At 54.1% G+C, this 115343-nt stretch carries 103 protein-coding genes (2 of these 103 only partly in view); 39 read left to right on the top strand and 64 right to left on the bottom strand.

The features are described from left to right. On the top strand, window positions 1–589 hold the 3' end of the coding sequence (locus BLU05_RS17950; protein ID WP_091882867.1) for an aminotransferase class V-fold PLP-dependent enzyme. It extends 623 nt beyond the left edge of the window; only the last 589 of its 1212 coding nucleotides appear in the window; its start codon lies beyond the left edge, outside the window; it ends in the stop codon at window positions 587–589. Between the two features lie 40 nt (window positions 590–629). Beyond that, window positions 630–2480: an ABC transporter ATP-binding protein gene (locus BLU05_RS17945; protein ID WP_091882864.1), complete on the top strand. Its 1851-nt coding sequence runs from the start codon at window positions 630–632 to the stop codon at window positions 2478–2480. 36 nt (window positions 2481–2516) lie between these two features. Here the strand turns inward: BLU05_RS17945 and BLU05_RS17940 are convergent, their stop codons facing one another. From BLU05_RS17940 to BLU05_RS17930, 3 genes are read right to left on the bottom strand one after another with little or no spacing between them, the layout of a single operon-like run. Next, window positions 2517–3713, bottom strand: coding sequence for an extracellular solute-binding protein (locus tag BLU05_RS17940; RefSeq protein ID WP_091882861.1), 1197 nt, complete (start codon window positions 3711–3713; stop codon window positions 2517–2519). Between the two features lie 30 nt (window positions 3714–3743). After that, on the bottom strand, window positions 3744–4763 hold the full coding sequence (locus tag BLU05_RS17935) for an N-acetylglucosamine-6-phosphate deacetylase (protein WP_091882859.1): 1020 nt from the start codon (window positions 4761–4763) through the stop codon (window positions 3744–3746). Beyond that, window positions 4760–5497 carry a glucosamine-6-phosphate deaminase gene (locus tag BLU05_RS17930; RefSeq protein ID WP_091882857.1) on the bottom strand — a complete coding sequence of 246 codons (738 nt, stop codon included), beginning with the start codon at window positions 5495–5497 and terminating at the stop codon, window positions 4760–4762. The genes BLU05_RS17935 and BLU05_RS17930 overlap by 4 nt, the downstream gene beginning before the upstream one ends. A gap of 124 nt (window positions 5498–5621) precedes the next feature. Here BLU05_RS17930 and BLU05_RS17925 point away from each other — a divergent pair, with 124 nt between their 5' ends. From BLU05_RS17925 to BLU05_RS17910, 4 genes are all read left to right on the top strand, one after another. Next, complete coding sequence (locus tag BLU05_RS17925; protein ID WP_091882854.1) at window positions 5622–6800, top strand: ROK family transcriptional regulator; 1179 nt, start codon at window positions 5622–5624, stop codon at window positions 6798–6800. A gap of 83 nt (window positions 6801–6883) precedes the next feature. Further along, entirely contained in the window at window positions 6884–8074 is a 1191-nt protein-coding gene (locus tag BLU05_RS17920) for a glycine C-acetyltransferase (RefSeq protein ID WP_091882851.1), read from the top strand. A gap of 10 nt (window positions 8075–8084) precedes the next feature. Next, on the top strand, window positions 8085–9122 hold the full coding sequence (gene tdh / locus BLU05_RS17915; RefSeq protein ID WP_091882848.1) for an L-threonine 3-dehydrogenase: 1038 nt from the start codon (window positions 8085–8087) through the stop codon (window positions 9120–9122). 102 nt (window positions 9123–9224) lie between these two features. Continuing rightward, the gene (locus BLU05_RS17910; protein ID WP_091882845.1) at window positions 9225–10337 is read left to right on the top strand and encodes a (5-formylfuran-3-yl)methyl phosphate synthase; all 1113 of its coding nucleotides are present in this window, start codon (window positions 9225–9227) and stop codon (window positions 10335–10337) included. 6 nt (window positions 10338–10343) lie between these two features. On the opposite strand, the gene fae is transcribed toward BLU05_RS17910, so the two are convergent. The 5 genes from fae to BLU05_RS17885 all read right to left on the bottom strand — a co-directional run bounded on the left by fae (window position 10344) and on the right by BLU05_RS17885 (window position 16781). Further along, on the bottom strand, window positions 10344–10826 hold the full coding sequence (gene fae / locus BLU05_RS17905; protein ID WP_091882842.1) for a formaldehyde-activating enzyme: 483 nt from the start codon (window positions 10824–10826) through the stop codon (window positions 10344–10346). A gap of 77 nt (window positions 10827–10903) precedes the next feature. After that, entirely contained in the window at window positions 10904–11701 is a 798-nt protein-coding gene (locus tag BLU05_RS17900) for an FkbM family methyltransferase (RefSeq protein ID WP_244518413.1), read from the bottom strand. Between the two features lie 264 nt (window positions 11702–11965). After that, a complete protein-coding gene (locus BLU05_RS17895; protein WP_091882839.1) occupies window positions 11966–13234 on the bottom strand; it encodes a glycosyltransferase family 4 protein in 1269 nt (422 codons plus the stop codon). After that, on the bottom strand, window positions 13231–15351 hold the full coding sequence (locus BLU05_RS17890; RefSeq protein ID WP_091882836.1) for a capsular polysaccharide biosynthesis protein: 2121 nt from the start codon (window positions 15349–15351) through the stop codon (window positions 13231–13233). The genes BLU05_RS17895 and BLU05_RS17890 overlap by 4 nt, the downstream gene beginning before the upstream one ends. Window positions 15352–15356: 5 nt before the next feature. Beyond that, window positions 15357–16781 (bottom strand): capsular biosynthesis protein, encoded by a 1425-nt coding sequence (locus BLU05_RS17885; protein ID WP_091882834.1) that lies wholly within the window; start codon window positions 16779–16781, stop codon window positions 15357–15359. Window positions 16782–17146: 365 nt separating this feature from the next. Here BLU05_RS17885 and BLU05_RS17880 point away from each other — a divergent pair, with 365 nt between their 5' ends. Both BLU05_RS17880 and BLU05_RS17875 read left to right on the top strand, forming a co-directional pair. Beyond that, window positions 17147–18349, top strand: a complete 1203-nt coding sequence (locus BLU05_RS17880; RefSeq protein WP_091882832.1) for a KpsE/RkpR family capsule polysaccharide export protein — start codon at window positions 17147–17149, stop codon at window positions 18347–18349. Continuing rightward, window positions 18346–19092, top strand: a complete 747-nt coding sequence (locus BLU05_RS17875; RefSeq protein WP_091882829.1) for an ABC transporter ATP-binding protein — start codon at window positions 18346–18348, stop codon at window positions 19090–19092. Before BLU05_RS17880 ends, BLU05_RS17875 begins: the two co-directional genes overlap by 4 nt. A gap of 18 nt (window positions 19093–19110) precedes the next feature. Here the strand turns inward: BLU05_RS17875 and BLU05_RS17870 are convergent, their stop codons facing one another. Together BLU05_RS17870 and BLU05_RS17865 are read right to left on the bottom strand one after the other, a co-directional pair. Further along, window positions 19111–19869: a class I SAM-dependent methyltransferase gene (locus BLU05_RS17870; protein WP_091882826.1), complete on the bottom strand. Its 759-nt coding sequence runs from the start codon at window positions 19867–19869 to the stop codon at window positions 19111–19113. 57 nt (window positions 19870–19926) lie between these two features. Further along, window positions 19927–20694: an ABC transporter permease gene (locus BLU05_RS17865; protein WP_280139041.1), complete on the bottom strand. Its 768-nt coding sequence runs from the start codon at window positions 20692–20694 to the stop codon at window positions 19927–19929. Between the two features lie 285 nt (window positions 20695–20979). Between BLU05_RS17865 and BLU05_RS17855 the strand changes: the two genes are divergently transcribed. Next, complete coding sequence (locus BLU05_RS17855) at window positions 20980–22074, top strand: KpsE/RkpR family capsule polysaccharide export protein (protein ID WP_280139040.1); 1095 nt, start codon at window positions 20980–20982, stop codon at window positions 22072–22074. A 106-nt stretch (window positions 22075–22180) separates the two neighbouring features. Here BLU05_RS17855 and BLU05_RS17850 read toward each other — a convergent pair whose 3' ends face one another. The 11 genes from BLU05_RS17850 to BLU05_RS17795 form a co-directional block, all read right to left on the bottom strand. After that, window positions 22181–23008, bottom strand: coding sequence for a tetratricopeptide repeat protein (locus tag BLU05_RS17850; protein ID WP_091882815.1), 828 nt, complete (start codon window positions 23006–23008; stop codon window positions 22181–22183). Continuing rightward, window positions 23005–23982, bottom strand: a complete 978-nt coding sequence (locus BLU05_RS17845) for a hypothetical protein (RefSeq protein WP_091882812.1) — start codon at window positions 23980–23982, stop codon at window positions 23005–23007. The genes BLU05_RS17850 and BLU05_RS17845 overlap by 4 nt, the downstream gene beginning before the upstream one ends. Then, on the bottom strand, window positions 23960–26281 hold the full coding sequence (locus BLU05_RS17840) for a glycosyltransferase family 4 protein (protein WP_091882810.1): 2322 nt from the start codon (window positions 26279–26281) through the stop codon (window positions 23960–23962). The genes BLU05_RS17845 and BLU05_RS17840 overlap by 23 nt, the downstream gene beginning before the upstream one ends. A 158-nt stretch (window positions 26282–26439) precedes the next feature. Beyond that, window positions 26440–27621 (bottom strand): Hint domain-containing protein, encoded by a 1182-nt coding sequence (locus BLU05_RS17835; protein ID WP_091882807.1) that lies wholly within the window; start codon window positions 27619–27621, stop codon window positions 26440–26442. A gap of 58 nt (window positions 27622–27679) precedes the next feature. Further along, window positions 27680–28384, bottom strand: a complete 705-nt coding sequence (locus tag BLU05_RS17830) for an outer membrane protein (protein WP_091883177.1) — start codon at window positions 28382–28384, stop codon at window positions 27680–27682. A 148-nt stretch (window positions 28385–28532) separates the two neighbouring features. Continuing rightward, entirely contained in the window at window positions 28533–29684 is a 1152-nt protein-coding gene (locus BLU05_RS17825; RefSeq protein WP_091882804.1) for a hypothetical protein, read from the bottom strand. Window positions 29685–29692: 8 nt separating this feature from the next. Continuing rightward, a complete protein-coding gene (locus BLU05_RS17820; RefSeq protein ID WP_091883175.1) occupies window positions 29693–30985 on the bottom strand; it encodes a glycosyltransferase family 4 protein in 1293 nt (430 codons plus the stop codon). A gap of 93 nt (window positions 30986–31078) precedes the next feature. Beyond that, window positions 31079–31942, bottom strand: a complete 864-nt coding sequence (locus BLU05_RS17815; protein ID WP_091882801.1) for an FkbM family methyltransferase — start codon at window positions 31940–31942, stop codon at window positions 31079–31081. A 112-nt stretch (window positions 31943–32054) separates the two neighbouring features. Then, window positions 32055–33275 (bottom strand): polysaccharide biosynthesis/export family protein, encoded by a 1221-nt coding sequence (locus BLU05_RS17810; protein ID WP_091882798.1) that lies wholly within the window; start codon window positions 33273–33275, stop codon window positions 32055–32057. 45 nt (window positions 33276–33320) lie between these two features. Beyond that, on the bottom strand, window positions 33321–34334 hold the full coding sequence (locus BLU05_RS17805; RefSeq protein ID WP_139210487.1) for a helix-turn-helix transcriptional regulator: 1014 nt from the start codon (window positions 34332–34334) through the stop codon (window positions 33321–33323). 470 nt (window positions 34335–34804) lie between these two features. After that, window positions 34805–35077: a hypothetical protein gene (locus tag BLU05_RS17795; protein WP_091882789.1), complete on the bottom strand. Its 273-nt coding sequence runs from the start codon at window positions 35075–35077 to the stop codon at window positions 34805–34807. A gap of 442 nt (window positions 35078–35519) precedes the next feature. Between BLU05_RS17795 and BLU05_RS17785 the strand changes: the two genes are divergently transcribed. Beyond that, the gene (locus BLU05_RS17785; RefSeq protein ID WP_091882783.1) at window positions 35520–36419 is read left to right on the top strand and encodes an alpha/beta hydrolase; all 900 of its coding nucleotides are present in this window, start codon (window positions 35520–35522) and stop codon (window positions 36417–36419) included. A gap of 27 nt (window positions 36420–36446) precedes the next feature. Beyond that, window positions 36447–37205 (top strand): 4'-phosphopantetheinyl transferase family protein, encoded by a 759-nt coding sequence (locus BLU05_RS17780; RefSeq protein WP_091882781.1) that lies wholly within the window; start codon window positions 36447–36449, stop codon window positions 37203–37205. A gap of 4 nt (window positions 37206–37209) precedes the next feature. On the opposite strand, the gene BLU05_RS17775 is transcribed toward BLU05_RS17780, so the two are convergent. The 3 genes from BLU05_RS17775 to BLU05_RS17765 are packed head-to-tail and all read right to left on the bottom strand — an operon-like array spanning window position 37210 to window position 42831. Next, window positions 37210–38556: a lysine N(6)-hydroxylase/L-ornithine N(5)-oxygenase family protein gene (locus tag BLU05_RS17775; RefSeq protein WP_091882778.1), complete on the bottom strand. Its 1347-nt coding sequence runs from the start codon at window positions 38554–38556 to the stop codon at window positions 37210–37212. 36 nt (window positions 38557–38592) lie between these two features. After that, complete coding sequence (locus tag BLU05_RS17770; protein ID WP_175540654.1) at window positions 38593–42585, bottom strand: non-ribosomal peptide synthetase; 3993 nt, start codon at window positions 42583–42585, stop codon at window positions 38593–38595. A 39-nt stretch (window positions 42586–42624) separates the two neighbouring features. Beyond that, complete coding sequence (locus tag BLU05_RS17765) at window positions 42625–42831, bottom strand: MbtH family NRPS accessory protein (RefSeq protein ID WP_244518410.1); 207 nt, start codon at window positions 42829–42831, stop codon at window positions 42625–42627. A 173-nt stretch (window positions 42832–43004) separates the two neighbouring features. On the opposite strand from BLU05_RS17765, the gene BLU05_RS17760 reads away from it, so the two are divergent. From BLU05_RS17760 to fhuB, 7 genes are all read left to right on the top strand, one after another. Continuing rightward, window positions 43005–44033 carry a GNAT family N-acetyltransferase gene (locus tag BLU05_RS17760; protein WP_091883167.1) on the top strand — a complete coding sequence of 343 codons (1029 nt, stop codon included), beginning with the start codon at window positions 43005–43007 and terminating at the stop codon, window positions 44031–44033. Beyond that, entirely contained in the window at window positions 44030–45466 is a 1437-nt protein-coding gene (locus BLU05_RS17755; protein WP_091882776.1) for an MATE family efflux transporter, read from the top strand. The genes BLU05_RS17760 and BLU05_RS17755 overlap by 4 nt, the downstream gene beginning before the upstream one ends. After that, window positions 45463–46650 carry a PLP-dependent transferase gene (locus BLU05_RS17750; RefSeq protein ID WP_091882774.1) on the top strand — a complete coding sequence of 396 codons (1188 nt, stop codon included), beginning with the start codon at window positions 45463–45465 and terminating at the stop codon, window positions 46648–46650. The genes BLU05_RS17755 and BLU05_RS17750 overlap by 4 nt, the downstream gene beginning before the upstream one ends. 185 nt (window positions 46651–46835) lie before the next feature. Next, window positions 46836–48995: a TonB-dependent siderophore receptor gene (locus BLU05_RS17745; RefSeq protein WP_175540653.1), complete on the top strand. Its 2160-nt coding sequence runs from the start codon at window positions 46836–46838 to the stop codon at window positions 48993–48995. Window positions 48996–49008: 13 nt separating this feature from the next. Continuing rightward, the gene (locus BLU05_RS17740; RefSeq protein ID WP_091882769.1) at window positions 49009–49788 is read left to right on the top strand and encodes an ATP-binding cassette domain-containing protein; all 780 of its coding nucleotides are present in this window, start codon (window positions 49009–49011) and stop codon (window positions 49786–49788) included. Window positions 49789–49804: 16 nt separating this feature from the next. After that, window positions 49805–50674: an ABC transporter substrate-binding protein gene (locus BLU05_RS17735; RefSeq protein ID WP_175540652.1), complete on the top strand. Its 870-nt coding sequence runs from the start codon at window positions 49805–49807 to the stop codon at window positions 50672–50674. After that, complete coding sequence (gene fhuB, locus BLU05_RS17730; protein WP_091882762.1) at window positions 50674–52671, top strand: Fe(3+)-hydroxamate ABC transporter permease FhuB; 1998 nt, start codon at window positions 50674–50676, stop codon at window positions 52669–52671. Before BLU05_RS17735 ends, fhuB begins: the two co-directional genes overlap by 1 nt. Here the strand turns inward: fhuB and BLU05_RS17725 are convergent. After that, window positions 52658–53176 (bottom strand): sigma-70 family RNA polymerase sigma factor, encoded by a 519-nt coding sequence (locus BLU05_RS17725; protein WP_091882759.1) that lies wholly within the window; start codon window positions 53174–53176, stop codon window positions 52658–52660. The two genes, fhuB and BLU05_RS17725, sit on opposite strands and share 14 nt — an antisense overlap. 323 nt (window positions 53177–53499) lie before the next feature. Here BLU05_RS17725 and BLU05_RS17720 point away from each other — a divergent pair, with 323 nt between their 5' ends. Continuing rightward, the gene (locus BLU05_RS17720; protein WP_091882757.1) at window positions 53500–53979 is read left to right on the top strand and encodes a class I SAM-dependent methyltransferase; all 480 of its coding nucleotides are present in this window, start codon (window positions 53500–53502) and stop codon (window positions 53977–53979) included. Here the strand turns inward: BLU05_RS17720 and BLU05_RS17715 are convergent, their stop codons facing one another. Together BLU05_RS17715 and BLU05_RS17710 are read right to left on the bottom strand one after the other, a co-directional pair. Then, on the bottom strand, window positions 53980–54843 hold the full coding sequence (locus BLU05_RS17715) for an FkbM family methyltransferase (protein ID WP_244518408.1): 864 nt from the start codon (window positions 54841–54843) through the stop codon (window positions 53980–53982). A gap of 59 nt (window positions 54844–54902) precedes the next feature. Next, window positions 54903–56636: an adenylate/guanylate cyclase domain-containing protein gene (locus BLU05_RS17710; protein ID WP_091882756.1), complete on the bottom strand. Its 1734-nt coding sequence runs from the start codon at window positions 56634–56636 to the stop codon at window positions 54903–54905. A 264-nt stretch (window positions 56637–56900) separates the two neighbouring features. Here BLU05_RS17710 and BLU05_RS17705 point away from each other — a divergent pair, with 264 nt between their 5' ends. Beyond that, window positions 56901–57992, top strand: a complete 1092-nt coding sequence (locus tag BLU05_RS17705) for a glycosyltransferase family 4 protein (RefSeq protein WP_091882752.1) — start codon at window positions 56901–56903, stop codon at window positions 57990–57992. After that, complete coding sequence (locus BLU05_RS17700; protein WP_091882749.1) at window positions 57989–58762, top strand: polysaccharide deacetylase family protein; 774 nt, start codon at window positions 57989–57991, stop codon at window positions 58760–58762. The genes BLU05_RS17705 and BLU05_RS17700 overlap by 4 nt, the downstream gene beginning before the upstream one ends. Here the strand turns inward: BLU05_RS17700 and BLU05_RS17695 are convergent. Beyond that, complete coding sequence (locus BLU05_RS17695; protein WP_091882746.1) at window positions 58749–59579, bottom strand: MBL fold metallo-hydrolase; 831 nt, start codon at window positions 59577–59579, stop codon at window positions 58749–58751. The genes BLU05_RS17700 and BLU05_RS17695 overlap by 14 nt on opposite strands. Before the next feature lie 200 nt (window positions 59580–59779). Between BLU05_RS17695 and BLU05_RS17690 the strand changes: the two genes are divergently transcribed. Then, window positions 59780–61549: a metallophosphoesterase family protein gene (locus BLU05_RS17690; RefSeq protein ID WP_091882743.1), complete on the top strand. Its 1770-nt coding sequence runs from the start codon at window positions 59780–59782 to the stop codon at window positions 61547–61549. An 18-nt stretch (window positions 61550–61567) separates the two neighbouring features. Here the strand turns inward: BLU05_RS17690 and BLU05_RS17685 are convergent, their stop codons facing one another. The 5 genes from BLU05_RS17685 to BLU05_RS17665 form a co-directional block, all read right to left on the bottom strand. Beyond that, complete coding sequence (locus tag BLU05_RS17685) at window positions 61568–62017, bottom strand: cyclic nucleotide-binding domain-containing protein (RefSeq protein WP_091882740.1); 450 nt, start codon at window positions 62015–62017, stop codon at window positions 61568–61570. Window positions 62018–62064: 47 nt separating this feature from the next. Continuing rightward, the gene (locus tag BLU05_RS17680; protein ID WP_091882737.1) at window positions 62065–64779 is read right to left on the bottom strand and encodes an ABC transporter ATP-binding protein; all 2715 of its coding nucleotides are present in this window, start codon (window positions 64777–64779) and stop codon (window positions 62065–62067) included. A 258-nt stretch (window positions 64780–65037) separates the two neighbouring features. Continuing rightward, complete coding sequence (locus BLU05_RS17675) at window positions 65038–66363, bottom strand: MFS transporter (protein WP_091882735.1); 1326 nt, start codon at window positions 66361–66363, stop codon at window positions 65038–65040. A gap of 33 nt (window positions 66364–66396) precedes the next feature. Then, window positions 66397–67455, bottom strand: a complete 1059-nt coding sequence (locus BLU05_RS17670; protein ID WP_091882732.1) for a histone deacetylase family protein — start codon at window positions 67453–67455, stop codon at window positions 66397–66399. A gap of 96 nt (window positions 67456–67551) precedes the next feature. Continuing rightward, window positions 67552–67764 carry a hypothetical protein gene (locus tag BLU05_RS17665; protein WP_091882729.1) on the bottom strand — a complete coding sequence of 71 codons (213 nt, stop codon included), beginning with the start codon at window positions 67762–67764 and terminating at the stop codon, window positions 67552–67554. A 403-nt stretch (window positions 67765–68167) separates the two neighbouring features. Here BLU05_RS17665 and BLU05_RS17660 point away from each other — a divergent pair, with 403 nt between their 5' ends. Beyond that, window positions 68168–68848 carry an outer membrane protein gene (locus BLU05_RS17660; protein WP_091882726.1) on the top strand — a complete coding sequence of 227 codons (681 nt, stop codon included), beginning with the start codon at window positions 68168–68170 and terminating at the stop codon, window positions 68846–68848. 87 nt (window positions 68849–68935) lie between these two features. Next, on the top strand, window positions 68936–69319 hold the full coding sequence (locus BLU05_RS17655; protein ID WP_091882723.1) for an SMU1112c/YaeR family gloxylase I-like metalloprotein: 384 nt from the start codon (window positions 68936–68938) through the stop codon (window positions 69317–69319). On the opposite strand, the gene BLU05_RS17650 is transcribed toward BLU05_RS17655, so the two are convergent. Next, on the bottom strand, window positions 69316–70257 hold the full coding sequence (locus BLU05_RS17650) for a LysR family transcriptional regulator (RefSeq protein ID WP_091882721.1): 942 nt from the start codon (window positions 70255–70257) through the stop codon (window positions 69316–69318). The two genes, BLU05_RS17655 and BLU05_RS17650, sit on opposite strands and share 4 nt — an antisense overlap. Window positions 70258–70370: 113 nt before the next feature. On the opposite strand from BLU05_RS17650, the gene BLU05_RS17645 reads away from it, so the two are divergent. The 4 genes from BLU05_RS17645 to BLU05_RS17630 all read left to right on the top strand — a co-directional run bounded on the left by BLU05_RS17645 (window position 70371) and on the right by BLU05_RS17630 (window position 74584). Continuing rightward, window positions 70371–71111 (top strand): SDR family oxidoreductase, encoded by a 741-nt coding sequence (locus BLU05_RS17645; RefSeq protein ID WP_091882718.1) that lies wholly within the window; start codon window positions 70371–70373, stop codon window positions 71109–71111. Window positions 71112–71160: 49 nt separating this feature from the next. Further along, entirely contained in the window at window positions 71161–72066 is a 906-nt protein-coding gene (locus BLU05_RS17640) for an SDR family oxidoreductase (protein WP_091882715.1), read from the top strand. Window positions 72067–72137: 71 nt separating this feature from the next. Next, the gene (locus tag BLU05_RS17635; RefSeq protein WP_091882712.1) at window positions 72138–72638 is read left to right on the top strand and encodes a DUF1097 domain-containing protein; all 501 of its coding nucleotides are present in this window, start codon (window positions 72138–72140) and stop codon (window positions 72636–72638) included. A 200-nt stretch (window positions 72639–72838) separates the two neighbouring features. Further along, window positions 72839–74584: a cation:proton antiporter domain-containing protein gene (locus BLU05_RS17630; protein ID WP_091882709.1), complete on the top strand. Its 1746-nt coding sequence runs from the start codon at window positions 72839–72841 to the stop codon at window positions 74582–74584. A 210-nt stretch (window positions 74585–74794) separates the two neighbouring features. Here BLU05_RS17630 and BLU05_RS17625 read toward each other — a convergent pair whose 3' ends face one another. Next, window positions 74795–75496, bottom strand: a complete 702-nt coding sequence (locus BLU05_RS17625) for an acid phosphatase (RefSeq protein WP_091882706.1) — start codon at window positions 75494–75496, stop codon at window positions 74795–74797. A 188-nt stretch (window positions 75497–75684) separates the two neighbouring features. Here BLU05_RS17625 and BLU05_RS17620 point away from each other — a divergent pair, with 188 nt between their 5' ends. The 6 genes from BLU05_RS17620 to BLU05_RS17595 all read left to right on the top strand — a co-directional run bounded on the left by BLU05_RS17620 (window position 75685) and on the right by BLU05_RS17595 (window position 82760). After that, window positions 75685–77769 carry an FUSC family protein gene (locus BLU05_RS17620; protein WP_091882704.1) on the top strand — a complete coding sequence of 695 codons (2085 nt, stop codon included), beginning with the start codon at window positions 75685–75687 and terminating at the stop codon, window positions 77767–77769. Window positions 77770–77842: 73 nt separating this feature from the next. Next, the gene (locus BLU05_RS17615) at window positions 77843–79054 is read left to right on the top strand and encodes an RHE_PE00001 family protein (RefSeq protein WP_091883161.1); all 1212 of its coding nucleotides are present in this window, start codon (window positions 77843–77845) and stop codon (window positions 79052–79054) included. A 147-nt stretch (window positions 79055–79201) separates the two neighbouring features. After that, window positions 79202–80296: a siderophore-interacting protein gene (locus tag BLU05_RS17610; RefSeq protein WP_091882701.1), complete on the top strand. Its 1095-nt coding sequence runs from the start codon at window positions 79202–79204 to the stop codon at window positions 80294–80296. 210 nt (window positions 80297–80506) lie between these two features. After that, window positions 80507–81457 (top strand): tonB-system energizer ExbB, encoded by a 951-nt coding sequence (gene exbB, locus BLU05_RS17605; protein ID WP_091882698.1) that lies wholly within the window; start codon window positions 80507–80509, stop codon window positions 81455–81457. Between the two features lie 11 nt (window positions 81458–81468). Further along, window positions 81469–81933, top strand: coding sequence for a TonB system transport protein ExbD (exbD, locus tag BLU05_RS17600; protein ID WP_091882695.1), 465 nt, complete (start codon window positions 81469–81471; stop codon window positions 81931–81933). After that, entirely contained in the window at window positions 81933–82760 is an 828-nt protein-coding gene (locus BLU05_RS17595; protein ID WP_091882692.1) for a TonB family protein, read from the top strand. The genes exbD and BLU05_RS17595 overlap by 1 nt, the downstream gene beginning before the upstream one ends. A 12-nt stretch (window positions 82761–82772) precedes the next feature. Here the strand turns inward: BLU05_RS17595 and BLU05_RS17590 are convergent, their stop codons facing one another. Genes BLU05_RS17590 through BLU05_RS17555 form a run of 8 tightly spaced genes read right to left on the bottom strand, consistent with a single transcriptional unit; the run spans window position 82773 to window position 89701 of the window. Next, complete coding sequence (locus BLU05_RS17590; protein ID WP_091882689.1) at window positions 82773–83210, bottom strand: type II toxin-antitoxin system VapC family toxin; 438 nt, start codon at window positions 83208–83210, stop codon at window positions 82773–82775. Beyond that, window positions 83210–83449, bottom strand: a complete 240-nt coding sequence (locus BLU05_RS17585) for a FitA-like ribbon-helix-helix domain-containing protein (protein WP_091882686.1) — start codon at window positions 83447–83449, stop codon at window positions 83210–83212. The genes BLU05_RS17590 and BLU05_RS17585 overlap by 1 nt, the downstream gene beginning before the upstream one ends. Before the next feature lie 45 nt (window positions 83450–83494). Next, window positions 83495–85087, bottom strand: coding sequence for a GMC family oxidoreductase (locus BLU05_RS17580; protein WP_091882683.1), 1593 nt, complete (start codon window positions 85085–85087; stop codon window positions 83495–83497). A gap of 1 nt (window position 85088) precedes the next feature. Then, window positions 85089–86072, bottom strand: a complete 984-nt coding sequence (locus BLU05_RS17575) for a branched-chain amino acid ABC transporter permease (RefSeq protein WP_091882680.1) — start codon at window positions 86070–86072, stop codon at window positions 85089–85091. A gap of 2 nt (window positions 86073–86074) precedes the next feature. Further along, window positions 86075–86962 carry a branched-chain amino acid ABC transporter permease gene (locus BLU05_RS17570; RefSeq protein WP_091882678.1) on the bottom strand — a complete coding sequence of 296 codons (888 nt, stop codon included), beginning with the start codon at window positions 86960–86962 and terminating at the stop codon, window positions 86075–86077. Window positions 86963–86965: 3 nt separating this feature from the next. Further along, the gene (locus BLU05_RS17565; protein WP_091882675.1) at window positions 86966–87676 is read right to left on the bottom strand and encodes an ABC transporter ATP-binding protein; all 711 of its coding nucleotides are present in this window, start codon (window positions 87674–87676) and stop codon (window positions 86966–86968) included. Beyond that, a complete protein-coding gene (locus tag BLU05_RS17560; RefSeq protein ID WP_244518407.1) occupies window positions 87669–88490 on the bottom strand; it encodes an ABC transporter ATP-binding protein in 822 nt (273 codons plus the stop codon). Before BLU05_RS17560 ends, BLU05_RS17565 begins: the two co-directional genes overlap by 8 nt. A gap of 5 nt (window positions 88491–88495) precedes the next feature. Then, a complete protein-coding gene (locus tag BLU05_RS17555) occupies window positions 88496–89701 on the bottom strand; it encodes an ABC transporter substrate-binding protein (protein ID WP_091882672.1) in 1206 nt (401 codons plus the stop codon). A gap of 306 nt (window positions 89702–90007) precedes the next feature. On the opposite strand from BLU05_RS17555, the gene BLU05_RS17550 reads away from it, so the two are divergent. Next, window positions 90008–90919, top strand: coding sequence for a LysR family transcriptional regulator (locus BLU05_RS17550; RefSeq protein ID WP_091882670.1), 912 nt, complete (start codon window positions 90008–90010; stop codon window positions 90917–90919). On the opposite strand, the gene BLU05_RS17545 is transcribed toward BLU05_RS17550, so the two are convergent. The 10 genes from BLU05_RS17545 to speB form a co-directional block, all read right to left on the bottom strand. Then, a complete protein-coding gene (locus BLU05_RS17545; RefSeq protein WP_091882668.1) occupies window positions 90901–92025 on the bottom strand; it encodes an NAD(P)/FAD-dependent oxidoreductase in 1125 nt (374 codons plus the stop codon). The genes BLU05_RS17550 and BLU05_RS17545 overlap by 19 nt on opposite strands. Next, window positions 92022–92801, bottom strand: a complete 780-nt coding sequence (locus tag BLU05_RS17540) for a carbon-nitrogen hydrolase family protein (protein ID WP_091882665.1) — start codon at window positions 92799–92801, stop codon at window positions 92022–92024. Before BLU05_RS17540 ends, BLU05_RS17545 begins: the two co-directional genes overlap by 4 nt. Beyond that, complete coding sequence (locus BLU05_RS17535) at window positions 92798–93598, bottom strand: ABC transporter permease (protein ID WP_091882662.1); 801 nt, start codon at window positions 93596–93598, stop codon at window positions 92798–92800. The genes BLU05_RS17540 and BLU05_RS17535 overlap by 4 nt, the downstream gene beginning before the upstream one ends. Next, entirely contained in the window at window positions 93595–94449 is an 855-nt protein-coding gene (locus tag BLU05_RS17530; RefSeq protein ID WP_091882659.1) for an ABC transporter permease, read from the bottom strand. The genes BLU05_RS17535 and BLU05_RS17530 overlap by 4 nt, the downstream gene beginning before the upstream one ends. Then, window positions 94446–95483 carry an ABC transporter ATP-binding protein gene (locus BLU05_RS17525; protein ID WP_091882656.1) on the bottom strand — a complete coding sequence of 346 codons (1038 nt, stop codon included), beginning with the start codon at window positions 95481–95483 and terminating at the stop codon, window positions 94446–94448. Before BLU05_RS17525 ends, BLU05_RS17530 begins: the two co-directional genes overlap by 4 nt. Before the next feature lie 108 nt (window positions 95484–95591). Then, entirely contained in the window at window positions 95592–96680 is a 1089-nt protein-coding gene (locus tag BLU05_RS17520) for an ABC transporter substrate-binding protein (RefSeq protein WP_091882653.1), read from the bottom strand. A gap of 68 nt (window positions 96681–96748) precedes the next feature. Then, window positions 96749–97396 carry an amino acid ABC transporter permease gene (locus BLU05_RS17515; protein ID WP_091882650.1) on the bottom strand — a complete coding sequence of 216 codons (648 nt, stop codon included), beginning with the start codon at window positions 97394–97396 and terminating at the stop codon, window positions 96749–96751. Further along, a complete protein-coding gene (locus tag BLU05_RS17510) occupies window positions 97393–98061 on the bottom strand; it encodes an amino acid ABC transporter permease (RefSeq protein ID WP_175540651.1) in 669 nt (222 codons plus the stop codon). The genes BLU05_RS17515 and BLU05_RS17510 overlap by 4 nt, the downstream gene beginning before the upstream one ends. Before the next feature lie 3 nt (window positions 98062–98064). After that, complete coding sequence (locus tag BLU05_RS17505) at window positions 98065–98859, bottom strand: transporter substrate-binding domain-containing protein (protein ID WP_091883152.1); 795 nt, start codon at window positions 98857–98859, stop codon at window positions 98065–98067. Between the two features lie 69 nt (window positions 98860–98928). Beyond that, window positions 98929–99993: an agmatinase gene (gene speB / locus BLU05_RS17500; protein ID WP_091882647.1), complete on the bottom strand. Its 1065-nt coding sequence runs from the start codon at window positions 99991–99993 to the stop codon at window positions 98929–98931. Between the two features lie 222 nt (window positions 99994–100215). Between speB and gcvA the strand changes: the two genes are divergently transcribed. Both gcvA and BLU05_RS17490 read left to right on the top strand, forming a co-directional pair. After that, window positions 100216–101262: a transcriptional regulator GcvA gene (gene gcvA, locus BLU05_RS17495; RefSeq protein WP_091882645.1), complete on the top strand. Its 1047-nt coding sequence runs from the start codon at window positions 100216–100218 to the stop codon at window positions 101260–101262. Between the two features lie 11 nt (window positions 101263–101273). Continuing rightward, window positions 101274–102449 (top strand): aminotransferase, encoded by a 1176-nt coding sequence (locus BLU05_RS17490; protein WP_091882642.1) that lies wholly within the window; start codon window positions 101274–101276, stop codon window positions 102447–102449. A 40-nt stretch (window positions 102450–102489) separates the two neighbouring features. Here the strand turns inward: BLU05_RS17490 and ggt are convergent, their stop codons facing one another. Further along, window positions 102490–104235: a gamma-glutamyltransferase gene (ggt, locus tag BLU05_RS17485; RefSeq protein ID WP_091882639.1), complete on the bottom strand. Its 1746-nt coding sequence runs from the start codon at window positions 104233–104235 to the stop codon at window positions 102490–102492. Window positions 104236–104384: 149 nt separating this feature from the next. Between ggt and soxR the strand changes: the two genes are divergently transcribed. Then, complete coding sequence (soxR, locus tag BLU05_RS17480) at window positions 104385–104855, top strand: redox-sensitive transcriptional activator SoxR (RefSeq protein WP_091882636.1); 471 nt, start codon at window positions 104385–104387, stop codon at window positions 104853–104855. Between the two features lie 56 nt (window positions 104856–104911). Here the strand turns inward: soxR and BLU05_RS17475 are convergent, their stop codons facing one another. The 6 genes from BLU05_RS17475 to BLU05_RS17450 form a co-directional block, all read right to left on the bottom strand. Continuing rightward, window positions 104912–106051, bottom strand: a complete 1140-nt coding sequence (locus BLU05_RS17475; protein ID WP_091882633.1) for a Gfo/Idh/MocA family protein — start codon at window positions 106049–106051, stop codon at window positions 104912–104914. Window positions 106052–106065: 14 nt separating this feature from the next. Next, entirely contained in the window at window positions 106066–106812 is a 747-nt protein-coding gene (locus tag BLU05_RS17470; protein ID WP_091883150.1) for a sugar phosphate isomerase/epimerase family protein, read from the bottom strand. A 29-nt stretch (window positions 106813–106841) separates the two neighbouring features. Next, entirely contained in the window at window positions 106842–107942 is a 1101-nt protein-coding gene (ugpC, locus tag BLU05_RS17465) for an ABC transporter ATP-binding protein (RefSeq protein ID WP_091882630.1), read from the bottom strand. Window positions 107943–107990: 48 nt separating this feature from the next. Then, complete coding sequence (locus BLU05_RS17460) at window positions 107991–108893, bottom strand: carbohydrate ABC transporter permease (protein ID WP_091882626.1); 903 nt, start codon at window positions 108891–108893, stop codon at window positions 107991–107993. Further along, a complete protein-coding gene (locus tag BLU05_RS17455; protein ID WP_091882623.1) occupies window positions 108890–109783 on the bottom strand; it encodes a carbohydrate ABC transporter permease in 894 nt (297 codons plus the stop codon). Before BLU05_RS17455 ends, BLU05_RS17460 begins: the two co-directional genes overlap by 4 nt. A 74-nt stretch (window positions 109784–109857) precedes the next feature. After that, window positions 109858–111102, bottom strand: coding sequence for an ABC transporter substrate-binding protein (locus tag BLU05_RS17450; protein WP_091882621.1), 1245 nt, complete (start codon window positions 111100–111102; stop codon window positions 109858–109860). A gap of 349 nt (window positions 111103–111451) precedes the next feature. On the opposite strand from BLU05_RS17450, the gene BLU05_RS17445 reads away from it, so the two are divergent. After that, entirely contained in the window at window positions 111452–112528 is a 1077-nt protein-coding gene (locus BLU05_RS17445) for a LacI family transcriptional regulator (protein ID WP_091882618.1), read from the top strand. Here BLU05_RS17445 and BLU05_RS17440 read toward each other — a convergent pair. The 4 genes in view from BLU05_RS17440 to BLU05_RS17425 are tightly spaced (at most 36 nt apart) and all read right to left on the bottom strand, a layout consistent with a single transcriptional unit that may run on beyond the window. Further along, on the bottom strand, window positions 112518–113285 hold the full coding sequence (locus BLU05_RS17440) for an SDR family NAD(P)-dependent oxidoreductase (RefSeq protein WP_091882615.1): 768 nt from the start codon (window positions 113283–113285) through the stop codon (window positions 112518–112520). The genes BLU05_RS17445 and BLU05_RS17440 overlap by 11 nt on opposite strands. 36 nt (window positions 113286–113321) lie before the next feature. Next, a complete protein-coding gene (locus BLU05_RS17435) occupies window positions 113322–114179 on the bottom strand; it encodes a PCC domain-containing protein (RefSeq protein WP_244518405.1) in 858 nt (285 codons plus the stop codon). After that, window positions 114172–114975 (bottom strand): SDR family NAD(P)-dependent oxidoreductase, encoded by an 804-nt coding sequence (locus tag BLU05_RS17430; protein WP_091882610.1) that lies wholly within the window; start codon window positions 114973–114975, stop codon window positions 114172–114174. The genes BLU05_RS17435 and BLU05_RS17430 overlap by 8 nt, the downstream gene beginning before the upstream one ends. After that, window positions 114975–115343, bottom strand: partial view of a TRAP transporter large permease gene (locus BLU05_RS17425; RefSeq protein ID WP_091882607.1) — the 3' portion only. 1533 nt of this gene lie beyond the right edge of the window; 369 of the gene's 1902 nt are visible here — the last part of the coding sequence; the start codon falls outside the window, past its right edge — the gene reads right to left on this strand; it ends in the stop codon at window positions 114975–114977. Before BLU05_RS17425 ends, BLU05_RS17430 begins: the two co-directional genes overlap by 1 nt.

Below are 115343 nucleotides of genomic sequence, written 5' to 3'. Positions count from 1 at the left end.
TGCGGATATCGCGCTCTATTCCGCGCACAAATTTCTTGGTGGCCCAACAGGCGGAATCGTTGCCGGTGCCAAGGATTTCGTCCGCAACACTTTTCTGCAGAACATGGGCATTGGCCGTGGCATGAAGGTGGGCAAGGAAAGCATTCTTGGAACCATCGCTGCGCTGGAAGCATGGGAAAAACGCGACCATGCGGGTATTCGCGAACGGGAAACCGGCTATCTCAATCTCTGGCAGCAGACGCTTGCGGGCAAGCCCGGTGTGACAACAATCATCGAACCCGATCCAACAAACAATCCGCTCGACCGCATCCGCGTTATCATCGAGCCGCAGGCTGCGCATATCAGTGCGTGGGACTTGGCCGACGCACTGGCGCAGGGTTCGCGCCCGGTAATCGTTCGCGATCATGAGGTCGAGCATGGCTATTTCTACATGGACCCCTGCAATCTGCACCCCGGCGAAGAAACCATTGTGGCAACCCGTCTGGTCGAGGAACTCGGCAAGGCGCGCGCGTCCAACGAGATCATCTCGACACCTGTTGAAAACCGGTACACGCGCCGCATGGCCGGTCTCATGCGCTGGCCCGATTGATCAGCGCACCGTCATCTGCCAGCGGAAAGGATTAGTATTTATGGAAAATCGTCAGCCTTCATATCCGGATAACAGGGGAAATTCACTGGCCCCTGTATTGTCCGTCTCCAATCTGACGACATCCTTCCAGTCCGATGGCAAATGGCGGCCTGTCGTGCGTAATGTCTCGTTTGACGTGGCGCCGGGAGAGACGGTGGCTATTGTTGGCGAATCCGGTTCGGGCAAGAGCGTGACATCTCTGTCGATCATGCGGCTTTTGCAAAAGGACAAGAGCCGCATCGAAGGCAAGATCATGCTTGGTGGCAAGGACATCCTTGCACTTCCTGAAAACCAGATGCGGGCTGTACGTGGCAATGACGTTGCCATGATTTTTCAGGAGCCAATGACCAGCCTCAATCCGCTGTTCACGGTCGGGCAGCAGATCAGCGAAGCCCTGCTTTGTCATTCCTCCATGTCGCGGGCGGACGCAAAAGCTGCGACTATCCGGCTTCTCGAAAAGGTGCGCATCCCCGCAGCGAAATCGCGTTTTGACGAATATCCGCACCGGTTTTCTGGCGGCATGCGCCAGCGCGTGATGATTGCCATGGCTCTGGCCAGCAAGCCAAAGCTGTTGATTGCCGACGAGCCGACCACGGCGCTCGATGTGACCATTCAGGGCCAGATTCTTGATCTTATCAAACTGTTGCAGGAGGAGGAGGGAACGTCGGTTCTCTTCATCACCCATGATATGGGCGTGGTCGCTGAAATCGCCGACCGCACTGTCGTCATGTATAATGGCGAAGCGGTGGAAACAGGGAAAACCGAAGATATATTTGCCCGCCCCGAACATCCCTATACACGTTCGCTTCTCTCGGCCGTTCCCATTCTTGGATCGATGAAAGGGCTTAAGCGTCCTTTGCGCTTTCCCGTTGTTGATCGTGCAACCGGCACCTCGGACATTCCCGTTGAGGCAGCGGATACCGTCAAGACTGAAGTCAAACCGTTGCTCGAAGTGAAGAACCTCACCACCCGTTTCAATATTCATTCTGGGATGTTCGGGCAGTTGGAAGGCCGCGTTCATGCGGTAGAGAACTTGTCGTTTACCCTGCAACCGGGTGAGACGCTGTCGCTGGTTGGCGAATCCGGATGCGGCAAGTCCACCACCGGGCGTTCCATCATGCGGCTGGTGCAGCCGCAAAGCGGTGAGGTTCTGCTCAACGGAGAAGATGTTCTAACCATGGAACCGAAGCGGCTGCGTGATATGCGTCGCAGCATGCAGATGATCTTTCAGGACCCGTTTGCCAGCCTCAATCCGCGTATCCCGGTTGGTGCTGCGATTGCCGAACCCTACCTTGAGCATAGGCTCGGAACGCGTGCGCAGGCGCGGGATCGTGTCGCCGATCTTCTGGAGCGCGTCGGTCTGCATGCTGACATGGCAAGCCGTTATCCGCACGAGTTTTCCGGTGGCCAGAGACAGCGCGTGTGCATTGCCCGGGCGTTGGCACTTGATCCCAAGCTGATCGTGGCTGATGAATCGGTGTCGGCGCTGGATGTCTCGATCAAGGCGCAGGTGATCAATCTACTGCTCGACCTGCAGGCAAGCCTGAACCTCGCTTATCTCTTTATCTCGCATGATATAGCCGTGGTGGAACGGGTCAGCCATCGTATTGCCGTCATGTATCTTGGTGAGATCGTCGAGATTGGTTCGCGCGAAGCCATCTTTGAGAACCCGCAGCATCCCTATACGAAAAAGCTGATATCTGCTGTGCCTGTACCTGATCCATCCCGGCGGGGTATCAAGCGGCCTGTCTCCAATGACGAGATCAAAAGCCCGGTGCGCACACCCGATTTTGTTGTGCCTGTCCGGCAATACAATGAGGTCTCGGCTGGACATCTGGTACAGGTGCAATAGGGATCACGGCAGTTGCCCGCCATGATCCCGTGGCGTTTACTTCGATTTCTTTGATCCGACCAGTTCGTCCCATTTGCGGAACGCGACGACCATCTTGTCTGGTTTCAACGGCAGTTCGATGGGGTTGTTGGCGATCAGCCCGGCATATTCTTCCCGGCCAAACTGCTTGATGACATCCTGACTGTGTTGCGGGGCCATCGACAGGGGTACGTTTTTCACGGCGGGACCCGGATAGAGATAACCTTCGTCATAGGAATAAGCCTGCGCCTTTGGCGTGAGCAGGAAGGCCATAAGGTCAAGCACAACTGCAGCCTTGTCGTCCGCTATGCCCTTGGGTATGCACATGAAGAAGGCGTCCGAGACCCAATGGAAACCCTTGAGGGTTCCGATCTTGGCAGTTTCAGGCACAATGCCGAGCGCTCGCGGGTTGATGTCCCAACCGGTGGTGCTGATGATGATATCGCGCGATCCTTCGCCGAATTCCTTCATCGTGGCGCCAGTGCCCGCAGGGTAATAATCGATATACTGGCCAAGATCGGCGAGATAAGCCCATGTCTTGTCCCAGCCATTAACGGGATCCTGCGGGTCCTTGTCGCCAAGAATATAGGGCAGACCCATCATGAATGTGCGACCCGGACCAGAATTGGTCGGGCGCGCATACATGAAACGTCCGGGGTTTTCCTTGGCATATGCAAGCAATTCTTCTGCGCTGGTCGGCACCTTTTTCACGCGCTCTGGATCATATTCAATCAATGGCCCGGAGGGATAATAATTGACGACCACTCCAAATCCGTCCCCTTGCGCCTTATGCAGGGCGAGCGCTGCCGGTTCGTAGTTTTCCTCGATGCCCGGAAATTTGTCGGCAAAATCCGGCAGGATCTTCAGCCATGTCTCATTGGCAAGCCCTGCGGCCAAGCCATCGCTGCCCGTGAGCACGATATCAATATCGACGCGACCCGCGCTCTGCTGCGCCTTGAGCTTGCCAGCAAGCTCCGTGACGGGCGCTTTGGTGAAGATGATCCGTGATGCCCGCTCCGGATAGGTCTTGGCGTATTCTTCGAAGGCTGGCTGCATCAGCGCGAGCGCACCGCCCACATCCATCACCGTAATCACAACGGGCGCTGCGGGCAGGGTGGGCGACTTTGCCCACGCCGGTATTGCGCCTGCCATTGCGGATGCGGTCATGCCGCCGAGCAATATCCGGCGGTTTATTCGAAACTGATCATTTCCCATTTGCATTCCCCTTTATTGTTCTTGGATATTTCAGTTGTAGTGCTTGACCTCCGCGCCAATACGGACACTGCGAACGGTCATTGTTTCGGACCATTCAATCTCCGTATGCGGGAGGGTGATGTTGCGGGCGCGCAAGACTGGCTTCAGTGCATCCAGCAATCGTTTTGAAGCCATCTCGACCGCCTGTTCGAAGCTTGCTATGCCCCAATGCACGAGATTACGGACTGCATCATCGAGACGGAGAGACGACCCGGCGAGACCCACCGTGCCGGGCAAACGGACGGTGCCATCTTCGGCGCGCTCAATGCGCATGCCCGCGAAATCATAGATACCGGCGGGGACAGCGGCGGCGGCAACGGCGTCAGTCACCAAAGCGCAGCGTTCAAAGCCTTTGGCGCGCATCAGCGATTTCAGCGCTTTGGGCGGAAGATGAATGCCATCGGCGATGAAAGTGGCCAGAAGCCGGTCTTCGCCAAGTTGTGCAAAAAGAGGATTGTTAAGCTTTGCCATTGTCTGTGGCAGACCGTTGCCCAGATGGGTGGACATGGTTGCACCCGCTGTTGCCGCCGCATCAACCATGGCGAAATCAGCCGACGAATGGCCAATCGCAATCAGAATATTTTGCGCCGTCATAGCCCTGATAAAGTCGAGGCCGCCGGATATTTCAGGTGCGACGGTGACGAGAAGGATTGGCCTTTCGATCTTGCTTTGAAGGTGAGCAACCAGCGCCGGGTCCGCTGATGTCATGGCGCCAGCCGGATGACACCCGGAAAAACCCTGCGCCGGATTAAGGAACGGACCTTCAAGGTGATATCCCGGACACATTGAAGGTCCGAGTTGGCTTGAATTCACACAATGATCCAGCGCGGAAAACCGGGCTTCCAGTTCATCGGGATAGGCGGTGATAATCGTTGGCAGGCATGTGATTACACCCGTTGCCCGCATTGCCTCCAATGCATGGTCGAGTGCTTCAGGTGTGAGGCCCGTGGAGTTGAAATCCACGCCGGCGAAACCATTCACCTGAATATCGACAAGGCCGCCTGTGATCATGCCAGTCTCGACGCTGAATCTGGATCGAGCAGCAAAACTGTGTTCGGATGGCTCTGGATGATTGAAGCCGGGAAACGTGGATCAACCGGGCCTTCAAGCGCATCCTTCACAGCCCGTGATTTGCGCTCATCAGGTACAGAAAGGATGATCAAGCGGCTTTTAAGAATTTGCCTGATGCTCATGGAGATTGCCTGCTGCGGCACTGATTCCAGAGACGGAAACCAGCCTTCACCCATCTGCTGCTTGCGGCAGGCTTCATCCAGCGTCACGACGATATAGGGCTCATCCGTATCGAAATCCGCAGGCGGATCGTTGAACGCCAGATGACAGTTCTCGCCGATACCGGCGAAACACACATCGATATCATGCTCGGCAATGATTTTGCTCAACCGCTGCGCCTCTGCCTGTGGATCAATCTCGGCATTTACTGGATAAAACGTAACCTTACCGCCCAAGGGGGCAATAAATCGCACCTGCAGATATTTGCGAAAACTCGCAGGATGGGTGATGTCCATGCCGACATATTCATCGAGATGGAATGCCGTGACTTTTGACCAGTCAATATCCTCAGCCGCCACAAGGTTTTGCAGGAGTTCGAACTGGCTGGCACCTGTGGCGACAATGATTGAAGCTTTACCCTTTTGCGCAATCGCCTGACGGATGGCAGCTGCACCCAGCTCAGCCCCCGTCGCGCCAAGTTTCTGCTTGTCCGATAAAATGCGCGTATCAACCATGGGCTTTACCAACCTTCTTGCATATGCTTTTCAGCGTGTTGGCCATTGTAAGCATAGCTATCCCTGGCATCGCAAGCTATTTTAGAATAATATTATTCAAAAATAAGATCGAGGCTGTTTCCGCATGATTTTAACGATAGACGAAACGCACTATGACGACGCTCACCAGCGCGATTGTGCACGCGTCATTGCTTTGATTTCGGACGGCAACCAGCACTCCCGCCCCGGCATTGCCGAAACGCTCGACATGACTTCGACCACCACATCGAAAGTGGTGGGTGATCTGATTGCGCGCGGCTTGCTTCTGGAGACAGCGGGCGAGAAAAGCGGGCGGGGAAGACCTGCCGTGCAGATCGGTCTCAACGTCAAACGTTTTGGGGCAACGGTCATTCACGTATCCAGCCGATCACTGCGTGGCACACTTGTTGATTTTGGCGGGCAGACGCTCGCACGCGAAAGTCTTGATATTCCATCCGATGTGGACCGTGACCGGATGGCAGCCGCAATGCAGGAACTGGTCCAATTATTGGCCAGCAAGTGCCCATTGGGGATGCAGCACATCGGTACATCCGTGTCCGTATCCGGCGTTGTCGATGTGAAAGCCAAGACTTGGCTGCTGACGTCGCGCTGGCCGGACCTCAGAGATTTTGACATTGCAGCGGCGCTCGCGCCTGTGACACCTGTGGTTCTCGTCTGTCGTCACCTCGATGCGGAACTCAATGCGCGCGTATTGCAGGACCCTGTTTATGGCACAGACAATACTTTGCTGCTGCATTGGGGCTGGGGCATTGGTCTGGCCTATAGCGTCAATGGTGATCCGTTCATCCGTGCTGGCGGCCCATTCGGAGAAATTGGCCACTGGCGTTTTAATCTGCTGGATGACCGGCCTTGCGGTTGCGGCAATCATGGATGTCTGGAAACCGCGGCGGCCCTGTGGGCCCTTTTGCCCCAGATGCGCGCAATCTGGCCTGATCTTGCAGAAGATGAAGAGACATTATCGGGGCAATTGTCGGAACGCTCGTTGCTCGACATGCCTGATATACGAACAGCGCTGCAGCTGATGGCCCGGTCATTGGCCAATGTCTGCCGCCTGCTCTTCCCGAAACGGGTCATCGTGACAGGTCCGTTCATTGCCAATGCGGATGTTTGGCAAGCATTCGAGAGTGCCTTTCAGGCGGAAGGGCTGATCGGAACACTCGAACTGCCTATACTGGTGGCCGACAAATCGAGTGAGGATTTTGCTATTCTTGGTGCGGTTCGACCGCTGTTCAATCTGGGGCTTGAGACATTCATCCGATCGTGAGATGACACTGCCTGCGAATATCCGAATACGCACAACCGCCACGGCCCGTTGCCGGAAGAACCAAGCAGGACACCATACGGATCATGACACAGCAATTCATTGATCACCTTACGACCGAGCTGAAGGGCTTGAAGGAATCAGGACTTTACAAGTCCGAGCGCGTCATCACCTCCAAGCAGGCCGGACAAATCCAGGTTTCCAGTGGTGCGAAGGTTCTGAATTTCTGTGCCAACAACTATCTTGGCCTTGCCAACAATGAAGAGCTGGCAGAGGCCGGAAAGGCAGCGCTTGACCGTTACGGTTATGGCATGGCTTCGGTTCGTTTCATCTGCGGCACGCAGGAAGAGCACAAGCAGCTCGAAGCGCGCATCTCCAGCTTTCTCGGTCTTGAAGATACGATCCTTTATTCCAGCTGTTTCGATGCCAATGGCGGTCTGTTTGAAACGCTGCTGGGCGAAGAAGATGCGATCATTTCCGATGCGCTCAACCATGCCTCCATTATCGATGGCGTCCGCCTGTCAAAAGCAAAGCGCTTCCGCTACGCCAATAATGATATGGCGGCGCTTGAAGAAGAGTTGAAGAAAGCCGAAGGCAGCCGATTCAAGTTGATTGCCACGGATGGCGTCTTCTCCATGGATGGCATTATCGCCAATCTTCAGGGCGTTTGCGATCTCGCAGAAAAATACGGCGCGATGGTCATGGTCGATGACAGCCATGCGGTTGGCTTCGTCGGTAAGAATGGCCGTGGTTCGGCTGAATATTGCGGCGTGGAAGGCCGGGTCGATATCATCACGGGCACGCTGGGCAAAGCTCTGGGCGGTGCTTCGGGTGGTTATACGTCAGGTAAGGCAGAGGTGGTGGATTGGCTGCGTCAACGCTCGCGGCCCTATCTCTTCTCCAATACGCTTGCACCGGTTATTGCCGCTGCATCGCTGAAAGTATTCGATCTGATCGATCAGGGTGCCGAATTGCGCGCGCGTCTCAGCGCCAATGCCGCACATTTCCGCAAGGATATGACCAAGCTTGGCTTTACGCTTGCCGGTGCCGATCATCCGATCATTCCCGTGATGCTTGGCGATGCATCACTGGCACAGGAAATGGCATCGCGCATGCTTGATAAAGGCGTCTATGTCGTCGGCTTTGCCTTCCCGGTCGTGCCGAAAGGTCAGGCGCGTATTCGCACGCAAATGTCTGCTGCCCACACAACCGAAGATGTCGCCCGCGCTATAGACGTCTTTGCGGAAGTCGGGCGTGATCTCGGCATCATCAAATAGGAAAAAAACCATGTCGAATATGATGAAGGCACTGGTAAAGGCAAAAGCCGAACCTGGCATCTGGATGGAACATGTTCCTGTGCCGGAGCCGGGTCCCAATGATGTGCTTATCCGCGTGAAGAAATCCGCAATCTGCGGTACGGACGTTCATATCTATAATTGGGATCAGTGGGCGCAGGCAACGATACCCGTGCCCATGGTTGTCGGGCATGAATTTTGCGGTGAGATTGCCGATATTGGCTCGGCTGTCACGAAATACAAGGTTGGACAGCGGGTTTCCGGTGAAGGCCATATCGTTTGTGGTACGTGCCGCAATTGCCGGGCGGGCAGGGGGCATCTTTGCCGCAACACGCTTGGTGTTGGTGTGCATCGGCCCGGTTCATTCGGCGAATATGTTTGCATTCCCGAATATAATGTCGTGCCAATCCCCGATGATATTTCTGACGAGATCGCCGCAATTTTCGATCCGTTCGGCAATGCCGTTCATACGGCGCTGAGTTTTGATCTGGTTGGCGAAGATGTTCTTGTCACTGGTGCTGGACCGATCGGCATCATGGGCGCACTGGTTGCGAAGCGCTCCGGAGCGCGCAAGGTTGTCATAACCGATATCAATCCGGTTCGCCTTGCACTCGCCAAGAAGCTTGGTATCGACTACGTCGTTGATGCTTCGTCGCAGAACCTTACGGATGTGATGCGCCAGATCGGCATGACGGAAGGTTTCGATGTGGGACTTGAAATGTCCGGTGCTGCCCCGGCGTTCCGCGATATGATCGACAAGATGAACAATGGAGGCAAGATTGCCATCCTTGGTATCGCACCAACAGGCTTTGAGATCGACTGGAACAAGGTCATCTTCAAGATGCTCAATCTGAAGGGTATCTACGGACGTGAGATGTTCGAAACCTGGTACAAGATGATTGCTTTTGTGCAAGGCGGGCTCGATCTCAGCGAGATCATTACGCACCGCCTGCCGATTGATGATTTTCAGACCGGGTTCGATGCCATGCGTTCGGGAAATTCAGGCAAGGTTGTCCTGAGCTGGCACTGAAATAAGCGCAATGTTTCGCAATGACGCCATTTCATGGCGTCATGATCGGCGCAACAATGCGCCGATGTATGTAGTTCATGGTGCATCCGGAGGTTTTTGCCCATGACCAAGATGCTCGTGACCATTCATAGTTTTGAAGAGGCTGAGATTGTCCTTCAATGCGGTGCCGACGTGATTGATGTGCCGGTATCTGATCCGGAGGCATTGCGACTCTATGCAGATGCGATTGGAGATAAGGCTCTCCTGTGCACAACACTGGCATGGGCAGCGCTCACATCGCATGCGGCTGAACTGCGGGCGCTTGATATCGATTTCATCAAGCTTCCCATAGAAGTTTCAGCTCCTCCCGGCTCATTGCCTGATTTTGGCAAAACGAAGTGGATTGCCGTTGTTCATACGGATATCACTGATGATCTGCCGGATGTTTCCGGGCTGGTGGCGCAGGGTTTCCATGCTGTCATGCTCGACACCGGCAATGGATCGCGACTGCTCAACCATCTGCCTCTTTCAACTATCGATGCTTTTGTGCGTGAGTGTCACGTGCATTCGATGCTGGTTGGCGTAGCCGGAGCGCTCGAGACCCCTGACATTCCCAGATTATTGAGTTTTCAACTCGATATTCTGGGTTTTCGTGAAGCGCTTCTTGACCCGGCGAACTCACGCGCAATCAGTGCGCAGGCGGCAACCAGAATACGCGAACTCATTCCGGAAGAACGCCAGACCAATCTTGCTCCCGGTGTTGATTATCAACTGCTGGCAGCCCGTGGCTATTTCCCCGATCCGGCAGAAGAAGGGCTTGGTACCGACAAGATTTTTGTCCGCGATTTCGTCTTGCCCGTTCATATCGGTGCCTACAGTTTCGAGCATGGCATCGCTCAGAAGGTGCGGTTCGATGTGACTGCCGAAGTCTTGCGGGTGACACGCAATCCTGAAGATATGCGTCACATCGTTTCCTATGATCTTATCATGGACGGTATTCGCACGATTGTTGCGCGTGGGCATATTGAGCTATCGGAAACTCTTGCGGAGCGCGTGGCGGCATTCATTCTGGAAAATCCGCGTGTGACCCGTGTCATCGTTCGCGCTGAAAAGCTTGAACTTGGACCCGGCGGTGTTGGCGTAGAGATCGAGCGAAAACGCGAGGCACAGATCGCTCCCGTCAAACCCGCATTGCCAACGGTACCCGCATCGCCGCGTCGCCGCGATCATCAATAGACTGCCTCAGCGAGCCGCTGCCAGCGTTTCCGCAGCGGTTGGATGACCCGACACTGCCCGTTGGATGGCTTCCCTGGTTGCCTGATAATTATAGTCGTGGATCTTGGCGTCATCCCGTGCTTGCCAATGGATGAAAACGCCAACGCAGATGAAAAGGTTGTCTGCTTCGTTCTGCGGAATGATGCCGTCCGCGACGGAATCGCGAACTGCCTTGGCAATGCCGGATTGCGCCGGGCCGAATAGCTGGACGGCCTGTCCTGCGCCCCGGATCGTCACTTTATTATACATCACAGTGTTTGGTTTGCAGGGCAGATTCGGTGCGATCACCGCCAGAACAGAAGTGAAACCGTCCTTGTTGTTGGTGAGGGCATTGCAAAAAGCCGTCTCCACCGCACTGCCACGCGGGCCGATCAACAGGTCGATATGGGCAACTTCGTTGCCTTCGCCAACCAGAGATTCTCCAACCATGACCCTGTTAATGATTTGCATGCCGATTCCTCCATCTTGCGCAGCTATAGCCCAAGATGGAGAGATCAGGAAAGAAATGTATCAGGTGGTTTTGGCTGTCAGAGCGTGAGGTTGAGTGTCTTGAGCCGTTCAGCGACGTCGTGTTTGCGATCGGGATGAATAGCCAGAATGTTCGCAACACGTCCTGCCGGGAAAGCCGTGTCGATAGCCTGAGCTGTTGGCAATTGCCGCACAGAATCCTCCAGCACTTCCCAGACCTCGTAACCCCAGCCTGCCAACCGGTCAAAAATCCTGCCGGGGGTGGTCTTGGAGAGCGTGGCAAGCACTTCCCGGTTGACCTCGACAAGCATTGTCGGGTTCGATGCAGGAATGGTTTTGACAGCGCCAGCGAAAAACAGGCCTTCCGCACCTTCAATATCGATCTTGATGGAATCAGGCTTCAAACCTTTGGCCATCGCATCCAGTGTTTCCACTTTCGTGCTGCGCTCGGATTTTGTGTTTCCGGAACCGGCGATAAGACTGGTCGCTCCGGCATTGACCGTATGCTCGGCTGTGTTCAGTTCCATGGTTCCCGGTGCATCGGCAAGTGCCAGTTTGTGTACCGTGACGATTTTCGAAAGTTTGTTTTCGACGATTGACTTGCTGAACAGATTCCAGAGATGCGGCAAGGGCTCAAATGAAACGATCTTGCCGGAGAAATTGGGTTTGGTCGCAACGGAAAGCGAATAATATCCGACATTGCCGCCCACATCGAAGAACACACCCTTGTCGGGGGTCACAGCCTTGATGATGTCGATATCGAATTTTTCGTACTGGCCGTTAAAGATGCCAAACGTCATGTGATACTGGCGTAAATCCAGATAAATCTTGAAGTTGTCCTTTGTTTCGTAGAGCACCTCAATGCTCTTGCGAACGAAGTTATTAAAAATAACCTCTGCATGCCTTTGGTGGAACTCCGTAGAAGACAGGAATCTCCTTCGATGTTCGCCAAACGGGATATCCGAGATATTAAGCAGGTTCTCGGATATTATTTTTTGTTCTTCAGGGTTTGCTTCACGTCCAAGGATAAATTTGTAGCAATTTAAAATATCATTGTAACTCGTCATGACGCCTTCACATTCATTGGAATTCATCTGCTACATCAAGTGAAACTCAGTCTGTTACCGTGAAGTTTGCACGGCATCCGCTAACAATTCATCCAATACTTTAAAATGTCCATTCCAATCTTGTGATGTATGGCGCGATTTGTTGCGATATTCACTGGTATGGGCATCAACCGCAGCGCGCCAACCAAGGCCATCGCTGGGATCGAGCAGTATGGCCAGATCGCCCAGGATTTCCCTGTGGGACGGGATGTCGGATGCGATGACCGGTGTGCCAGTTGCCATGGCTTCTGCTACAGGCATGCCGTACCCTTCGACAAAGGAAGGTGCCAGCAGGGCAGCGGCTCCGGACATCAGATCGGCCAATGCAGCGTCCCCGAGGTCCGATACCTCAATCACCATATTGCGCAGCTGCGGGCATCGATCCAATGTCGCGAATACCTGTGCATTTTCCCATCCGCGTTTGCCCGCGATCACCAGACGCGGCGCGTCTGCTCCATCCCGCTCGACGAGCCAGCGCCACAATTGCAGCAGCAGGATGTGATTCTTGCGGGGTTCGATTGTGCCAACAATGACAAAATAGGGGTTTCTTGTGCGCGGCGTTGCTGTTCGGCTCGCATAGCGAAAGCTATTTTCGATACCCGGCGGGAGAATGGCGATGGGTGGTGCGGTGCGCCCCCGTTCTTCGGCAAATGAACGCAGTGAGCGGGCGGTTGTCTGGGAATTACAAAGCACCAGACCCGCATGACGCAAGACCGTATCCATCCTTCGCAGGTGCCGTTGCGGTTCTCTTGCGCGGACAAATTCCGGATGGGTAACAGGAATAAGGTCGTGGACGTAGAAGACACCGCTTTGCCGTTTCGCATCGAGCCAGGAAAAGGCTGCGGGCCTATCGAGATTTGTATGTGAGACATGCACAAATGGGGCATTCCGTTCCATCGGGCCTGCTGGAAGAAATGTTCGCAAAGCCTTGCCCGCTGCAAGTCTCCACTGCTTTACCTTGGTCGGCTGCGCGCTATTGGACGCGCATTTGATATCACACCAGGATATATGCCCATCGATGGCCGCATAAATCTTCTCAAGCTCCGTCGATTGCTTCGGGCTCAACGCCGTTCCTGACCACCGCGCACTGAGATCGGTGATAAGCCCTGTTGCGCGGCCCTGATTAATCGCTATTGGTTTGTTGCGCCCCATTTCAACAAAGAAGGAACTGCGCGCCTTGGCCCAATGGGCATATTGCAGCTCAAAGCGATCAATACCCGTTGGTGTCGAGTAATGTGATCGACCGATTAGCCGGGAAATGTCCATTGAAATTGCGTTCATCATGCCCACCCCATCCGGTGCAATGACCGGCGTATAAGACTGCGTTTTTTGTTGCGCATTGCGTGAATTTCATCGATGACGTCTTCGACCTCGCAGGGCAGTCCGGTTTCGCCGGACAGATAATGCGGGTAGAGAATGAGTACCCCTGCAATCAGCTCATCGAGCGAAAGCGTACGGCGCGGGCGAAGCGGGGTTACACCGTCATGGGTCAGGCCCCAGCCCGCATAGAACGGCAATCCGTAACACCAGACCTGACGTCTCCGGATCAAGGCTTCAAACCCCAGCTGTGATGTGGCTACGTGCACTTCATCACTGGCGTCCAGAAGACGATCGACGGCCACGTCACCGACAACCAGATCTGCAGTTTTGGCAAGAACAGTTGCATCGGAGAGCCCCTTGCGCTTCCCGGCAAGGAGATCCGGGTGTTCCTTGTAGACAAGGAAGGCATCCGGGCGTCGTTTTCTCACGATCTTCAGCAATTCAATATTTGAAACGCCGTTGGTAAGGCCGAACTGCAACGAGGCGTCATCGGGCACCTGTCCCGCGACCGTAATGATGGGGCGGCCTGCCGCCAGCGCATGATAGTCGGGTGATACGGTGGACCGCAGATTGTATTTGGTGATTCCGTGCTCGATGATCCGCTGGCGCAGACGGGCGGCTCTATCCAGCAATGGCTGATCAAATTGCGCTGTCCGGAGCAATTTTTCCAACCCGCTCTGGCGGGTTGCATCGTAATAGACGGCCTCCCGGTCGATACACACCGACGAGGCCGGTGTCAGGGCCGAGCCAAGACCGGCAGATCTGATAAAGCCATCTTCCATGCGAAGAACTGGTATCGCAGCGGATAGCTTTTCTTCCGATGCAAGCAGGTTTGCATTTTGGCCCCAGCGCACAAGGTAATCAGCTTTTGCCAGCTGTTTCTTGCCCGGATTGCTGCTGCAAAAGGTTACGCTTGACCAAGGGCCTGTGAGCATGTGGCGAACGGTCGTCCGTTTGTGACGTGAGAACCCTGCACAGAGATAATTCCCCTGCCGCTCCAGCGCGTGGCGACGCCAAGCCACAAGCCGATCAACGGCTTTTTCAGCGGTTGTTGGCCGTTTCGTCACCGGGTCCACATAGAGTGGGTATTGCAACAGGGTTGCCGCAACAAAGGCATCAAGGCCGATTTTGCGCTTGCGACGATGCAATGCCCTGGTTGCAATCTCTCCCTCTGCCCAATCCCGCGTAAGACCCCAACCCGCATAGAAGGGCACGCCAAACGTGGTCACTGGCACAGAGCGCAATATCGCATCGAAGCCGAACTGGCTTGAAACCGTCCAGACTTCGTCCACCACATCGAGCAGCGCGTGCGGTGAAACGTTCTCATTGATAAAGTGAACGTTCGGTTGACCGGGAAGGTGGCTGAGATAGCCTTTGGAATAGCCTGCAACAATGTCCGGATGGCTTTTGACGAGGACGGTTGCGCCGGGCACGGCACGGGCCTCGTTCCACATGCGCTGAAAGGCGTGTTCGTCAGCACCAGCTCCCGGCACCGAGTAATCGCCCGCAACCTGATCAATGAGGAGAATGCGTCTGCCACGGCTTGCAGGCAGAGAAATCTTGTAGTCCAACAGATGATTGTATTTCGTAAGCCGGTGTTCGACGATCAGTGCGTGCAGATTGCGTGCCCGCTCCAAATCCGGTTTCTCTGCGCCGCGCTGGAGTAATTCTTCCAGACGTGATGGCTTTGCCGCATCGAAATAGACGCCGAGATCGTCAGCGACCATGGAGACCGGCGGTGCGCCCGCTTTGCCGAGGCCGACGGACCGGAGAAAGCCATCTTCCAACGACCAATAGGGAATATTGCGCATAAAAGCCAGTCGCTGGGCCATGCGTGCGAGAGGCTTTACACCCCAGCCCACAATACCGTCCGCCCGATTCCACACCAGCTCCGCCGATTTGATGGCAACCGCATCAAGAGCTGGTCCGATGAGGGGGAAACGAAGCCGTGTCGGTAGAAATGCCAGAAGTTCTGACCCTTGCGGCGGCAACCAGCCGGTCTGCTTTGCTTTCTCGGCTAAAACACCGTCAAGGTTGACCTGAACTGTCTGGGGAAGCGGGAACGTTCTTGCAAAATTCATGGCAGTCAATTCGGAAGGTCAGGGGACAATGAGGAAAGTATGTCCTGTTGTTGCACCGCTCCTTTTTTCCCAATGGGACTTTCCGCCAGATGTTCAGATTCTGTCGAAGGGATATCGACAGAGATGACCTTCAAATCAGACTGAATGCGTCGCACGACGCGTTTGGTCGTGATGTCGATCAAGTTGCGTAGATAGAAGCTGCCATTGACAAGGCTTTCTTCATGCATCCGCTTGTTGAAGGCTTTGACTGCTTCGCGCTTGGGCGGCATTGGCGAAAGCCAGAAATCGTCGATCCCGGCTGTGGCGTCCAAATCATTGCTATATCTGCCCCAGACGAGATCACGTCTGTTATAAATCGCTTCGCCGAGGGAAAGCACCGGCTTGCCGTGGTTCAGCGCGAGCAGGCCAGATGTGCTGTTGACCGTCACCAGTCCGAGGGAATGGCGTATCAGTAGCCCGATTGAACCATCATCGACGATATGCACCCGGTCAGCACATCCGGCAATACGGGCCAGTTCCATTGCAAATGGGCGGTAGCTTTTGTGTCCGCGATCCATTGGATGGACTTTGATCACGAGATGATGCGCCGGTGATGCAAATCGCTTGAATGAGCGAATGCTTTCGGTAATGAGCCTTTCCATTGTCCAGCCGCGGCCATGCCGCAACAATTGCTGGTCGTCATGAACTTGCAGCGCAACTACGAAATACTGGTTTTCAAGGTTCTCGATCAGATTCAGCATCATCTCGTTGTTTGCCGGATAATGACGAATCTTGCGGTAAAAGTTCCGGGTCCAGAGAATGGACTCGGACAGGATTCCGCGGCTTCGATGATGCACATTGCCGCGAAAGAAGACGGCCCCTGCGGTCTTGGCCAGATAGTAGCGAATTGCGAACAGAGTCATGGCCCGAAACAGGTTGCCCTTTACCGGCTCTACAATTTCTGGTTCAGGAATTTCGTGGTGTGCAGGCTGCGGCCTGCGCAGGGGTGAAAGCGCATTGTTTCCATCCCATTCGCAGGTAATGAAATTGGGACGCACATAGCCTTCTTCAAAAGATGAAACAGGCACTCCGGCGCGCAAGGCAACCATGATTGCCTGGCGGTGATAGGGGCGGCTGTCACCGAAAAGCACGATAGCTTCGGGCCGCCTGCTGCGAATGAACGTATCAAGCCAATCCGACCAGGCATCCATTGAGCCGCAGAAATTAAGCGTGCCGGGGCCATGGGAAAACAGCCAATCACCGCCGTTGAAGTTGATCTTGAGGACGTCAAAACCCTCAGATTCAAATGAACCAGCAAGCGTACGGAAAAACGGTCCAACAGGACCCTGTAATAAAAGAACAAGTGGTTTTTCTGAAGTAAAGCAGCGAATTGCACGTCCGCGGATCGGAAAAGGAACGATTATACCAGATTGCCCGGATTTCTCCCTCACAGGTCGTCAAGCCCCTTCGCAATCGGTTCCTGTTTGACGTTACGCCACCAGAACCCAAAACAAACGCAATTTCAGATAGTTATTTCATCCGGTTTTTTATGGCGCTATACTAAATCCGCCAGAACAAGTATATTTACGACAATAAGATATGTATTTGTTTTTGTATGGTTGCTAACGTACATTTGTATTGCGATAACTTTAATTATATCAATAGTTCCATACGGTTATAATTGCGGAATGTTTAGTTTCACTATATCTTGTGGCGTAGTAGACATCTCTGATGCGGTTGTGGAGATCAGTATGAGATTGGCATTGCCAAGCAAACATTGCAGAATCTGCCCTTCAACCTATGAGCGCGTGATTGCATGACGCGACTCAGTCCCAACGAAGAATTCCTCGACTACATGACGCTTGTTGACCTTGGCCAGTCCGAGGTTGGCGACGCACACAAAGGCAAACGGCGCGATCGTTTGATTGCATTGCTGCGCAGGCATGTGCTGCTTATCCTGATGGTCGTTCTTCCGACGACTCTTTCCACCATTTACTATGGCGTCATCGCATCACCTCAATATGCATCCGAGACGCGCTTCGTCGTGCGCAGTCCAAACAGAAATGCAGCTGGTATGCTCAGCGGATTTCTGCAAAGCACGGGCTTTGTTCGTGCGCAGGACGATAGCTATGTGGTGATGGAATATATTGAATCGCGCGCGGCCGTCGCCACGTTGGAAGAAAGGAGCGATTTGAGGGAGTTACTCGCCCGGCCCGAAGCGGATTTCCTTACCCGGTTTCCCCGTCCGTGGAGCGACGCGACCGAAGAGGCTCTTTATAGGCACTATCGCAGGATCATGACTATTGATACGGACTCGAGCGGCGGCGTCACGACATTGGAAGTGCGTGCATCCCGTCCTGAAGACGCGCAGAAACTCACTGAAGCGCTGCTTGTAGGCGCCGAAACGCTGATAAACCAACTCAATGAGCGCGCACGTCAGGATGCGATTCGTTATGCGAAGCTTGAGATGACTGACAGTGAAAGCCGCATGACAGACGTTCAGAAGTCATTGACCGGCTTCCGCAACAAGGTGGCGATGATCGATCCGAGCAAACAATCCGCTGTGATGCTCGATATGATTGCCAAATTGTCGGATGATGTGGCCAAGAGCAAGGCTCAATATACTGCACTCATTCAACAGGCTCCCCAAAGCCCGCAGATTCAGTCACTTCGCAGCAGCATTGACGCGATGGAAACGCAGATCAGCGCGGAGCGGGCGCGCATTGTTGGTGGTGATGCGTCCATGGCTCCTCTCATCGCTCAGTATGAGCAATTGCTTCTGCAACGTGAACTCGGGATGAGAATGCTGGAATCCTCAGCCACATCGCTGGAGAATGCAAAGATTGAAGCGCAAAGGCAGCAGCTTTATCTGGAACGAATCGTCAATCCAAATCGACCGGATTACGCGCTTTATCCAAAACGCCTCTATTCAATTCTGCTGATCTTTGCACTGTGCTTTTCGGCATTCTGGATTGTTCGGTTCCTGATCAACCAGATTTATGATCACGCTGAAACATGACCAATCCCGGAACCATTGTTTTCAAAGACTCTGACGGGGTGCCGCAACAATTCACCACCAATGTTCCGGCCCAGGAAGGACTGTCGAAAAACGGTGTTGTCGGCGCTTACAATCTGGTTAAGGAATACCCAATTCATGGCGGAACCCGGCGGGTTCTGGATAATATCAATTTTGAAGTGCGCGCCGGTGAAAAAATCGCCATCCTTGGTCACAATGGCGCGGGCAAATCTACATTGGTAAGATTGATCGCCGGAATTGAAATGCCGACATCAGGTCACGTCGCACGGTCCATGTCCTTGTCATGGCCAATCGCATTGAGTGGCGGCTTTGGTGGCTCGATGACCGGCTTTGATTGCATGCGGTTTCTATCGCGAATCTATAACAGGCCGTTTGACGAAATCCGCGATTGTGTGGAGACGTTCAGCGATCTCGGCAAATATCTTCAAATGCCGATCAAGACCTATTCCTCCGGTATGCGCGCACGCTTATCCTTTGGCCTGTCTCTCGCAATCGATTTTGACTGCTACCTGATCGACGAAGTGATTGCCGTTGGCGACCAGCGCTTTCAGCGCCGGTCGTTCGATGAATTGTTTGTAAAACGGAAAAACCGGGCGATGATCATCGTTGGACATACCCTCGATATCATCGCCGACCAGTGCAAATCTGCCCTTGTGCTCAAAAATGGCCGGGGGCGCGTCTTCGACGACGTCAAATTTGCCTTTGATATTTACGCCTCGCTATAAGTCGAGCAACACTCAACCTCAGTCACGCCGTGCAATGAAGTGGTAAGCGTGAATGCCCGTGGTTGATCGATCATGCAAAAGGTGGACATTGGTCATCTGGTTCTTGTGAAACAGGGCCATGACCGTATTGGCATCATAATCATACATTTGGATATCGGGATGACCGTAATTGTCCCTGTCAATAAATACGGTTTCATTTTTGTAGTAGTCGTTGCGGAAGTACATCATCCGGTCGTTATAATATTCTGCACGGTTTGCCGTTTTGAAAAGCGGGATGTGCAATGACGCAATGCCGCCGCTCTTAACGCATTGCAAGAGATCGTTGATGATGAAGTAGCCACGGCGCGGTTCAATGTGCTGCAAGACGATATAGCTGTTGAGCCAATCGACCTTAACCCCTTCCTTGACGAGAATTTCCGGGGTTTCCACGCAGCGGACATTGTTGAGCCCGTGACTGGCAACATTTTTCAACGCAATGGCGCGCATCGTTTCCGATATGTCGATGCCGATGGCGGTGGTAGCTTGCTCGGCGAGGGGTATCAGCAGTCGCCCGACACCACAGCCGAAATCAATGACCGATTCCACCGGCGTCGAAAAGTCAGGAATAAGGCCTTTGATTTTTGTAGTAAGGTTTGCAATGTCTGCGCGGCCAGTCGCAAAAAATGCATTCATATGTTTCTTTGTGAGTTTCTTCGGCTTGAATTCATCTTCAGTCAGAACAGCCCAATAGGCATTGTCTTGCGCCAATTTTTCCCAATCTTCATTCGTGTCGCGCATAGGTATCCTCCACTGGCACTGTTTGGATTAGTTCACTAAAGACAAGCTCCCTTGAGCCTATTCGAATTTGATATGTTTTCTAACGTGCTCAACAAGGTAAAGGCCAACTGCCGTGGTAATCAGGCAGCAGGTGAAAATGTATGAGACGTCATAATGAGCCTTGATGGCATTACCAAATGTACCCGCGCGGAACATTTCGAAACAATGAACCGTTGGAACGTAAAGCGCGAGTTTCTGTACGCCGTGCGGCAGCCAGGAAACCATGAAAAACATGCCTGAAATGGGCAGCATCAGATATTGGAAAGGTGGCACCAGTTTTTCGACAACCTCAAATATTTCCGAAAGAGCCGCCAGAATGAGGCCTGCCGCAAACGAAAACCAGGCCATGAACAGCCAGCCAGCCAGATTGAGGCCGATATCCTCAAATGGATCGATGAATCCAGCCAGATATGCGCCAGAATAGACGACAAGCAGTGCGAAGGTCGTACCGCCAATTTCAAGCAGTGCGCGCGCAATCAACGCATCTGCCAAACGGATCTGCCGATGATACATCAGAGGAATGTTGTGACGCAGACAGGACACCATGTGTGAGGAAATATGACGCCATAGGGTGAGGGGCATATACCCGCTCAGCACGAAGGCGATGACCGTTAGGCCATGTGCCTCGTGCTTCATCAGAGTCCACAATAGCATGACACCGCATGTCAGAATCATGGGCTCCAGAATCAGCCATAGGAAGCCAATATTTTCACGTCCGTACCGCGTTATCATCTCACGCATGACCAATGCGCCTAAAACACGCGTTTGTGCGCGCAGGCCTGTCATAAAAACTGAGTTCTTATTAGATTTCGACGGAACAGCTTCCATTGAATGTCTTCTTTAAATTATAGTCACTAAGCGACAAAATGAACAATATACGTTCTTTTGATCAACGCAAGGATGATCCAAGTACTTCACAACTCATATATTTTAGACCTATACTCTTTTTGCTTCTCTTGGAATGAGAATGATGCGTTGTCTGCTTTCGTATCAATTCCATAAAGGATTAAGATCATAAATAGTCTGGCTCCCAATTCTTTCGTTCCGGCCGCAAAGAAGACTAGACGAGGATTGATATCCAAGCTTTGGCGAATGCGCTTTGCTTTGATCATCATTGTCATTCCGGTTCTCTCTGTCAGCATTTATTATTTGTTTATCGCCGCGCCGATTTATGTTTCTCAGTCTTCCTTTGTTGTGCGCGTTTCTGCGCCGCCTTCATCATCCAGTTTTGGCAATCTATTGCAGAACAGTGGGATTACACGGTCGCAGGATGACACGTTTTCTGCACAGGAATATATCCGCTCCCGTGACGCCTTGCTGCGAATGAGTGATGATCTGCCGATACGGGGCTATTTCGATCGGCCTGAGGCAGACATCTTCGCGCGGTTTCCCGCCCCCTGGCAGACAGGTTTGTTCGAAGAACTCTATCGATATTATTCGCAGCGGGTCCAGGTCATTCACAATGACACAACCGGTATAACAGTTCTCAAAACATCGGCTTTCCGGGCAGAAGATGCCTATGCGATGAATGTGAAACTGCTTGAACTTGGCAGCGACCGGCTTTCCAAAATGAACGAGCGGGCGAGGGGAGATGCAATCCGCTTCGCCACCGCTGAAGTTGCGAATGCCGAGCAACGAATGATCGATGCGCAGAAGGCAATTACCCTGTTCCGCAACAAGGAGCTGATGATCGACCCGGGGCAAAATTCGGTTTCGCTTGTCGAACTGATGAGCCGGTTGAGTGCCGAATTGGCGGCGTCGCGTGCGAATCTTGCCGAAACAAAGGAAACTGCACCTAATTCCAGTTCCATTCCCTTCATCACCAGCCGGATCAGCGCCCTCGAAGAGCAATTGAAGCTTGAGCAAGGAAAAATGGCTGGAACAGATGGCTCCATCGCTCCGCGAATTGCCGATTATGAAGCGTTGATATTGCAACGGGAGTTTTCCAATAAAGCACTTCTTTCTGCGCTCGACTCTCTCAAGACGGCAAGGGCTGATGCCAGGCGGCAGCAGCTCTATCTCGAGGTGGTGGTCCCAGCCAACCATCCTGACAAGGCGGAACTCCCAACGGAATTGAAGAACATCACCATCGTTCTGCTCGTTACGTCTATTGGATACCTGCTCGCCTGGTTGCTGCTTACAGCAATCCGTGACCACAGCAATTAGAGCCTTTCGGCAAAACGATCCTATGGAAGCCGGAAAGGCCGGAGCTGCTTGTATCAAGTGCCAGTCAAGACAGTTGCCAGATCCGTTCATTCAATAGAACATTGCCCTAGAAGCAGGTGTAAATCTCGCTGATGCATCCCTGAATTTCGCGCTCATATGGCGAGGTCGAGTCAACATACCCCATACGTTCAAACTGGAGATTTCGCGCCCTGATATAGAAGGCCAGCGCCGATCGGTAATCGCCCGCTATTTTGTGCAGATGGCCCAGCTGAACTTCTACATCTTCCAAACTGTCGGGATTGAAAGCCGTGGCATAGTCGCGATACTGACCATAAAGCTTCGATGCCTCGTCAAAATCCCCGTCTTCTTTCGTGACATTGGCATAAACGGCAATCATGTCGATCTGGCCATTGTCGACCACCAGTTCACGCAAGGCAGCTCGGGCTTTTGACCAATTGTTTTCTTCAACAAGGCGCATGGCATCGCGCCGGTTCTGTTCAAGACCGGGCTGGCTGGAACCGTTGCGTGCGATGTTCACATGCCGCGCGATCTCCAGATCGTCTGGTGAAAGTTTGAGAGCCTTGTCATACCAGGTGAAGGCTGTCTTCAGATCACCTTTTCGATTGAACAAATGACCAAGTTGCACATGTATATCCACATCGCGCGGATGGAGACCCTGATATTTGCGATAGGCCGTCTCGGCCTGATCGTAATTCCCCGCCTCTTTTTCGCTATGTCCAAGCTGGACCAGCAGGTCTGTTCTGGCAGGATTGTCAGCAACAGCACGCCTGTAAAACGTGGCTGCGGTTTGCCAGTCGCCGCGGTTGCGCGCTGCGTCCGCTTGAGCCACGGCCGTCCGTTTTGGTTCCAAGCTGCTTTCCGCTAGTTTAAGTGCCTGCTTTGCCACCTGTCCGGAAAATGGTAGCCGGATCATGATTTCACCTCGCGGACCATTGAAATATCCCGAATACGAACCCAGGACACTTCATTGCCGGTATCGATGACTTTCACACGCAATTCAACAAAGCGGTGTTCTGCGCGGATGTCGGTGGAAAGATTGCCAGCGAATGCTCCTGCTATCGTGACTTCCTGCAGGATATCCAGACCGGAATTGGCAACCAGCTGTATCGCAAGCTTAGCATTTAATTCCTGAATAAGGTCGATCTGAACGCGCCATGATCCGGCTTGCAAACTGCGTTTGGGACCGGCAAAAAGCCAGCCTGGGCTTACTTTCCAGCCATCGTCCACAACGTTGATCGGTTGGCGCAACAAATCGGGACCGATCATCCAACCTGAGCCGGAAACTTCGCGAACGAAAATCAATGTTTCCTGGCCATTCAGATCGTAGGAAAGGCCAGCAGGTATGGTACGCGCTTCGCTGTTGTCCACTTCACCGGGCAAATGGTCTGTCTCGTCAAGCGTATCCCAAAGTGAGATGCGCCCGTCACGTCGGGCAATGCTGACTATCTGCTTTACCGCTTGTTCCCGCGTTCGCGTGCCGCGTCTCAGATCAAACTCAAAAGCCAGACGTTCTTTATCCGTTGGTTCGCGTCCAAGAATCTTGGAGAAACTGTACCGGAGGAATGCCACGTCACTATCAGGAGCGAAACGGGTGAAGTTCTCGATCAGTGCAAACTGATCGGCTGGACGACGCACGACCTGTGCCGAGAAATCACCAATCTTCTCATTTGTCTGGGGGGATGCAGCCCGCAGTGCATCAATAACTTTCATTCTGTTGGTTCCATCACGGATGGCCTGTGCCAGATTATGTCTTTGGTCGGCGTTCAGATCAGTCTCGGCGAGATTGAACGCCGATGCCCAAGCGTCAACAAATGCGTCAGCCGGCAAGGAAAAGACATCCTTTGGCAAGGCTTGAAGAGGGATCTTATGCAGCTCGGCGATTGTCATATTTGCGCCCTAACATCTGTTCGATAATCACAACATGTCGCGCAGCCACGCGCGGATACGAATTCCACTGTGTTGCTTGACGGCGATCGGCATCACGCAGACCAAGAAGGTCAGGATTCTGTGCAAGGCTTACGAGCGCCTCAGCAACGCAATCCACGTCGACGGACCGCACAACGTGACTGATGGGCCACATGTCCCGCAGTACTTGCGAGCGGGAGCACAGCAAGGGGCGGTCCGCAGTCATGGCTATCCGCGCTGCACCCGTCGCTGTTTCGGTTGACGCGCCGTAGAGGAAGCCGAGCAGATCGCATTGGGAGAGTTCATTGCTCAGCTCCGTTTCGTCGATGAAATCAAATCTGGCCGTCGCAACATTGTGCAGGTCGAAATGGTTCAACAGATTTTCAATCAGAGCTCGCGACGCTCGCGATTCGTCGTTGGGAACCATGCAATTAAGGAGTTTGAGGCGCAGCCGCGGTTCAAAGAGGCGCGCCTTTGCGAAACCTTGCACGAGAACGTCAATATTCTTGTGTGGCATCAGAAAGCCGAATGAGCCTATCGTGAATGTTGATGGATCGGGCTGCAGTGCGGCTTCAGATGCTTCGCGCACGCCATGAGGCACAACAACCGGATTCGGATGGCCTGCCTTGGCCAGAAGGCCAGCATCTTCTGCGGAATGAACAAACACGACATCAAAGCCTTTTGTCCATTCCAGATTCCCGCCACGAAGGGTTTCCTTGACACTGTGCATGGTAATGACGCGAAGTTTATGATTGACCTGTTGAAGCGTCTTCAGCAGCAATTCCATATCCGGCGTAGAAAAATGTCCCGGATGATGCTGCATCCACAGCACATCTCCCTTCGCATTCTCGATTTCCGCGATAAACCGCGTCAATGAAGCAAGATCATAGCCCCAAGGCCGCGTTGTAATGGCAGCCGTTTCGGCGATCTGGCCAGCAGCGCTTTCCGGTAGCTCGTCGTCAACAAATCGACGCGCATAGATATGCGAAAAACGACCAGCGAGTGCCGGGGTTGAGTAGAGGTGTCCCGAATAGGTCGCCAAGCCGCATTGCTGCTGCCAGGACGAGACAAGATCAATTGTCCATGGCTGCTTGGAAGCAACCAGCAGTTTCACAGGTTTGGCTATAGCCGCTAGGACCCTGCCGGCAACCGAGTTCCATCCGGTATGCTCGTCCAGAAACCTTTGCGCATTTTTGCTGCGCATGCGTGCCTCCTCCTCATTTGTAAGTGCCGCCCGCAATTGCGTTCCAAGATGTGCAACGGATGGTTCGGCCCACAGACTTAATGAGCCCGATACGTGTGCCACTGATGGCGCCATGTGATAGTCAACCAGCCATGCGGTCTCGGGTGTGCAAAAATCCACCTGACCGCTATAGCCGGTCGTCACCACGGGTATTCCCAGCCGCATTGCCTCAGCCAGTGGTAATCCAAATCCTTCACCTCTGCTCGGTGCCACAACGAGCGAGGCCGTGCGATACAAGCCAAGCAATTGCTCTGGGCTGCAATATTCCTCCATAAGAACAACGGGCGGCGCACTCTTTAACTGCTCGTCGAATTTGGCCATGACCGTTTTGAGGATATTGTCAGGGTTGGGAAAGGTCTTGATGACCAATTCGACCGGTTCATCTCTGCTAAACGTTTGGGCATACGCCTCGATAAGCACGTCAACACCCTTGCGGGGAAAGCATGAAGAGACATGGAGAATGCGAGCCCTGTCACTGGGGGCCAAAGGAGAATCGGTAGCAAGCCCGGCATGAGATTTTATATGGTCCGTTCCGTTACCGACGACTTCGACCGGAATTGTAAGTCCCGATTGAACAAAGGCCTGTTTGACGAAGTTTGATGTGACCATCACGAGGTCAAGATCGCGGTTAAAGCGCGAAATCAGGTATTGCGGAACTTCAAGTTCTTCCCAAGCGAAATTGACGTAGGCATTGAATCTTCCGAGCATGTCATGCGTAGCCGGAGGCCAGGTATTGCGCAGATGGACGTCGTAAGTCTCACCAGCCGGATACTGAGCGAGCAGCCGGCGCTTGACTTCTGGTACAGCATCGAGCCGTGCATCGGTCTGCCAGTCTGACTCGGGTGTATAGAGGGAAATTTCAATGCCAGTGGCGATCAATGCCTGTGCGAGGAGGCGGTTGACGATGGCAAGGCTATAGTCACCCTTGAAAACACCATCAAAAAAAATGCGCTTGCCCGCGAATTTTCCAAGCAAACTTCTCAAATCATACTTGTTTTCATCGAGCGTATAAGGTGAAGCCAATAGTTCACTACGCATTCATTGCTCTCCAAAGTATTTATGAAAATGATTTCATACTGAAAAGGGTGATTTGTAAATGGAATATATATTGTCTTAACGAGAGATTATTATTATCAATGGTTAAAATTATAGGCCGCGCCTGGATATTCAGGCGCGGCCTATACTATGTTTCAATATTAAGACGCTTTTGCTTCGTCTGCATTATATCCAAGAGCAACTTCGCGTTCTGCGACAATTGCGCGTGCGCTGTCGACCGCAGGACCCCAGTAAGCAAGAGGATAGCAAGCTTTGGCTTCCTTCGCCTTTACCGAAGTAAACTGCAGAACACCCGGCTCTAGGAATACACTCTTGTTTCCAAGATCGAGATAGGTTTCGGCCTGTGCACCTTCTGCCCAGATCACGTCATGTGCTTCGAGTTCGACGTGATAGTAGTCGATCAGATTAAGCGTAATATCCTGGGTTACTGTTGTACCATTAATCAGCAGCTTGGCCGGAACAAGCGCGCCGCCGATGAACATGCAATGGTCTGGCGAAACGGAAAGATCCCGTGACGGAACATTTTCCGCAAGGGCACCAGCGCGAATGCGCACAGGCAAATCATTGCGAGGCTTATCAAGTGTTTTCGGATCGATCGTCCGGTTCCCGATCCACGTCACAGGTACGGGACCGTTGTTCAAGCTAAGGACGATATCGCCAACCTTGAGCCATTCAACGGGTACCTGGCCTTCCGGTGTAGCTACCAGTGTACCTCGAACGAAACAGGGTGTAACGAACGTCAGAGTATCGGTACTATCAACGTAGTTGTATGTAGCGCCGGCTGGAATTGTATATGTTGCCAGTGTCAGGAGACCGAGCGGACCGCCATGGAATGTAATGACATTTCCCGATTGAGTGACCGAACTTGAGTTGTTCACTGTAACGCGATCGCCTGCGCTTGCATTGATAATGCTTGGCGTAGAACTCAAGGAGAGAGCGATAGTCGGTGGAATATATGTGAAATGTCCTGTCCCTGTTGATCCACCAAAATCAACAACAGTTGTCTGCAGAACATCCACCCCGAGCAGAGCAGAGTTGATTGTTAAAGAACTGCCTGCGCCGATATTGTAGTGGAAAGTGGAGCCCGCGCCAATGGATGCAAGTTGCGCATCAACGGTTAGGTTGGCCCCATTGACAACTTGGAACGTGGTGCTGGTAACGCCTGACACGCCGGCAAAGGCAGTGATGTCAACGTTAACGCCACTGACGATCAGCGTGGCGTTGGAGACAAGACCAAGACTAACAGTGTCGCCATTACTGGCATTGGACGAGTCAATTGTAGTTGTTGTGTTCTGGAGTAGCTGAACATTTAGCAAGGCCATAGCAAATCCCTCTCTGTTAAGAGCTGAGTGTTTATTCTTGTATCTTTAGAATACGTTATCAGAACTTGTAGTTCAGGCCGACGCGAACGCTGTGGAAGTCAGACGTTGCCTCGGTAGACAGTACATTGTCTCCAACAGTGCGGCTGCCCAGATTAATGTACTGATATTCAAGCTTGGCGGTCAGGTGATCCGTAAAGGCATGCTCCACGCCAGCGCCAGCAACCCAGCCTGCCCGTGTCTTGCTTTCATCGATGTAGTTCACGCCATCGACATCGACCGAATATTTGACGTTGCCAAATGCAAGACCGCCTGTGCCATAGATCATCGTGCGATCCCATGCGTAGCCAAGGCGCGGCCGAACTGTACCAAACCAGTTAATCTTTGAATGAGCGTCAACGTCAGATCCCAGGAATCGCGTCGACAGATCATCGTTGATATCAGCACCCTGGAAATCTGCTTCGAGGCCGAGAACGAAATTGTTCATCTGGTAGTTGTAGCCGATCTGAGCGCCGCCAAGAAAACCGCTGTTTTCCAGCTTGCCGATTTTACCAAGGAATACGCCACCGGTGCGCAAGCCAACGTCGTCGTCACCAGCGAAGCCATAGCCAGCATTCACACCCGCATAAAAACCTGTCCAGGTAAAAGCGGGTTCAGTGAACACTGCCTCCGGAGGAGCGGTATCGCTGACAGCATCCGCAGCGTAGGCATTGCCCGCCAACACTGTAGCTGCGAGGAACAAACCGATAGCACCAAATTTCTGCATGACTTCCACCTTAAAAAGACCAACTTTCAAAGGGAAGAGTGACATAGAATATATATACTGGATATACTTTAATTATCAAGAAATACCTAAATATAGTCGCCGAATGTCTATGTGTGGCGTATTATGTATTGCATTGCCGAAAGCTACATCATTCTGGGTAGTTAACGGTTTCTTCAGACGTTGCTATCGCATCTTGATCGTGTTCCAAAGCCACATCCGTGGCGGCGTGTTCAGAATCAGGTGCGCTCAAATCGATAGGGCTCAATTCGGCAAACCAGTAGGCAATCGAACCTTCGATAGAGCCGCTATCCGTGAAGAGGCGGATTTCGATTGGGGTCTTCGGACTATCAATACGGAAGGCGGCTTCAGCGGCAAAGGAACCCGTTCCTGACGGTCGCACGCGAATTTTGCTCAACAGCCCATCGCTATGGACCTCGATCGTAAAGATCTGTCCATAAACATTATGCTCGATGCCGAGGGAAAACTTGGCGTTCCATTCGCCTGAAGGAAGGTGGAAATAGGGGCCGTAGACCAGGCAGCGCGCTCGGCCGACAAGCTCAATCTCGCCTTCGGAAGGCTCACCCCCTTTGTCCGCCAGCAGGAAGCTCTCCTGGGGCCATGTCAGTGACGAAACCTGATCCTTTATCAATTTGCCATCGAACGGTTGAACGACACTCCGGGCAATCTCCAGTAGATTTTCCGATACATTTGTCGGATTTGCTCCGGGAGCCGCATAAAAAGGATTGATCTGGGCCGATTTTTCCAGGGTCGGTATCTGGTCAACTTGCGTTGCGGAATCGACATTGTCCATGCCCAGTTGCTTCAAACACCGCACCATAGCTGAAGACGTCAGGGAAATACGAAGCTGGCGGCATATCTGGGCTATTATACGATGGATTGGAACCGCACCGAGCTTCTCGCGATCCAAATTAATCAGGAAGGGATGTGCCCGTACTTGGGAGATGCATGCAATGCTCGCGGATACGGAGCGGATAAGTCCAATGTCCTCGCGCGCAAGCTGGCGGGCGAGATAGGAAACGGAATCCACCGCATTTTCGCGGAAAACCACATAAGGGGCATTTGTTTTCAGTAAAAATGCTGACAATCCGGCATCCGGATAGTGAGATGTTACAATGACATTCTCACTGGTCCGGTTCTTCCATGCATTTTGGATGTCTTCCAGCGTTTCCACATGGAACATGCAATGATCGTCGAATACTTCGCTTGCGATGACGCCGAGGGCAAAATTGCCCCAGAACGACATAATACCTGGCATCCCCAACGCGACCAGAAGAGTCATCGATATATTCACACTCCTCCATTGAAGAGGCTGTCATAGAGAGAATTGACAGCCTGAGAGTAGCGCGCCGGCGAAAAAAGTTCGGCCTGTTTCGGTCCTAATGTAGCGAGATGGTCACAAAGATCGCTGTCGCGGGCAAGTGCTTTGACGGCATTGCGCAAAGAATCTGTGTCATATGGATCAATCAGCAGCGCAGCATCGCCTGCAATTTCGGGGACAGATCCTTCCGTGGACGTCAGAACCGGCGTTCCGAGCTGCATCGATTCAAGGACGGGAAGCCCGAAGCCTTCATACAGGGAAGGAAAGAGAACCGCACGCGCGCCGCGTACCAGACTGATGAGAAGAGAATAGGATACAAAATCAAAGCGATGAATGCGGCGCCCGGGGACAATCCGGTTTTCAGTTTGTGCATAGAAGCGAAACCGCTCGTCATCGATCAAAAGCTGTGTCTGATCGCCCTTCCAGCCAGGCGCGCCAACGATGATCAACGGCAGATCAACTTTGGCTGAAAGATAAGCCTCTACCAGTCTGGAGAGATTTTTCTTTGGTTCAAAAGCTCCAAAAAACAGAAAATATTTCTTCCAGTCGAGATTGAAAATACCTGCAATCTCATCCGCTGCCACATCCTGAGGCTTATCACGTAAATCAAGCGGCACGTGGACGGCTTGATATGTATTGGTGACACGTTTTTCATCGACACCAAGAATCTTGACGATATCCCGTTTGGACGTTTCGGAGACCGTAACGATGTGATCTGCCGATTTTGTCAGATGCCGCAGAAGCTTGTAATGATATCGTTTGTTGTCTTCCGTCAGGTATGGCAGACGCAGCGGTACCAGATCGTGAATGGTGCAGATATTCAGACCCTTGCGTGCCCTGAGTGGCAATGGATAGGTACAATGAAGAAGATCCGGGGCCTTGTCGAACGAAAGCGGCAGGCTTTTCCCGAAGGCTTTGAAGTGATGGCGGGCGAGGGCAAAAAGGTCGTTATTTGCATAGAGAAATTCTGACCCCATCAGATTTCCCTGCAATGATTTTACAATCACCGTGCCCGTTAGCGGGATGGGCGTTGGGGTGACGCCCATTGGCGCGGCAATGCGCCGCCGCATCCAGCGTCGCCCAAGTGCAACAGGCGTAAGTTTCCGGTTTGAATTGTCATCAAAGAGGACCACTTCCCTAAGCGCCGGGTCTTTCGGGAGTTTCCCCTGAACGGAATGAACAATGCCGGTTTTGTATTCAAGTTCGCGTGCGGTTTGAATCAGGCCGCGGGTGTAAGTGGCAACGCCGGTTCCCTTTTGCATGGATAGATTCAGACCATCATACAATATGGTTTTTACCAACGGGCTTCCTTTCGGGATAAGGGCATTAAGTCGTTCAAGTGTTAAATTCCCAGCTCACGCCGGCTCCTGGGCCGACACCACAAGCAGCCAGTCCTCTCCAACGTTTTTTGTAAGAAGCTCCTGAGGTGACACGATATGCGCTTTCCCCTTGAAGTCCAGTCGGCGCAATGTGCCATATACAGCTGTCAGCCGACGGATAAATTCCTCACCGTTTGTATATCTCTCGACATTGAACTCCACCACGATCATCGGTTTGTGGCGGGCTATGGTTTCTTCCATTGCACCGAAAATGCGCTGTTCGGCACCTTCCGCATCAATCTTGATGAAGTCGACGCGATCATATGATTTACAGAGCTGGTCGACTGTCGTCACCGGAACATCAATGATGGAACCAATCAATGGGTTCGCGACAAAGTGAGGTTCCACAACCGTTGCATTTTTTGGCTCGTGATGCGGCACGAACAAAGGTGCGGTACCTGTTGTTTCATCGCTGAGAATGCTTTGCTCGAAATGTGTCCGGCGTAAGAAGCCATTGAGATCGATGCTACGTTTCAAAAAGTCCATGGCATGCGGGTTAGGCTCCACCGCTATGAGCTTTCCCGTAGCGCCAACAAGCTCCGCGAGCAGGACGGAATAATAACCGAAATTGGCGCCCACATCGACAACGACCATTCCCGCCTGAATGTTACGTGCGCAAAATTGCGTCAGCCAGATTTCCCAGTAGCCGTCCAGAAGGAGATGTGATCCGAAACCGCGATCGCGGGTATCAATGTAAAACTTGTAACGTCCCAGGATACGTACAATCGCTGTGTAATCGCCCAGATATGCACTGCGTGCGAGATTTTGAACCGCTATTTCCAGGTCCTGGCGCTTGAAATTTGCAATCTCGTGGAGATGGAGCAACGACTGGGATGGCATGATGCATTCTCACTAGAGCTGTACCTAAACGGGAAGCGTAGGACAGTGATAGTTTCAGTTATATTAGTATCCCACAAGACGGATGCTTAGAATGTAGTCTCCTTAATTATGGTTACTTCCCTACAGCTGCTGCGCTTATACCAATTGACGTGGCAGACATGGCCGGTGAAGCGATGCCCTGGAAGATTGCCATAACCTTTTGCCATTCGGCGCCGGAAGCATTGGCGATATAAATGACATCCCGAGGTTGCATCTCGAAGCGTTGCATGGCCAGCAACGTGCTCGTATCCTTCATGTTGAAGCGATAAACGACAGGAACATACTCACCGGAGTTGAGAAGTGGATTGCCGGCAGCAAGGAACCTGCGCGCGACAGATGAGAGTTCATAGCGCAAGACGAAAACGCCATTGGCGTCGGCGCGATTGTCATTGAGGCCTGCCGCTTTTGCAAGTGCATCGGCCATCGAGATACGGGACGCTTCAAATGGAATTTCAGCATTGCGACCGGCTGCACCCAACACGAGGATGGTACGCGGTTCACGCACAACTGTAATGAGGTCCCCGGATTTTAGCCTGATATTCTCCGCAGGGTTTTCGATAAGCACGTCAAAGGGAATGCGGGCTGTGGTACCATTGCGCGTCAACCTGATGATGCTCTCACTCGCCGCCGCCCTGATGCCGCCGGAAGAGGCGATGGCATCAAGCACACGCTCTCCTGCGCCTGATAGGGAAATACGTGCGCCAGAAGCAACCTCTCCAGTTACAGTTACTGAGTTTGCCGTGCTTCTCTGGATCGTCACGAGAGCCTGAGGCTGGACCGCTTTGCCTTCAAGCGCAGCTGCGATCTGGCGCTCCACTTCTGAAGGTGTCCGGCCTGCTACTGTAATGCGTCCAGCGTAGGGAACGGCAATGGTGCGGTCCCCCGAAACCGTTTGCGGCGGGATGGCCGTTGATCCACCGGTCGACTGCTGCAGGCCAGATGACGTGATACTGCCACCAAAGAGACTGCCGGGAGGGGCTTCCCAAAGATTGACACCAACCACGTCACCGACCGCAATGCGTAAATCACTTGTGCGTGGTCCTGCACCAAAGCGATTGATCAGACTCTCGCGTGGACGCGTCGCCGCATACGAAAGAACGGCATTGTTGACATCGACCATCGCATAGTTGGTGCGGGTCTCAGTTTTCCGTTGCTCAATAACCTGCTTTGCAGAAGGGCCGGAACTGGGGAGAGCGCAGCCTGACAGTGATAATGCAATCGCCGTGGAAATAAGCAACCCTGCCGATACTGGTCTCTTTGGTCCAATATGCCGGAAAAGGAGATGCTGTGGCATCACGTCTATCGGGAGTGAAAGTCCAACTCGCATTCTCAGCATGTCTTACGCGCTCTTTTCATGGAATCTCATCATTGCCGATGGACTCATTCCATATGCATTCCGGTACAGGGACGAGAAGCGCCCGGGATTTGAAAACTGAAGATGCATGGCCAGATCAGTTACGTTCCGGGCACTCCCGCTGACGATTGCATCATGTGCTGCCGACAATCTGTATTCGCACAGAATATGCATGGGGCTGGTGTCGCGATATTCCTTGAACATTCGTTGCAGGGCACGCGAACTGCATCCGGCAGCGGCTGCAATGTCATCAAGCGTTATCGAATTATGAATGTTTTCCCGCATGAATGCTTCCGCACTCTGCAGATAGCGGGGCGAAATTCTGCGTGAGGATTGATTGTTCAACGCGCTGACATTGTCAGGCTTGGTCATGAACAGTTTGGCAAGCAACAACCGTTCATACACGCCAGCGAGGACTTCCCGCCCGGAACTGGTAGCCGCTGCAATGTCTTCACTGACATAGCAAAGCGTCTGATAGAGCGCAGAAGCGCTACCGGTACGGAAATCGTGCAACGGCGAGAATGCCAGTTCCTGAAAGTAAGGCCGCCGCATCAACCGTTCAAAATGTTCACGCAGGGTTGGTACCGGCACAAGATAGGTCACCCAGGTGCTGCCGGGATAAAATTTTGCCTTGACGCCGGGACGATCAAAAACACTGGTTGCGCTTCCGGCAGCGATGTTTTGTATTTTCCGGTTTTTTGTATCGATAAGATCAATCGCGCCTTTGAGCATGAAAACGAAGCTCAATGTTGCGCCTACACCATTTGAAACGACTTCAAGACGGCCGCTTGTCTCGCCATATACAATAGATGTCTGCTGCAAGGTGCATATTTGGCGTTTAAATCCATAGCGGCCTTGGTCGTCCGGGAAACTAGACCAGCGCCAGTTATCATCAATCTTCTCAATGTTACTGGATATGTCGTCACTTGAACTCGAAAGAGATCTGTATTCAGAACGTTCCATAGGATTTTTATACATTTCTCCCCCGAAAAAACCCAAATACCTTCAAGCAACTTCTAGAACGAAAGTCCATGATAAACTTTAGACATTCAAGGAATTCCAGATTACGAGAAACTTTACAGAAATAGCAACTAAAGAAATTTGCCTTACAAGTTTTTTAGCTTATTTGATTAATGTGAAATTTAAAGACAAATTTATCTATCCCATACAATACAAAACAATTGTTTCACAAATGAGAGGTTTGAACATTATTTTCAACATGTATATTGACGAAAACGTTAGAAAACTGGCGTTTATAATAACGATTTGTCGTGATGTGTATATTTTTACAGAAATGAACGAAATGCACGACAGATAAAAGCCCCCCATCTTGTATGGATCGCATGTTAATCAGCGAAAGCCATAAAGAGGACAGGCCTTGGCAACCATGTGGCTGCGTTGGGGATGAATCTGCTTTTCAGCAAGAGCATGTGCTGCATCGCAACACTGATTCTCTCGATTGCTGCGATTTAGAGCTTGCCGTTCGGATTGAGAGGTGAGGCATCAACGGCGGCCTGAATAGTTCTTGATGTCACAGACGGCCGGGCTCGGTTAGCGGCATCGATCATCTCGTTGGTGGGGTCCCGCATAACGCTATACACTATGGGCAGCGCGGCTTTCGCATATTCCCGATACGTTTGGCGGACGAAATCCGGAATACTGTCCCAGCTCTGGCTGCCAGTATACTTCTGCGTATGGATCGCCTTTGCGATGGATTCTATAAGTTTTTCATGTGTATTCATAAATCGCATCTCACTTCGTTCGATCATTCCAAGGCAAAACCATTAGTTACTATGTAAACCATATATATAATTGAAGAGAGAAGGTTTTCAAATCAGAGTAAACATCTGAAATTAACTGCTTTGCTGCAAGAGATTTCCAGAATCGTTTTATAGGAAACGAATATATGGTTAGCGGGACTGTTTTTCATAGCAAATCTTAGGCTCTCGGGGCATTTAACAATAGTGTGATCGCAAACCGGTTCGTAATCGGTGATTGCTGCGAACACAGCTGTTGAATCATAAGCGATTGTGTCAGCCATGTTCCGTTGAAAAGTGACGTTCAACGGCGCAGAATAAATATTGACCATTATGTTCATGTTTAATAACAGGATAACCAACCAAAGCGTTCTGCGCCGTTAAGCGGTGGAAGACCCGTCCTTCGATCTTCGCAAGATATGGAATAATGACAGCATTTCCCAATTCATCATTGGTCACGATTGGCGATACCACCTTTCACGACGTGGTTTCGAATCACAATGGCCAGACTTACCGTATATTCGTCTACCGCCCGGGCGGAGAGCCGCCAAAGGATGGATGGCCAATACTCTATATGACCGACGGCAATGCGGTCATCGGTACTGCTGTTGATGCGATGCGGGCACAGGCGTGTTATCCCACTGGGACCAATGTGTGTTACGGTGTCATTGTTACGATCGGTTATCCGGTTGATGGGGCCTATGACCCGCTGAGGCGTTCATGGGACCTCGGGCCGCCACCTGGACAGAGCTATCCACCATTTTATGAGAACAGCCCGGAAGTCAGAACCGGAGGTTCAGAAGAGTTTTTGACGTTTGTTGAAGACCAGATAAAGCCCATGATTGAGGCTGATATTCCCATTGATCGTAATCGCCAGGCGATTTTCGGCCATTCCTTTGGCGGGCTCTTCGTACTCTACAGTCTCTTTACACGCCCTGCGGCCTTTACGACCTGGATTGCGGCAAGTGCTTCCATCTATTGGGAGAATTGCGCGATTAACGAATTTTTGCCGCGATTTGAAGCAACGCCTGCAACCCGGCCCGGTGCCGAACTTTTTCTTTCGTGCGGGGAGTATGAAACGGACAAACTGGCACCGTTCCAGCGCGGCGCTGCTGATGAGGCAGATCGGTTGACGCAAAAGAAGATCACGCGAAACAATGATTATTCCGTCGAACTTATGAACCGCTTGAACCGTTTGCCGGACCGGCCAATTCGGACAGAATTCGAGATTTATGCGGGTGAGAATCACATGTCGCTGCTGCCGGTCGCGGTCAATCGTGCGGTTCAGACGGCCTTTGCAATTGTGAAACCACACCTGATATCGTAGTGCTACCAAGGGAAGGATGCAGGCGAGATGCTGCCATATGATCTTCTCTTGGATATGCCCGAAGCGAGCGCAACGCCCACTCGAGAACACCATCCAGCAATCGATATCTGGTGGTGGCCCCATACGGTTGGCCAGACCGATTGGGTCAAGATCAAGTCGCGTTTAACGCGTGAAGAACAGGATCGTGCGACGGCCTTTCGATTTGAGAAAGATAGTATCGGTTTTATGGCCGGGCGCTATCTGCAGCGCACCATATTGTCGTCTTACGCAGGAATAGCCGCCGAGGATTTGCGTATCGCGGTTGGAGAGCACGGCAAACCATACCTTGCAGACAAAACTGCATTGACGTTCAATCTGAGTAATACGGAAGATCTATCAATCCTTGCGATCAGTCGAGATTGTACCGTTGTTGGTATAGATGCAGAACTACATTCTTCGTTACTTGAAGAAGAGACGGCGCAACTCATCTGTTCGGCCAGCGAGCTTGCAACGTTATCCGCGCTCCAGGGAGCAGAGCGTCAATCATTGCTGTTGACGTACTGGACCCTGAAGGAGAGTTTTTTGAAAGCTACGGGAGACGGGCTAACCGTTGACCCGAACCGCCTGAATGTACGGCTCGAACGCGATACAAAGACCATTCGCATTGAACAGAATCTATCAAACGATGACGCCGGTTGGCATCATCGTCTTTTTCGTTCACCGGGCGGCCACGTGATCGCCGTTTCCGCACAATCGGAGCGGGCAGCGCTGGTGTTTCGCCAGCACCGTTTTCCCGATCAGATTTGACGAACTAGTAATCTACGGCGATGGACTGACCGAGTGTTTCATGACCACTCGACAGCCAGTTGACCTGCGAGTCATGCGGCTCCAGATCAAAATGCTCTTGTCCGGTCAGCGAATTGATGATGTGGGCGCTGCGCCATGCCATCAGGCTGAGCTGTGAATCGGCAATACCGTGGCTATAGCGTCCGGCATTTTGGGCAAAAATGCGGTTCTGCTTCGGCCCATTCCAGTTGAGGCAATACTCGTCATTGAGTGCTGGCCGGCTGTTCCTGTCGAACTGAATACGGTCCTGCAATCCAGACAGCGCTTCTGGCAGCTTGAACTGATAACCCGTCGCAAGAATGATCGCATCAGCGTGAGCAACCTCGACGCCGCCATCGAAGCGGTTACGTACGATCAGACGGTAGCCGTCTTTGTCCGCCTCGACCTGAATGACGTCACGATTGGGCGAGAGCTTGGCCTCGATGTCACGGCCTTCGAGATAGCGCAGGCTGTAGAGTCGGCGATAGATCGAATTGATGGTAGAATGCGAAAGACCGTCGCTGGTGAGGATCGACGCTTTAAGCGCTTCCAATTTCTGGTCATTGTTCAAATTGAGATAGGCGTAGACATACTCAGGCGAAAACACCTGATTGGAAAACGCGGTATCATTGATCGGTTCAAAGTTATGCCGACGGCTGAACCAATTCAGTTCCTTCAATCCCGCTTTCGCATTAAGCAGAGACTCGACCACTTCACCACCGCTCTGGCCACCACCAATAACGGCGACCCGCTTGACATCAAGGTCCGGCAGACGGAATTTGGCCTCGGAATTGTGGAAGCACCGCTCGCCAAGGAATGGTGTTGCCCAAGACGGTACGAATGGGCTTGTTCCTGTTCCCAGAACAATGTTCTTGGCGGCGACGCTGCCATTGTCGAACTGCACAACAAACCGGTCCTTCTCGTGTTTGACCTCGCGAACAGTGGCATCGAAGGAAACATTGTCGAGCTGTCCCGCCACCCATGCCAGATACTGCGCGAATTCACGTCGGGGTACAGCGTCGTAATGGGCATTCAGAAAAGCGTAGAGACGCTTATGTGCCACGAGATAAGCCACAAAAGACCAGGGATTGGTCGGCATGACGGGGGTGACAAGATCTTTGAGGTAAGATGATTGCAGCTCGACATCGGGCAGCATCATGCCGGGGTGCCAGTCAAAACTGGCCCGGCGTTCGTAAAAATGTGCCTTTACCTGTTCTACACTGTCGAGCAGGGCAGCAAGGCTCAGGTTGGAAGGTCCGACACCGATACCCGCCAGATCGAGGGTTTCGTTCGGCTGACGCAGATGATCATTGTTCGCAAACATGGCAGTCATCAGAATTCCTTTCCGTGATCTTGATTCCAAAGGGCCCTATCGGGCCTCGTCCAGCCGGTGGGAGAGACGGCTGTGGAATGCCTGTGATCCGATTACGTGCAGATGGTTGGTGCCAGAGATAATTTCCGCCGGATTTGCCCGCGGGGAGTAGCGCCGCCAGTCGATCAGGTTGAGACCCCGATTGAGGCTGTCATCGGCCGCCCATGAATGGATCGGCACATCATGCGGCTTTAGTTCGTGACGCCTGAAAATCAGTGCGTTGTCGATAAGAATCCAGAACGTATGTTCACGGCTGCTGATATCAGGACCATCTGTCGGCAGCTCATCCTTTTCGTCACCGACAAAGCGCAGGAACTGCTCGTAGGTATCCTCATCCATGACGTTGAGCAGGCGGTCCCATTCACCGCGCATGGCTGTTCGTGACAACCATTCCTGCACGGTCGCGTGCAGCTGATCGCGTTCGCCCGGCTTGAATCGCGGCTTGGCGCCGATGGCGAATTCCGTGCCGAGATCGCATACATCAACCATTGTGATCAGACGCAGATCTATCTCATCGCCAAGCTTGCGCGCTGTTTCATAGGCAAGCAGACCGCCCCACGACCAACCGAGGAAATAGCAGGGCTGGCCTTTGCTTTCGCGGCGGATGTAATCCACATAGCCCTGAATGATATCGTCAACCGACGAGCCGATTTCCTTCTGTTCGGAGAGCGAATAGCAGATGAAACCGGTGGCGGGCTGATCAGCGCCGAGATAGTCGACAAGCTTGACATATTCGCGCGTGCTGACGAGCAGTCCGGGGAAGCAATAAAGAACCGGCTTGGTTCCTGATGCACGCAGCACGATCACTTCACTGCCCGCCTGATCATTACCGTTTTCAACAATTTGGGCAAACGAGCGGATTGTCGGATTGTTGAAGAGATCGGCAATCGTGGTCCGGTTCTGCGGCTTGCGCTGACGCAATGTCGAGAGAATACGGATGGCACCCAGCGAGTTACCGCCAATGGCGAAGAAATTATCTTCGACGCTGATCGGACTGATCTTGAGAATTTCCTGCCAGATATCCCGGATTTCCTCTTCGGACGCATTTTCCGGCTCGACAATGTTCCGCTGCATCGGTGTCGGTGCTGGTAGTGCAAACCGGTCAAGCTTGCTGTTCGGGTTGATTGGCATCGCCTTAAGCGGAACAATGGCTGAAGGCACCATATAGGCGGGAAGCATGCGTTCCAGCGCTGAATGCATGTCAACGATATCCAGCTCGATACTCTGCTTTGGCACTACATAAGCAACCAGCATTTTCTGTTTGGTTGCATCGTCGTCCCGCAGGACAACCAGAGCTTCGCCAACGCCATCCAATTGAAGCAGGGCAGCTTCGATTTCGCCAAGCTCAATGCGATAGCCGCGCAGTTTGACCTGATGGTCAACACGGCCAACGAATTCGACTGTCCCGTCTTCGCGCCAGCGTGTCAGATCGCCGGAACGGTAGAGACGGCCACCTTCTTTGGAAAAGGGATCGGGGATGAAACGGTCAGCCGTCGTATCGGCCTTGCCGATATAGCCGCGCGCCATGCCTTCGCCCGCAATGAAGAGTTCACCTGTTACGCCGATGGGGCAGGGGTTGAGATCAGGATCAACAACATAAACGCGGCGATTGCCAACAGCCCGTCCGATTGGTGCATAGGTGCCTTCGAACTTCTGTCCGGCGCGCACCTTCCACACCATCGGCGTCATGATGGTTTCTGTTGGCCCATAGCCATTGATCAGCCATTCGGATTTCAATGCCGTGGACAGAAGATCAAACGTCTGCTGGGCAAGGCCCTCGCCACCGAAGGAATAGAGGCGCATCGGTGGGGCACTGTCGGTCAGATCAGCCCATTCCGCCAATTGCTGGAGATAGGTTGTCGGAATGCTGGCATTGTTGGCCCCATGCTTGCGCATGGCGGTCAGGGTTTCTTCGGGTGTCCACAATGGCTGATCAGGCAGAATGATGCTGCCACCTTCCATCAGCGGATTCATCCAGCGTTCGTGTCCGCCATCGGAGCTGAAAGGCAGGAAGGGCAGTTCGCGCGATTCTTCGCTCATGCCGTAAACGCGCGACGTGTTCTGCATGTGATGGGTCAAAGGACCATGTTCGACGGCAACGCCCTTTGGCAGGCCGGTGGAACCGGATGTGTACATGATGTAGGCAAGCTGATCCTTGTGAACTTTCACATCCGGAACGCTGTCCGGTTCTTCCGAAAGATCAAGCTTGTCCAGCTCCAGAATAACCGCATCAAGCCCTTCCGGAATGCGATCAAGCAGCCAGCTATGGGTCAGAATGACTTTTACGCCGCCATCGCGCAGGATGTGATGGTTGCGGCTGGTCGGATGATCAGGCTCGACAGGAATATAGGCACCACCAGCCTTGAGCGTGGCAAGAATGCCAACGATTGCTTCAGGAGAGCGTTTGACGGCAATCGCAACGCTGATATCAGCGCCAACGCCAAGTTTGATCAGCCGGTGTGCCAGTTTATTGGCGCTGCGGTCAAGCTTGCTATGGCTCCAGATTTCATCAGCAAAGATGACGGCTGTTTTGTCAGGCGTCCGCTGTGCATGGGCAGCGATATGTTCATGCACGGCGCGATCATCGTTAATGCCGTCATCATCATAGGGGGCCGAGAGAACAAGGAGTTCGTCATCGGTAATGAGTTCGATATCCTTGATGCGAACCCGTTCGCCGGTAATGGCCTGAGAGAGGATGCGGCCGAAATGAATGGCTGCGCGCTCGATCAGTGAGGGTTCGTAGATATCTTCGGCATAGTCGAACAGACCGGCAAGTCCGCCCTGTGCGCTTGGCGTGAGAACCAATGCCAGTTCCGCGTCCGAGCGTGGGGCAATTGATGGCGCATGATGGTCAGCCAAAGCCGAATGCAGCACCGGTTGGCGGAATTCGAACAGGGACTTGACGATAGCATCCTGTTCCCGTTCTTCATGCGTCTGAATTTCCTGAACAAGCCGTTCGAATGGAACAAGATGGTCTGTTCCGGCGGCGATGGATGAGACCAACGCTTTGCACACATCAAGAAATGCGGTCCTTGAGGTGAATTCAAATTTGAGCGGCAGAATCTGTTCTGTGCGTGCAATCGTTGACCGGTCGATCTCATTGCCGGAGCCAAGCAATGTGCCAAATTGCAGGGCATAGTTACCGCTGTAGCGCGCCAGGAGAACGGCAAAGGCTGCAGAAAGCAGGTGTTCAGCTTTGAAGCCTTTCAATTGGGCATAGGACGCAATGTTGGTCCACAGTTCAGCATCCAAAGCGAAAGAGGCATGCTTGCGCTTGGCACCGGCATACCCTGTTGCATTGAAACGGGTGGGCAGTGTCGTGGCGTTGTATTCTTCACCAATCAGATCACGCCAATGGGTGAGTGCTGCCGAGAATTCCGGCTTATCCAGCCACTCCTCTTCGCGCACGCCGCGCTGAAGAGTGTCCTCGGAAAGCGCCGGCAATTCTTTGCCTTCGACCAGCGCAATGAGATCATTGCGCAGGATCGCGAGCCCCGCTTCGTCACAGACAATCGGATGCAAGACGGTAGTTGACACCAACTGGCCCTTGCTTCCAACAATCAGTTGATTGCGGGCGGAAACTCCATTCAGGAGATCGAAAGGACGGGCAACAAAGCCGCCTTTAGCGTCTTCGATTTCCGTCTGGGTCAAAGGATTGCCGTCGCTGCCGACACTCTCATTTGATGGAAGATCACCCGGAATGGAGAACTGTTCGATGCGGCCACCGGCAAAACGGCGGAAGCGCGTGCGCAGGGCACTGTGGCGGTGTGCCAAAGCATTCAATGCGGTCTGCAACTGATCCAGATCAACCGTTTCATTCCATTGCAAGGAAAGAATCTGAAACGGGAAGACCGTGCTGTTGCCGATCTGCTCAAGTGACCAGATGCGCTTTTGTGCCAGCGTCAGCGGAAAGCTTTCGACAGCGCTATTGGCAATGTCATCCATGGAAACAGGCTCATTGGTATCAGGTTGAGCGAATAGTTTGTTCATATCGTCACCGATCTGTTGTCTGAAAAGGTTATCCGGCAATCACGCCATCGCCTGCCGCAAGGCGAGCGGCCGCGGGTCAACCCAGATTTTCTTGATTTCGCTCAGGCATTCCTCGCGGGTGCCGCTAAAGCTTTCCTTGCTCCAGCCAACCGGCAGAGCCTTGTCATTGGACCAGACGGAATAGCGGTGTTCCTGATCGCGAACGATGCTCCAGGTCTCTGGTGACGTGTCGACATCCGACATCATGCGGGCTCCTTGCAGAATAAAGACATGACCAAGAGACGGATGAGCCCGTGTCCGATTTAAGCGGAATAGGAGAAAAATTTTTCAAAGTTTTGGCTAAATCGAAAAGCGCCTCAGCCGTCTCTATGGAAATCACTTTGTCAAACGATGGCAGCGAACATGCTGTGGAGTGCGCCATGACTCTTGTTTCCAATATTTCCAAAGAGGCCAATGTTTCACGGCTTTCAACACCCGGCTCCTCGTGTTTTCTGAAATCAGCGGAGATGAAAACGCCAAATCAGCTTGTAATCGCCACCGGGGCCGGTCGCTATCTCGTTGACGTAGATTCCAAGGAGGACAGTGTCCGGGTTCGCTTGCCGGACTTGAATGCCGGTGAAACCATACCCGTGCTGGCCTCAGCCATCGAGTTCCTGTCGGCGCAGTCGCGTAATATCAATCTGGTTGAAATCGACAATGTGCAACCATCGGATTTCCCGCTTGGCTTATACAACGGGAATTCGTTGGCCGTTGATACGCGGGAGTTCTGGCAGTGGCCAATGCCGTGGATTGCCAATCCGCCCTATCCGCATCCGCAAGTGCATACACTCACCAATGGCCAATATCATCCCAAGCGGCCGCGCAAAGCTGTTGGCGTTGTTTATGAGCGTTACATTCCCTGGCTCGATCAGACGCTTTCCTTCCGCGCCGCTGATCCAGAAACTGATCTCGATCATTTCCACCGTTGGATGAACGACGAGCAGGTCAATGTGATCTGGGAAGATGGCGGCGACAGAGATAAGCATGCTGCCATTCTCGAAGAGCGGCTGCATGACCCGCATATTCTCGCCCTGATCGGTTGCTTTAACGGCGTTCCGTTTGGCTATTTTGAAGTCTATTGGGCCAAGGAAAATCGTCTCGGACCTTACTACGATGCGCAAGATTACGACCGGGGCTGGCATGTGGCGATCGGCGAGCCTGATTATCGCGGCAAGCAGTGGATTACCGCTTGGCTACCGTCGCTGATGCACTTCATGTTCCTCGATGATCCGCGCACACAGCGCATCGTCGGTGAGCCGCGCGCGAGCCACGAACAGCAGATCCGCAATCTCGACCGTTCCGGTTTTTCCAAGGTGAAGCACTTCGATTTTCCGCATAAGCGCGCCATGCTGGTGATGCTGTTGCGCGAGCGCTTCTTTGACGACAGGCTCTGGGTTCCTGCACCATGAAGCCCGATGCAGTCGGGCCTTCAAAGCCCAAGCGCGCTTATTTTGCCCCGGATGATCTAAACGATCCGGCGCTCACGCGTTTGATCTTCAGGTTAGGTATGCCAGCAGTGGCTGGTCTGTCTATCAATGCTGTTCATCACACCATTAACATGGTCTTTGTCGGGATGATCGGCAGTCATGAAATCGCTGCCATCACAGTTGTCTTGCCGATCCTGATGATGATTGGTGCTATCGGTGAGGGGCTTGGCGTAGGTGTTGCCACCGCCGTTGGGCGTGCGCTTGGCAGTAACAGCCCACAGCGTGCCAATGTGACGGCCTCGACATTCATGGTTTCAGCTGTGCCGCTCGGAATTCTCCTGACGGTCGGTATTTTCTTCTTCCGGCGCGAGCTTCTCGGTCTTTTCGGCGCCAGCGAGGCCATCATGCCGCTTGCCGAGCACTATCTGATGATCGTTGCCTTCTCGGTAACGCTGACAATGCTGCAAATCCTGTCCGATTTCATTGCCATATCGGAAGGCAATACGCGCTTCAGCATGTGGACGCTGCTTGGGTGTTTTGCGCTCAATATTGTTCTCGATCCGATCATGATCTTTGGTTTCGGCTTCGGACTTGCTGGCGCAGCCTTGGCAACCATCCTGTCGCAGATTGCAGCACTTGGGGCCTATGCACTCTACTTCCGCAAACGGGTTGGCACATTGCATTTGTCGGCGCGATTTGCAGCGTTCCGGGCTGATATCCTGAAGCCTGTATTCTCAATTGGCCTGCCCACAACCCTGACCAGTATGCTGAGCAGTATCAGCTTTGCCGTTCTGTTTACCTATGCGGGCTTTTACCGGGGTGATAGCGGCATTGCTGGCGTTGGTATTGCGCTGCGTGTTCTCACCTTGGGCATGTTGCCCATCATTGGCTTGTCGCTTGGTGGTCAGGCGGTGCTAAGCTTCGCTTGGGGTGCCAAAAACACGCCGCGACTCCTGTCAGCCTCGACCATGCTTCTGGTGCTGACTTCGGCTTTTGCAGTGATTTACGGACTTGGTGCTGTTGTCTTGCGATATCCCATCGCCGCCGTGTTTACGAACGATATCGAAATCGCGCAAACGGCGGCACTGACCATTATCGTCACCCACGTCCCTTTTGTCTTTTTCGGCATACGTCAGATTCTCGTTGTGCTCCTGCAAGCACAAAGCAGGGCACGGCTGGCTGCCACTATCAGCATTGCACAGAATGGTTATTTCCTGCTGCCACTGCTGTTTGTCCTGCCGCACCTGTTCGGTTTCAGCGGGCTTCTTGCGAGCTTGTTTCTGGCTCCGGCACTAACAGCGCTCCTGTCGGCAATTATCCTTTTCACCACGCTGCGCCAGCTGCGCGGCACCGCTACTGCATCATCTCTTCCCATCACAACTTTCAACAACACAGTGTCTGAGAGGGCATCATGAACAAATCCATGCCACCCCACGAATTCGGCCCGATGGAAATGCCGGATGATCTGTTTTCACCTGTAGATACCGCCGCATTTAATGCGGTTTCCCCACCCATCTTCCAGACATCACTCTTCACTTATGACACCTATGAAGCGATGGAAGACGTATTTGCCGGTCGTTCGCGCAATTACATCTATTCGCGTGGCGATAACCCCACCGTGCGCGAGTTTGAGCTGCTGACAGCGCGGCTTGAAGGCGCGGAGGATGGCCGTGGTTTCTCCAGTGGTACTGCGGCAATCACCGCAACGATCCTTAGCCTTGTCGAAGCTGGTGATCGTGTGGTTGCGGTTCAGCACCTTTACAATGATATTTATCGTCTCTTCGTAAAAATGCTCGCCCGGTTTGGAGTGACGGTGGATTTTGTTGATCCGTCCAATCTTGACGAAGTGCGGGCTGCCTTGCCAGGCGCGAAGCTGCTTTATCTGGAAAATCCGACATCGATGGTTTTCGAGTTGCAGGACATCGAAGCCTTGACGACGATGGCCAAGGAATATGGCGTGACAACGGTCATCGACAATTCCTGGGCAACGCCTCTGTTCCAGAAACCGATCCAGCACGGTGTCGATATCGTCATCCACGCCGCTTCGAAATATCTGGGTGGTCACAGCGATACGGTGGCGGGCGTTGTTGTCGGTCCGCGCGATCTGATCGCCAAGATCAACAGCTCGACCTATCCCTATATCGGCGCAAAGCTCTCACCCTTTGAGGCATGGCTGCTGTTGCGCGGCATGCGTACATTGAAGGTCCGGCTGAAGGAGCACATGCACAATGGTCTGGTGCTCGCCAAGCACCTGCAACAGCACAACGATATTGAACTTGTCCGCCATCCGGCTTTTTCGGATCATCCGGGCAAGAAGACGCTGACGGGTTTCTCTGGCCTCTTTGCCTTTGACCTGAACCCGGACATTGATGTTGCGCGCTTCGTCAATGCGCTTCGCCATATTCGCCTCGGCGTCAGCTGGGGTGGTCCGGAAACACTTGTTGTTCCTGCCAAGGCCGCTCTGCAGATTCCTGACCGGATGACGTCGTTTGTTCGCTTCGGTGTTAACCCTCAGACGATCCGTTTCGCTGTCGGTTTGGAAGAGCCTGAAGTCATCTGGAACGATATCCAGCAGGCGCTCCACACCGCCAAGTTGTAAATGGCAAGCGGCCAAAACAAAGTTGGTTGAGGGCGGAAAAAAGACGGATATTTCGTCAAATCCGCCTTGACTCTACTAAGATGACAAATGTAGTCATGTTTTCAATATGAGAACAATACTCATATTAAATATCAAATAGTCTCAGGGTTTTAGCAGGGGTGTGGTTCATGCGGGGTTGCAGGACAATGATTTGGAACGCGGTCAATTCAGCGGCACGCAAGCGCCAATATCGTATCGGTTTGCTGATGACCACATCGCTGGCAACATTATTGGCCACCAATCTCGCTTTTGCACAGCAGGCACCAGTCATTGAGCTGAACCCGATCATCATTAACAGTGGTGACGACGCTACCGGTCCCGGCAATGGCTACCTTGCGAGCACCACAACAACCGGAACAAAAGTCAGCACGCCGCTGCGTGAGCTTCCTCGTTCCGTTTCGGTCATCACACGCGAGCAATTGGATGATCGACCTTCACAACGTATTGAAGATGCGCTCGCCTATACGGCAGGTGTAACCAGTTCGCCCTGGGGTGTGGACGAGCGGTACAACCAGTTCATGATCCGTGGTTTTGATGTGGGTCCCTACGCCGTATTCCGCGATGGTTTACCACAAAGAACCATTGATTTCTCGGGCTTCAAGGCAGAACCTTATGGTCTTGAGCGCATTGAGGTGATGAAGGGTGCAGCATCGGTGCTCTACGGCCAGAATGGTGCGGATGGTGTCGTCAATCTGACGACCAAGCGCCCGACCAAGGACCCGCTTTACAGTGCCTATGCCGGTTATGGTTCGCATAATACCTATGAAGTTGGTATCGATGCCGGTGGTCCGCTCGACAAGGAAGGCGTTTGGACCTATCGCTTGACCGGCCTTTTCCGTGAAGGGCACGAGGCGATTGATTTCTCAAAGAACAATCGCGTGTTTATAGCCCCGGCAATAACGTGGTCTCCCAGCGCCGATACCTCACTGACAGTATTTGCCAATTATCAGTGGGATAAGTTGCCGCCGAACACATTCCTGCCCGTCGCAAGTCCATTGCATCCCAATTTACCGAAGTTCTCGCGCAGCTTCACCACGTCCGATCCCGACTTCGACCGTTTCAATGCAAATCATGGTTCGATCGGTTATTCCTTTGAACATCGCTTCAATGATGCCTGGACGATCCGCCAGAATCTTCGCTACACGTCGCAGGATACGGATTATCGCCATCTTTATTACACCCAGTTGCGTGATGAGCAGACTTTGGGCAGAGCTGCCTTTACCGTTGATGAGAAAGCTTCGATCTTCAGTGTCGATAACAGCGCTCAGTACGACTATCAGTCCGATCACATCAAGAACACATTGGTGATGGGCCTCGATTACAGCCGCTATACGGTTGATGGCCATAATGGATACGCCACAGGGCCGGATCTCAATTTCGAAAACCCCGTCTATGGTATCGATGTTCCAATGCCTGGAATCATTGTGGACCGGAAGACCACAACCGATCAGGTTGGCATCTACGCGCAGACGCAGACCAAGATCAATGATCACTGGTTGCTCAATCTCGGCGGGCGGCAGTCGTGGTTTGAAGAGAAGACGAATGATCGTCTGAGCAATACAACAACAGATACATCAGACAATGCGTTCACCGGCAATGTGGGACTAGGGTATCTCTTCGACAACGGTATAACGCCTTATGCAAGCTACTCCACATCATTCGTGACCAATATTGGCCAAAGTGTAACGGGTGGCTCTTTCGCACCTTCCAAGGCGCATCAATATGAAGTTGGCGTCAAATATGATCCCGATTTTATGCCTGCTCATTTCACGGCAGCGCTGTTCGATATTACCAAGACCAATATTTTGGCATTCGTCAGTGATGGCGCGTACAGGCAGATTGATGAGGTGCATCATCGTGGGCTTGAACTCGAATCGACCGTGAATCTTTTCCACAATGTCAGTTTGACGGGTAGTTACACCTATCTCGACGCGGAAATCACGGAAAGCTCACTACCGGAGGTGGGTAATCGCACGCCGATGGTACCGAAGAATCAAGCCTCGCTCTGGGCAAAATACACCTTCGATTCAGGTATCCTTCAGGGGCTGAATGTCGGCTCAGGTATAAGGTATATCGGCAGTAGTGTTGGCAGTGGTCCCAATGGCACGCAGGTGAATATTCCCGATTATACATTGGTCGACGCAGCCATCAGCTACGAGAAGAATGGGTGGAAGGGTGCGCTTAAAGTCAGCAATCTGTTTGATAAGGGCTACTATTCGACCTGCTCCACTGACTACGATAACGCCCCAATGTGCATCTATGGCGAGGGCCGCACAGTCAAAGGCACCTTGTCGGTCAAATTCTAAGGTCAGCGATAAAATGAACGGAACATCCTTTTCTCTCAGCGGTGTCGGTTTCGATATTGACGGACGAACTTTGCTTCATCCGCTGACTCTGGATGTTCCCAAGGGCGAAGTCGTCGGCATTCTGGGACATAATGGTTCCGGAAAGTCGACGCTTCTGAAAATCCTCGCGCGTTTTCAGGCGCCGACACATGGGCAGGCTGACTATCAAGGTCAGCCTCTCGCATCGTTCCGCCCGAAAGATTATGCCAAAAAAGTCGCTTATCTGCCGCAACAGACGCCCGATACGGATGGTATGACAGTGCGGGAGGTGGTGTCGCTGGGCAGGTACCCATGGCATGGCGCACTGGGGCGGTTTTCTCTCACTGACCGGACCAAGGTAAGCGAAGCGCTGGAACTTACCGGCCTGACGCCGTTTGCAGATCGTATCGTCGACACTTTGTCAGGCGGCGAGCGTCAGCGTGCCTTTTTGGCCATGCTCATTGCGCAGGATACGGAATGTCTTCTGCTCGACGAGCCGATCTCGGCCCTCGACATCAATCATCAGATCGAGGTGATGAGTCTCATCCAGACGCTTGCGCATGAGCACAACCGTTCGGTTCTGATTGTCTTGCATGATATCAACATGGCCGCGCGCTACTGCGACCGGCTGATCGCCTTGTCGGGTGGCAAGCTCGTGGCACATGATGCTACGGATGCGCTGATTACAGCCGACAAGCTCAATGCCATTTATGGTGTTCGCATGGGCATTTTCCGGCATCCGGAAACGCAATCGCCCATCAGCTACGTTCTCTGAGATTGGAATTCTTGTAATGACTGCGCTGCGTCGACGTGATTTTCTATTCGGCTCGACCGTCGCGCTTGCATCATTCATGTCGGTCAGATCAGGAAAGGCAGCCGAACCGCGGGTCGTGTCGCTGGATTATGGTCTGGCACAGACATTGATTGAATTTGGTGCTCCGCCCGTTGGCCTGATCGATACACAGGGCTGGTATGACTGGGTGATGGAGCCGCCGCTGCCGGCGGGCATTGCCAATGTCGGTTCCAATTATGAAATCAACATGGAGATGCTGCAGCTTCTGCAGCCTGACCTGATTATTTCAACGCCTTACCTTGAGTGGATCAGGCCCCAGCTTGAGACGATCGCACCGGTTAAATCCTTTCCCATCCATGCGCTTGGATCCTCGCCATACCCGCATATCCTGAGTGCGACGCGGGAGCTTGGCCAGATTGTGGGTCGACCTCAGCAAGCGCAGGATCTGATCGACCGAACCGAACGTGGGCTCGATGCGGCCAAAATAGCGACCCGACCTCTCGCCGCACAAAAACTGGCTATCATAACCTTTCTCGATGCACGCAATATCCGTGTTTATGGTCCCGGCGGCATTTTTCAGGATGTTTTTGACCGGCTTGAGTTGCAGAACGCCTGGACAAGGCGCACCAATGAATGGGGTTTCGGTGATGCCAGCCTGGCTGACCTGATTACCCTGGGTGACAGCCGCGTTTTTTACATGGACCCGGTTCCCCCAGACGTGCTTGCCGGTTTGACGGGCAGCCCTTTATGGCAAGCCATGCCCTTTGTTCAAACAGGACATGCGCAGCGCATGGCAAGTGTGCTGATGTTCGGCGCGCTGCCGTCAGTCTCGCGCTTCGCGCGTCTTCTGGCCGAGGTTAAAGTGTAATGCTGCGTACATCCTCATCACAACGCCTGATCTGGACCAGCATTCTTTGGTTGCTTGCATTTGGCACCGCCGCTCTCAATCTATGGCCGATGATCAGCAGGCTCGGGGTTGAAGCCGTTTTTCTGCCGCCTTCGGCCAGCGATGGTCAGGCGGTCCTTCTGCATTATAGCCTTCTGCCGCGCCTTGCCATGTCAGTTGTCTGCGGCTTTGCGCTTGGGCTTTCCGGCACACTCTTCCAGCATATATTGCGCAATCCGCTGGCGTCGCCCTCGACATTGGGGATTGAAGCTGGAGCCCAACTGGCACTTGGGGTTGCGATATTGTGGTTTCCGGCACTCCTTGGCTGGAATCGTGATCTAACCACGGCGATTGGCGGTTTCACTGCAATGGCAATTGTTTTTGCCGTGGCATGGCGTTTTCAGTTTCAGCCAGTGACTGTCATTCTGACCGGCCTTGTCATGGGCCTCTATTGTACGGCGATCGTGACAATTCTGGTTCTGATGAATGATCATTATCTTGCAGGTTTGTTTGTCTGGGGTGGCGGTTCGCTCAATCAGAACGACTGGCGCGATGTAAGCGCACTTTGGCCCAAAATTGCTGTCTTTACGTTCGTTGCCTTCCTTCTGACGCGGCAATTGAATGTATTGACGCTTGGCGATGCGGCGCAAGGGTTGGGCATGAAATTGCATACAACCCGAGCGTTTACCCTCGCGGTTGCCGTTGCATTGACGACGTTCACAGTCAGTGTCGTCGGCATTATCGGCTTTCTTGGTCTCGCATCACCGGCTATTGCCCGTGCGATTGGTGCGCGGCGCATCAAGGACCGGCTCATCATAGCTCCACTTGTCGGTGCCGGTCTTCTTGTACTCATCGACCAACTCTTGCAGTTGCAGTCGGCAATCACAGGCATTGTGCTGCCAACCGGTGCCGTGACCGCGCTGATCGGCGTACCGGCATTGTTGATCGTCATGTTGCGCCGCAAGGCTATTGGTCAACCCACCACAGCATCGCCATCGATCCGCAAGAGCCAGCACCCGGTATTGCTGTTATCCACGCTCGCCGCGCTTTTGCTCCTTGCCTGTGTCGCCGCAATCTTTATCGGGCGAGGCATCGATTCTTCATGGGCTGTTCACACCGGCAAGGTGTTGGAATCCGTGTTGCCATGGCGGTTACCAAGACTGGTTGCTGCACTTTCGGCGGGAATAATGCTCGCTCTTGCGGGCAGTCTCCTGCAGCGGTTAACAGGCAATTCCATGGCCAGCCCTGAAGTGCTTGGCGTCAGTGCCGGTACTGCCTTTGGATTGCTTTGTGTCCTGTTTGTTGTTGCCCAGCCTGATTATGGTCACAGGTTACTTGGCGGTTTTCTTGGTGCAGCCGCAGTCCTTGTCGCGCTGTTTGCCATGAGTTGGCACAAAGCGCAGTCGGGCAACCAGTTCCTCATTATTGGCGTCTCGTTGAGCGCATTTCTCACCGCACTTGTTTCGGTCATTCTCGCATCCGGTGATCCAAAAGCCATGTCGCTGATCAGTTGGATGACAGGCTCCACCTACAGTGTCAGTAGTTCTATGGCGATCATCTCACTCATCTGCGCCCTAGTCGCCATGACCACGGTTTCAGTCTTTCTCCGACCCTTGCAGCATTTTGCCTTGGGTGAAGCGTCGGCGCATTCGCACGGGGTCAACGTTCGGACATTCCGAATACTCATTCTTGGTTTTGCGGCTCTTCTGACGGCCATCGCCACGCTCGTCGTCGGGCCCTTGAGCTTTGTCGGCCTTATGGCGCCACATCTGGCACAGCGTATGGGACTGACACGCGGCTTTCCGCATCTTCTTGGTACGGCTCTGGTTGGCGCTCTGCTGATGGCCGTTGCGGATTTTATCGGCCGCACCGCCTATTTCCCGTGGCAATTGCCAACGGGGCTGATCGCCACGCTTTTGGGTGGTCCGGTGTTTGCGCTACTGCTTCTGCGACCGCGAAAAACTGCTAGGCAGCTTTAAGTGATTGCTCGCAGTAGCGGTGCGCATCCTTGATCATGAAATTGACGAGGGTGCGCGAGACGCCCAGTTCTTCCGCGATATCTTTCTGCGGAACACCCTCAATACGATGACGGATGAATGCGTCATGGGTACGCTTCGGCAAGTCCTTGAGCGAGGCCATCACTTTGTTCAACGCTTCCGCCATAACGATACAGTCGAGAGCGTTGACACATGGAGCCGGCACTGAATCCACGCCATCCATCGGCATAAGATTGTTCTTCTCGTATTGCCGTTTGCGCGCCTCATCAAGCGCAAGATTATACACCATACGACAGGCATATCCGACAGGGCAGTGGATGCAATTCGTCTGCATCGTGCAAGCTTTCACAATGGCATCGTGAAATATATCTTCGGCTTGCGCGTGAGAATGCAATACACTTTCGGCAATAACTATCAGTTTATTTTTGTATTTAACCAATGCATCGATAAGAACATTTCCATCATGAAGACCTTGTTCTTTTGGCATGATCTTTATTCTTTTTGATATTGGATTTTATTTGCTTTTGAGCGAGCGACAACACGGCCAGATTTATTTCAAATATTGAAATAAACAGCCATGCAACCATCGCGCGAACAGCTATACAAGAACATGAGAAAAAGAGTCAAGTTAAAGAAAGCACGATTTATAACAGCACACGCAAAGCGACTGAAAATGATCAAAGGGAAATGGTTCCAGTGCGTCTGATCAAAAAGAATCTACCGGATATGTCGTTGCCTATGGTCGACCCGATTGCGACAGCCTGATAAGCCGGGCTGGCATAAAACTGACAATATGGACACATGATAATCATGAGCCGCCTAGACAGCTTCATTCGCCGCATGACGGCCCAGCGCGATATCCTCAATCATATTTCGGACAGTATCAGGGAATTGCCGGGGCCTTTGCTCGAACTTGGATTGGGTAATGGTCGCACATATGACCATTTGCGTGAGCGCTTTCCTGACAGGCGAATCATCGCGTTTGACAGAGCCTCCCATGCTTACAAAAGCTCCACTCCTGATCCGGAAAATATGGTGATTGGAGAAATCAAGGAAACGGCTCAAAGTTTTATCGGGATTGATGCGGCGCTGGTTCATGCGGATATTGGCACGGGTTATCCGGATGTTGATGCGATCACACTGACATGGTTGCCGCAACTGGCGGCAGGTTTGCTGGCGCGTCACGGTATTGTTGCCAGTGGGCTGGCACTTGATCATCAGGAACTCGAACTTCTGCCTCTGCCGCGCAGCGTCAAGCCGGGGCGCTACTTCCTGTATCGCCGCAGATAATCAAGCGAAGAGCAGCACGTCAAATTGCCCCTGATCGATTGGAAGGGCGCTGACTTTCATCGCCAAAGGCTTGTCATTCAGAAAGGCGAGACAGTCGTCGTAGAACCCAGCCAGATAGCGGATGAAGGCTGCCGCCTCATCCTGCCCATAAAAGTTTGGTGAAAACTCGAGGTAGAGTGGAACCTTGCGCATCATCAATGCTTCCATCGAGCGGCAGGCCACCGGTTCATAGCCTTCAATATCCATCCATATCAGCCCGATCTGATCGGGTGTAACGGCTGCCTCTGCGAGAATATTGTCAACACGGCGCACCGGAACAACGATTTTGGTGTCCGTCTTGCTCTGGCGGCTTGTGCTGCTTTTCCCGTGATTGCTGCAATGCTGAAAGAATTCGATTTCGCCGTCGTGATCACCTGCTGCGCAATGGACAGATGTCACCCGGTCTTCAATCGAATTCTGCGCAATGTTCGACTTCAACAACTGGAAATTACGCGGGTCGGGTTCCACGCTGATAATATGTGCGAAAGAACCGCTCAGGCTGAAATAGACCGTTTGGGTGCCGATATTGCCGCCGAGTTCAAGCAATGTGGTGCCTTCGCGCAGAAGTTGCTTCTCCTTGAGGACCGATAGCAAACGACTGACGTGATGCCGCTCGAAATGGCCCTTCCGGAAGATTTTCTTCCCGATATAGTCGTTCGGCGAGAACGTCATGACATGATCACCACAATCAACGGTCATGGTGAGTACACGCGCATCCATTGCACTGATCATCAGTTCGCGGCCGTAGCGCGTATCGAAAAATTGTCCTGCCGCGCGGTTTCTGGCTTTTTGGAAGCCCCGCCGCCATGCCTTGATATCTATCACCGTCCGCCCCAAACTCTTGTGATATAGCCACTCTCCGGTGGGGAGAATATCAGGCTCTGTCACACGAAGCGAACACTGCTTTCCTGTGGGACGATATAAACGCGCAGAGGCAGGGCGCGCCCGCGAATTGCTACCTCCCGAACTTCAAGGCCCGTGGTATCGGAACCGGCAAGGATAATCGCAGGTTCCGAGACCACCAGTGTTACATTAAATTCCTTGGCAACAGTCTCCAGCCGGCTCGCAACGTTGACCGTATCGCCTATGGCCGTCAGGCTTTTGACTGCGCCATAACCCATCGCCCCGACAATAGCAGGACCGGTATGGATGCCGATGGCAACGCGCAGCGGAATGCTGAGTTCACCTGCCAGTTCGTCATTGAGCCGCTCGATTTCCTTGACGATGATTGTCGCGGCCTTCAGCGCATTGCTACAGGCGTCCGCTGCTGAACCGTTCAAACCGAACAGAGCCATGGCACCGTCACCAATGAACTTGTCAAGCCGCCCGCCGGAGCGCTCGACGGCCTGACCGACAACAGCAAAATACCGGTTGAGCAGAAAAACGATATCATAAGGCAGCCGTGCTTCGGTTAGCATGGTGAAGCTGCGTATATCGCAAAACAGGATCGCGATTTCACGTTCTCGTCCCGGACTTGTCTGCTGGCTTCCTGCCGGAACGATGCTTTCGAGGCTCGGCACAAGCAGTGGAACAACGCTGATACTGCTGGTAGGATGTAGCTGGCACGCCAGCCGCACGCCATGGTCGGCGCCAATACGGGTTAGCGTGGCCTGCTCGATCGGTTCTGCTGGAGGAAGCGTTTCAGCACCTTCCAGAACCTGAATGCGGCACGTCGAGCATCGCCCTTTGCCGCCGCATACCGCGTAATGCGGTACGCCGCCGAGGCGGCTTGCTTCCAGCACACTGAAGCCAAGCGGTACGCGGACACTTTGGCCATCGGCGTAACGGATCTCGATCTGGCTGGCCCGCTCGCGCCAGCGCCTGTACACACGCAGAACAAGAACCAGTGCGAGCCCACCTGCAAAGGCACCGTACAGGCCAAGTTTGACGAGGAATTCATCCTCTTTGACTTCGGTGCGCTCGGCTGGCGAAGAATAGCGCGTGGAATTGTAGTTCTTGTGGCCCTGATAACCCGATGACGGGTATTCACCGTAACCGGAAGCTGGGGACATATTGGCAATTGTCCGGCCGGTATTGGCAAAACCAAGCAGTGCAAGCACCGGCAGGAGTATGGCAACCGTCAGCAACACGGGCGCCGCACGTTGATACCATTGCCGGTAGCGCAACCAGAAATGAATGCCGATACAACCATGACACCAGATGACGATCAGGGCGACGGTCTGTTTGATGCCATTGAAAGGGGAGGTAATCCAGAAGCCGCGAATGACGGTTTCATAGCTGTCATAGTAATTGGATATTTCATAGCGGATGCGGGTGCCAACCACATGTTCGATGATCAGAACGGGGATCAGCAATCCGAGTATGATCTGCAGTGCCTCGCCGAGCGGCATATGCAATGTGCGACGCATATAGAGCGATCGCATCACGAGAATGACGTGTGTGATCGCTGCGCCGTAGAAAATCAGGGTTCCAACGGGATTGCGCCAGATGAAAAGAAACCAGCGACGACCTTCTTCAGCAGCGGAAAGTGAAATGAGATTGAGTGAATGATTGGCGAGATGCAAAGTCAGGAATGTGAGCATGATCAGGCCTGATGCCAGACGTGCCCGGCGCAAGAACCGCTCGGAAAGCATGGGTGCAGTCGCTGCTATTGTCATGAATGCTGGATCAATCCCCGCCCTTTAAACATGGGACTTCCCATGCCATTCCCATCTTCATCTGAATCTTATTCGAGCCCAGCTGATTTGGCGAGCCATAGGTGCGGGATCAAGCGCAATGATGGCTTTTTGACAAACGGTTCTGTGATAGCCGATCAAAAGATTGTTAGTGTCGGGAGGCAAGAACCGGCTATAGATTTGCAGGACTCGGCGAGTTTTTGCCGAAATGATTGAAACCATTGTGAAATACTGGATTGCTTGCGCATGCAGGTTGCCTTTTACGCCCCCTTGAAATCACCCGATCATCCCGTTCCATCGGGTGACCGGCAGATGGCTCGCCTGCTGATTGCGGCGCTGCGCATGGCAGGCCATTCCGTCGATGTGGTATCGGAACTGCGCAGCTTTACGAAACTGCCGAATTTTGAAGACCGGGAGCGTGTCGCGGCGTCCGCACGGCAGGAGGTTGAGCGTCTTTCCAGTCTTTGGCAGGCAGGCAGGAGACCTGATCTCTGGTTCTGTTATCATCCTTATTACAAAGCACCGGATTTGATTGGCCCAGTTTTAGCCGCCGCATTGGATATTCCCTATGTGACGGCGGAGGCATCCTATTCACCGCGCCGCAATGCTACCGGATGGGCGGAAACCCAGATATTGGTGGCTGAGGCAGTTCGCAATGCAGCGGTCAATATATGTTTTACGCAGCGCGATATGACTGGACTTGCAACGAACATCCCGAGCGCCCGGCTGGAGCAGTTGAAGCCATTCATCGATATCGCATCGTTTCATCCAGACCCCATTGCGCACAATCCCCATCGCCTTGTCACCGTGGCGATGATGCGGCCGGGCGACAAGCTTCATAGTTATGAGATGCTCGCGGCGGCCCTTGCGCTGCTCGATAAAAGGCCGTGGACCTTGACGATTGTCGGTGATGGCCCGGTGGAGAATGAAGTACGGGCGCTGTTTTCGGCATTTGGCAACCGGATAAGCTGGCTTGGACAAAGGAACGCGGATGAGATTTCCGCGTTGTTGAGTGAGGGAGGTATTTATGTCTGGCCCGGTTGTGGAGAGGCTTATGGTATCGCTTATCTGGAGGCGCAGGCGGCGGGTTTGCCTGTTATTGCGCAGGCAACGGCGGGTGTTCCCGAAGTAGTACAGAACGGTGTCACCGGTTTTCTGACACCGGAGGGAAATGTACAGGCCTACGCCGATGCTATCGCCAGCCTGCTCGATGATAATGACTTGCTGGTCTCAATGGGCTCTGCAGCCCGGCGTTTTGTATTGGAAGAAAGATCGCTCGAGATCGCTGCAAGACAGCTGGATGCGCTGCTGAGAAATTCAATGGGAGGAAGCCGATGACGGAAGATCCAATCTGGCAACCCCTGCAAGCCGAGCTTGCACGCTGGATTCATGCCAACCGCAGCGCCAGGTTCTGGTTGCGTGATGATGACGCCGTTGAGCCAACGGCAGCGCTGGATCGGCTTCTCCAACTCGCTAATGATTTCAAAGTGCCCACGGCCCTTGCCGTGATTCCTGTTCATACCGGGGAACCATTGGTCAAACGCCTTGAAACCGAACGCTGGATATCTGTGGTAGCGCACGGCTGGTCGCATGAAAATCACGCGGCAAAGGACAAGAAGAAACAGGAACTGGGTCCTGATCGACCGCGCGCGTTGATTCTTGAACAATTGCGCGATGGTTGCACGCGTCTTGCGAAGCTGCATTCAGCACGATTTGTGCCAGTGCTTGTGCCGCCATGGAACCGGATTGACCCGGCGCTCCTGCCTTATCTCGGTGATTGCGGATTCGAGGCGCTTTCGGTGTTTGGCGCAGCAAATCCGGCGGCAAATTCGCTGCCTTCAATCAATACGCATGTTGATCTGATGGACTGGCACGGATCAAAGGGGTGTCGAGACCATGCGGAACTCGTGGCCGCAATCGTGACGGAGCTACGGCAACGATTTGACGGAAGTGCAGAGCCAATCGGGATTTTGACGCACCATCTTGTTCATGATGAGTCGGCATGGATTTTCCTGAAGAAGCTTTTTCAGGTTGTGGCGAAGACGCCGGGCGGACGCTGGCTCTCCATAAGTGAACTGATGAAGAGCCAGAAGTCTAGAGATCGATGACCTGACTGTCGCGAGCCGCAAAAGTCCCGGCGAAGTGTTTTTTTGCCAGGGCCTCAAAGCGGTCAATCTCGTCATCCGTACGCGATGGCGCATGGTGGAACAGTGCGAGCTTGCCAATTTTACCCGCTGCCGCCAGCTTCACGCCCTGCTGCCAGGTGGAATGCCCGTAGCCGAAGCGCCGTGGCATTTCATCTTCCGTATAGGTGCAGTCATAAACAACGAGATCAGCGCCCTCGATCAGTCGCAGCACCACAGGATCAAGAACACCGGCTTCGTGTTCCGTATCGTAAATGAGCGCAAGCACTTTGCCTGCCCATTCAATGCGATATCCAATACAACCGCCGGGGTGGTTCAGACTATCTGTGCGGATCGTCATGCCTTCGCGCGGTGTCAGGACATCGCCTGATTTAAAATCACGGAAGCCAAGACTTGCCTTGCAGATATCTGGCTCAACGGGAAACCATGGTGGTCGCATGAACTGCTTGACCATTTCGCGCGTGGTCATGATACCAGCAAGATGGCCGGACCAGAGGCGCACATTCATCATCGGATTGTAGAGTGGGGCGAAATAGGGCAGGCCGATAATGTGGTCATAATGGCAATGGGTGAAGATAATATCGATCTTGTCGATACCTTCACCGGACAGCGCATCACCTGCCTGACGCAGGCCGGAGCCTCCGTCAAAGATCAATCTGTGTTCGCCGCAGCGTACTTCTATACATGACGTGTTTCCGCCATAACGTTCAAATTCGGGGCCGGATACTGGTACGCTGCCACGCGTTCCCCAGAATTTCACCCGAAATACATCTTCGCTCATACGTTTCTCACACCCAAGTCCCCGTTTTTTTGGTCATCGTAACCAAACTGCAGACGTTATGCGAGGCTTGGATTTTGTTTTATTGGCTAAGTGCGCAATAAAAGTCTGCCATTCTGTATATGTAGGCGATAGCGATTTGTTTTTTAAGCTTTATGACAATCGCTGATACAAATGTATAAAATCATCGGAACATCTGATTCATGTCCTCGGCCCAATTTCCGTCCTTAGCAGTTATCGCAGACGCCCATTTTCATGATCTTTACGGCGATTACGACTTTGCCGGCGTGGAGGTTAGTGGCCTGCGCATGACTGCCCGGCGCCTGACGGATACAGTGCGCTCGACCCGTGTTTTTAACGAAAGCTATTTTGCCCTGCGGACCGCGTTGGACAAGGTAGTGCAGCGCGGTATCCAGCATGTCATCTTACTTGGTGATTATTCCGATGACGGACAAGTCTCCACGCTTGGTGCGCTTGGGCGGTTGCTTGATGGATACTCCGAAAAACATGGGCTTGTATTTACAGCGGTGCCGGGAAACCACGACATTTTTGGCCCAAAGGGCAGGCATCATGCCAAGCGGCTGCTGAACCCCGACGGCACTTACACAATCGTGGCGAGCGACAGTGCATTCATCGACGAGGATGCCGATGGCATGGTCGTGACAGACAAGATGTATTGTGAGGGATATCCGCAAGGATTGCAGATGCTGCCTGATCTTGGTTTTTTCCGGCGATCCAGCGACATCCATTGGGAGACACCCTTCGGTCAAGATGATGCTCCCGGCAAGCGAGTTTATCCCGTTCGATCCGCCGATGGTACAAATGATTATCAGCTTATGGACGCGTCATATCTGGTTGAACCGGTCCCTGGTCTCTGGCTGCTGATGATCGATGCCAATGTCTTCGTGCCCCGGGATGGTGATTTCGAGCGCGGCGATTCCGGTGCATTCGTTGACAGCACCAATGCTGGCTGGAATGGCATGCTGGACCACAAGCGTTTTGTCATCGACTGGATGCAGGATGTTGCGACGCGGGCAAAAAATAAAGGTAAGATGCTGCTTACCTTCTCGCATTATCCCATGCTCGATGCTCTGGATGGTACGCATGGTGATGAAGGGCATTTGATTGGCAATACCAGCGCCGTCAAACGGACGCCCTCGTCCGAAGTCGCCGCGACCATGATGGATGCTGGTATACGGATACACTTTAGCGGTCATCTTCATGTCAATGACACGGCAAGGGTAGAGAAGGGCTCATCCTGGTTGATCAATATCGCGGTGCCTTCGCTCGTGGCTTTCCCGCCAGCCTTCAAGGTTGTGAGTTTTGAAGAGCGAGGTCTGCAAGTTGAAACAATCGGTATCGATGAGCAGATTATTGATCAAACCTTGAATGACCAGTATCGCACCGAAATCAGCCTGACTGGCAAGATGGTGGGGACCATGCTGGATGCGGCGGATTACGGAGCATTCATCTCAGAACATGTCGATCAGTTGGTCGTGCATCGCTATTTGCGGCGCGAATGGCCGAAGGACATTGCCCGCATACTGCCAATGCTTACCCTCGGCGATCTGCTTACGCTCAGCCTCATCGAGCAGCCTGTTGATATCGACGCGACAATCATTCTTGTCCACGCCGAACGCGGGCGGCCGGAAACCATCGTCAAAATACAGGCACTCCTTGCGGATACTGATGCCGGACTTGAGCAGTTCGACAAGATGACGGTGCAGGAGCTTCTGGGCGATTGGTATCGCCTGCGAATGGGAAGTGAAATGGCGCTGGATCGCATATCGGCGGCACGGTTGAAAATCTATCGGGTGTTAATCGATATTTTCGCTGGTTCAAATGCAATGACAACTGGTGGCGCGCAGGCGCAGTTTGCTCTGATGTTGCGAATGATGGAACGCTACCTCTCAGGGCTGCCATCACGCAATTTCATGATCGATCCTGAAACCGGCAGGATTGAGAAAGTTTAATGGATTAGCAAGTTCGGATCAGTGTTTGCTGCGCTCTTCCGAAAGTTCCGCGGTCGTGTGGCTTAGCCTGCTCGCCAAAACGCGCATGATTTCGATGGTCATCTCCGGATAGTCGCTCAGCAGCTTGAGGAAATGTTCCTTGCTGATACGCAAGGCCTCGAGAGGTGTGGATGCGGTAACAGTCGCTGTGCGCTGCACGTCGCAGAGAATTGCGATCTCGCCCACGATGGAATCATGTTCGACTTCAGCCACCTTGATCAGCCCGTTGGGCGTATCAACGCTGACATCAGCCGTGCCTGAAAGTATGACATAGGCCGCATCGGCCATATCGCCTTGACGGAACAGAGCCTGTTCAGCGCGGTAGCTGACACGATCCGACGTAAACGCCAGAAGCTTCAGCTTTGCTGGCGCCACACCCGAAAACAGCGGAATCCGCCGCAACATTTCGACTTCGTCTTTCAGAAGCATGAACGTCCATTACCCCCAAAGTGCTACTCTACCCAGAACGCAGAGTATTACGATACTAGTTCTTTGAATATACCGTTTTTCTCCAAAAGAGTCGCGTGTGTTCCGTCTTCAACCAAAGTACCACGGTCGAACACGAGGACGCGATCAAACAAGTTTGCCAGAGAAGAATTAGCCAACACCCAGATGATTGCAGGTGCATGGCCCTCGACATGCAGGTCTTGCAGGATATTACGCATGATTTGATCCTGCACACGCTGATCAAGGGCAGGCAATGGACGGTTGAAGATCACATAATCAGCGCGCTTGAGCAGGGCTCTGGCGACGTTCAGCTTCTGTCGTTGCACATTGGTGATCCGTTTGCCGCCCGAGCCGACATCGAAATCCAGACCGATCGATAGCACGCTGTCATAAAGACCGAGCTTATCGAAAAGATCACGCAGGATAACGCGTATGCGTTCCGGCCCGTCTGCCTGGGTAAATCCAATTCTGCCAAAGAGAACATTGTCCATCAGGTTGGCCGATGTGATGAACTTCTTGGCATCATAGCGTTCGACCACAGCTTTAAGATCATCCGGCAGGTTTTTGTGGAAACGAAGCCGCGCATCGACAATCTTAGCCATGAGCTCATCGGTCAGAAGACCAAAACGGTGTCTTGGCTCAATATAGGCAAAACTCAGGCGGATGATGCTTGACCGTTCATCCGGTGAAGCCGCATCGAAATCGCGTCCCTGCAGCTTTTGCAACAGCAATTGATACGTCGGAATGTCATCCGCAGTCATGAACGTCAATTGCTGGAAGAACGGATGATCTGGGGGCAAATCCTCGAACAGTTCAATCGCGTTGGCTGCGATTTCGAGACCCATATTGTACAGATCGATGTTCAAACCGCTGTCCCGCAATACGGAACGGAAGTACGGATGGGCGGCAAGCTTCAGGTTGGTCATCATCGGGCGTTTCACCGTGCCGAAAAGCAGGTTCTCGCCGATGGTTGCCTGTGGGTTGTAGGCCTTCGGTTCAAACGGCACCACGAGCCCGTCGAGGTCCTCATCCTTGAGGCTTTTGCGCAAGGCCTGGCGCAATTCCACGATGCGGCTTGTAAGATCGGCATGCGTTGCAGTATCCACCTGCGAGCGAAGTGCCAGATCGACAATATCCTGCGAGATCATCACCGCTTCCAGCACGGGTCTTACCACGGTGAAGAGATCATGTGGACCTGTGACACCTGCGGACTGGTAATCCACCCAATCACTGTTGAGATCAAGATCGGGATTGCCCGCAAGGCGAGCCTCATTGATGTTCCACTTGTACTTGGTTGCCTTCGCGCCCTCATACTCAACCTTCGTCAACGGAGCGTGTTTGAGACCATAAAGAAGATTGTCGCGCAGTGTTCCATGGAAGAAATAAGCGTCCGAGGCAGCATAGGCGATACGGCGGCCGGTGATGGATTCCGGCAGTTCGAGAATATCCTTGCCATCAATGGTGATGCGGCCGGAATCGGGCCACAGGAGGCGGGCAAACGCCTCGGCAATTGCCTCACCACCGCTGCCGCTGGTACCAACGATGGCAACTGTCTCGCCAAGCTTGATTTCAAGTGAAACATGTTCGACCAGACGAGCGCCACTATCGTCAGAAAGCGTAAGGTTCACTGCGTTCAGAGAATGTTCCAGCTTGCCCACGGGGTCGTGAACAACTGCCTGGATACGCGGGTCAACAAGCATATCGACATTGAACTGCTCGACAACCTGCGCATATTTGATCTGAACGTCCTGACGCGACTGATCCCAGTCGATCAGTTCCTTTAACGGGCCGGGCAGGTCCTTATAGGCATTGATAACCGCAACGAGCTGGCCGATATCGAGACGGCCCTGCAATGCCAGTACGCCGCCGATGGAGTAAAACAGGAAGGGCGTAACCTGCGCGAGGAAGTTGTTGATGAATTTAACCAGGAATTTCCACTGATAAAGATCATAGCGGATCGAGAAGATCAGTCCGAGACGTGCTGCAATATCAGCGCGCTCGTAATTGGAGGTATCATTGCCGTGAATGGTGCCGATACCGTCGACAATTTCACCAACACGGCCCGATAGTTCGCGCGCCGTTAACTGGCGCTGACGCCCAAGCTCAAGCAGTTTTTTGCGCATGCGCGGAATGACAACGCCTTGCACGGCGACAATGCCTGCTGCGATCATTCCAAGCCAGAAATTCTGCAGGATAATGAAAACAAGCGCCGTAATGGCTTGTCCCCCGAGAAGGGCCGGCTGGACAAAAGCATCGCCCGTGAAGCCACCCATCGGCTCCACCTCGTCCTTGATCATCGTGGCAATTTCGGCTGATTTCACCCGTTTGAACTGGCTGGGCGGAAACCGCAAAACGCGATCAATCAATTCAAAGCGAATGCGGCGCAACATGCGTTCGCCAAGCCGGCCCTTATATGTGTTGATATAGAGCTTGAAGAGACCGTTGATGACAACGAGCAACAGAAATACGAGGCTCAGGGCCATCAGCATCTGGAAGCGCGTCAGTTGCAGCCCTTCGAAAAACATCACTTTGCCGAAATAGGGCAGGGTGTACTGGATGCGCATGAAGGTCTGGGTCGCACCCTCAGCTTCAAATCCGGTGCCCTGTATGGGGCCGTTGACAATCTGTTTCGGCAAATCGAACGACAGGAAATACGGGACCATAGAGGCCGCAACGACCGTCAATATCCATATTTGCTGGAACCGTGTGTTCGACCAGATGTAGCGTGTTAGACTTTTTTCCATGGGTAACCGTAAGCTGTCAAATAAGCTGAATTCTGAACAATTCTAATAGGTTGTGTTTCGGTGAGATCCTCCTTTTGAAACCATTAGGTGCAATGAATTGGAGGGCAAAAATGGATGGCAGCTGGTAAATTTTATGGGACTGGCAGGAATCCCCCGAACCTTTCAGCTACCCAGTTTACAACACAGGGTAGCTGAACGCTATATGCTTGCTCCCAATTGTATGGGGGCAAATTTGGTCATGGGTGTCGAACCTTCGGATCAGGCGCTGCTTTGAACAGGGTCTGTTGCCGGAGTTGCCCGCGCTTCTGCTGCGCTGTCATCCACAGGTAAGAGGAGACTGGATATAAAACTCGCTCCCGCAATGAATATGAACAGGAATGCCAGGGGTGCCCATTGAACCCCGTATTTGTGCACGAGCCAGACACCGATGACGGGGGTCAATCCGCTGAAAATGGCACCGCTCAGGGAAGAACACAGCGAAATACCCGTGTAACGCAGATGTACGGGAAAGGCGCGCGTCAGGAATGGCGCCATGACAGCGTAGTGGGCTGCGAGAAAGACAGTCGCTCCGAGGATAGCGATATAGATGTTGGTCAGATTGCCGGAAACGATCAGCATCATCATGGGAATGGCAAAGAGCAGAGCCGCACCGGCCATTGCAACCAGCAGGAAGCGTTCACCATATCGCGTGGCGATGTAGGAACCGGCGGGAAAGGCGAACAGTTCGACCACACCAACCCAGGAAATCAACACCAGCATATCAGAACGATTGATGCCGAGTGATGTGGTTGTGAATGTCATCATCAAGGTGGTGATGAAATAGAAGCCAGCGACACCCAGCAGGCACAACCCCATGCCAAGCAGCAAGGACATTTTCTTTGTACGGAATATTTCCTTGGCCGGGATAACGCTTTGAACCGATTTCTCCTTTAGCCGCTCCAGAAGTTCCGGACTTTCATTGATACCTGCGCGAATGATGAAAGCGAAGATGATCAGAACGCCGCTCAGGAGGAACGGCACGCGCCAACCCCAGCTTAGAAAATCCTCCTGAGGCAGGTCGGAAACTGTACGGAAGGCGAGGGTGGCCAGAATAAGGCCGACGGGACTGCCATATTGCGGGGCAGATGCCAGAAAGGTCCGCCAGCGCGGCGGGGCATGTTCTGCGGCAATGAGAACCGCGCCGCCCCATTCCCCGCCCACCGCAACGCCTTGCACCAGACGCAGCACCACGAGAAGAACTGCAGCCGTCAGGCCAATAGAATGAAAGCTTGGCAAGAGACCAATCAGAACTGTTGCAACGCCCATCAACAGCAGAGTGATAATCAGGGATTTCTTGCGGCCAACCTTGTCACCGAAATGACCGAAGAGCAAAGCGCCGAAAGGCCGGGCAACGAAGCCAATCGCAAACGTGCCGAGAGATGCGAGGATACCCATGATCGGGTCGGTGGATGCAAAGAACACATCGCCGAAAACCAGCGCCGCCGCTGTTCCGTAGATATAGAAATCGTACCATTCGATCATGGTGCCGACGAAGGCTCCCAAGGCAGCCCGGATCGGTTGCCTCTCAATGGTTGCTTGTGTCATTCCCTCGTCCCCCGCTCTTCCAAATGGTTTCGTCTACGACCTGTCCCGTGATTCCTGATAGGCAGCCATGAAACGGGGCGCTGCTTCGGCAACGGCGCTCAGTGAATAGCCGCCTTCCTGAACAATCACGGTTGGCAGATCGACCGCGCCCCATATATTCCCGATTTCCGCATAGGCCTCCGTGGTAACCTTGAGTTTTGACAGAGGGTCGTTGTGGTGTGCGTCCCAGCCTGCCGATATCACCAATGCGGTCGATCCATGTCTGGCAACCGCATCGGCCAGTTTCCGGTTGGCCTCGATAAATGCATCATCGCCGCTGCCTTCGGACAAAGGCAGATTAAGATTGGCGCCTTGGCCCGCACCGGCACCTGTCTCGTCCGCATAGCCGCTGTAATGCGGATAGTAGTTTGATGGATCGGTGTGAGTGGAACCAAAAAACACATCGTCGCGGGTATAGAAAATGGCCTGTGTGCCATCACCATGATGCGTATCAAAATCGATGATCGCCACGCGGTCATGTTGCTGGCGCAGGCGTTGGGCGATAATTGCCGCGTTGTTGAAATAGCAAAAGCCCGCTGCGCGATCCGCATAGGCGTGATGGCCGGGTGGGCGGCAAAGCGCAAATGACGCCCGCGCACCATTCAAGACGGCATCGGCTGCGGCAATTGCTGTCTGTGCAGATGCATAGGCCGCCGCATAGGTGTGTTCCATCATCGCGCAGGAGAGCCCATTGATGTACCAGCCAGCCTGACCCAAAACGCCTGTTGGTCGCGGGCGTGAACGTGCGGCCAAATCTTGGCCAGCGCCCTGATATGCACTGACATTCGGCAGCACTTCGGGCCCATGGTTTGGCAACTGCATGAACCTGTCATAGGCGGTTCGCAGGAAAGCGACGTAGTGATCAGCGTGCACGGCGTGGATGGGATCAAGCCCCGCATCGCCCGGCTCTTCCTGCGAAAATCCCAGTTTCGTCAGGGCATCGATCAGCGTGTGGGCGCGTGCCGGATTTTCAAGTGGATCGGTAATCCGGCCATTGATCATATATTGTTTGGGCTGGTGCGCCATTTGCTGGCTGGCAAAGAACAGTTTCATGAATTCCGCTTCTTGATCAGGTTGCGGTGAGTCGTGTTCAAAGCTTATTCGCTGTTGCGCGCAATGCAATCTGGAAGGTTCAGTGCACCCTCAGCGTCACCAGTCCTGATGGCAAATGCTGTGGGCCCAGCCCGCATTTTTACGCTTCATTTCGGATAATTCCGGATCGTGTTGCACAGCGCAAAACATCGCTTTGTAGTGCGATCGGGAGTGGAAGGAACTGTATCCAATCAGCCAGGTGCAGGCAAAAACAAACAAAGCTATGGGGGCAAGCCAGAGAAAGGTGCGGAAGGGATCGCGCGGCGTCATGCTCACCAATTGCTGGATGGCCTGTCGGAAATGACACTCCCAATTTATTGTGGTTTTTGACGTTCCGTCAATCGAAGATTCCATAATTATGGAAGAATATGGCTGCAAGAACGGCCGAGCCACATGACCAACGGCACCATTACAAAAAAGCCGACGAGATATGGCACCAAACTGGTGAGGTATGGCGCATATTCACTCATATTGTCCTGCTCGTCGTCGTGCATGAGGCATCACCTGCAGACACAAATCCAACCAGTGATTGATATACCAATTACACCTCCAAATCCAGTTGGTGTGCCAGGCATTTGCTTTTCAAATTATGCTTAACCAGAACTTAACGGGCTCAACCTAAAGTATAGACAACGGAAGTTTACCTCTCTGACGATCATCTCGGGATTTCACGATGCGTTTGAACATAACAGTCCTTTCTGCTGCCTCCTTATTCTCATTCTTTGGAGGACCTGTTCTTGCTGCCGATCTTGGACAAGCCTATCCACCGGAGGTCCCTGTATATGCGCCGCTTGAACAAGCGTCAGGCTGGTATCTGCGCGGCGACGTGGCTTACAATTTTAAGTCCGACGTAAAAGCCAAAGTCGACTTTGTCGGCGGCAGTTCTCCGAGTGACTATGAAATGAAACGCGGATTTTCGCCGTTTATCGGCATTGGCTATCAGTTCAATGATTATCTGCGTGGCGATGTCACCGTCGGCTACAGCCAGCGCGATACAACTTATTTTGAAACCACTGCCGACCTCTGGGAAGCCATGGCGAACGCCTATGTGGATCTCGGCAAATATTATGGCATTACGCCCTATGTCGGTGGTGGCGTCGGCTTTGCCAATGTCAACTACGACTTTCAGGGCCCTGTCTATCCGGGTCTCAAATCCGGTGACACCAATCGTTTTGAATGGGCGCTCATGGCGGGTGTTGCCATTGATGTGACGCCGAGGCTAAAATTGGACCTCGGCTATCGCTACGCGAACATTAACGGCGCCGACCTGTACAAAAACGGAGACGTGACTGTCAGCGATGACGGGATCAAAACGCATCAAATTCGCGCGGGTGTTCGCTTCAATACGTGGTAGGCAGTCAATAAATATTGCTTGAGCGTGCCAGAGGAATGACAAGCCAAGTCATATGCATGGCATTGGCCAGCACACATAGGAATAGCCATGTTTTCACGCTTTCACCACGTCGCAGTCATTTGCAGCGATTATGATCGGTCCAAGGCGTTCTATATTGAGAAGCTCGGTTACGAGATTATTGGTGAAAACTGGCGATCAGATAGTCAGTCTTGGAAGTGTGATTTAAGGTCTGGCGATGCCCAGATTGAGTTGTTTCATTTCCCGCACTCTCCGGCACGTCCGTCGCGGCCTGAAGCGTGTGGTCTTCGGCATCTCGCATTTGCCGTTGAGTCCGTCGCCGATACTCTGGCTTTGTTGCAGGAGAGGGGTGTCGAGACTGAGGCTGTACGGATTGACCCCTATACCAAACGCGCCTTCACATTCTTTGCTGATCCTGATGGTCTTCCCATCGAGATTTACGAAGTGGGTTAGTGCTGCGGAACCCCGACAATTGCCTGACCGTCCACTTCTGCCGCTGCGGCCTTTCGGCTGGCAAATTCCTGCGATATCCAATCAATGAACACTCGCACGCGCGGCGAAAGCTGGCGATTGCGCGGATAGAGCAGGGATACCGGGGTTGGTGAAAGCGGAAAGCCCGGAAGAATGTGAACAAGCGTGCCAGCAGCAAGGTCAGCTTCCGCGTGATAGCGGGGGATCTGGATTAATCCGAGCCCAAGTCGAGCCACGGTGACGAAGCTTTCCGCTGCATTCACCCAGACGGGTGCAGGCAGAGTGACATTGCGGACGTGGCCATTCACAAGGAATTCAAGCGGTAGAATTCCCCCTGTCGCGGTCGAGCGGAAGCCAATCATCTGATGCCCGTCGAGTCTGTCCGGATGCTCGGGCATGCCGAATTTCTCAATATAGCCTGATGAGGCCAGAGTTATCTCTTCAAGCATCCCTACGCGTTTCGCTATCATATCACTGTCGGACAGATCGCCGACGCGCAGCACGCAGTCGACACCTTCGCGCACGAGATCCACCAGCCGATCACCTTCGCTCATATAGAATTGTATCTCGGGATATTTTTGCAGGAATGCGGGCAGTCCGGGCAACAGGAAGTGCCGGGCAAGTGTTCCATGCACATCCACCCGCAGTGGCCCTTTTGGTTTTGCACCGGCAAATGCACCCTCGGCATCCTCAATATCGGCCAGAATGACCAGACAGCGCTGGTAGTAGGCTTCGCCATCCAGCGTCGGACTGACGTGCCGTGTGGTCCGTTGCAAAAGGCCAATGCCCAGCCGCGCTTCCAGCTGTTGTACCGCATTCGTCACCGTTGAACGAGGCAAGCCAACATCTTCTGCCGCCAGCGTGAAGCTGCGACGTTCTACAACGCGGGCGAAAACCCGCATGGCGTCCAATGTATCCATTGTTTGTATATCCCGAATAGTGATGCCAGTTATTGCATGATTATCCGGAAATATAAATAGTGCATGGTGCCTTCATCAACAGCGCTGCGGCGCAGACATGAAGGAGAAAGACCATGACACAACCACAAAAGAAGATCGCAATCGTGACTGGTGCATCGCGCGGTATCGGTGCCGCAATTGCGCAGCGCCTCGCTTCCGATGGTTTCACAGTCGTCATCAACTATTCGGGCGATGCTGCACCAGCTGAGGCATTGGCGCGTCAGATCGAAGACAATGGCGGCAGTGCTTTGACTGCCAAGGCAGATGTGAGTGATGCGGATGCCGTTGCCCGTATGTTTGATGCGGCCGAAGCTGCCTTCGGCGGGGTGGATGTTCTCGTCAACAATGCCGGTATCCTGAAGGCGATCCCATTGGCCGAAACCAGTGACGCCGAATTTGACCGCCATTTTGCTATCAATGTCAAAGGCACGTTCAACACGCTGCGTGAAGCCGCCAAGCGCCTGAGGGATGGTGGCCGGATCGTCAATTTCTCCAGCACGACCCTTGCGCTGAACATGCCGGGTTACGCGATTTATAACGGTACCAAGGCTGCAGTCGAAGCCTTCACCCATGTCTTCGCCAAGGAATTGCGCGGTCGCAATATCACCGTCAATGCGGTGGCTCCCGGTCCTGTTGCAACGGAGCTGTTCTTCACGGGCAAGAGTGATGAGCTTGTCGCCCAGTTTGCCAAGATGCCGCCACTCGAGCGCTTGGGCCAGCCTGACGATATTGCCCGTGCTGTTGCCTTCCTCGTCGGCCCCGATGCCGGCTGGATCAATGGCCAGATCGTTCGCGCCAATGGCGGTGTTGCCTGACTGAGCTTTTCTAACAAACAACATCAAGCAATTCAGAAGGAATATTATCATGAGCAAGCAAGTTATTGTTGTTACTGGCGCTTCCAGCGGTTTTGGTGCTCTTACAGCCCGCGCTTTGGCGCAGGCAGGCCACACGGTTTATGCCGGAATGCGTGCCACGGAGGGGCGCAATGCGCCGCAGGTTGCAGAAGCAGCCGCCTTTGCTGCGGAACACAGCGTCGATCTGCGCTCGGTTGAGTTGGATGTTGCTTCCGACGCTTCCGTCGAAGCAGGCATCGCCAAGATCATTGCTGATGCGGGTCGTCTCGATGTGATCATGCACAATGCGGGCCATATGTCCTTTGGCCCGGCAGAGGCTTTCACGCCGGAACAGTTCGCTGAACTTTATGACATCAATGTGCTATCCACACAGCGCGTCAATCGTGCCGCGCTGCCCTATCTGCGCAAGCAGGGGAAGGGACTTGTTGTCTGGGTCTCCTCGTCAAGCACCCGTGGCGGCACACCGCCATATCTGTCGCCCTATTTTGCCGCCAAGGCAGCGATGGATTCCCTTGCCGTATCCTATGCGGCGGAACTCACCCGCTGGGGCATTGAGACGGCGATTATCGTTCCGGGCGCTTTTACAAAGGGCACCAACCATTTTGCCCATTCCGGTTCGCCCGCCGACAAGGAGCGCGCCGCTGAGTACAATGAAGGTCCCTATGCCGGTGTGCCTGACATGGCACTAAAAGGCCTCGCTGCTCTGGAACCCGCCGATGCGGACGCCGGTGCTGTCGCCACGGCGATTGTCGATGTGATTGGCATGCCGTTCGGAACGCGTCCATTCCGCACCCATATCGATCCATCGCAGGACGGAGCTGAGATCGTCAACGGTGTTGCTGATCGTGTCCGGGCCGAAATGTTCCGTCGTATTGGTCTCGAAGACCTGCTGAAGCCAGCAAATACCAACACGTAAATCCAATTCACCGCTATCGGCCAGCCCTCAAAGGGTTGGCTGTCAGCCGGCAACCTTCAAAGGAGAACATCATGACTTCGCAACCAAAAGCCACACTGGCGCCTACCTCCATGCAGTTCAACATTCTCACTCTGGCTGCTGCCATTACAGCTGCCGTCGCCGCCACCACTGCCGCCAGCGTCGGCTGGCCAGTCTGGGCCATGTTTATGGGCTGGGTCGCATTCTTCACCCGGGGTCACTCGGCGAAAGAAGCGCTGTTCAGCTATCTCTGTCTCGCCATCGGTGTGGCATTCGGCATGGGCGCTGCGCTGGCAGTAGGCCAATTGATGCCGCTGATCGGACCATTTGCATTTGGCCCCGTGGTCTTTGTGGTTGCCATCGTCGTCGTGTCGCTGCGCGCCGTTCCACATCTGAACAACGTGCCGAGCTATTTCCTCGGGCTGATTACGTTCTTTGCCGCGCACCTTGAACCCGGTGTTCTTGCCTTCTCTGAACTGGCTGCAGTCAGCGGGCTTGGTTCTTTTGCCGCATGGCTCGCCCACACATGGCAAACGAAGATCGCGCGCCGGTAACGTTCATCAACAGAAGGATGGAAAGCCGGGGCAATGCTCCGGCTTTTGCCTGCCGGGTGCTGTTAGGCCCGGATATGATCTTCGTCTCGCCCGATGTGATTTTGGGCTTTGTTCCATGCAATCTAACTTGTATGGGTTGAAGTCGGGCCAGCCTTGTCTGGTCTGAGTGGAAAATCATCAAAAAGAACAAAAGGGCGGACGTGCATCACGAAGTTTCTTTAATAGCCACGGTGGCGGTCAGTTTTGTCTTTGCAGCCGTGTTTGGATATCTAGCGGATCGTCTGCGCCTGCCTCCGCTGGTTGGATATCTGGTTGCCGGAATTCTGATGGGACCGTTTACGCCGGGTTTCATTGCGGATGGCGCTTTAGCATCACAGCTCGCGGAAATGGGCGTCATTCTTCTGATGTTCGGGGTCGGATTGCATTTCTCCGCCAAGGAGCTGCTGGCGGTTCGAGGCATCGCGGTTCCCGGTGCCATTGCCCAGATTGTGCTCGCTACACTGCTCGGTGTTGGCTTGAGTGAACTATGGGGGTGGGGGATTGGTGCCGGTTTGGTTTTTGGCCTCAGTCTCTCCGTTGCCAGCACCGTTGTTTTGCTGAAAGCGCTGGAAGAGCGCAATCTGGTGAACTCAGCAAACGGCCGTGTAGCGGTTGGTTGGCTCATCGTTGAAGACTTGGCGATGGTACTTGCTTTGGTGCTCCTGCCTGCATTGGCACAGATTCTTGGAGCTCAGGGATCTGGCGCTGCTGCAAGTGCTGCCGGTGGAATGCCACTCGTGCTGACAATCGCGATAACCTTGCTGAAGGTCGGAGCTTTCGCCGTCATGGCGATCTTCCTTGGGCCGAAAGTGGTTCCCTGGTTGCTTACTCTGGTCGCACGGACTGGCTCGCAAGAGCTGTTCACCCTTTCCGTTCTTGCTATCGCGCTTGGTATTGCGTTCGGGGCGACAGAGATTTTTGGTGTATCATTCGCGCTGGGTGCTTTTTTTGCCGGTGTCGTCATGAGTGAGTCGAACCTCAGTCACAGGGCCGCCGCAGATTCGCTACCTCTGCAGAATGCATTCTCGGTCCTGTTCTTTATTTCAGTCGGAATGCTGTTTGATCCGTCCATTCTCCTGCGGGAGCCTATGGCTGTGATAGCTGCGCTCGCGCTCATCATCTTCGGTAAATCGCTGATCGCGTTTTGCATCGTGCTTTTGCTGCGCTTTCCGGTCGGGATGGGACTGACCGTGGCAGCCAGCCTCGCGCAGATCGGAGAATTCTCGTTCATTCTGGCTGGTCTCGGTGTCACGCTGGGGCTTTTACCGCGAGAAGGTCAGGACATTATTCTGGCCGGAGCAATCCTCTCGATCACGATCAATCCACTTGTGTTTTGGGGCGCCGAGGTTTTGGAGAAAGGTTTCCACTACAAATGGCCGTCATTCTTTGCCAGTTATGGCAAGAAAAGGCATGACGTTCTTGCTCGCGAACTCGGTGATATCAGGGCATTGAGCGATGAAAGAAACAGGCAGCATCAACTCAAGATGCAGCAGCTGATCGATACTTTCCCGTTGTTCGCGCAGGTGGATGAACATTCACAGGAAGAATTGCTGCTGCTGTTCAAACCCAAATCGGCATCGCCGGGTGAGCGTATCATTCGCATCGGCGACAGGGGTGACGGGATGTATTTTATCGCGTCCGGAGCGGTGGAGGTCCAGCTTGACAGCGACCCCGTGCGCTTGGAGCCTGGAGCATTTTTCGGCGAGATGGCACTCCTCAGCGGCGGGCGGCGCACGGCAGATGTTGTCGCCATCGATTTTTGCGAATTTCTGGTGCTTGATCGCCGCGACTTCAACATGTTCATGTCGCGGCATCCGGCATTACGCACAGCCGTCAGCAATATGGCGCGTGAAAGGGCAGAGATGAACACTTTGCGCCGTAATCCGGATAAAACTGGGACAGATTGATCGATCAAACCGGTGCAGCCTGAGGTCCGCGAGCAAGGCTATTGCAAAGCGCATGCCCGGAAAGTAAGCCTGTTTGAAACGGTGTGCATCGGGCGAAGGTCAGCCCGGTGTCCACGCCAAAAGTCGTACTTATTTGCAGATATTGATAGGCCCGCCACGCATCTGAACCGGCATGACGGGACTATCTTTATAGGTTTATGACGATTGCCATCAAGCGCCGCCAAGACCCAGGGCTGCACGCAGTTCGGCTTTTGCAGGTTCGTATTCAGCCTTGAAGTCATCATGCTTCATGATCGTCGCGGCAATGATGCTGCCCGAGATTCGGCCCATCTCCACGTCAGAGCGATAGTGTATGCCGCCAATGATGCGGTTGTTACCATATTCCCAGGCGCGCGCCATGATCTCGGCCTTCTTCTCGGGAACCATGTTGGACAATTCAATGCCCATCAGAGTGCCAAGCGTCGTGTGACCGGATGGCCAAGCGCCCGAGTTGGAGAGTTTTACTGCCGGTTTAACAAGGTCGCTCAACTGATGCGGGCGAGGACGCTTGAAAACATCCTTTGCCGGATCAACCACCGCGCCCTCAGTCTCGACAATGCGGTCGAAGAACGCTGCCAGTTTCGGCAATTTGTCCTTATTGAAATCCGGGCCCATTACATCTGCAAAACGCCAGACATTTTCTTCCGCATCGGCTTGCGCGCGCGCAACCATTTCCGGAGTCCGGGTCACCTGCAATGTCAGGACTTCACCCAGTTCCGCCTTGGTCTGCGGCGAGTCATTGGCGGGCGGGGGTGGCAAAATCGTCAGGAGATCAATCTCCTTATTGTCGGCGAAAGGCTTTGCGTCGCCAGCATACGCAGCGGTAAGGCCAACAAAAACAAATGCTGTCAGCAGGCTGAGAAATCTACGCATGAAATAGTCCTCGTTAGGGTGATTGCGGGAGGTCGATCATGCGCTTGCCGGATGTCATGCCTGTGACACAATGGGGCGATCTGTGGCACATCCGGGTGGCAAGAAGACGCATGGAGAGACAAGCTGTTTCCGTTGTGCGGTCCGCCCACGAAAGATAATGAGAGGCGCTAGCTGTCAGATCGGACGCCATGATTCAATACATTGAAAAGTTTGTTGAACATCCCGCTTGGCCCGGTAGGACGGCTTGGGTATTTGCGCTCAGAACCAATGCTGCAGCGCTTGTTGCGCTCATGGCAGCCTTTGCATTGAACCTGCAGCAACCGCAATGGGCAATGATGACGGTCTTTATCGTGTCGCAACCCATTGCCGGCATGGTTATCAGCAAGGGCCTGTTTCGTCTTGCCGGAACCTTGATCGGTGCGCTGGCGGCGATCGGGATAACGGCGGCGACGGGCGATATACAATGGCTGTTTGTGGTGTCAATTGCGCTCTGGGTGGCGCTGTGCACCTTTGCAGCGTCGATGCTGCGCAATCCGGAATCCTATGGTGCTGCACTTGCGGGCTATACCGCCGTCATTATTGCGTTGCCCGCCTTTGGCCAGTCCCATCTCCTGGTTGACGTTGCCTATGCCCGCTGCGCGGAAATCATGCTCGGTATTGTCTGTGCCGGTATTGCCAGCCGTTTCTTTCAGCCGCAACTTGCCCGAACCGCGCTGGTTGAAGGGTTGGAAAATTGTATTGCGGATCTCGCGCGATATACCAGTGACGCTATTGCCGGTGGCGATTCGGTCCAATTGAAAACTGCCCATAGAAAGCTGATTGCCGATACGCAGGCACTGGCGGCAATGCGTGCCCATGCGCGGCTCGAAGCGCCAAGCCTCGTTACCCACGGGCGGCACTCGCGGCATACGGTGGGCCATCTTATGTCCTGTCTGTCCATTGTGAATATTCTCGTGGCCCATCGTGTCTCATCCGATGAGACATGGCGCAATTTGCGCGACAAGCTTGGCAAGCTGCTCGATGTTATGGCTGATGATTTCAAGCCTGACGCAACAGGGCCCTGGCTCGGCAAACTTGACGTCTTCGCAGCAGAGATTGCGGAATTGAAAAGCAAGCCGTGGGGCGATGACCGGATTGGCATGATGGCCCGCTTGACATTGCTTGGGGAATTTATTGACAGTCTGAAGGCAACTCTGGACGGACTTTCAGCATTGGGAAGCCGTTCGCAATATATGGCTGGAAGCAGGAAGCCACCGGCCTTGCCTGTTTATCGCGACCACAATACGGCTCTTGTCAATGCCATCAGGGCAATCGTCGCAACAGCCTTGATGACCGCCTATTGGATGCAAACCAAGCACTCGGATGCTGCCGCGGCAGCAATCATCGTGGCGGTGGTGTGCAGCCTTTTCGCATCAATGCCCAACCCGCTTCAAACGAGTTGGGGTTTTTTCAGGGGCACCCTCTACGCCGTGCCATTTGCGTTTATTCTCAGCCAGTTGGTCCTGCCACATTTTCCGGGGCTGTTCTGGTTCGCTGTATTCATCATTCCGGTTCTGGTGCCAGCTGCGATCCTGATGGCTGATCCACGCCATGCCGGCCCAGCCACTGCTTTTTCCATCAATTTCATCGTCTTCCTGAAACCCCATGAAAAAATGGCGTTCGAACCTGCCATATTCATGGAAACCTCCCTTTCGGTTCTGGTTGGTGTTCTGATCGGGATTCTGGTTTTCATTGTCGTTTTGCCGAAGCGGCCCCTTGTGACCGTGAACCGGATGATGAATGCGCTGCGGACGGATATCGTTCGCCTTTGTCTGCGCGACCGCGTGCCAAATGCCTCTGCATTCAACAGCCTTGCTTATGATCGGATCAACCAGCTGATGCCGATCCTGCAAGCAATGCGGGAGACAGGCGAGACATTGATGGACGATGCCCTCTCTTCGGTAACATTAGGGGCAGAGATCATCCGGTTGCGTCGATTGTTGTTGTGGGGGCGGCTGGAACACGGCATAGCCGACCGCGTATCGGAGAACCTGGCGCAACTGGCAAAAATCATAAGCCTGCAGACACAGGACCCCGGCCTTGTGGCAGAATATGTTGCATCAGCGCGATCGCTTGCGGCAGATACTGCTGAGGTCTCAGATCGGCCGCTGGTATTGCAGGCTGCTGCATCGTTGCGTTTGATTGCGGTTATGATCGAGGATCACCCGTCTCTGGCTTTGGGAATGAAGCCGAGCGAAAGCAAAAAAGGCTTCTTCCGGTTACCATCGCTCTGATACCTGTGTTTGCAGGTATCCATTTATCTCAAGGCAATAGCTTCACTTTCACTATTCGCCTAACATGATTTCAATGACTTATGATTCTGCAAATTACTCCCTGAAAGAGCTGCTTCGCCCTATTGTGGCTGCAGAAGATGCCTTGGCGCGGCTGGACGAGCGGGTCGCGCGCAAGGGTGACTTTGGTGAATTGAGTAGCCGTCAGTCAAAGGACGGATTGCTGCGTGAGAACGAAGGCTGGATTGCACGCTCACATTTCATGGAGGCCTGCAACGCGCTCTGGCTGGCAGGCGAACTCGTTCATGTGGAGGATCTGGTTCTCCATGATGCGCGAATGGATATCAGAACACCAACGCATGAACTGACCCGCGCCCATGCGATATTGCGAACACGGCGCCAGATCGCCGCGAGCCCGGCGCAATGGGCATTGAGCCCCAAGGGCATAGCCAGCTTGCGTGGCCGCTGGGGCGCGGACGCACTTCTTGCGCCTGTGCCAAGCGAACCGGTGAGGCGACCTGAACTCGAAACTGCCCCAGAAGCTGGATCAGAGGCGGAAAATGCCTTTGAAGAAGAATTGGCGCGGCTGGATGCGTTGCTCAACCGTTCCGAACGCCTGTTGAACCAGCCTGCCGAGAAACCTTCGCCGGAGGCAGATAGCAAGCAGCAGGTCAGGCGGAGGGCTTCTTCCGCCGGGGATTTGACGCCGGATGGTGATCCCCTGGTTTATGATCCGGACTGGGATGAAGATGGCCGCATGGATCAATGGTTCGCAGTCATGGACCGGACCCGTGATCTGCCTCCCATGCTGGCAGCAGCCTTGCTCTGGGATGCGTGGGAAGAGATTGAACCCTTGCAACACCAGCATTGGCTCGGTCCCATGCTGGTCGCCTCGATGCTGCGCGAGCGTTTGAAGACACGGGCGCATTTGGCGGCATTCAATGCGGGTTTGCGCGCGATACCACGCGATCGCCGCCGTGCCCGTAATCCCAACACGCGTCTTACTGCTTTTCTCGAGGCTGCACAAACATCGGCCATGGCCAGTTTGAAAGAGATTGACCGTTTGAGCCTTGCCCGTGTCCAGATGGAGCGGAAGCTGAAGGACCGGCGCTCCACATCCAGTCTACCGGGTATGATCGATCTGATCCTGTCGCGACCTATGGTTTCGACATCATTGGTAGCAAAAGAGCTAAAGGTCTCGCCGCGCGGTGCTCTAAATCTGATTACCGAATTGGGCGTTCGCGAGATGACAGGTAGAGGACGTTACCGCGCCTGGGGTATCGTCTGACATCCCGTTTTTGTGATCGGTGCAAGAGCAGAAATTCCTCGTATTAATACTTGACTAAATTGATCATATTTTATTAGGGTCCCGGCGACCTGTCCTGCGATCCTCTTTATGGACGACTGGCAGGAAGAAAGTGCCAGGAGAATACCGATGTCCGCCACGCCGAATGTTCTAAGCAGCTCTGCTACGGTTAAACTCTTGGCGCCCGGTGTCATGCTCGACAAGCTTTGCAATGTATTTGCCGAACATGCACATGTTGAGCGGGACGATCTGGAAGGGCGCATTCAGACACCCTATGGCAAAGCGCATCTGACAATCGTTGGCGACGTACTTTCCCTTGACGTTGAGGCCGATGACGAGACCTCCCTTGCTTACGTACGCATGGTGCTGGCCGATAATATTCTGGACATTGCCGGCAATGAGAAGCCGCAATTATTCTGGGTGGGCGATGGCCTGACCAGCTCGGAGCTTCCTTACTTCCGCGAAATGCGTGTGGTGAGTGCCCAGGACCTTACCCCGCATATGCGACGTATAAGATTGCGGGGTGAGAATTTGGCTCGTTTTGCTATCGGCGGTCTGCATATCCGGCTCCTGTTCGTACCCGAGGGCAGGGCTCCGAAATGGCCAACCATGGGCCGCGATGGCCGACCCGTGTGGGCGGGCGGTGAAGATGCGCTGATCGCCCGTGTTTATACGATCCGCAATATCGACGTGGACCGGGGCGAAGTCGATATCGATATGGTCGTTCATCCCGGTGAGAATACGCCGGGTGCAACATGGGCACTGAACGCCAAATCCGGTGATATCGTCGGTATGACAGGACCGGGCGGAGGCGGCATATTGGGCGCACCGCAACAATTGCTGATCGGTGACGAAACCGCTTTGCCAGCCATTGGCCGTATTCTGCAGAACTTGCACGCCCAGACAAAAGCAACGGTTATTCTTGAGATTGACGGTCCCGATGACCGGCAGCCATTGCAATCGCCTGCGCAGGTTGATGTTCGCTGGTTGTATCGTCATGGTTCACCGGCGGGAACAACTGGCAAGCTGGCTGATATTGTTGAGGAACTGGATGCCTCCGCTCTTTCAGCTGATACCTTCGTGTGGGCCGGCTGTGAATTTAACGACTTCAAACGAATTCGCGCCCATCTGCGTAAAAAACTCAAACATGATCGCGAAAAACACCATGTGGTCGCCTATTGGCGGCGAGGCTTTGATGGCGACAACGCCCGGCGGAGCGATTGAAAAGCTCAAAAATGCAAAGCATTTAAAACCCGGGGTTGCAGAAGTTAATAGTTGATTATTATACTCAGGAATATTACAGCCGCTCCAACAGACCATGCGCCACGCATCGGAGCCTTGGATAATGGATGCATTATCGCGACGAGATGACCGGGGCGGCGGAAGAAGCGAAAGACAAAAGCCATGCGGAAAAATACAGACAGGTTTTCACCAATGCAGAATGTTTCTGTAAGGATCAGGGCAGCGGCGCTTACCTCCGCACTTCTGTTGTCTTTGATTTCCCCTGTGATGGCACAGGAAACCGCTTCTCAGGCACCGCAACCTGCACAACAGAGCCCTGTTGAAGCCGCACCTGCGCCTCAAGCTTCTGGTTCTGCGCCCGCTGTAAGCCCTGCACCCTCACCGATTGCCTCCGCACCAGCAGCGCCCGCGGCAGCGAACAAGGCGAACCTGCCACACAACCTGTCACCATGGGGCATGTTCATGGCTGCAGACTGGGTGGTGAAGGGTGTCATGATCGGCCTCGCCTTTGCTTCGCTTATCACCTGGACTGTCTGGCTCGCCAAGACGTTGGAACTTGCTGGTGCGCGTGTTCGCGCTTATCGCGCCCTCAATGCAATTGGCAATGCCCGTACGCTGCGCGATGCGGAGCAGGCGCTTGAAGGGCGGGGTGGACCGGGTGTGCAATTGGTTAATGCGGCGCGCGAGGAAGTGCGGATGTCGCAGGAAGCGCGCAATTATGCCGGTGCGGATGGCCTGAAAGAACGCGTTGCCTCGCGTCTGTCGCGTATCGAGGCACAGGCTGGGCGCCGCATGAGCCGTGGCACAGGTGTGCTTGCAACAATCGGTTCAACCGCTCCCTTCGTTGGTCTTTTCGGCACGGTGTGGGGCATCATGAACTCGTTCATCGGTATCTCAGAATCGCAGACAACCAATCTCGCCATCGTGGCTCCCGGGATCGCGGAAGCTCTTCTGGCCACGGCTATCGGCCTCGTCGCAGCCATCCCCGCAGTTGTGATCTACAACGTGTTTGCCCGGTCGATTACTGGTTACCGGCAATTGCTGGCTGACGCGTCGGCGGGCGTTGAACGTCTTGTCAGCCGTGATGTGGATTTTGCGCTTGTACCTCAGGTGCATCAGGCACGCCCTGCAGCGGCAGAATAAAGGTACAGATCATGGCTGGCGGTATCAGACACAACGTTTCTGACGACGATTTGCAGGAAAACCACGAGATTAACGTGACACCGTTTATCGATGTCATGCTGGTTCTGCTAATCATTTTCATGGTGGCAGCGCCATTGGCGACCGTCGATATCAATGTCGATCTGCCGGCATCGACGGCAGTACCCGCTAACCGTCCTGACAAACCGCTTTATCTCACTTTGAAAGAAGATCACACCATCGCAATCGTCAATGACATGGTGACAAAGGAAACGCTTGGTGCGTTCCTTGATCAGAAGACGCAGGGCGACAAGGAGACACGCGTGTTCCTGCGCGCCGACCGCGCTGTGGATTATGGCGCGCTGATGGATCTGATGAATACCTTGCGCGCCAGTGGGTATCTCAAGATCGCGCTTGTCGGGCTTGAAAGCGCACCGTTGGCTCCGGCCACGCCTGCACCAACGGGAAGCGCGCAATAATGCCAGACAGGCCAGTAGCACCCATGGCAGGCCGGTTTCAAACGAACTGGCGTGAAATTGGCTTGTGGTCCGCAGCGGCCGTCGTGGCGATTGGTGTTCATGCGGGCGCTGGCTGGTACGGATATAGCTACCAGTCAGACGCAAATGGCGGTGAAGTTGCCGCTGCCGTGATGATCGATATGGAGCCGTTGCCAGCGCCAATCGTGCCTGAGGCTGTTGCTGAACTGCCGCCTGTTGAACCGGAAAAGGTAACGCCGGAGCCCGTTCAACAGGAAGCCGCTGCTCCCGAAATCCAACCGGAAAAGCCAGTTGAGCCGGAACCTCAACCAACGCCGGAGGAACAGGTTGTGCCAGAGAAAGTGCAGCCGGAGGAAACGGTTGAACTGCCAAAGGTTGAAGTGCCGCTTCCTGTTGTCAAACCGGAACCGAAGAAAGAGGTTCCGAAGAAAGTTGTCCGTAAGCCAGTAAAGACAGTGGTGGCGGACATTAAGAGCGATACTGTGGTGGAAGCAAAGCAGCAGCCGAGCATATCGCGTGCGGCTTCAGCCCGTGCAGCACAAAGCTGGGGCCAAAAAATCAATTCTTATCTCGCCCGTTATGCGCGTCGTCCGGGAGGTCGTAATCATGGAGCGGGTAGTGCTAGGGTTGCTCTTACTTTTACAAGAAGCGGTGATATCACCTCATCTAGAATAGCAGTCAGTTCGGGAAAGCCTGAACTGGATCAATATATTCTTGATGTGGTTCGTCGTGCATCGCCAGTTCCCTCCGCACCGGATGATTTTACTGGTGGGAGTCAGTCGACGGCTGTGACAATTACAATCCAGTGATTTCGGGCTTGATCAAGTCGTCTTGTTAATTTGATCAAGCGATACGCAGAGTGAACTAAGTTCTTTCGCGGCCTTTTGTTGAATGACACGCCGGAGTCTTTCATCAGCCGTGACAAAGCGGCACTGTCGTTGTTTGGCCAGCGCCAGATAGATGCAGTCATAGGCTGGGTGGCCGAGCAATATCGCGAGCATTGCTGCTTCTTCCAGTAGCCCACGCATGGAGATCAGTTCAATATCCGCGCGTTGAAGCAGGCGCGCTGCAAGCCGTGCTTCGTCTGGTACAAGCTCGTTTCGCTGTACTTTCTTCCAAAGAATGTTTGCACATTCGGCAACCAGCAGATCCGGAGCCGCAAACTTATAGCGTCCACGCAGTTTGACGGCTTCCTCTGTACCCTCTTCTTCGACGACCCATTTGATGGCAATGCTGGCGTCGATAATAAGAGTGTCCATTAGCGTTCGTCGCGCCCTTCGCGCAGCAACACTTCAGAGGGCGTTTGTTGCCGTTTCGTTGTGAGTTTACGCAATTGTGCCGCTAATTCATCGAACGAAGGTTCAACTTCTGTTTCCAAAGCCTGGCGCAAAATTTCGCGATGTTCCGCCTCCGTCGAGCGCCCGTGCCGCGCCGCGCGCAGTTTGAGCCTCGTGATCAGGTCGTCGTCGAGATTTCTGACGTGCAAATTTCCGGTCATTAATGCCTCCATTGATCTCAATGATAGCAAAGAGATCAATTGGGCTCAAGCGCTGATAATCATCTCGGCCGCCTTTTCGGCAATCATGATTGTCGGGGAGTTGGTATTGCCTGACGTGATAGATGGCATGATCGAAGCATCTGATATACGCAGGCCTTTAATGCCGCGTACGCGCAATTGCGGATCGACCACGGACTCCTGATCGGCGCCCATACGGCAAGTGCCGACAGGATGGAAGATCGTCGTGCCAATGGCTCCTGCCGCTTCAATCAGTTCCGCCTCGTTTTGATATTGCGGGCCCGGTTTGAATTCTTCCGGCCGATAGCGTTGCAACGGTTCCTGCGCCACAATGTTTCGAGTGATGCGAATTGAATCCGCAGCCACGCGGCGGTCGCTGTCCGTTGCAAGATAATTCGGACGGATAGCCGGATGCGCGCGGTAATCAGGCGATTTGACGTGAACCGAACCGCGACTATCGGGCCTAAGATTACAGACACTGGCGGTAAAGGCAGGGAAGGGGTGAACATTTTCACCGAACTTTTCCAGCGAAAGCGGCTGTACGTGATATTGCAGATTCGCAGTGGCGAAAGACGGGTCCGAGCGGGTGAATACACCCAGTTGGCTTGGTGCCATCGACATAGGGCCGGATTGGTTGAAGAGATATTCAAGGGCAATCGATGCTTTGCCAAGCAGGCGATTGGCTTTTTCGTTGAGTGTCGGAATACCAGTTACCTTATAGGCGCACCGCAGTTGCAGGTGGTCCTGAAGATTTTCGCCGACTGAGCGCCGCTCGAGAACAGGTGTAATTCCTGCGTTCTGCATGATCTCGCCGCGTCCGATGCCCGACAATTCAAGAATTTGTGGTGAGCCCACGGCTCCAGCTGCAAGGATGACCTCCCGTCTGCAATCGATCCTGTGGATCGTTCCCGCCTGTTCAATTTCCACGCCCTTGGCAGTCAGGTCATCGATAATAAGCTTGCGCACATGGGCACCGGTCTCGACCCTGAGATTGGGGCGTTTCATAGCCGGACGAAGAAATGCCTTTGCCGTGTTCCAGCGAATGCCGCGCTTCTGATTCACCTTGAAATAGGAACTGCCTTCATTGTCGCCGCGATTGAAATCGTCGGTGCGCGGAATACCGGCTGCCTCGGCGGCATCACGAAAGGCATCGAGAATATCCCAGTGGAGCCGCGCTTCTTCCACGCGCCATTCGCCGCCCGATCCATGGAAATCGTCGGCACCCAGATAATAATCCTCCGATTTACGAAAGTAGGGCAGAACATCGTCCCAGCCCCAACCGGTGCAACCGTCCTGCCGCCATAAATCGTAGTCGCGCGCCTGACCGCGCATATAGATCATGCCGTTGATCGATGAACAGCCGCCCAGCACTTTTCCGCGCGGATAGTTCAGGATACGGCCATTGAGGCCCGGTTCAGCTTCCGTTGAAAAGCACCAATCCGTGCGCGGATTGGAAATGCAGTAGAGATAGCCGACCGGAATGTGAATCCAGGGATAGTTGTCCTTACCACCCGCTTCAAGCAGCAGAACCGACACATTCGGGTCTTTCGACAAACGGTTGGCCAAGGTGCAGCCTGCCGTGCCCGCCCCGACGATGATGTAGTCATAGCTGGCTGTCATGTCAGTGCCCGGAGTTGCTCTCGAGTTTCTTGCCAAGGCGTGAAGCGTAGAGTTCACCGATCACGCCGCGCCGGAATACAAGCACGCAGACCATGAAAATGATGCCTGTGATGACGGTGACCGGAAATTCCGAGGTGGCGAGATAGTTTTCCAGCGCGGAGACAAATCCTGCACCGACGATCGGACCAACCAGCGTGCCGATACCGCCTAGCAGGGTCATCAGAACGACTTCACCGGACATCTGCCAACTGACGTCGGTCAATGTCGCGAACTGAAAGACGATGGCTTTCAAACCGCCCGCCAGACCTGTAAGGGCGGCTGACATGACGAAAGCTGCAAGCTTGTAGCGGGCAACCGAATAACCCAGCGATATGGCGCGGTTCTCATTTTCCCGGACGGATTTCAGGATCATGCCGAATGGCGAGTTGATGATGCGCCAGATGATGAATATGCCGATCAGGAACACCGCCAGCACGAAGAAATACATGTTGAGCGGATCATTGAGATTGATGAAGCCCAGCAGTTTGCCGCGTGGCACGCCCTGAATGCCGTCCTCGCCTTTGGTGAAAGATGCCTGCAGGCAGAAGAAGAAAAACATCTGCGAGAGGGCAAGCGTGATCATCGTTGAATAGATGCCCTGACGGCGAATGGCGAAGAAACCGATGATCAGGCCCAAAAAGGCCGCGCCGAAGACGCCGAGCAGGATGCCAAGTTCAGGCGGAAAGCCCCACTCTTTGACCGAATGGGCGGTGAAATAGGCGGCTCCACCGAAGAAAGCCGCATGGCCGAAGGAAAGAATACCCGTATAGCCAAGCAGAAGGTTGAACGCGCAGGCAAAAAGCGCAAAGCACAACACCTTCATCAGGAAGACCGGATAGAAATGGAACGGTGCCAGAATAAGCAACCCAACGCCGATAAGGATCAGCACCATTTCAAGCGTAAAGAACTTGTTTTTCTGAACGGAAGAAATTGTTGTATCGGTCATAATCAGACCTCCTTGCCGAACAGGCCTGCCGGACGGACAAGCAGGACAATCGCCATGATGACGAAGATCACGATATTCGAGGCTTCCGGATAGAACACCTTGGTCAAACCTTCGAAAATACCGAGCATATAGCCGGTGACGATGGCGCCAAGAATGGAGCCCATGCCACCCACCACGACGACAGCGAACACGACGATGATCAGGTTCGACCCCATCAATGGGCTCACCTGATAGATCGGTGCTGCCATAATACCGGCAAGACCGGCAAGGCCTGCGCCCAGACCATAGGTAAAGGTCAGAAGCAGTGGCACATTGATGCCAAAAGCCCGCACGAGGGTTGGATTTTCTGTGGCAGCGCGCAGATACGAGCCCAGCCGTGTTTTCTCGATCAGCAGCCATGTGCCGATGCAGACGGCAAGGGACGCAATCACCACCCAGGCACGATATTTCGGCAGGAACATGAAACCGAGATTGTAACCACCGGCAAGCGCTGATGGCACCGCATAGGGTTGACCCGCTGCACCGTAGTAATAACGGAACGTGCCTTCAATCACGAGCGCAAGGCCGAAGGTGAAGAGCAGCCCATAGAGATGGTCAAGATTATAGAGGCGCGAAAGTGCCACGCGCTCGACGATTGCACCTGCAACGCCGACCACAATCGGCGCGAGGAGCAGGGCAGGCCAATAGCCGATACCCAGTTGTGCCAACAGAAGATAACCGATGAAGGCCCCCAGCATGTACTGGGCGCCATGGGCGAAATTGATCACGCGCAGCAGACCGAAGATGATCGCAAGGCCAAGGCTGAGCATGGCATAAAAGGAGCCGTTGATCAGACCGATGAGCAACTGTCCAAGAAAGGCCTGAAGTGGAACGCCGAAGATCATTGTCATGGATCAGACTCCCAGCGCTTCATTGAGCATGGTCATGCGGTCCGGCAGTTCCCGGACATGGAAATTGTCGATAATCTTGCCGTGGTCCACCACATAGAACCGGTCTGCGACCTTGCTGGCGAAACGGAAATTCTGCTCGACGAGCAGGATGGTCATGCCGCGTTGTTTCAGGGTGACAAGTACTTCGCCGATGCGCTGGACGATAACAGGCGCGAGACCTTCAGTTGGCTCGTCAAGCAGCAAGAGTTTGACGCCGGTGCGCAGGATGCGGGCAATCGCCAGCATCTGCTGTTCACCGCCGGAAAGTTTTGTGCCCGGACTGTTGCGCCGCTCTTTCAGATTGGGGAACAGGTCGTAAATCTCGGCAATGGACATGCCGCCCTTGGCAACAATAGGGGGCAGGTTGAGATTTTCGTCGACGGACAGCGTTGCGAAGATGCCGCGTTCTTCTGGCACAAAACCAATGCCCGCATGGGCCGTGCGGTGCAGCGGCACGCGCATCATGTCTTTGCCGTTAAATGTGATGCTGCCGGTACGCTTGCGAATGATGCCCATGATGGAACGCAGGGTCGTGGTCTTGCCAACACCGTTGCGGCCAAGAAGTGTCACGGTTTCGCCCTCGTGAATATCAAGATTGATACCATGCAGCGCGTGGCCTTCGCCGTACCATGCGTGGAGATCGCGAACGGCGAGAAGAGGTTTGGTTTCACTCATGTTCGGTCCCCATATAGGCGACACGCACCCGTTCATCCTGGCTGACAGTCTGGTAGTCGCCGGAGATGAGGATTTCGCCGCGCTGCAAAACGGTGACCTTGTCGCAAAGGTCCGCAACGACCTTCAGATTGTGTTCCACCATGAGAATAGCCCGGTCGCGGGCAACTTCGCGGATAATGTCGGAAACGATGTGCACGTCCTCGTGGCCCATACCGGCCATGGGTTCATCCAGCAGCAGCACCTTGGGGTCGAGCGCCAGCGTTGTTGCAATTTCCAATACGCGCTTGCGGCCATAGGAAAGGTCAGCGGCAAGTTTGTTGCGCGCATCCTGTAAGCCGACAGCGCTGATCAGTTCCATGGCGCGGTCATTCAGACGGTTGAGCGCACTGGTTGGCAGCCAGAATTGGGTGGACAGTCCACCGGGGCGCTGCAGGGCAACGCGCACATTGTCGAGGACTGTCAGATGCGGGAAAACCGCAGAGATCTGGAACGAGCGCACCAGTCCCATCCGGGCAACCTTGGCCGGGTCGGTTCTGGTGATGTCGTGATCAAGCAGGGTGATTGTACCGCTCGATGGTTGCAGAAATTTCGTCAACAGATTGAAAACAGTGGTCTTTCCCGCCCCGTTCGGGCCGATCAGCGCATGCACTTGTGCATGCTGAACATCCAGATCCACATTGTTGACAGCAATGAAGCCGCCAAAGTCCCGGCGCAGGCCACGGGCGGAGAGAACCACCCGGGACTCAGCGTTGTCGGCGTTGCCGGGAGAGGTCTGTCCTCCCCCGAAAGCCGTGCCTGTTAGCGAAGCCGTCATACGGATTACTTGGCCAGATCGCAGCCGCTTTCGGCTGGCTTCATGTAAGCTTCGTCACCGGGAACCGTGGCGAGAACCTTGTAATAGTCCCATGGCTCCTTGCTTTCCGAGGGCTTCTTGACTTCCATCAGATAGACATCGCTGATCAGGCGGCCATTGGCACCAACCTTGGCACCCCGTCCGAAGACGTCATCAACGGGCATTTCATGCATCGCTGCGGCAACCTTTACCGTATCGTCAGTTCCGGCTTTCTGAATAGCCTTCAGATATTGCATGACGCCGGAATAGGTCGCAGCCTGAATCATGTTTGGCATACGGCCTGTGCGCTTGAAGAACTTGCGCCCGAACTCACGGGACTGGTCATCGCGATCCCAGTAGAAGCTTTCCGTCAGCGTCAATCCCTGAGCCGCTTCAAGGCCAAGACCGTGCACTTCGGCCAGTGTAAAGAGCAGGGCGGCCAGACGCTGGCCACCGGCTACGATACCGAATTCGGCTGCCTGCTTGATAGCATTCGCCGTATCAAGTCCGGCATTGGCAAGGCCGATGACCTTTGCGCCCGATGATTGTGCCTGTAGCAGGAACGAGGAATAGTCGCTGTTTGCAAGCGGATGGCGCACGGAGCCAACAATCTTACCGCCTTTGGAGGTGACATACTTGCTTGTCTGCTCTTCCAAAGAATAGCCGAAGGCATAATCGGCAGTCAGGAAAAACCATGTATCGCCGCCCTGCTTGACGAGCGCGCCGCCGGTACCAACGGCGAGAGCATGGGTGTCATAAGCCCAATGGAAACCATAGGGCGAGCACTGCTTGCCGGTCAGTTCAGCTGTCGCCGCACCGGTTACAAGATCGATCTTCTTCTTTTCCTTGGAGATGCCCTGCACGGCAAGCGCAACGGATGATGTGGTCAACTCCATGATCGAGTCGACCTGTTCGGTATCATACCATTGGCGGGCGATATTGGAGGCAATATCAGGCTTGTTCTGATGGTCGGCGGTGATGATCTCGATCGGTGCATCCAGCACCTTGCCGCCAAAATCCTCGGCAGCCATCTTTGCCGCTTCATAGGACCACTTGCCACCGAAATCCGCATAGACGCCAGACTGATCGTTCAGGATACCAATCTTCACCTTGCCGTCGGAAATCTCTGCACTTGCCGCAGGCATGACGGTTGCCGCCATAAGGGCTGCGGTTGCTATTGCCAATAATTTCATTCTGTTCTCCTCCCAAAGAAATGCCGCTCACAGGATCATCGTATGATGGACCGTCGCGGGCTTGATCGTCTCGATTGAAAATGACCCGGAGACATGACGCAGATATGTCTGCGCGCAACCGGTTCGGTTCTCCCTCCCTCAATCCGGTCAGTCATTCTCTCTGCCGGATAATTCTTGCCCCTATGATTGTCCCGTTTCTTCTGACGGGCAACCACTCTGTTGAAAAAACTGTAGCATTGACAAATAAGTACACAAACACCTATTTTCGAACAGAATAAGTACAAAAATGTACATTAAGGTGGGGCCGTGCGGCAATATACGTGGGATGATCTTCAGTATTTTCTGGCCGTGGCGCGCACTGGCCAGCTTACGACGGCCGCCCGCCGTTTGCGCACCAATCACGTCACCGTCTCCCGCCGCATAGACCGGCTGGAAGAGGCACTTTCCGCGCGGCTGTTCGAACGCAACCCGCGTGGCTATATCCTCACGGCGCTGGGCGAAAAGCTGATCGAATCCGCTGAAATCATGGAACGCGAAGCGGAACGCTTTCAAAATGAGGCATCCGGCGGCACGATTTCGCTGAGCGGTGTTGTGCGTCTGAGCATTCTCGAGGGCATCGCCAATTTCTTTCTGGCGGACCGGCTGCCGCGGATGGCGCAGGCCTATCCCAGCCTTTCCGTGGAGATGGTGACGATCCAGCAGATTGTTTCGCTTTCGCGTCGCGAGGCTGATTTATCGATAACATTGAATGCGACGCGCACCGGCCCCTACCATCAGGAAAAGCTGATGCCGTATCGCCTCTTCATTTATGGTGCGAAGGACTATCTGGCGAAACATCCGGCAATCCGCCAGCGGTCAGATCTCTCTGGCCACCGGTTCATTGGTTACATTGAGGATATGATTTTCACGCCGGGGCTCGATTATATGCGCGAGATTCTGCCGGGCTTGCGGCCTGCCTATCAAAGCTCAAGTATCTTTGCCCAATTGAGCGCTGCGCGTTCCGGCTTCGGTCTTTGTATCCTGCCCTATTTCATCGCCTGCAATTATCCTGAGCTGGTGCCCGTTTTGGCAAAAGAGATGCACCTCAACCGCGATTACTGGCTGATCTGCCATGAGGATATCGTCAATACGCCGCGCATTCGTGTGCTCAGCGATTTTATCAGGTCAGAAGTGGGCAGCCAGACGGAAATCTTCGGGGGCTACCCATTGTTCGGCTGAAAACGGGTAGCAGAAAGGCGCGGGGCGATTTGTGCCAGCGCATCCGGCAGCGATTGCTGGCGAATAAGCGTTGCAGTGAATTGCGAGAGGGCCGGTGCCGTCTGGATACCATAGCCGCCCTGTCCGGCGAGCCAGAAGAACCCATCAAGTTCAGCGTCAAAGCCCGCAACGGGGGTACGGTCAGGCGCAAAAGTGCGGAGACCTGCCCAGCTCCGTTCAACACGATTAACGGGCACCGTAACCGCCTGCTCATAGCGATAGAGACCCTCAGCCAGTACCATGTCATCGACATAGGCATCGTGCGGCTCAACCGGGGTTTCATCGCAAGGCGAGACGAACAGCCTCCCGCCGTCGGGCTTGAGATACCATGCTTCATTGGCGTCATCGACCAGCGGCCAGCCTCGGGTGTCATAGCCTTCAGGTACGGGGAGAACTGCGATACTGCGGCGCAACGGCGTAAGGCCAAGCGGCTTGCCGCCGAAAATACCCGCTATGACATCAGCCCAGGCACCCGCAGCATTGACGACGATTTGAGCGCGGAATATTTGATCAGGTGTTTCGACGAGCCACAAACCATTTACACGCGTGGCACTGATAACCTCCGCGTTTGTGCGAAGGTCTACGCCGAGGCCAGTGGCCTTGCGCAGCCAACCCTGATGCAGGGCGTTCACATCGATGTCCTGTGCCTCGGCCTGATAACAGGCCGCCTTGATGTATTCGCGATTGAGGATCGGAACCATTTCAACCGCGCGATCGGCGCTGATTTCATCGACATTGACACCGTTCTTGAGCAGGTCTTCGCAGCGTTCGATGCCGGTATCGTCAGCAACAGTCAGCGAACCGCGCAGTGTCAGCAGCGGCTCGGGAAACAGCTTTGTATCGCGCTGCATGAACATTGGCGCACTGGCCCGATTGAGCGCACGAATGACGTCATTGCCGTAATTGGGCAGGAAGATTGCTGCCGAACGTCCTGTCGAATGATAGGCTGGCTGGCTCTCCCGTTCGAGAATGATGACCTTGTGGGTACTGGCCAGCTCGGCGGCGGCTCCAACACCGGCAATGCCAGCGCCGATTATGAGAACGTCGGTATCAATTATGTCGGTCATAACAGTGCGAGGTCTTTCAGATAGGGATTGTTTTCGATGGAAGCGGCAAACATGTGCCTGTTAATATCGGCAAACAGCAGTTGCTCTTTCGTATCGGTAGAGGCGGCAATCAAGCTGCCATCAGGTGCCGCAATGCGTGACAGACCGGCAAAACTAAAGCGCCCGTCATTATCAGCATGATTGACATAGGCGACAAATATCTGGTTCTCGAAGGCGCGCACCTGAATCATATGGCCAGCAATGAACGTGCCGGATGGACCCGCAGGAAGAGCTGTTGGCACAATGACCATCTGGGCGCCAGCCTGTGCAAGGCGACGTACATTTTCCGGAAATTCCACATCGTAGCAGATGAGTATCCCGAGCTTTAATCCGGCTATCTGGACGATGCAGCTTGCAGGTTTTTCCGGGCTGAACAGGGCTCGCTCATAATCGCCATAGAGATGTGATTTGCGGTAAACCACTGGCTGCGCATCGCCGCAGACATAAGCTGCACTGTTATAAACATGGTAGCCGTCACGCTCGGCAAAGCCAGCGATGATGGCTATGGCATTTGCTTTGGATATTGCCTGTAGCTGGCTAATCTGACTGCCATTTGCAGGTTCTGCCAATGCCGTGATTGCGTCGCCCGCACCATAGCCTGTCAGGGCAAGCTCCGGTACGACCAGAAGGTCGGCACCAGCTTTTGCTGCATCCACGGCGGCCTGTTCTATACGCGCAAGATTTGCGCCGACATCGCCACAAACCGCCTGCATTTGAAGCGCTGCAATCCGCATCATTTATCGTCCGTAGCCATGGCACCGAGAAGTTTTGGCAGATCGCCGAATTTGGCAACCAGCGAGAAAATCACTGCCGCAGTCGCGACAAACAGGATCGTGACCGATGCCATGGTTGGCGTGTAGCCATAACGCAGGGCATTGAAAATTTTGATAGGCAGGGTTTCCAGCGTAAAGCCTACGGTCATATAGGCAACGATATATTCGTTGAGCGACAACACGAAAGCAAAGGCATAGCCCGACACCAGATAGGGCAGGATTAACGGCAGGATCACCGTGCGAAAGATGGTGCGGTCATTGGCGCCCATCGTGGCAGCAGCTTCAACGAAAGAGCGATCAATAGCGGAGAAGCCAAGCGACAGGGTAACGAGCGGCAAGGTGACGAAGAAGATTGCGTGACCGATAACAGCGGTCCATGGCTGGCCATAGAAACCTGTGGTGGCCCAGAACGTGAGAAGGCCAAGCGCGGTGATGACGGGCGGCAGCGTGAACGGCGCGATGCCAAGGACCTGGAAGATGTTGGCCCATGGCGCAATCCGCCGCCAAAGAAACCATGAAAGCGGTAGCGCGATCAGCACGGCCAAAGCCGCCGAAGTGGTGGCAAGCAGGACAGAGGCGAAAAGCGCGCTGCGCCATTCCGGGTTGAGAAAGATTTCGCCATACCATGCCAGTGAAAAGCCTTGCGGCGGAAATGCAAGGGTCTGCTTGGCATTGACTGACACCCCGGCTACCACCATCAATGGAAGCGCGAGAAAGAGGCCAATCGCAAAGAAGTAAAGACGCCGGAGCCAGGTGGTCATGCCTTTTCTCCCTTGCGTCCGATGAGCAGAGTAAGAGCCACAAGACCGAGTGTGACGAGCACCAGAAATACGGCCATGGCAGCTGCGAATGGCATATTGGACTGATAAATCGCTTGATCGGTGATGAGGACCGAAAGCGTCCAGTGCTGCGGCCTGCCAAGAATCTGCGGCAACAGATAGGAACCGAGCGCAAAAATGAACACCATAATGAGCGTTGCCATGATCGTATTGCGCAGCGCCGGTACAAGCACGTTGAAGAAGGCGCGTAGCGGCGATGAACCCAACGTTCGCGCCGCCTCCATCAGGGTCGGATCAAGCCTGACAAGAGCGGGGTAAAGCACCAGCACCGTATAGGGCAGGGCCTGATAGACCATACCTGTCAGCACCGCACCGAAGCTGGGCGAAAGCGCAACGGCCTGTTTCATCAAACCAAGCTGCACGAGAATATTGGTGATCCCGGCCGTACGCGAGAACAGCGTAGACCACGCAAAGCCGATAATGACTTCCGATAGGGACAGCACGGAAAGCAGGGCGACGAGCCAGATTACCTGTAAGCGGCGTGGCAGCTTTGACAAAAGATAGGTGAAGGGCAGCGCAAGCACGACGCAACATATGGCGACCGTAATTGCCAGCATCAGGGAGAAGCCAAGAACACCGCCAAAGAAGACGCTGAGAAAGCGCTCGTAATTGGAAAAGACGAAGGCTGGTGTATAGAAGCCGCCTTGCTGACGCTGGAAAAAGCTGACGGCGATCATCGTACCAAACGGCACGACAAAGAAGACGAGCAGCATACCGGCTGGGAAAAACAGCGGACCGTAATCGGCTACGGATTGCGGGGCTTCGCGCTTCATTGCTTGAGCACCACGCAAACGTCAGGCGCAAGCACGATGCCCACCTGCTGTCCGGCGGTGACTTCAGGCCGCGCACGCGGTGTTGAAACGGCAACGATCTGTTTGCCACCAGCTTCGACAAAAGTTTCAATTGTGCCGCCGAGATCGCGCACGAAGGTCACGATGCCGTTGATAGCGCCATTACCGGGCGCGGTCAGATGAACATCTTCGGGGCGAACGGAAATCGTTGCCTTCTGCATACCGGCTGGCAGGATGAGGCCGGGGACCTTGTTTCCGAAAACGGTCGCTGCGCCGGAACTGTCAGCTGTGGTTTCGATGAGATTTGTTGAGCCGATAAAATCAGCAACAAACGTATCGGCAGGCTTGCGGTAAATTTCGATCGGCGAGGCGGCCTGCCGGATGTGGCCGCCATTCATCACGACCACCGTATCGGCCATGGTCATCGCTTCGCGCTGGTCGTGGGTGACGACAATGGTGGTAATGCCGAGCTTCTGCTGCAACTGCCGCAGTTCCACCTGCATTGCCTCGCGCAACTTTGCATCAAGCGCTGAGAGTGGTTCGTCCAGCAGGAAAAGTTTGGGGGAAAGCGCAAGGGCGCGGGCTATGGCCACACGCTGGCGTTGCCCGCCCGATAGTTTGGAAACGGGCCGGTCGCCATAGCCGGGAAGGTGAATGAGGGCGAGAAGCTCATCAACACGCTTCTTCTGTTCTTCGCGGCTTTTGCCGCGAATGCGCAAGGGGTAGGCGATATTCTCACCAACGCTCAAATGAGGAAACAGGGCCAGCGACTGGAACACCATGCCAAGATTGCGCTTGTGCGTCGGGACTTTGGTTATGTCTTCGCCATCAAGCAGAATGGAACCGCCTGTGGGATCATCAAGGCCCGCAATCATGCGCAGCAACGTAGTCTTGCCGCAGCCCGATGGTCCGAGCATGCAGACAAACGTTCCGTGCGGCACGGAAAGCTGCACGTTTTCTACGGCGGTAAATGAACCAAATTGCTTGGTTACATTGTTGAGAACCAGTCCGGACATCAAGCCCCCATTTCATTGGTCTTATTCAAGGGGAAACCCGGTTTGGAATAATCCGGGTTTCCCGCCGATACAGTCTCGCAATCTGCAGCCACCGGCCGCCAGTTGCAATCAACCGACAATCAGCTCGGTCCATTTCTGGTTGAGGAAATCGGCCTTGGTCGTCAAAAGATCGTAGCGCGGCAGGATCGGTTCGATATCCGATGAGACCGCTGCGAATTCCTTGTCATTCAGATCAAGCAGTTCGCGCTTGACCGTTGGCGCTGTTCCGACTTTACGTGACAATGTCGCCTGAATGGCTGGCTGGCTCATATAATCGATGAAGATATGGGCTTCGTCGACCTTCTTCGACGCGCGCGACAGTGCCCAGCAACCGGAGTCCTGAATGCCGCCTTCTTTCGGGAAAGTCGAGCGAACAGGATGCCCTTCGGATGCAGCAAGACCCGTTACATCGTGATAATACTGGCCCATTGGAATTTCGCCTGACTTCAGCGCCTGTTCAAATTGCGCTTCATCGCGATACCAGAGGCGGACATTCGGCTTCACTTCAGCGAGCTTGTCGAAGACCTTGAGGATACCTTCTTCGGTATCGAGGGCATTGGTGCCACCGAAGAAAGTCTTGGCGGTGACTTCCAGAAGGAACGAGTTTGAAACAAGCGCCAGCAGACCAAGCTTGTCAGCGTTCGCCGGGTCCCAAAGTGCCTGCCATGAGGTCGGTGCTTCCTTGTAGACATCGGTATTGGTGACAAGGGTGATGTACCATGCAACGGCACCGATACCGGCGACACGTCCGTCAGGGTATTTGTTGATGAAACGGTCAATCAGGTTTTTGGAGTTCGGCAGCTTCGACACGTCAAGCGGTGTCCACAGATTGGTCGACTGTCCCTTAATCATGGCGACCTGTGACATCATCGAAATGTCGGCAGGGGCAGCACCAGCCTTGGCGGCCTGTTCCAGCTGAACCAGCCACGCTTCGCCTGTTGGTTCGGCGACGGATTCAACGGCGATTCCGGTTGCCTTGGTGAATTCAGGGAAAATGTTCTTGTCGAACGAATTCTTGAAATAGCCGCCATAGACGCCAATCTTCAGCGACTTGTCCTGCGCGCGCAGTATTGATGGCATGGCGAGCATTGCAACGCCGAGGGCACCCGCACCAAGCACAGTCCGCCGACTGACGTGTTTCTTGAGAATTGTATCCATAGTCCGATCTCCTTTTCCTGCCAGTTTCTGGCTGATTCCCACTCTTTTTGCCAACAGCCGCGCAAGCCCTAACGCTGCACGGCACGAAGTTCCAATTTCTTAGTGTAGCGCGTCAGCGGATAGCACAGAACAAAATAGATCAGCGCGACCAGTCCGTAGACGGTGAAGGGTTCGAATGTTGCATTGTTGATGGCGTTCGAGGTTCTGACCAGTTCCTCAAATCCGATGATCGAAGTCAATGCCGTGCTCTTGATCAGCTGGACCAGAAAACCCACCGTCGGCGCGCGTGTGATCGCGAAAGCCTGCGGTAGGATAATCAGGCGCAACTGTGCGACATAATGCAGGCCGAGACTGCTCCCGGCGTCCCACTGTCCGTTTGGCAGGGATTGCACGCCGCCGCGCCAGATTTCGGCAAGGAAGGCACTGGCACAGAGCGTCAGGCCAAGCACGGCTGCCGTCCATGCCTCAATGCGAAAACCAAGGAGGGGCAGGCCGAAAAACAGCAGAAACAGCTGCATGAGCAAAGGCGTTCCCTGAAACAGGCCGATATAATATTCGGCGCTACGCCTTAGCCATTTCCGTTTTGAGATACGAGCCAGGAGGATCGCCACGCCGACAATAGCACCTCCAGTAAAGGCAACGACGGAAAGCAGAACCGTCCAGCGGGCGGCCAGAAGCAGATTGCGCGCTATGTCCCAGAAGGTGAACTCGATCATGCCATACCTCCGGCAATCGACCGGCGTCCAACCGCATAAAGCAGTCTGCGCAGTCCGATACTAAGCCCGAGATAAACGAGGGTCACGATAAAGTAGGTCTCGAAGGCACGGAATGTGCGCGCCTGAAGCATATCTGCCTCATAGGTCAATTCCCGCACGGCGATCTGCGACACCACTGCGGATTCGAGCATCATGATGATGATCTGGCTGGTCAGAGCGGGGAAGATGACCTTGAGCGCCTGCGGCAGGATGACTTTGATGAAGATGATTCTTGGATGGAGACCGAGTGCCTTCGCCGCTTCGGTCTGCCCTTTCGGCACGGCGTCCAGACCAGCACCAACGATCTCGGTGCTGTAAGCCGCCATATTCAGGGTCATGGCAAGGATCGCCGCCGTCACCGGATCAAGGCGGATGCCGAAACGCGGCAGCCCGAAGAAGATGAAGAACAGCTGCACCAGAAATGGCGTGTTGCGGATCAGTTCGACATAACCCGCAACGAGCTTACGCAGGATCGCATGACGGCTGCGGCGCCCGATGGCACCGAAGATGCTCAGCACCGTGCCAGCAACGGAGGTCACGACGATCAGGAAAACCGTCATGCCCGCGCCGCTGGCGATCATGCCGATCGCATCATTCAGCCAGCCGAAATCGAGCGCATAGCCCACCTGTTAATCCTTGAGGTTTGCGGGATTGAGCGGTGTCTTGAGCCATGCTTCGGAGCTTTTGTTCAAAGAACCATCGCTAAGCATCTTGGCAACGGCATCGTTGATCGCCTGCTTGAGCCGGTCTTCTTTCTTGTTGAGGGCGATATGCGATGGCGAGGTCAGAAGCTGGAATTTCTGCTCCGGCGCAAGTGCTTCCTGACGGGCAAGAACCTGCGCGCCCACATCGTTGCCGACCACCATGAGCTGGGTCTGGCCCGAGATAAAGGCCTGAATGACGGCGTTATAATTGTCAAAGCGTTTTACATCGGCGGAGGCCGGAGCAGCAGCCGTCAAGGACGTGTCTTCGAGTGTGCCGCGATTGACTGCGATGCTCTTGCCTGCAAGGTCATCCTTGCCTTTCACTGCAAGCGCCTTTGGGCCAATGACCGCGATGTAATAGGGCGCATAGCGTGCAGCAAAATCAATGACCTGTTCGCGTTCCTTGCTATAACCGACGCTCATCAGCAGATCGACGCGATGTTCGGTAAGATACGGAATACGGTTCTGGCCGGTGACGCTGACGGTCTTGAGCTTCACCTTCAATGCATCAGCAAGAGCCTGCGCCACATCGATATCATAACCCTTGAGGCTCATATCGGCGCTGGCCGAGGAAAAGGGTGGAAAGTCAGCGAAGACGCCAACATTGAGAACCCCCGCCTTGGTGATGTCGTCGATGGCATCGGCGCGGGCGCCGACGGTGGCTCCGCCCAATAGCAGAAGTGCGGCAACGGATAATTTGAGCGTAGTTCTGAATGTCATGTCGGTCCCCATTTGTTATTGTTTGACGGTGCAGGGTGTTCTCGCCGCACCGTTTGTCAGGTGTAAGGATCAGTCGCGTTTGCCTGTTACAAACGGGCTGAATACCATCAGGCTCAGGATCTCGAAGAGCACCTGTGCGCCCGCATGGGCTGTGTTGGCCGTTGCATCATATTGCGGGGCAACTTCCACCACATCGCCGCCGACAATGTTGATACCCTTGAGACCACGGATCAGTTCCAGCACTTCGCGCGTGGTCAGACCGCCTACTTCGGGCGTACCGGTGCCCGGCGCAAAGCTTGGATCAACACTGTCGATATCAAAGGACAGATATGTCGGGCCATCCCCGATAATCTTGCGGGCTTTCTCAATGATTGCGGGCATGCCGAGGCCAGTGACCTCTTCGGCATGGATGACGGTCATGCCGGACTCGTATGAGAACTCCCACAGATATTCCGCCGACCCACGGATGCCGATCTGGATTGTGCGGGTAGGGTCAAGAACGCCGTCGAGTACCGCATTACGGAACGGTCCGCCGTGGTGGAACTTTGTCTGGTCGAAGGCACCGCCGGTATCGCAATGGGCATCGATGTGGATCATGCCAACCGGACGCTTTTTACCGACCGCCTTGAGAATTGGATGGGTGATCGAATGATCGCCGCCAACGGCAAGGGGTACAACGCCCGCGTCGACGATCTGGTTGAAACGGCGCTCGATATCGTCATGGCTTTGTTCCAGTCGGTAACGGCTGGCAAAGGGTACATCGCCAATATCGGCAACACGCAGATCGAAGACAGGCGCGCATTCAAGTACGTGATTGTAGGGGCCAATGCGCTCAATGGTGCGCAGCGCCCGTGGGCCAAAACGCGAGCCGGGGCGGTTGGTAACGCCGAGATCCATCGGTACGCCGACAATAGCAACCTGCAGATTTCCAAAATCGGGAGCCGCCGCATCAACCGGCATGTAAGGCGCAGTCAGAAACGTCGGCACGCCCGCATAGGGAGCAAGTCGTGTGCCGCTCTTGGAGAAAATCTTGTCTGCGACTTTGCGAAAGGTCGGGTCAAACAATTCGCCGCCATGGCTTTCGCCGTATTTGGCGCGAAGATCACTCAGCTTTTTCTCATCCCATGGTACCATGACGCTATCCCGCTATCTGAAAGCCGAGGGGACATAAGGTGCGGATTGGCCCATTCGAGCTTTCCAATCTGCTCCGCGTCTGTCTGTTCCCCTGGGCTTTTCGCCTCTGCTCCCGGCATTATCGATACAAAAGCGATAGAAAAGCAATTGACATTGTTATAGGGTTTTGTGTGAGAAAATCTCACATGACAAATGGGCGTTTGATGTCTATTGGAGTCTCCTATGACACTTGGCCGGTTGCCTCCGCTGAATCCCTTGCGCGCCTTCGAAGCGACGGCGCGGCATGGCTCCGTGACTGCGGCAGCCCGGGAACTCAATGTCACCCACGGCGCCATCAGCCACCAGATCAAGGCACTGGAAACAACGCTTGACGTGCAACTGTTCGAACGTGGTGCGCAGCGGTTGAAACTGACGGCGCAGGGGGCTTTGCTCTTGCCAACAGTATCCAAGGCGTTTGAGGATATTGCGACAGCAACGGCCTTGATGAAGCGCCCGACGACGAAGGGCGAACTGACTGTTACCTGCGTGCCCGCGCTGCTTTCGCTGTGGCTCATTCCCCGTTTGAACCAGTTCACCGAGCAATATCCGGATATCAGATTGACGTTGAACGCCACGAACGAGGCGCATCATCTCCAATCGCCGGATGTAGATGTCTGCGTGCTCTATGGCGATGGCAAATGGACCGATTGCTGGTCGCGTCTGTGGAGCACACTGAAACTCTTTCCAGTGGCCAGTCCCACACTGCTTAACAGCCGGCCACTGCGCTCGGTGCGTGACCTGCGCAATCATGTTCTCCTGCATGGTGATGACGGGCGCGAGTGGAATACATGGCTGGCGGCTGCCGATGCCACTGATCTCGCGCGCGGTGCCCAGCATTTCATGAGCGATGCGCGGCTGTCCACGGAAGCAGCGCTATATGGTCAGGGTGTTTCGCTTGGCGATACGATCACCGCGAGCAATCTGATTGCCAAAGGTGAACTCATCGTTCCCTTCGATCTGACCGTTCCCGCTAATGATGCTTTCTATGTCGCCTGTCGTAACGAGGTGCGCAACGCGCCCATCGTCAGGGTGTTTATCGACTGGCTCTTTGCCTCACTTGAGTCCGAAACGATCACTGAACCGCAGACCTCGGCGCGCCGTATCATCCGTCGGCGCAACGGCAAAATAAGCGCGCCCGAACGGTTGACGGCGCCACCATCCATTCCCACAACACGGCCCAAACGGCTTGACCGCACGCAAAAGCGCCGGGCCAAGACCGATATCCGATAGGACCATCATCCATGACCGCTGCTCTGCTGAACTCGCTCGTAACCCGCTTGTCGCCGCCGCCGATTCCGGCCGTGCAGGCATGGGGCAAGTCCTATACGGGCGGCCATGGACCATTGATCGACCTGTCGCAGGCGGTTCCCGGCTATCCGCCGCATCCCGACATGTTGCGCTGGCTGGGTGAGGCGGCGTCCTCGGTTGCTTTCGCCAATTACGGGCCGATCGAGGGTGAAACGGTTCTGCGTGATGCCTATGCTACGCACATGTCGGAGCTTTATGGCTCGAAAATTGGTGGCCAGAACGTCCACATCACGTCAGGCTGCAATCAGGCCTTTATCTGCGCTGCGATGGTCGTGGCGGAAGCGGGTGAGACGGTGCTTGTCACGGATCCATTCTACTTCAATCATGAGACGACGCTATCGATGCTTGGCATCAAAACAGGCTTTGTCGGCTGCGGTTCGGAACATGGCTTCGTGCCAACAGTGGAAGCCGTGGAAGAAGCATTGGTGCCGGGCGTGCGGGCTTTGGCCCTGGTAACACCCAACAATCCAACAGGCGCGGTGTATTCCCCCGAGCGGCTCAAGGCGATTTTCGACGTCTGCACGAAGCGTGGCATCTGGCTCATTCTGGATGAAACCTATCGCGACTTTCTGGCTGAGGGCACGGGTGCGCCGCACGGTCTTTTCAATGTATCAGGCTGGGAAGACAATCTGATCCAGCTTTACAGCTTTTCCAAATCCTTCTGCATTCCCGGACATAGGCTCGGAGCAATAACGGCTGGCGAAGCTGTTGTCACCGAGATCGCCAAGATCATGGACAATCTGCAAATCTGTGCACCACGCGCACCGCAAATCGCTGTGGCGCGGGCACTTCCGGCGTTGACTGATTGGCGCGCTGGCAATCGGCTCGAAATCGAGACACGGGCCAATGCCCTGCGCGAAACGATGACCGATCTCGGTGGTTGGCAGTTGGCCGCTATTGGCGCTTACTTTGCTTTCGTCCGCCATCCTTTTGCGGATAAAACGTCGGTGGAAGTGGCCGAACAACTGGCCAAAAAAGCGGGCATTCTGGCAATTCCCGGCGAATATTTCGGCGCTGGTCATACGCGGTTTCTGCGCTTTGCTTTTGCCAATGCGGATGCAGCGACGATCCGTCAGTTGCGCAGCCGGATGGCCATTTTCAGTCTGTGAAAAAGAGAGGCTGGCAACAATGCCAGCCTCTTCAATTATTTTAGTAGCCTTTTGCCTCGCCTGAGCTGGCGCGGCTGTCGATGGCACCGTTGTAACGGGAGCCGTCACCCTTAGCGATCTCGGAAAGACTTTCGCCGCCAACGAGTATGCCTGCGGCCTGACCCCAGATCGACCAATCCTTGTCGATCTGCACGTCGTGTCCCATCTCAGTCAAAACCTTCTGCGTATCGGCTGATAGCGCATAGGGTTCCATATAGACTTTGTCTGGCAACCACTGATGATGAACGCGTGGTGCATCAATGGCTTCCTGAATGTTCATGCCATGATCGATCACATTGAGGATCGCTTCCAGCGTGATGGTGATGATACGCGAGCCGCCGGGGCTGCCGATGACCATGAATGGCTTGCCGTCCTTGGAAATGATCGTCGGGCTCATCGAAGAAAGCGGCGTCTTCTTGGGCGCAATGGCATTGGCTTCACCTTGGACAAGACCGTAGAGATTGGGAACGCCGGGCTTTGAGGTGAAATCATCCATCTCATTGTTGAGAAGGATACCGGTTCCGGGAGCGACAACACCGGCACCGAACGAGCCGTTCAGCGTGTAAGTGACAGCAACGGCATTGCCGTCATTGTCGATAATCGAATAGTGGGTGGTTTCGTGGCTTTCGCCGAGGCCCTTGGGCATCAGGTCTTTCGAAACCCCAGCCTTGAACGGGCTGATCTTGTCACGGATTTCCTTGGCATAGGCCTTGTCGAGCAATTTCGTGACCGGATTGTTGACGAAGTCCGGATCGCCAAGGGCTGAGTTGCGATCGACATAGGCATAGCGCATGGCTTCAACCATGGCATGCACCGTTTCGGCTGATCCATAACCAAGATAGGAAAGCGGATAGCCTTCCAGAACGTTCAGGATTTCACAGATGATCACGCCGCCGGAGCTGGGTGGGGGCGAGGAGACGATGTCATAACCGCGGTAGTTGCACTTCACCGGCTCCAGTTCGCGCACCGAATACTGCTCTAAATCCTGTTTGGTGAGGATGCCGCCCTTGTCCTGACTGGCCTTGGCAATGGCATCCGCCGTCGCGCCTTTGTAGAATGAATCCGGCCCCTTGTCGGAGATACCGGAAAGTGTAGCGGCGAGATCGGTCTGGACGAGCGTTTCACCAACCACATAGGGCTTGCCATCGGGTTTGAGGAAGATGGCGGCGGCAGCAGGGTCCTTGGCCAGCTTCTTATTGCCAGATTTCAACGAATTGATATCGCCTTGAACGAGTTCGAAGCCATCCCGCGCCAGACGAATGGCGGGGCCTATCAGTTCTTCGCGTGATTTCGTTCCATATTCTGTTCGGGCCAGCTCAAACCCGGCAACGGAGCCGGGTACGCCGACAGCAAGATAGCCATCCGTGCTCAGACCTTTGACGATATTGCCCTTGTCATCGAGATACATTGTCTTGGTGGATGCGAGCGGTGCCCGCTCGCGGAAATCGAGGAAGGTGGTCTTGCCGTCCTTGAGGCGGATGGTCATGAAGCCACCGCCGCCGACATTGCCGGCTGTTGGATAGACAACCGCAAGGGCATAGCCAACAGCCACGGCGGCATCGACTGCGTTGCCGCCATTCTTCAGAACGTCCACACCAGCCTGGGTGGCAAGGTGCTGGGCCGTGACAACCATTCCATGCTCAGCTTTTGCCGGTTCGGGCGAGGCTGCCATGACAATACTGGGTGAGATGGTGCTCAGGGCGAGCGAAACGGTGAAAGAAACCACCGTTGTGAAACGGGTCTTCATACTCTTCCTCCTACTGGCAATTTATGAATCGCTAGAGGAACCGGTCTGACGCTGCATGTCCAGCCAGAAATGCGACATGTCCCGCAAATTTACAATGTTCGCGCAGTTCGCTATGAACCTGAAGTAATATTGAGGTTAAGGTGGGAGCCATGACAATCAAACCGAGTGAGCGACACAGACAGCTGACGGTCGGCGAGGTAGCTGCGCGCAGCGGGGTTGCGGTTTCGACACTGCATTTCTATGAAAACAAGGGGTTAATCCAAAGCGAACGCAATCGCGGCAATCAGCGCCGCTATTCGCGTGAGGTCTTGCGCCGGGTTGCTATTATTAAGGTGGCGCAGCGGACAGGCATACCACTCGCTTCGATAGCCGAAGCCCTATCGACATTGCCACAAGGACGCACGCCCACTGCTGCTGACTGGCGGCGGCTTTCGGCTGGCTGGAAAGAAGATCTGGACGACCGGATTAACAAACTGATTGGTCTTCGTGATCAATTGAATACGTGTATCGGTTGTGGCTGCCTGTCGATGCAGGACTGTCCACTGCGTAATCCGTGGGATGAATTGTCAGAGCAAGGGCCGGGACCGAGATTGCTCGACCCCGTGGCGGATGCGGATTGAAATTCGAGCCAAGCCCCTCTGCCGCCCGGGCAGAGGGGGTGAACAGCCTTGGGAGGCTATTTCTTCCTGAGCAAGGATTTGGCTTCCTTGATCCCAAGCGCTTCGGGCCGCGTACAACTGCTCTTGATATCGATGAACTTCTTTTCCTCACCGGAGCGCAGGATTGAAACCATCACATCGACACCGTGCAGCGCCCGGTCGATGGAGCAGCGGATATCACGGCCCTCAAGTATCGCCGCTGCCATATCCGCAAGACCAGCTGTGCGGTAATTGGCCATCATGCCAACCGAATGCTTCTGGTTCGGAATGCCAAAAGGATGCGACCAGCTCTTGAGCGATTTTGCCTTCTTGCCGGGCTTTGCCAGTTTGACATCGCCGCCAAAGAAGTTTGGATCTGGAAGGAACAATGAACCTTCCGTCCCGTAAAGCTCCATATTGGGATGATGATGAGCCCAGACATCCCAGCTTGCCGAAAGCGTGATCGAAGCGCCGCTGTCGAATTCGAGCAGAGCCTGAATAGTAGTCGGCGTTGTCACCGCAATGGTTTCACCTTTGCGCGGTTCACTGGAAATGGTCCGCGTCGGTGTCGCCATCGAAGTCAGCGCAGCAACCCGTCTTACCGGCCCTATGAGATTGACCAGATTGGCAATGTAATAGGGTCCAAGATCAAGGATCGGGCCGCCGCCCGGACGGAAGAAGAAGTCCGGGTTTGGGTGCCAGTGTTCCATGCCATGGCTCATGACATGGGCTGTTCCAGATGTGATTGTGCCGATCTGGCCGTCATCAACCGCTTTGCGTGCCAGCTGATGCGCACCGCCGAGATAGGTGTCCGGCGCACAGCCCGCCTTCAAGCCCTTCTTGTTGGCGAGCTTCTGCAACTCAAGGCCATCCTTGAGCGACAGGGTAAGCGGCTTCTCCGAATAGAGATGCTTACCTGCTGAAAGGATCTGCTGCGAGACATCGAAATGCGCGTCCGGCACAGTCAAGTTGACGATGATGTCGATGTCATCGCTTGCCAGCAGCTTATCGATGCTGCGGGCCTCGACGCCAAATTCCTTGGCGCGTGCCTCTGCCGCCTTCTTGTTCAGATCAGCCACCGCCCGCATTTCGATGCCCTTGAAGAGCGGGCCGAGCCTTAAGTAAGTGGCGGAAATATTGCCGGCACCGATAATGCCGATACCAAGTGTTTTAGCCATGATACTGTCTTTCTTCAAAATGCCTTGACCGTCGCGATGGAGCGGCGGGCAAACCGCTCATCATCCGACGGGTTGTCGTGTTCCATGACGAAAAACTGGACTGGTGTGCCTTTCAGCGCGGCAAACAATGCTTTCCAGTCGACGGTGCCGTAACCGACGTCTGACCAGCCATCTTCATTGGTGTTTTCACCCTTGGGTGCGATGTCCTTCACATGAACCGCGCTGATGCGGGAGCCGTAATCCTTGATCCACTGGAACGGGTCTGCACCGCCGCGAATAACCCAGGCGATATCCGCTTCCCATGAGATGCTGGGTGCTGCATCGAGGATGAGTTTCTGTGGAATTGAGCCATCGGCGAGCGCCTTGAACTCGAAATCATGGTTGTGCCAGCCGAAAATATATCCGGCCTTGCTATAGGTCGCATGGACGGCTTCCAGTCGCTTGCCAAAATCCGACCATCCCGAGGCGTCGGATGGGCGCTGCTCGACCGCCAGATGCGGGCAATAGATGGCCTTCAGGCCAAGTGTACCTGCTATATCGAGCACCTTGTTTGGCTCGTTTTCCAGAACATCGATGCTGAAATGGCCCGATGCCATGGTAAGTCTATGGGCGTCGAGGGCCGCCCGCGTTGCTGCCGCATCCGTGTAGACACCGCCATATCCTTCGACCTGCGCATAGCCATTCTTTTGCAGGATCGGAAGTATCTTTTCGAGCGGCGGAAAGTTGCGGGAACTGTAGAGCTGGTAGGAAAAATCAGTCACGGTCATTACTCCATAGGGTTTTGGGAGGACTAAATTCGCTCTTCGGTCTGGGAGTCGAAGAGGGAGGCGAGGGCGGGGTCAAAGGTCAGATGCACGGTTTCGCCGTTCTGGTAGCGACGACCGGAATCCACGCGGACTGAGACGGCTTTGCCAGCGACTTTCAACCAGACAAGGCTATCGGCGCCCATGGGTTCATCAAGATCAACGGTGGCCTGACAGGAACGGCCAGCCGGGCCCGGTTGATCACTGAGGGCAATATGTTCCGGGCGGAAACCGAAAATGACCGAACGACCAGCCTTTAAGGGTTCCTGCGCGCCATAAGTATCCAGAGATACATCAAGATCGGCGACACGGAAAAACGGCTTGCCACCTTTCTCCGCAATCTCACCCTTCAAGAAATTCATCGAGGGTGAGCCGATGAAGCTGGCAACGAACAGATTGCGCGGCTTGTTGTAGATGGTCAGCGGCTCGTCCAGTTGCTGGATCAGTCCGCCCTTCATGACTGCGATGCGATCCGCAAGGGTCAAGGCTTCGATCTGGTCATGCGTGACGTAGATCATCGTATTGGCGAGTTTCTGGTGCAGCCGCTTGATTTCAACACGCAGTTCGGAACGAAGCTTTGCGTCGAGATTGGACAGGGGTTCATCAAACAGAAACACGTCGACGTCACGCACCAATGCGCGGCCGATGGCGACGCGCTGGCGTTGACCGCCGGAAAGCGCGCCGGGTTTGCGCTGCAAAAGCGGGCCGATCTGCAGGATATCAGCGGCGTTGGCGATGCGCTTTTCGATCTCGGCTTTTGGCAAGCCCGCAACCCGCAGACCAAAGGAGAGATTCCTTTCCACCGTCATCTGCGGATAGAGCGCATAGGACTGGAACACCATGCCGATGCCGCGGTCCTTTGGTTCCTTCCATGTGACGTTCTTGTCTTTTATAAAGATCTGTCCATCCGAAATTTCGAGCAGACCGGCAATGCAGTTCAGCAAAGTCGACTTGCCACAGCCTGATGGTCCGAGCAGTACAAGGAATTCACCATCGGCCACGTCGATATTCAGCTCTTTGAGCACGCTCACCGAACCATAGTTGAGCGAAAGATCCTTGATCGAAACGCTGGGGCTTTGCTGGGCCATACTGATCCGTTCCCTCGTGGCTGATGGTGACAATCCTTGCATACGCAATCATCCTTTGACGGCGCCAGCGGCGATGCCCCTGACGAAATATTTGCCTGAAAAGAAATAGACGAGCAGCGGTACCAGACCAGTGAGAATGGTCGCTGCCATGTTGACGTTGTATTCCTTGACGCCCTGCGTCGAGTTGACGATGTTGTTGAGCTGCACCGTCATCGGCACGTTTTTGGTACCGGCGAAGACGACGCCGAAGAGGAAATCATTCCAGATGCCAGTGACCTGTAGAATGATGGCGACAACGAAGATTGGCGCAGACATCGGCACCATGATCTGGAAAAAGATGCGCCAGAATCCTGCACCATCGACGCGGGCAGCCTTGAACAGTTCCACCGGCAGCGAAGCGAAATAATTGCGGAACAGCAGCGTCAGTATCGGCATGCCGAAAATGGTATGGATGACGATGATACCCGGCAATGTTCCAAAGATACCGAGATCGCGCGTGATGATCACAAGGGGATACAGCATCACCTGATAGGGAATGAACGCACCAAACAGAAGAATGCTGAAGAAAACTTCCGATCCCTTGAAGCGCCAGTTTGCCAGCGCATAGCCATTCACCGAGGCGATGAGGATCGAGATGATCACGCTGGGAATGGTGATCTTCACCGAATTCATGAAGCCGACTTTCAGGCCTTCGCAGTACAGGCCTGTGCAGGCCGTGTCCCAGGCGGTGCTCCATGACTGGAAGGTTATCTCCACGGGCGGCGAGAAGATATTGCCAAGGCGGATTTCCGGCATGCCTTTCAGCGATGTGACAATCATCACGTAGAGTGGCAACAGGTAATAGACCGCAGCCACGAACAGAATGCCGTAGATCATGATCGTTGCAGGCGAAAAAACCCGTGTCGGACGTTTACCGCGTGGTTCGATTGTCGTCTGGCTTACAACGGTCATTTGCGTTTACCCTCGCGGAATTCCATCAAGGCCCACGGAATGAGAATGATGAGAACGGTGGTCAGCATGATGGTGGATGCGGCAAGGCCCTGTCCGAGATTGGCGCGCCGGAACATAAATTCGTAGACATACTTGGCCGGGACTTCGCTGGCATTGCCGGGGCCACCATCAGTGAGGGCGACAACCAGATCGTAGACACGGACGATGCCTGCGGCAGTCAGGACGATTGTGGTGATGAAGACCGGTCGCATCATCGGGATGATGATGAAGAGGTAGGTCTTCCATGTGGGAATGCCGTCGACCCGGGCGGCCTTCCAGATTTCCTCATCAATGTTGCGCAGGCCTGCCAGCATCAGCGCCATGACAAGGCCAGTGCCATGCCACAGACCGGCAATGACGATCGCATAGATGGCGTACCGCTGATCATTCAGGATTGAGAAGGTGAAGTTCTCAAAACCGAGATCGCGAACCACTTTCTGAATGCCAAAGGTCGGTGTGAGTATCCACTGCCAGATAAGCCCGGTGACGATGAAAGACAGGGCATAGGGGTAGAGGAAGATAGTGCGGAACGTATTCTCAAAGCGGATTTTCTGATCCATCAGCGCAGCGAGAATGAAGCCAATGACGGATGAAAAGCACAATAGACACACACCGAAGATTGCCAGGTTTCGCGCGGATATGTTCCACCGGGGCGTATTGAAAAGCCGGGCATATTGGTCGAACCCGACAAATGTCAGTTCCGGCAATGCCCGCGATGCCGTGAAGGAATAAACAACGGTCCACAATGTGCATCCGATGAAAACCACGAGAACTGTCACGATCATCGGCAGGGCCGCAACCTTGGCATTGAGGTTCTTGAAAAGCGTGTTGGGCCGCGCCGTGGAACTCATTCTGTTCTCCGTCAATCCTCGGTTGGCCGCCGATTGCCTGTGCAACCGGCGGTCCCGAGGGTGATGTCAGTGGGCTACTGGGCTTGCTTGATGATTTCGACGAAGCGCGCCTGCGCGTCATCGACAGTCATGTTGGGATCGGCGAAGAATTCCTTCGTCAAATCCTCAATTTGCCCCTTGGTGTCGGCAGTCAGATTCTGGTTGAGCGAAGGCAGAATATTCTCGGGGCTTTTGAGAATTTCGATACCCTTCTTCATGCAGGCATTGGCTGCCTCAAGATCAACGTCCCCGCGCACCGGCAAAGAACCTTTGGCGAGATTGAACGCCACTTGCGTTTCTTTGGAAAGCAGAAGGCTTGCCAGCTTCAGCTGTGCCTTGGTTATCTCAGGGTTCTGGTTCTTTGGGAAATAGAAGGCATCGCCACCCGTATCGAGGATGGCATTGCCACCAAGTCCGGGTAGGCAATCATAATCAGTCCCTGCCACCTTTTTGGCGAGGCCAAATTCTCCCTGTGCCCAGTCGCCCATGACCTGTGCTCCGGCCTTGCCGGTGATCACCAGATTGGTTGCTTCATTCCATGATCGACCGACATAGCCGGGGTCAACGAGGGTGCGTGCCTGTGCGAAAGAGTCCCAAACGGCCTTCATTTCCGGGCTTGCTGCCGCTTCGGGGTCCTTGAGCTCATAAACCTTGCGGAACAATTCCTTGCCGCCAAGCGAAGGGATCATGACATTGAAAATAGTATTGACCTGCCAGGCTTCGCCTGTGGCGAGCGGGATGATGCCCTTTTCTTTCAGCGTGGGTGCTGCGGCGACGAATTCTTTCCAATTCGTAGGAACTGCCACACCGGCGTCCTTGAAAGCGTTGGGATTGATCCACATCCATTGTGCCGAATGAATGTTCACAGGCACGCAATAGATTTTGCCTTCATATTTGCATGCATCGAGCAGCTTTTTGGGACGGATGAAATCGGCCCAGCCTTCCTTGGCTGCGAGGTCGGAGAGGTCGGTCATCATTCCGGCCTTCACAAGGTCTTCGGCATCACGTCCCGTATTGAGCTGCGTTGCACCCATGGGGTTGCCGCCAAGAATACGGCTGACGATGATAGGGGTTGCTGTTGAGCCGCTGCCAGCAATGGCGCCGTCGACCCACTTGTCACCGCCCTGCTTGTCAAAGGAATCGGCGAGGACCTTGACCGCAGCAGCTTCGCCGCCGGATGTCCACCAATGGGTGACTTCAAGGTCCACAGCGCTGGCAGAGCCAGCAGTCCATAGCAATGTTGACGCAGCCAAAATGGCCAATGATGTCCGGTAACGCATCGTATCCTCCCAAATCTGAAACGTTACAGGTAGCGTAGTCGAAAACTTTTAACGACGCAATTCCCGATGGCGGATTTTTTTCGATGGCCGATATAATGTTGTGGAGCACGTATTTTACCCAATAATATCAAATAAGTAATGCGATTATTGTGTGTAGTCACGGACGTGAAGGCTTGGGTTTTCCGCTTTTGATGATTGAAATACCGCTCCAATCCATCCTTGTAACATCACCGTCGGGGAATGCTTTTCGATATAATCTGAAACGTTACAGAAAATTATAACGTCTATCTTGAAGATATGCGTCGGCGGGTCCATACAGGGGGAAGCACCTGCAATCGGTTGAACTGGCATGAACGATAAACGGCATATTCCTCTTGATGGGGAAAAGGCGGCGCCTCTCAGCGAAGGCGAGCGGCCAACGTTGAAAACCATAGCTTTTATGGCCGGGCTCGGTGTGACCACCGTCTCGCGCGCACTCAAGGACGCTCCGGAGATCGGGCAGGCGACGAAAAACCGCGTGCAGCTGATTGCCAGGCAGATTGGCTACCGGCCCAACCGGGCGGGCGTGCGTTTGCGGACAGGCAAGACAAATGTCATCAGCCTTGTGCTCAATTCACAGAGCGAAATCATGGGGCTGACATCCAACCTCGTTTACGGCATCTCGGAAATTCTGGCCGAAACGCCTTATCATCTCATTGTCACGCCATATTCGCCTGAAAATGATCCGATGCAGCCCATCCGTTACATCTTCGAAACCGGATCGGCTGACGGAATTATCATGTCGCAGACCGAGCCTTCCGATCCGCGTGTTCGCTACCTCACGGATCACAACTTTCCGTTCGCCACCCATGGTCGCACGAGAATGGGTATCGAACATCCATTCCATGATTTCGACAATGAGGCCTATGCCTATGCCGCAGTGAAAAGCCTTGCGGAACGGGGGCGTCGCCGGATTGCTATGGTTGCGGGGCCTAGTCCCGCTCATACCTATTATTGGCACCTCGATGATGGTTTCCGGCGCGGCCTGCAGGAAAGCGGCGCCGCCGCAGTTCCGCTTGATCACTGGAATGGCACGCTCTCACTCACCGATGTGCGCAACCTGACAGAAATATTCATGCGTGAACCCAATCCGCCGGATGGTATCATCTGTTGCACGGGTGGTTTGGCAGTGGCTGTTGTTGCCGGTATCGAGGCAACTGGCTTAAAGCTTGGCCGGGACGTTGATCTGGTGTCGAAACAGACGACGAATTTCTTGCAATGGTTCCGGCCTGAAGTTATCGTTTATAATGAAGACATCCGGCATGCCGGGCGTGAACTTGCCCGTGCCGTCTTGCGCCGGATTGAGGGTGTCGACCCGACACAGTTGCAGAGCCTGAGCTATCCGGAAGCTGATCAGGGCGAGCGCATCGGGATTTCTAGCCGATAAGGCCACCAGCGGTGAAACCACCATCGACGGCGAGCGTCTGGCCCGTCACATAGCTTGAGCGGTTCTCATCCAGAAGAAAGGCGATTGTGCTGGCAATTTCTTCGGGCTGGCCGTAGCGCCGCTGTGGCACTGTCCGGCTCCAGCCCTCGCGAATTTCGGGCGTGTGGAGGGCGGCGGCCATGGGTGTTTCAACAGGGCCGGGAGCAATCGCATTGACGCGGATGTTGTAGGGAGCAAGTTCAACGGCCATCACCTTTGTCAGGTTGATGATCGCACCCTTCGAAGCGCCGTAGGCTGATCGACCGATATTGCCGCGCATGCCTGAGATCGAAGCGAGATTGACCACGGCGCCACCACCATTGGCGGCCATCATGCGTGCACCGGATTGGGCAACTAGAAATGTGCCGACCACATTGATTTCGTAGATTTGTCGGAACATGTCTGCGGTGGTATCAAAGAATGGCGTATCGCGGCCAATCCCTGCGGAGCAGACTATGCCCCTGATGGGACCGAACTCCGCTTCTGTTTCCGCTGTCAGGGCTTCGACCGCGTGTTCGTCGGTGACATCAAGTTGCGCGAACCGTACGCGGCCCGGATAGGCTTGGTTAAGTTCGACCTTCACCGCTTCCTTGACATCACGATCAGCGACAACAACCTTCCAGCCGTCACCTGCCAAAGCGTGAACCGTGGCAAGACCGATCCCCGATGCGCCGCCGGTAACAAGGGCTGTCCGCTCGTCAGTATCGAATGTCGTCATGATGCTGGTCCTCTCTGTTATGAGGGAAGAGGATGGTCAGGCCTCTTCCAGACAAAGTTCGAAGGTGATGCAAACAGGGTTGTCGCCGCGCACGAGGGTGCCGCTGGTGATGCTGCCCCTGGTATCGACCATGGTGATTTCCAACCGGGTTGCGCTGGAGTCCGCCGAGATGAAACCGCCGGTGATGAACACTTCGGTCGCAATATCGTCAACGCGGGTACCGTCCAGATACCGCGCACCGATCAGGCTGCCGACACCGCCGCGAAAGTGTGCGCCCGCAAAGCCGTGCTTGCGGCAGATCGCTTCCACAGCGTCAATAATGTCTTCGTTTGGTCTGACGCGGGCGATGATTGTGCGCGGACCAGTGGCGATGCTCGATGGCTGTTTGAACGGCACAGGATGAAAAATAGTGAACGCTGTTTCGGCATCCGGCTCGGAAACCATCCTGATCTCTTCGACACCCCATACGGTGGCGCGGATGGGCTGGCTGATGATTGTTTCGTGCGGCAGGATATGACCGGCACAGCGTCTGCCATCCGGCTCAATCCATGTGGCATGGCAATGGATGAATGGAGCACCGTCCCGCTCGCCGAATGTAACGTTGCCGCGTTCCAGCCGCGTTTCACCAGCGGGAGAGAATGTGTCGCTATACCATGCGGCATGAAGGTTATCCGCAGACAGCGCGGGCATAAGATAGTGAAAAGGCGCGAACGCACCACCTTCAATGACGAATGCTGCGGCGCGCATATTGGCCGCAACGAGCGGTCTGGTGATTGCCTCGTTGATGCTGAGACCCGGCTCCAGGTCAAAGCTGAACGTGCGGCCAATCCCGGCGAAACTCTCGAACCGTTTGGCCTCCGCCGGACCGGGCTGCTGTAAGCGACGCTCAGGCACCGACCACCGCCGAACAGCTTTGGCCGCCATCCACGGGGAGGCAAACGCCGGTTATGAACTTCGCTTCATCGGAGGCAAGGAACACTGCGGCATTGGCCACATCCAATGCACTGCCCATCTGGCCCAAGGGCACAAGGCGATTGCGCGCTGCGACCATTTCCTCATTGGATTTATAATTGCCCGATATCTGCTTGTAGATCAGCGGCGTGTCAATCATCCCCGGCATGATACAATTGGCGCGGATACCATGTGGTGCATATTGCAGGGCAAGCGCCACGGTGGCCTGATTAACCGCGCCTTTGGCAGCGTAATAGGCGAAATAGGGATAGCCAGTCCAACGGATGGCCGCGAGCGATGAGATGTTGATAATCGCGCCCGACTTTCGCACCTTCATATGGGGTAAAACCGCCTTGGCCGTGCGGAAAACCGAGCCGACATTGATATCAAGCGAGATGCGGAATTTCTCGTCATCGAGTTCTTCCGGTCCACCTGATGTAGCAACGCCCACATTGTTGTGCAGAATATCGATATGGCCGTAGCACTTGATCGTGGCGTCGACTGTTTCCGTGACGGATGTGCTGCTCGTGACATCCGATTTAATGGCAATCGCCGAAAAACCTTCCGATACGATAATCCCGGCTGTTTCCTCGGCGGCTTCCTGTTGCAGGTCAACGCATATGACCGTCGCGCCCTCCCTTGCATAGGCAACAGCGGCGGCCTTGCCATTGCTCCAGCCGGGGCCGGAAGAGCCTGCCCCGAAAACGATGGCGATTTTGTCTTTCAGTCTGTCAGTCATTACAGGAAGCCAATCGAAATCCACGGAACGGCAGCCACAAGAATGATGCCGAGAATAAGAGCTGCAAGGTAGCCCCATATGGGTCGCATACCCTCATCCGGGTTGACCCGGCCAATGGCGCAGGCGGCATAATAGCCGACGCCAAAAGGCGGCGCGAAAAGACCGATACCCATCGAGAGGATCACGACCATGGCGTAATGCACCTCATGCACGCCGACCTGCCGGGCGATGGGGAAAAGCAATGGTCCGAACAGAACAATGGCGGGAATGCCTTCAAGCACACTGCCAAGAATGATGAAGGCCACAATCGAGACTGCAAGGAAGGTTATAGGCCCACCGGGCAGACCGGTCATTGCGGCGGCAAGGTC

The organism is Phyllobacterium sp. OV277 (assembly GCF_900104355.1).
Taxonomy (GTDB): Bacteria; Pseudomonadota; Alphaproteobacteria; order Rhizobiales; family Rhizobiaceae; genus Phyllobacterium.
Note: the sequence above shows the minus strand (reverse complement) of the source record. Positions and strands in the feature narration are given on the sequence as shown.

Bases quoted from the DNA above. Each gene is read 5' to 3' on its own strand.
- BLU05_RS17795 (WP_091882789.1), bottom strand. From the start codon at position 35,077: ATGAATACACATGAAAAACTTATAGAATCCATCGCAAAGGCGATCCAT.
- BLU05_RS17740 (WP_091882769.1), top strand. From the start codon at position 49,009: ATGAACGGAACATCCTTTTCTCTCAGCGGTGTCGGTTTCGATATTGAC.
- BLU05_RS17695 (WP_091882746.1), bottom strand. From the start codon at position 59,579: ATGAGCGAAGATGTATTTCGGGTGAAATTCTGGGGAACGCGTGGCAGC.
- BLU05_RS17845 (WP_091882812.1), bottom strand. From the start codon at position 23,982: ATGACAATCGCCGAGCTGCATAAGATCCCTCTTCAAGCCTTGCCAAAG.
- BLU05_RS17430 (WP_091882610.1), bottom strand. From the start codon at position 114,975: ATGACTGACAGACTGAAAGACAAAATCGCCATCGTTTTCGGGGCAGGC.
- soxR (WP_091882636.1), top strand. From the start codon at position 104,385: ATGACAATCAAACCGAGTGAGCGACACAGACAGCTGACGGTCGGCGAG.
- BLU05_RS17770 (WP_175540654.1), bottom strand. From the start codon at position 42,585: ATGAACAAACTATTCGCTCAACCTGATACCAATGAGCCTGTTTCCATG.
- exbD (WP_091882695.1), top strand. From the start codon at position 81,469: ATGGCTGGCGGTATCAGACACAACGTTTCTGACGACGATTTGCAGGAA.
- BLU05_RS17680 (WP_091882737.1), bottom strand. From the start codon at position 64,779: ATGGAAAAAAGTCTAACACGCTACATCTGGTCGAACACACGGTTCCAG.
- BLU05_RS17830 (WP_091883177.1), bottom strand. From the start codon at position 28,384: ATGCAGAAATTTGGTGCTATCGGTTTGTTCCTCGCAGCTACAGTGTTG.
- BLU05_RS17755 (WP_091882776.1), top strand. From the start codon at position 44,030: ATGAAGCCCGATGCAGTCGGGCCTTCAAAGCCCAAGCGCGCTTATTTT.
- BLU05_RS17460 (WP_091882626.1), bottom strand. From the start codon at position 108,893: ATGACCGTTGTAAGCCAGACGACAATCGAACCACGCGGTAAACGTCCG.
- BLU05_RS17910 (WP_091882845.1), top strand. From the start codon at position 9,225: ATGACCAAGATGCTCGTGACCATTCATAGTTTTGAAGAGGCTGAGATT.
- BLU05_RS17580 (WP_091882683.1), bottom strand. From the start codon at position 85,087: ATGACAGCCAGCTATGACTACATCATCGTCGGGGCGGGCACGGCAGGC.
- BLU05_RS17835 (WP_091882807.1), bottom strand. From the start codon at position 27,621: ATGGCCTTGCTAAATGTTCAGCTACTCCAGAACACAACAACTACAATT.
- BLU05_RS17570 (WP_091882678.1), bottom strand. From the start codon at position 86,962: ATGACAATGATCTTCGGCGTTCCACTTCAGGCCTTTCTTGGACAGTTG.
- BLU05_RS17760 (WP_091883167.1), top strand. From the start codon at position 43,005: ATGACTCTTGTTTCCAATATTTCCAAAGAGGCCAATGTTTCACGGCTT.
- BLU05_RS17810 (WP_091882798.1), bottom strand. From the start codon at position 33,275: ATGCCACAGCATCTCCTTTTCCGGCATATTGGACCAAAGAGACCAGTA.
- BLU05_RS17530 (WP_091882659.1), bottom strand. From the start codon at position 94,449: ATGAAGCGCGAAGCCCCGCAATCCGTAGCCGATTACGGTCCGCTGTTT.
- BLU05_RS17590 (WP_091882689.1), bottom strand. From the start codon at position 83,210: ATGGACACTCTTATTATCGACGCCAGCATTGCCATCAAATGGGTCGTC.
- BLU05_RS17850 (WP_091882815.1), bottom strand. From the start codon at position 23,008: ATGATCCGGCTACCATTTTCCGGACAGGTGGCAAAGCAGGCACTTAAA.
- tdh (WP_091882848.1), top strand. From the start codon at position 8,085: ATGTCGAATATGATGAAGGCACTGGTAAAGGCAAAAGCCGAACCTGGC.
- BLU05_RS17490 (WP_091882642.1), top strand. From the start codon at position 101,274: ATGACCGCTGCTCTGCTGAACTCGCTCGTAACCCGCTTGTCGCCGCCG.
- BLU05_RS17720 (WP_091882757.1), top strand. From the start codon at position 53,500: ATGAGCCGCCTAGACAGCTTCATTCGCCGCATGACGGCCCAGCGCGAT.
- BLU05_RS17875 (WP_091882829.1), top strand. From the start codon at position 18,346: ATGACCAATCCCGGAACCATTGTTTTCAAAGACTCTGACGGGGTGCCG.
- BLU05_RS17690 (WP_091882743.1), top strand. From the start codon at position 59,780: ATGTCCTCGGCCCAATTTCCGTCCTTAGCAGTTATCGCAGACGCCCAT.
- BLU05_RS17940 (WP_091882861.1), bottom strand. From the start codon at position 3,713: ATGGGAAATGATCAGTTTCGAATAAACCGCCGGATATTGCTCGGCGGC.
- BLU05_RS17615 (WP_091883161.1), top strand. From the start codon at position 77,843: ATGACTTATGATTCTGCAAATTACTCCCTGAAAGAGCTGCTTCGCCCT.
- BLU05_RS17620 (WP_091882704.1), top strand. From the start codon at position 75,685: ATGATTCAATACATTGAAAAGTTTGTTGAACATCCCGCTTGGCCCGGT.
- BLU05_RS17595 (WP_091882692.1), top strand. From the start codon at position 81,933: ATGCCAGACAGGCCAGTAGCACCCATGGCAGGCCGGTTTCAAACGAAC.
- BLU05_RS17865 (WP_280139041.1), bottom strand. From the start codon at position 20,694: ATGACAGGCCTGCGCGCACAAACGCGTGTTTTAGGCGCATTGGTCATG.
- BLU05_RS17455 (WP_091882623.1), bottom strand. From the start codon at position 109,783: ATGAGTTCCACGGCGCGGCCCAACACGCTTTTCAAGAACCTCAATGCC.
- BLU05_RS17665 (WP_091882729.1), bottom strand. From the start codon at position 67,764: ATGACGCCGCGCGATCCCTTCCGCACCTTTCTCTGGCTTGCCCCCATA.
- BLU05_RS17935 (WP_091882859.1), bottom strand. From the start codon at position 4,763: ATGATCACAGGCGGCCTTGTCGATATTCAGGTGAATGGTTTCGCCGGC.
- BLU05_RS17945 (WP_091882864.1), top strand. From the start codon at position 630: ATGGAAAATCGTCAGCCTTCATATCCGGATAACAGGGGAAATTCACTG.
- BLU05_RS17920 (WP_091882851.1), top strand. From the start codon at position 6,884: ATGACACAGCAATTCATTGATCACCTTACGACCGAGCTGAAGGGCTTG.
- BLU05_RS17660 (WP_091882726.1), top strand. From the start codon at position 68,168: ATGCGTTTGAACATAACAGTCCTTTCTGCTGCCTCCTTATTCTCATTC.
- fae (WP_091882842.1), bottom strand. From the start codon at position 10,826: ATGCAAATCATTAACAGGGTCATGGTTGGAGAATCTCTGGTTGGCGAA.
- ggt (WP_091882639.1), bottom strand. From the start codon at position 104,235: ATGAAGACCCGTTTCACAACGGTGGTTTCTTTCACCGTTTCGCTCGCC.
- BLU05_RS17685 (WP_091882740.1), bottom strand. From the start codon at position 62,017: ATGCTTCTGAAAGACGAAGTCGAAATGTTGCGGCGGATTCCGCTGTTT.
- BLU05_RS17825 (WP_091882804.1), bottom strand. From the start codon at position 29,684: ATGACTCTTCTGGTCGCGTTGGGGATGCCAGGTATTATGTCGTTCTGG.
- BLU05_RS17575 (WP_091882680.1), bottom strand. From the start codon at position 86,072: ATGACCGATACAACAATTTCTTCCGTTCAGAAAAACAAGTTCTTTACG.
- BLU05_RS17445 (WP_091882618.1), top strand. From the start codon at position 111,452: ATGAACGATAAACGGCATATTCCTCTTGATGGGGAAAAGGCGGCGCCT.
- BLU05_RS17710 (WP_091882756.1), bottom strand. From the start codon at position 56,636: ATGACAATAGCAGCGACTGCACCCATGCTTTCCGAGCGGTTCTTGCGC.
- BLU05_RS17870 (WP_091882826.1), bottom strand. From the start codon at position 19,869: ATGCGCGACACGAATGAAGATTGGGAAAAATTGGCGCAAGACAATGCC.
- BLU05_RS17675 (WP_091882735.1), bottom strand. From the start codon at position 66,363: ATGACACAAGCAACCATTGAGAGGCAACCGATCCGGGCTGCCTTGGGA.
- BLU05_RS17750 (WP_091882774.1), top strand. From the start codon at position 45,463: ATGAACAAATCCATGCCACCCCACGAATTCGGCCCGATGGAAATGCCG.
- BLU05_RS17610 (WP_091882701.1), top strand. From the start codon at position 79,202: ATGTCCGCCACGCCGAATGTTCTAAGCAGCTCTGCTACGGTTAAACTC.
- BLU05_RS17625 (WP_091882706.1), bottom strand. From the start codon at position 75,496: ATGCGTAGATTTCTCAGCCTGCTGACAGCATTTGTTTTTGTTGGCCTT.
- BLU05_RS17475 (WP_091882633.1), bottom strand. From the start codon at position 106,051: ATGGCTAAAACACTTGGTATCGGCATTATCGGTGCCGGCAATATTTCC.
- BLU05_RS17820 (WP_091883175.1), bottom strand. From the start codon at position 30,985: ATGCAAAAGGGAACCGGCGTTGCCACTTACACCCGCGGCCTGATTCAA.
- exbB (WP_091882698.1), top strand. From the start codon at position 80,507: ATGCAGAATGTTTCTGTAAGGATCAGGGCAGCGGCGCTTACCTCCGCA.
- BLU05_RS17565 (WP_091882675.1), bottom strand. From the start codon at position 87,676: ATGAGTGAAACCAAACCTCTTCTCGCCGTTCGCGATCTCCACGCATGG.
- BLU05_RS17525 (WP_091882656.1), bottom strand. From the start codon at position 95,483: ATGTCCGGACTGGTTCTCAACAATGTAACCAAGCAATTTGGTTCATTT.
- BLU05_RS17930 (WP_091882857.1), bottom strand. From the start codon at position 5,497: ATGGTTGATACGCGCATTTTATCGGACAAGCAGAAACTTGGCGCGACG.
- BLU05_RS17515 (WP_091882650.1), bottom strand. From the start codon at position 97,396: ATGATCGAGTTCACCTTCTGGGACATAGCGCGCAATCTGCTTCTGGCC.
- BLU05_RS17560 (WP_244518407.1), bottom strand. From the start codon at position 88,490: ATGACGGCTTCGCTAACAGGCACGGCTTTCGGGGGAGGACAGACCTCT.
- gcvA (WP_091882645.1), top strand. From the start codon at position 100,216: ATGACACTTGGCCGGTTGCCTCCGCTGAATCCCTTGCGCGCCTTCGAA.
- BLU05_RS17670 (WP_091882732.1), bottom strand. From the start codon at position 67,455: ATGAAACTGTTCTTTGCCAGCCAGCAAATGGCGCACCAGCCCAAACAA.
- BLU05_RS17700 (WP_091882749.1), top strand. From the start codon at position 57,989: ATGACGGAAGATCCAATCTGGCAACCCCTGCAAGCCGAGCTTGCACGC.
- BLU05_RS17765 (WP_244518410.1), bottom strand. From the start codon at position 42,831: ATGATGTCGGATGTCGACACGTCACCAGAGACCTGGAGCATCGTTCGC.
- BLU05_RS17645 (WP_091882718.1), top strand. From the start codon at position 70,371: ATGACACAACCACAAAAGAAGATCGCAATCGTGACTGGTGCATCGCGC.
- BLU05_RS17780 (WP_091882781.1), top strand. From the start codon at position 36,447: ATGCTGCCATATGATCTTCTCTTGGATATGCCCGAAGCGAGCGCAACG.
- BLU05_RS17745 (WP_175540653.1), top strand. From the start codon at position 46,836: ATGATTTGGAACGCGGTCAATTCAGCGGCACGCAAGCGCCAATATCGT.
- BLU05_RS17775 (WP_091882778.1), bottom strand. From the start codon at position 38,556: ATGACTGCCATGTTTGCGAACAATGATCATCTGCGTCAGCCGAACGAA.
- BLU05_RS17520 (WP_091882653.1), bottom strand. From the start codon at position 96,680: ATGGATACAATTCTCAAGAAACACGTCAGTCGGCGGACTGTGCTTGGT.
- BLU05_RS17785 (WP_091882783.1), top strand. From the start codon at position 35,520: ATGACAGCATTTCCCAATTCATCATTGGTCACGATTGGCGATACCACC.
- BLU05_RS17635 (WP_091882712.1), top strand. From the start codon at position 72,138: ATGACTTCGCAACCAAAAGCCACACTGGCGCCTACCTCCATGCAGTTC.
- BLU05_RS17840 (WP_091882810.1), bottom strand. From the start codon at position 26,281: ATGCGTAGTGAACTATTGGCTTCACCTTATACGCTCGATGAAAACAAG.
- BLU05_RS17450 (WP_091882621.1), bottom strand. From the start codon at position 111,102: ATGCGTTACCGGACATCATTGGCCATTTTGGCTGCGTCAACATTGCTA.
- BLU05_RS17880 (WP_091882832.1), top strand. From the start codon at position 17,147: ATGACGCGACTCAGTCCCAACGAAGAATTCCTCGACTACATGACGCTT.
- BLU05_RS17535 (WP_091882662.1), bottom strand. From the start codon at position 93,598: ATGACCACCTGGCTCCGGCGTCTTTACTTCTTTGCGATTGGCCTCTTT.
- ugpC (WP_091882630.1), bottom strand. From the start codon at position 107,942: ATGGCCCAGCAAAGCCCCAGCGTTTCGATCAAGGATCTTTCGCTCAAC.
- BLU05_RS17925 (WP_091882854.1), top strand. From the start codon at position 5,622: ATGATTTTAACGATAGACGAAACGCACTATGACGACGCTCACCAGCGC.
- BLU05_RS17585 (WP_091882686.1), bottom strand. From the start codon at position 83,449: ATGACCGGAAATTTGCACGTCAGAAATCTCGACGACGACCTGATCACG.
- BLU05_RS17735 (WP_175540652.1), top strand. From the start codon at position 49,805: ATGACTGCGCTGCGTCGACGTGATTTTCTATTCGGCTCGACCGTCGCG.
- BLU05_RS17640 (WP_091882715.1), top strand. From the start codon at position 71,161: ATGAGCAAGCAAGTTATTGTTGTTACTGGCGCTTCCAGCGGTTTTGGT.
- BLU05_RS17725 (WP_091882759.1), bottom strand. From the start codon at position 53,176: ATGCCAAAAGAACAAGGTCTTCATGATGGAAATGTTCTTATCGATGCA.
- BLU05_RS17705 (WP_091882752.1), top strand. From the start codon at position 56,901: ATGCAGGTTGCCTTTTACGCCCCCTTGAAATCACCCGATCATCCCGTT.
- BLU05_RS17555 (WP_091882672.1), bottom strand. From the start codon at position 89,701: ATGAAATTATTGGCAATAGCAACCGCAGCCCTTATGGCGGCAACCGTC.
- BLU05_RS17545 (WP_091882668.1), bottom strand. From the start codon at position 92,025: ATGACCGACATAATTGATACCGACGTTCTCATAATCGGCGCTGGCATT.
- BLU05_RS17505 (WP_091883152.1), bottom strand. From the start codon at position 98,859: ATGACATTCAGAACTACGCTCAAATTATCCGTTGCCGCACTTCTGCTA.
- BLU05_RS17815 (WP_091882801.1), bottom strand. From the start codon at position 31,942: ATGCCATCCCAGTCGTTGCTCCATCTCCACGAGATTGCAAATTTCAAG.
- BLU05_RS17540 (WP_091882665.1), bottom strand. From the start codon at position 92,801: ATGATGCGGATTGCAGCGCTTCAAATGCAGGCGGTTTGTGGCGATGTC.
- BLU05_RS17890 (WP_091882836.1), bottom strand. From the start codon at position 15,351: ATGAATTTTGCAAGAACGTTCCCGCTTCCCCAGACAGTTCAGGTCAAC.
- BLU05_RS17650 (WP_091882721.1), bottom strand. From the start codon at position 70,257: ATGGATACATTGGACGCCATGCGGGTTTTCGCCCGCGTTGTAGAACGT.
- BLU05_RS17655 (WP_091882723.1), top strand. From the start codon at position 68,936: ATGTTTTCACGCTTTCACCACGTCGCAGTCATTTGCAGCGATTATGAT.
- BLU05_RS17895 (WP_091882839.1), bottom strand. From the start codon at position 13,234: ATGATGAACGCAATTTCAATGGACATTTCCCGGCTAATCGGTCGATCA.
- speB (WP_091882647.1), bottom strand. From the start codon at position 99,993: ATGGTACCATGGGATGAGAAAAAGCTGAGTGATCTTCGCGCCAAATAC.
- BLU05_RS17440 (WP_091882615.1), bottom strand. From the start codon at position 113,285: ATGACGACATTCGATACTGACGAGCGGACAGCCCTTGTTACCGGCGGC.
- fhuB (WP_091882762.1), top strand. From the start codon at position 50,674: ATGCTGCGTACATCCTCATCACAACGCCTGATCTGGACCAGCATTCTT.